General features: G+C 44.1%; 114 protein-coding genes, 1 tRNA gene and 1 pseudogene (2 of these 116 running past the window's edge). 44 read left to right on the plus strand and 72 right to left on the minus strand.

Features of this window, described 5'->3' with window-relative positions:
• A protein-coding gene (locus BDE36_RS08230) for a SusC/RagA family TonB-linked outer membrane protein (RefSeq protein ID WP_141814478.1) crosses the window boundary here: on the minus strand, window positions 1-2664 show its 5' portion. Its footprint begins 405 nt before the window's first position; 2664 of the gene's 3069 nt are visible here — the first part of the coding sequence; it begins with the start codon at window positions 2662-2664; its stop codon lies beyond the left edge, outside the window.
• Between the two features lie 20 nt (window positions 2665-2684).
• A complete protein-coding gene (locus tag BDE36_RS08235) occupies window positions 2685-4076 on the minus strand; it encodes an IPT/TIG domain-containing protein (protein ID WP_141814479.1) in 1392 nt (463 codons plus the stop codon).
• Window positions 4077-5063: 987 nt separating this feature from the next.
• Between BDE36_RS08235 and BDE36_RS08240 the strand changes: the two genes are divergently transcribed.
• Window positions 5064-5363 carry a hypothetical protein gene (locus BDE36_RS08240; protein ID WP_128769366.1) on the plus strand — a complete coding sequence of 100 codons (300 nt, stop codon included), beginning with the start codon at window positions 5064-5066 and terminating at the stop codon, window positions 5361-5363.
• Window positions 5364-5431: 68 nt separating this feature from the next.
• Here the strand turns inward: BDE36_RS08240 and BDE36_RS08245 are convergent, their stop codons facing one another.
• The 4 genes from BDE36_RS08245 to BDE36_RS08260 all read right to left on the minus strand — a co-directional run bounded on the left by BDE36_RS08245 (window position 5432) and on the right by BDE36_RS08260 (window position 13846).
• Entirely contained in the window at window positions 5432-7714 is a 2283-nt protein-coding gene (locus BDE36_RS08245) for a GH92 family glycosyl hydrolase (RefSeq protein WP_141814480.1), read from the minus strand.
• Between the two features lie 111 nt (window positions 7715-7825).
• Window positions 7826-9055, minus strand: a complete 1230-nt coding sequence (locus BDE36_RS08250) for an efflux RND transporter periplasmic adaptor subunit (protein WP_141814481.1) — start codon at window positions 9053-9055, stop codon at window positions 7826-7828.
• 1 nt (window position 9056) lies between these two features.
• Window positions 9057-13451 carry a CusA/CzcA family heavy metal efflux RND transporter gene (locus BDE36_RS08255; protein WP_141814482.1) on the minus strand — a complete coding sequence of 1465 codons (4395 nt, stop codon included), beginning with the start codon at window positions 13449-13451 and terminating at the stop codon, window positions 9057-9059.
• Between the two features lie 68 nt (window positions 13452-13519).
• Entirely contained in the window at window positions 13520-13846 is a 327-nt protein-coding gene (locus BDE36_RS08260; RefSeq protein WP_128769362.1) for a DUF6660 family protein, read from the minus strand.
• A gap of 86 nt (window positions 13847-13932) precedes the next feature.
• On the opposite strand from BDE36_RS08260, the gene BDE36_RS08265 reads away from it, so the two are divergent.
• Together BDE36_RS08265 and BDE36_RS08270 are read left to right on the plus strand one after the other, a co-directional pair.
• Window positions 13933-15618: a glycosyl hydrolase family 28-related protein gene (locus BDE36_RS08265; protein ID WP_161987579.1), complete on the plus strand. Its 1686-nt coding sequence runs from the start codon at window positions 13933-13935 to the stop codon at window positions 15616-15618.
• A 200-nt stretch (window positions 15619-15818) separates the two neighbouring features.
• Window positions 15819-16703 carry a polysaccharide deacetylase family protein gene (locus BDE36_RS08270; RefSeq protein WP_394366860.1) on the plus strand — a complete coding sequence of 295 codons (885 nt, stop codon included), beginning with the start codon at window positions 15819-15821 and terminating at the stop codon, window positions 16701-16703.
• 59 nt (window positions 16704-16762) lie between these two features.
• Here BDE36_RS08270 and BDE36_RS08275 read toward each other — a convergent pair whose 3' ends face one another.
• Window positions 16763-18769 carry a sialate O-acetylesterase gene (locus tag BDE36_RS08275; RefSeq protein WP_141814485.1) on the minus strand — a complete coding sequence of 669 codons (2007 nt, stop codon included), beginning with the start codon at window positions 18767-18769 and terminating at the stop codon, window positions 16763-16765.
• A 191-nt stretch (window positions 18770-18960) separates the two neighbouring features.
• On the opposite strand from BDE36_RS08275, the gene BDE36_RS08280 reads away from it, so the two are divergent.
• The 6 genes from BDE36_RS08280 to BDE36_RS08305 all read left to right on the plus strand — a co-directional run bounded on the left by BDE36_RS08280 (window position 18961) and on the right by BDE36_RS08305 (window position 23711).
• Window positions 18961-19173: a hypothetical protein gene (locus tag BDE36_RS08280; protein WP_128769358.1), complete on the plus strand. Its 213-nt coding sequence runs from the start codon at window positions 18961-18963 to the stop codon at window positions 19171-19173.
• A 5-nt stretch (window positions 19174-19178) separates the two neighbouring features.
• Window positions 19179-19568: a hypothetical protein gene (locus BDE36_RS08285; RefSeq protein WP_141814486.1), complete on the plus strand. Its 390-nt coding sequence runs from the start codon at window positions 19179-19181 to the stop codon at window positions 19566-19568.
• A gap of 181 nt (window positions 19569-19749) precedes the next feature.
• Window positions 19750-20190 carry an Hsp20/alpha crystallin family protein gene (locus BDE36_RS08290; protein ID WP_128769356.1) on the plus strand — a complete coding sequence of 147 codons (441 nt, stop codon included), beginning with the start codon at window positions 19750-19752 and terminating at the stop codon, window positions 20188-20190.
• A 128-nt stretch (window positions 20191-20318) separates the two neighbouring features.
• Window positions 20319-21122, plus strand: coding sequence for a PhzF family phenazine biosynthesis protein (locus BDE36_RS08295; RefSeq protein WP_141814487.1), 804 nt, complete (start codon window positions 20319-20321; stop codon window positions 21120-21122).
• Between the two features lie 176 nt (window positions 21123-21298).
• The gene (locus BDE36_RS08300) at window positions 21299-22336 is read left to right on the plus strand and encodes a glycosyltransferase family protein (protein WP_141814488.1); all 1038 of its coding nucleotides are present in this window, start codon (window positions 21299-21301) and stop codon (window positions 22334-22336) included.
• Window positions 22337-22358: 22 nt separating this feature from the next.
• On the plus strand, window positions 22359-23711 hold the full coding sequence (locus BDE36_RS08305; protein WP_141814489.1) for a GH1 family beta-glucosidase: 1353 nt from the start codon (window positions 22359-22361) through the stop codon (window positions 23709-23711).
• On the opposite strand, the gene BDE36_RS08310 is transcribed toward BDE36_RS08305, so the two are convergent.
• Together BDE36_RS08310 and BDE36_RS08320 are read right to left on the minus strand one after the other, a co-directional pair.
• A complete protein-coding gene (locus BDE36_RS08310) occupies window positions 23676-24554 on the minus strand; it encodes a UDP-2,3-diacylglucosamine diphosphatase (RefSeq protein WP_141814490.1) in 879 nt (292 codons plus the stop codon). The genes BDE36_RS08305 and BDE36_RS08310 overlap by 36 nt on opposite strands.
• 393 nt (window positions 24555-24947) lie before the next feature.
• On the minus strand, window positions 24948-25289 hold the full coding sequence (locus tag BDE36_RS08320; RefSeq protein WP_161973405.1) for a DUF3817 domain-containing protein: 342 nt from the start codon (window positions 25287-25289) through the stop codon (window positions 24948-24950).
• Between the two features lie 257 nt (window positions 25290-25546).
• On the opposite strand from BDE36_RS08320, the gene BDE36_RS08325 reads away from it, so the two are divergent.
• From BDE36_RS08325 to BDE36_RS08385, 13 genes are all read left to right on the plus strand, one after another.
• Window positions 25547-26191, plus strand: a complete 645-nt coding sequence (locus tag BDE36_RS08325; protein WP_141814491.1) for an HAD family hydrolase — start codon at window positions 25547-25549, stop codon at window positions 26189-26191.
• Between the two features lie 123 nt (window positions 26192-26314).
• Window positions 26315-26923 (plus strand): HAD family hydrolase, encoded by a 609-nt coding sequence (locus BDE36_RS08330; protein WP_141814492.1) that lies wholly within the window; start codon window positions 26315-26317, stop codon window positions 26921-26923.
• A gap of 643 nt (window positions 26924-27566) precedes the next feature.
• Window positions 27567-29246, plus strand: coding sequence for a GMC oxidoreductase (locus BDE36_RS08335; RefSeq protein ID WP_141814493.1), 1680 nt, complete (start codon window positions 27567-27569; stop codon window positions 29244-29246).
• 28 nt (window positions 29247-29274) lie between these two features.
• Complete coding sequence (locus BDE36_RS08340) at window positions 29275-30741, plus strand: Gfo/Idh/MocA family protein (protein ID WP_141814494.1); 1467 nt, start codon at window positions 29275-29277, stop codon at window positions 30739-30741.
• A 13-nt stretch (window positions 30742-30754) separates the two neighbouring features.
• On the plus strand, window positions 30755-31324 hold the full coding sequence (locus BDE36_RS08345) for a gluconate 2-dehydrogenase subunit 3 family protein (protein WP_141814495.1): 570 nt from the start codon (window positions 30755-30757) through the stop codon (window positions 31322-31324).
• A 48-nt stretch (window positions 31325-31372) separates the two neighbouring features.
• Window positions 31373-32527 (plus strand): Gfo/Idh/MocA family protein, encoded by a 1155-nt coding sequence (locus tag BDE36_RS08350; protein ID WP_235904277.1) that lies wholly within the window; start codon window positions 31373-31375, stop codon window positions 32525-32527.
• 5 nt (window positions 32528-32532) lie between these two features.
• The gene (locus BDE36_RS08355; protein ID WP_141814496.1) at window positions 32533-33588 is read left to right on the plus strand and encodes a sugar phosphate isomerase/epimerase family protein; all 1056 of its coding nucleotides are present in this window, start codon (window positions 32533-32535) and stop codon (window positions 33586-33588) included.
• An 18-nt stretch (window positions 33589-33606) separates the two neighbouring features.
• Window positions 33607-34053: a c-type cytochrome gene (locus BDE36_RS08360; protein WP_170205917.1), complete on the plus strand. Its 447-nt coding sequence runs from the start codon at window positions 33607-33609 to the stop codon at window positions 34051-34053.
• 5 nt (window positions 34054-34058) lie between these two features.
• Complete coding sequence (locus BDE36_RS08365) at window positions 34059-34787, plus strand: 3-keto-disaccharide hydrolase (RefSeq protein ID WP_141814497.1); 729 nt, start codon at window positions 34059-34061, stop codon at window positions 34785-34787.
• Between the two features lie 21 nt (window positions 34788-34808).
• Window positions 34809-36062, plus strand: coding sequence for a nucleoside permease (locus BDE36_RS08370; RefSeq protein ID WP_141814498.1), 1254 nt, complete (start codon window positions 34809-34811; stop codon window positions 36060-36062).
• On the plus strand, window positions 36059-36943 hold the full coding sequence (locus BDE36_RS08375; protein WP_141814499.1) for a hydroxypyruvate isomerase family protein: 885 nt from the start codon (window positions 36059-36061) through the stop codon (window positions 36941-36943). The genes BDE36_RS08370 and BDE36_RS08375 overlap by 4 nt, the downstream gene beginning before the upstream one ends.
• 29 nt (window positions 36944-36972) lie before the next feature.
• Window positions 36973-37860: a sugar phosphate isomerase/epimerase family protein gene (locus tag BDE36_RS08380; protein WP_141814500.1), complete on the plus strand. Its 888-nt coding sequence runs from the start codon at window positions 36973-36975 to the stop codon at window positions 37858-37860.
• A gap of 79 nt (window positions 37861-37939) precedes the next feature.
• Entirely contained in the window at window positions 37940-38917 is a 978-nt protein-coding gene (locus BDE36_RS08385; RefSeq protein WP_202618132.1) for a cation diffusion facilitator family transporter, read from the plus strand.
• A 75-nt stretch (window positions 38918-38992) separates the two neighbouring features.
• Here BDE36_RS08385 and BDE36_RS08390 read toward each other — a convergent pair whose 3' ends face one another.
• The gene (locus BDE36_RS08390; protein WP_128769339.1) at window positions 38993-39319 is read right to left on the minus strand and encodes a YtxH domain-containing protein; all 327 of its coding nucleotides are present in this window, start codon (window positions 39317-39319) and stop codon (window positions 38993-38995) included.
• 154 nt (window positions 39320-39473) lie between these two features.
• Here BDE36_RS08390 and BDE36_RS08395 point away from each other — a divergent pair, with 154 nt between their 5' ends.
• Entirely contained in the window at window positions 39474-39812 is a 339-nt protein-coding gene (locus BDE36_RS08395) for an L-rhamnose mutarotase (protein WP_141814501.1), read from the plus strand.
• Between the two features lie 82 nt (window positions 39813-39894).
• On the opposite strand, the gene BDE36_RS23660 is transcribed toward BDE36_RS08395, so the two are convergent.
• Window positions 39895-40053, minus strand: coding sequence for a hypothetical protein (locus BDE36_RS23660; RefSeq protein ID WP_161973404.1), 159 nt, complete (start codon window positions 40051-40053; stop codon window positions 39895-39897).
• A gap of 186 nt (window positions 40054-40239) precedes the next feature.
• Here BDE36_RS23660 and BDE36_RS08400 point away from each other — a divergent pair, with 186 nt between their 5' ends.
• The 12 genes from BDE36_RS08400 (at window position 40240) to BDE36_RS08455 (ending at window position 53396) form a co-directional block, all read left to right on the plus strand.
• Window positions 40240-42303, plus strand: coding sequence for a BatA domain-containing protein (locus BDE36_RS08400; RefSeq protein WP_141814502.1), 2064 nt, complete (start codon window positions 40240-40242; stop codon window positions 42301-42303).
• Between the two features lie 10 nt (window positions 42304-42313).
• A complete protein-coding gene (locus tag BDE36_RS08405; RefSeq protein ID WP_128769336.1) occupies window positions 42314-43579 on the plus strand; it encodes a dihydroorotase in 1266 nt (421 codons plus the stop codon).
• A gap of 200 nt (window positions 43580-43779) precedes the next feature.
• Entirely contained in the window at window positions 43780-44451 is a 672-nt protein-coding gene (locus BDE36_RS08410) for a hypothetical protein (RefSeq protein WP_141814503.1), read from the plus strand.
• Between the two features lie 2 nt (window positions 44452-44453).
• Complete coding sequence (locus tag BDE36_RS08415) at window positions 44454-45017, plus strand: DUF4199 domain-containing protein (RefSeq protein WP_128769334.1); 564 nt, start codon at window positions 44454-44456, stop codon at window positions 45015-45017.
• 120 nt (window positions 45018-45137) lie between these two features.
• Entirely contained in the window at window positions 45138-46088 is a 951-nt protein-coding gene (locus BDE36_RS08420; RefSeq protein ID WP_141814504.1) for a glycosyltransferase family 2 protein, read from the plus strand.
• An 11-nt stretch (window positions 46089-46099) separates the two neighbouring features.
• The gene (locus tag BDE36_RS08425) at window positions 46100-47071 is read left to right on the plus strand and encodes a glycosyltransferase family 2 protein (RefSeq protein ID WP_141814505.1); all 972 of its coding nucleotides are present in this window, start codon (window positions 46100-46102) and stop codon (window positions 47069-47071) included.
• The gene (locus tag BDE36_RS08430; RefSeq protein ID WP_128769331.1) at window positions 47068-47856 is read left to right on the plus strand and encodes a hypothetical protein; all 789 of its coding nucleotides are present in this window, start codon (window positions 47068-47070) and stop codon (window positions 47854-47856) included. Before BDE36_RS08425 ends, BDE36_RS08430 begins: the two co-directional genes overlap by 4 nt.
• A gap of 5 nt (window positions 47857-47861) precedes the next feature.
• Window positions 47862-49361, plus strand: a complete 1500-nt coding sequence (locus BDE36_RS08435; protein WP_141814506.1) for a GH3 auxin-responsive promoter family protein — start codon at window positions 47862-47864, stop codon at window positions 49359-49361.
• A complete protein-coding gene (locus BDE36_RS08440) occupies window positions 49349-50512 on the plus strand; it encodes a 1-deoxy-D-xylulose-5-phosphate reductoisomerase (protein ID WP_128769329.1) in 1164 nt (387 codons plus the stop codon). The genes BDE36_RS08435 and BDE36_RS08440 overlap by 13 nt, the downstream gene beginning before the upstream one ends.
• A 33-nt stretch (window positions 50513-50545) precedes the next feature.
• Complete coding sequence (gene rseP, locus BDE36_RS08445) at window positions 50546-51868, plus strand: RIP metalloprotease RseP (RefSeq protein WP_141814507.1); 1323 nt, start codon at window positions 50546-50548, stop codon at window positions 51866-51868.
• 135 nt (window positions 51869-52003) lie between these two features.
• Window positions 52004-52085, plus strand: a tRNA-Leu gene (locus BDE36_RS08450).
• A gap of 108 nt (window positions 52086-52193) precedes the next feature.
• Window positions 52194-53396, plus strand: coding sequence for a site-specific integrase (locus BDE36_RS08455; protein WP_161987580.1), 1203 nt, complete (start codon window positions 52194-52196; stop codon window positions 53394-53396).
• Window positions 53397-53414: 18 nt separating this feature from the next.
• Here BDE36_RS08455 and BDE36_RS08460 read toward each other — a convergent pair whose 3' ends face one another.
• Window positions 53415-54008 carry a DUF4468 domain-containing protein gene (locus BDE36_RS08460; protein ID WP_141814509.1) on the minus strand — a complete coding sequence of 198 codons (594 nt, stop codon included), beginning with the start codon at window positions 54006-54008 and terminating at the stop codon, window positions 53415-53417.
• A gap of 33 nt (window positions 54009-54041) precedes the next feature.
• Window positions 54042-56735 (minus strand): tape measure protein, encoded by a 2694-nt coding sequence (locus BDE36_RS08465; protein ID WP_141814510.1) that lies wholly within the window; start codon window positions 56733-56735, stop codon window positions 54042-54044.
• An 83-nt stretch (window positions 56736-56818) separates the two neighbouring features.
• Between BDE36_RS08465 and BDE36_RS08470 the strand changes: the two genes are divergently transcribed.
• The gene (locus BDE36_RS08470; RefSeq protein ID WP_141814511.1) at window positions 56819-57070 is read left to right on the plus strand and encodes a hypothetical protein; all 252 of its coding nucleotides are present in this window, start codon (window positions 56819-56821) and stop codon (window positions 57068-57070) included.
• Here the strand turns inward: BDE36_RS08470 and BDE36_RS08475 are convergent.
• The 42 genes from BDE36_RS08475 to BDE36_RS08680 form a co-directional block, all read right to left on the minus strand.
• Window positions 57060-57518: a hypothetical protein gene (locus BDE36_RS08475; protein ID WP_141814512.1), complete on the minus strand. Its 459-nt coding sequence runs from the start codon at window positions 57516-57518 to the stop codon at window positions 57060-57062. The genes BDE36_RS08470 and BDE36_RS08475 overlap by 11 nt on opposite strands.
• A 1-nt stretch (window position 57519) precedes the next feature.
• Window positions 57520-59484, minus strand: coding sequence for a hypothetical protein (locus BDE36_RS08480; protein ID WP_141814513.1), 1965 nt, complete (start codon window positions 59482-59484; stop codon window positions 57520-57522).
• Window positions 59485-59502: 18 nt separating this feature from the next.
• Complete coding sequence (locus tag BDE36_RS08485; RefSeq protein ID WP_141814514.1) at window positions 59503-62385, minus strand: hypothetical protein; 2883 nt, start codon at window positions 62383-62385, stop codon at window positions 59503-59505.
• A complete protein-coding gene (locus tag BDE36_RS08490) occupies window positions 62378-64303 on the minus strand; it encodes a hypothetical protein (protein WP_141814515.1) in 1926 nt (641 codons plus the stop codon). The genes BDE36_RS08485 and BDE36_RS08490 overlap by 8 nt, the downstream gene beginning before the upstream one ends.
• A 6-nt stretch (window positions 64304-64309) precedes the next feature.
• A complete protein-coding gene (locus tag BDE36_RS08495) occupies window positions 64310-64819 on the minus strand; it encodes a hypothetical protein (RefSeq protein WP_141814516.1) in 510 nt (169 codons plus the stop codon).
• 101 nt (window positions 64820-64920) lie between these two features.
• Complete coding sequence (locus tag BDE36_RS08500) at window positions 64921-65703, minus strand: hypothetical protein (RefSeq protein ID WP_141814517.1); 783 nt, start codon at window positions 65701-65703, stop codon at window positions 64921-64923.
• Window positions 65704-65728: 25 nt separating this feature from the next.
• Window positions 65729-66208: a hypothetical protein gene (locus BDE36_RS08505; protein ID WP_141814518.1), complete on the minus strand. Its 480-nt coding sequence runs from the start codon at window positions 66206-66208 to the stop codon at window positions 65729-65731.
• Window positions 66205-66441, minus strand: a complete 237-nt coding sequence (locus tag BDE36_RS08510; RefSeq protein ID WP_141814519.1) for a hypothetical protein — start codon at window positions 66439-66441, stop codon at window positions 66205-66207. The genes BDE36_RS08505 and BDE36_RS08510 overlap by 4 nt, the downstream gene beginning before the upstream one ends.
• Window positions 66425-66685, minus strand: a complete 261-nt coding sequence (locus BDE36_RS08515) for a hypothetical protein (protein ID WP_141814520.1) — start codon at window positions 66683-66685, stop codon at window positions 66425-66427. Before BDE36_RS08515 ends, BDE36_RS08510 begins: the two co-directional genes overlap by 17 nt.
• Window positions 66686-66687: 2 nt before the next feature.
• A complete protein-coding gene (locus BDE36_RS08520; protein ID WP_141814521.1) occupies window positions 66688-67230 on the minus strand; it encodes a D-Ala-D-Ala carboxypeptidase family metallohydrolase in 543 nt (180 codons plus the stop codon).
• A 17-nt stretch (window positions 67231-67247) separates the two neighbouring features.
• Window positions 67248-68225, minus strand: coding sequence for a DUF6712 family protein (locus BDE36_RS08525; protein ID WP_141814522.1), 978 nt, complete (start codon window positions 68223-68225; stop codon window positions 67248-67250).
• Window positions 68212-69570 (minus strand): RtcB family protein, encoded by a 1359-nt coding sequence (locus BDE36_RS08530; RefSeq protein ID WP_141814523.1) that lies wholly within the window; start codon window positions 69568-69570, stop codon window positions 68212-68214. Before BDE36_RS08530 ends, BDE36_RS08525 begins: the two co-directional genes overlap by 14 nt.
• Window positions 69567-69866, minus strand: a complete 300-nt coding sequence (locus tag BDE36_RS08535) for a hypothetical protein (RefSeq protein WP_235904276.1) — start codon at window positions 69864-69866, stop codon at window positions 69567-69569. Before BDE36_RS08535 ends, BDE36_RS08530 begins: the two co-directional genes overlap by 4 nt.
• A 322-nt stretch (window positions 69867-70188) precedes the next feature.
• Entirely contained in the window at window positions 70189-71862 is a 1674-nt protein-coding gene (locus tag BDE36_RS08540) for a hypothetical protein (RefSeq protein ID WP_141814524.1), read from the minus strand.
• On the minus strand, window positions 71846-72505 hold the full coding sequence (locus tag BDE36_RS08545) for a hypothetical protein (RefSeq protein WP_141814525.1): 660 nt from the start codon (window positions 72503-72505) through the stop codon (window positions 71846-71848). The genes BDE36_RS08540 and BDE36_RS08545 overlap by 17 nt, the downstream gene beginning before the upstream one ends.
• On the minus strand, window positions 72502-73155 hold the full coding sequence (locus BDE36_RS08550; RefSeq protein ID WP_141814526.1) for a hypothetical protein: 654 nt from the start codon (window positions 73153-73155) through the stop codon (window positions 72502-72504). The genes BDE36_RS08545 and BDE36_RS08550 overlap by 4 nt, the downstream gene beginning before the upstream one ends.
• A gap of 108 nt (window positions 73156-73263) precedes the next feature.
• Window positions 73264-73473 carry a hypothetical protein gene (locus tag BDE36_RS08555; protein ID WP_141814527.1) on the minus strand — a complete coding sequence of 70 codons (210 nt, stop codon included), beginning with the start codon at window positions 73471-73473 and terminating at the stop codon, window positions 73264-73266.
• The gene (locus tag BDE36_RS08560; protein WP_141814528.1) at window positions 73473-74033 is read right to left on the minus strand and encodes a hypothetical protein; all 561 of its coding nucleotides are present in this window, start codon (window positions 74031-74033) and stop codon (window positions 73473-73475) included. Before BDE36_RS08560 ends, BDE36_RS08555 begins: the two co-directional genes overlap by 1 nt.
• A 4-nt stretch (window positions 74034-74037) precedes the next feature.
• Window positions 74038-74343 (minus strand): hypothetical protein, encoded by a 306-nt coding sequence (locus BDE36_RS08565; RefSeq protein ID WP_141814529.1) that lies wholly within the window; start codon window positions 74341-74343, stop codon window positions 74038-74040.
• A gap of 53 nt (window positions 74344-74396) precedes the next feature.
• Complete coding sequence (locus BDE36_RS08570) at window positions 74397-75623, minus strand: hypothetical protein (RefSeq protein WP_141814530.1); 1227 nt, start codon at window positions 75621-75623, stop codon at window positions 74397-74399.
• Window positions 75624-75683: 60 nt separating this feature from the next.
• Window positions 75684-76838, minus strand: coding sequence for a head maturation protease, ClpP-related (locus BDE36_RS08575; RefSeq protein ID WP_141814531.1), 1155 nt, complete (start codon window positions 76836-76838; stop codon window positions 75684-75686).
• 59 nt (window positions 76839-76897) lie between these two features.
• Complete coding sequence (locus BDE36_RS08580; RefSeq protein WP_141814532.1) at window positions 76898-77329, minus strand: hypothetical protein; 432 nt, start codon at window positions 77327-77329, stop codon at window positions 76898-76900.
• Between the two features lie 10 nt (window positions 77330-77339).
• Window positions 77340-77852: a hypothetical protein gene (locus BDE36_RS08585; RefSeq protein ID WP_141814533.1), complete on the minus strand. Its 513-nt coding sequence runs from the start codon at window positions 77850-77852 to the stop codon at window positions 77340-77342.
• 539 nt (window positions 77853-78391) lie between these two features.
• Entirely contained in the window at window positions 78392-78589 is a 198-nt protein-coding gene (locus BDE36_RS08590; protein WP_141814534.1) for a hypothetical protein, read from the minus strand.
• Between the two features lie 16 nt (window positions 78590-78605).
• Window positions 78606-78800, minus strand: coding sequence for a hypothetical protein (locus tag BDE36_RS08595; RefSeq protein WP_141814535.1), 195 nt, complete (start codon window positions 78798-78800; stop codon window positions 78606-78608).
• A 2-nt stretch (window positions 78801-78802) separates the two neighbouring features.
• Window positions 78803-79015: a hypothetical protein gene (locus BDE36_RS08600; RefSeq protein ID WP_141814536.1), complete on the minus strand. Its 213-nt coding sequence runs from the start codon at window positions 79013-79015 to the stop codon at window positions 78803-78805.
• Window positions 79012-79836 carry a hypothetical protein gene (locus BDE36_RS08605; protein ID WP_141814537.1) on the minus strand — a complete coding sequence of 275 codons (825 nt, stop codon included), beginning with the start codon at window positions 79834-79836 and terminating at the stop codon, window positions 79012-79014. Before BDE36_RS08605 ends, BDE36_RS08600 begins: the two co-directional genes overlap by 4 nt.
• 2 nt (window positions 79837-79838) lie before the next feature.
• Window positions 79839-80279 carry a hypothetical protein gene (locus BDE36_RS08610; RefSeq protein WP_141814538.1) on the minus strand — a complete coding sequence of 147 codons (441 nt, stop codon included), beginning with the start codon at window positions 80277-80279 and terminating at the stop codon, window positions 79839-79841.
• A 56-nt stretch (window positions 80280-80335) separates the two neighbouring features.
• The gene (locus tag BDE36_RS08615) at window positions 80336-80524 is read right to left on the minus strand and encodes a hypothetical protein (RefSeq protein ID WP_141814539.1); all 189 of its coding nucleotides are present in this window, start codon (window positions 80522-80524) and stop codon (window positions 80336-80338) included.
• Between the two features lie 3 nt (window positions 80525-80527).
• Complete coding sequence (locus BDE36_RS08620) at window positions 80528-83035, minus strand: hypothetical protein (RefSeq protein ID WP_141814540.1); 2508 nt, start codon at window positions 83033-83035, stop codon at window positions 80528-80530.
• Window positions 83035-83901: a DNA adenine methylase gene (locus BDE36_RS08625; RefSeq protein ID WP_161987581.1), complete on the minus strand. Its 867-nt coding sequence runs from the start codon at window positions 83899-83901 to the stop codon at window positions 83035-83037. The genes BDE36_RS08620 and BDE36_RS08625 overlap by 1 nt, the downstream gene beginning before the upstream one ends.
• Entirely contained in the window at window positions 83898-86105 is a 2208-nt protein-coding gene (locus tag BDE36_RS08630; RefSeq protein ID WP_141814542.1) for a DNA cytosine methyltransferase, read from the minus strand. Before BDE36_RS08630 ends, BDE36_RS08625 begins: the two co-directional genes overlap by 4 nt.
• Window positions 86069-87181, minus strand: a complete 1113-nt coding sequence (dnaG, locus tag BDE36_RS08635) for a DNA primase (RefSeq protein WP_141814543.1) — start codon at window positions 87179-87181, stop codon at window positions 86069-86071. Before dnaG ends, BDE36_RS08630 begins: the two co-directional genes overlap by 37 nt.
• A 373-nt stretch (window positions 87182-87554) precedes the next feature.
• Complete coding sequence (locus tag BDE36_RS08640; protein WP_141814544.1) at window positions 87555-87923, minus strand: hypothetical protein; 369 nt, start codon at window positions 87921-87923, stop codon at window positions 87555-87557.
• Window positions 87924-88120: 197 nt separating this feature from the next.
• The gene (locus BDE36_RS08645) at window positions 88121-88309 is read right to left on the minus strand and encodes a hypothetical protein (RefSeq protein ID WP_141814545.1); all 189 of its coding nucleotides are present in this window, start codon (window positions 88307-88309) and stop codon (window positions 88121-88123) included.
• Window positions 88309-88644, minus strand: a complete 336-nt coding sequence (locus tag BDE36_RS08650; RefSeq protein WP_141814546.1) for a DUF4406 domain-containing protein — start codon at window positions 88642-88644, stop codon at window positions 88309-88311. Before BDE36_RS08650 ends, BDE36_RS08645 begins: the two co-directional genes overlap by 1 nt.
• Before the next feature lie 11 nt (window positions 88645-88655).
• Window positions 88656-88880: a hypothetical protein gene (locus BDE36_RS08655; protein ID WP_141814547.1), complete on the minus strand. Its 225-nt coding sequence runs from the start codon at window positions 88878-88880 to the stop codon at window positions 88656-88658.
• A 39-nt stretch (window positions 88881-88919) separates the two neighbouring features.
• Window positions 88920-89186 carry a hypothetical protein gene (locus BDE36_RS08660; RefSeq protein WP_141814548.1) on the minus strand — a complete coding sequence of 89 codons (267 nt, stop codon included), beginning with the start codon at window positions 89184-89186 and terminating at the stop codon, window positions 88920-88922.
• A gap of 541 nt (window positions 89187-89727) precedes the next feature.
• Window positions 89728-89961, minus strand: a complete 234-nt coding sequence (locus BDE36_RS08665; RefSeq protein ID WP_141814549.1) for a hypothetical protein — start codon at window positions 89959-89961, stop codon at window positions 89728-89730.
• On the minus strand, window positions 89958-90332 hold the full coding sequence (locus tag BDE36_RS08670; RefSeq protein ID WP_141814550.1) for a hypothetical protein: 375 nt from the start codon (window positions 90330-90332) through the stop codon (window positions 89958-89960). Before BDE36_RS08670 ends, BDE36_RS08665 begins: the two co-directional genes overlap by 4 nt.
• A 55-nt stretch (window positions 90333-90387) precedes the next feature.
• Window positions 90388-90975, minus strand: coding sequence for a response regulator transcription factor (locus tag BDE36_RS08675; protein WP_141814551.1), 588 nt, complete (start codon window positions 90973-90975; stop codon window positions 90388-90390).
• Window positions 90972-91199: a hypothetical protein gene (locus BDE36_RS08680; protein WP_141814552.1), complete on the minus strand. Its 228-nt coding sequence runs from the start codon at window positions 91197-91199 to the stop codon at window positions 90972-90974. The genes BDE36_RS08675 and BDE36_RS08680 overlap by 4 nt, the downstream gene beginning before the upstream one ends.
• 172 nt (window positions 91200-91371) lie before the next feature.
• On the opposite strand from BDE36_RS08680, the gene BDE36_RS08685 reads away from it, so the two are divergent.
• Both BDE36_RS08685 and BDE36_RS08690 read left to right on the plus strand, forming a co-directional pair.
• Window positions 91372-91755: a helix-turn-helix domain-containing protein gene (locus tag BDE36_RS08685; RefSeq protein ID WP_141814553.1), complete on the plus strand. Its 384-nt coding sequence runs from the start codon at window positions 91372-91374 to the stop codon at window positions 91753-91755.
• Between the two features lie 2 nt (window positions 91756-91757).
• A complete protein-coding gene (locus tag BDE36_RS08690) occupies window positions 91758-91970 on the plus strand; it encodes a hypothetical protein (protein ID WP_141814554.1) in 213 nt (70 codons plus the stop codon).
• A gap of 212 nt (window positions 91971-92182) precedes the next feature.
• Here the strand turns inward: BDE36_RS08690 and BDE36_RS08695 are convergent, their stop codons facing one another.
• Complete coding sequence (locus BDE36_RS08695; protein ID WP_128769327.1) at window positions 92183-92536, minus strand: helix-turn-helix domain-containing protein; 354 nt, start codon at window positions 92534-92536, stop codon at window positions 92183-92185.
• Window positions 92537-92540: 4 nt separating this feature from the next.
• A complete protein-coding gene (locus BDE36_RS08700; RefSeq protein ID WP_141814555.1) occupies window positions 92541-92867 on the minus strand; it encodes a type II toxin-antitoxin system HigB family toxin in 327 nt (108 codons plus the stop codon).
• 91 nt (window positions 92868-92958) lie between these two features.
• Between BDE36_RS08700 and BDE36_RS08705 the strand changes: the two genes are divergently transcribed.
• From BDE36_RS08705 to BDE36_RS08720, 4 genes are all read left to right on the plus strand, one after another.
• Window positions 92959-93510: a helix-turn-helix domain-containing protein gene (locus BDE36_RS08705; protein ID WP_141814556.1), complete on the plus strand. Its 552-nt coding sequence runs from the start codon at window positions 92959-92961 to the stop codon at window positions 93508-93510.
• On the plus strand, window positions 93507-94406 hold the full coding sequence (locus tag BDE36_RS08710) for an IS3 family transposase (protein ID WP_141813453.1): 900 nt from the start codon (window positions 93507-93509) through the stop codon (window positions 94404-94406). Before BDE36_RS08705 ends, BDE36_RS08710 begins: the two co-directional genes overlap by 4 nt.
• Before the next feature lie 573 nt (window positions 94407-94979).
• A complete protein-coding gene (locus BDE36_RS08715; protein ID WP_141814557.1) occupies window positions 94980-95879 on the plus strand; it encodes a helix-turn-helix domain-containing protein in 900 nt (299 codons plus the stop codon).
• Between the two features lie 78 nt (window positions 95880-95957).
• Window positions 95958-96797, plus strand: a complete 840-nt coding sequence (locus BDE36_RS08720; RefSeq protein ID WP_141814558.1) for an SDR family NAD(P)-dependent oxidoreductase — start codon at window positions 95958-95960, stop codon at window positions 96795-96797.
• A 91-nt stretch (window positions 96798-96888) separates the two neighbouring features.
• Here the strand turns inward: BDE36_RS08720 and BDE36_RS08725 are convergent, their stop codons facing one another.
• The 3 genes from BDE36_RS08725 to BDE36_RS08735 form a co-directional block, all read right to left on the minus strand.
• A complete protein-coding gene (locus tag BDE36_RS08725; RefSeq protein ID WP_141814559.1) occupies window positions 96889-97797 on the minus strand; it encodes an NAD(P)/FAD-dependent oxidoreductase in 909 nt (302 codons plus the stop codon).
• Between the two features lie 202 nt (window positions 97798-97999).
• Window positions 98000-98773, minus strand: coding sequence for a response regulator transcription factor (locus BDE36_RS08730; RefSeq protein ID WP_128771139.1), 774 nt, complete (start codon window positions 98771-98773; stop codon window positions 98000-98002).
• A complete protein-coding gene (locus BDE36_RS08735; RefSeq protein ID WP_141814560.1) occupies window positions 98770-101964 on the minus strand; it encodes a ligand-binding sensor domain-containing protein in 3195 nt (1064 codons plus the stop codon). The genes BDE36_RS08730 and BDE36_RS08735 overlap by 4 nt, the downstream gene beginning before the upstream one ends.
• Window positions 101965-102228: 264 nt before the next feature.
• Between BDE36_RS08735 and BDE36_RS08740 the strand changes: the two genes are divergently transcribed.
• The gene (locus BDE36_RS08740; RefSeq protein ID WP_141814561.1) at window positions 102229-102981 is read left to right on the plus strand and encodes a 3-keto-disaccharide hydrolase; all 753 of its coding nucleotides are present in this window, start codon (window positions 102229-102231) and stop codon (window positions 102979-102981) included.
• A 138-nt stretch (window positions 102982-103119) separates the two neighbouring features.
• The gene (locus BDE36_RS08745; protein ID WP_161987583.1) at window positions 103120-103683 is read left to right on the plus strand and encodes an RNA polymerase sigma factor; all 564 of its coding nucleotides are present in this window, start codon (window positions 103120-103122) and stop codon (window positions 103681-103683) included.
• A gap of 36 nt (window positions 103684-103719) precedes the next feature.
• Here BDE36_RS08745 and BDE36_RS08750 read toward each other — a convergent pair whose 3' ends face one another.
• From BDE36_RS08750 to BDE36_RS08805, 12 genes and pseudogenes are all read right to left on the minus strand, one after another.
• Window positions 103720-104076: an RteC domain-containing protein gene (locus BDE36_RS08750; protein ID WP_141814563.1), complete on the minus strand. Its 357-nt coding sequence runs from the start codon at window positions 104074-104076 to the stop codon at window positions 103720-103722.
• A gap of 51 nt (window positions 104077-104127) precedes the next feature.
• Complete coding sequence (locus BDE36_RS08755) at window positions 104128-104544, minus strand: EamA family transporter (protein WP_141814564.1); 417 nt, start codon at window positions 104542-104544, stop codon at window positions 104128-104130.
• Window positions 104545-104555: 11 nt separating this feature from the next.
• Window positions 104556-105347: a phosphatase PAP2 family protein gene (locus BDE36_RS08760; protein WP_141814565.1), complete on the minus strand. Its 792-nt coding sequence runs from the start codon at window positions 105345-105347 to the stop codon at window positions 104556-104558.
• 1 nt (window position 105348) lies between these two features.
• Window positions 105349-105942, minus strand: a complete 594-nt coding sequence (locus tag BDE36_RS08765) for an HD domain-containing protein (RefSeq protein WP_132778422.1) — start codon at window positions 105940-105942, stop codon at window positions 105349-105351.
• 10 nt (window positions 105943-105952) lie between these two features.
• Complete coding sequence (locus BDE36_RS08770; protein WP_141814566.1) at window positions 105953-108364, minus strand: TonB-dependent receptor; 2412 nt, start codon at window positions 108362-108364, stop codon at window positions 105953-105955.
• Window positions 108365-108368: 4 nt separating this feature from the next.
• Complete coding sequence (locus tag BDE36_RS08775; RefSeq protein ID WP_141814567.1) at window positions 108369-108797, minus strand: PepSY-like domain-containing protein; 429 nt, start codon at window positions 108795-108797, stop codon at window positions 108369-108371.
• Window positions 108798-108859: 62 nt separating this feature from the next.
• Complete coding sequence (locus BDE36_RS08780; protein WP_141814568.1) at window positions 108860-109894, minus strand: sulfite exporter TauE/SafE family protein; 1035 nt, start codon at window positions 109892-109894, stop codon at window positions 108860-108862.
• A gap of 245 nt (window positions 109895-110139) precedes the next feature.
• Window positions 110140-110799: a CPBP family intramembrane glutamic endopeptidase gene (locus tag BDE36_RS08785; RefSeq protein WP_141814569.1), complete on the minus strand. Its 660-nt coding sequence runs from the start codon at window positions 110797-110799 to the stop codon at window positions 110140-110142.
• A 65-nt stretch (window positions 110800-110864) separates the two neighbouring features.
• Window positions 110865-112823, minus strand: coding sequence for an LTA synthase family protein (locus BDE36_RS08790; RefSeq protein WP_141814570.1), 1959 nt, complete (start codon window positions 112821-112823; stop codon window positions 110865-110867).
• Window positions 112807-113190, minus strand: coding sequence for a diacylglycerol kinase family protein (locus tag BDE36_RS08795; RefSeq protein ID WP_141814571.1), 384 nt, complete (start codon window positions 113188-113190; stop codon window positions 112807-112809). Before BDE36_RS08795 ends, BDE36_RS08790 begins: the two co-directional genes overlap by 17 nt.
• A gap of 64 nt (window positions 113191-113254) precedes the next feature.
• On the minus strand, window positions 113255-114160 hold the full coding sequence (locus tag BDE36_RS08800; RefSeq protein WP_141814572.1) for an IS1595 family transposase: 906 nt from the start codon (window positions 114158-114160) through the stop codon (window positions 113255-113257).
• A gap of 128 nt (window positions 114161-114288) precedes the next feature.
• A pseudogene (locus tag BDE36_RS08805) lies at window positions 114289-115343 on the minus strand (IS3 family transposase) (it continues 303 nt past the right edge of the window).

The following is a 115343-nucleotide window of genomic DNA, read 5'->3' on the forward strand; positions in this document are numbered from 1 at the left end:
ATAACTGGATTTTCCTACTCCCTGGAAGTGCACATTCACATCCAGGCCTTTCCAACTGGCTGACGCTCCAAACCCATAGGTGAGATTTGGTCTGGTTGTTGCACCAATCGCCACTATGTCATCATTATTCACAATGCCATCCCCATTTATATCTTTGTATTTGATATCACCAGGCATCACTTCTCCGAAGGTTTGTCTCGGACTATTACGGATGTCATCATAGTCTTTGAACAAACCCAGATCCACCAGGCCTCTTGCCTGGTTTACCCGGTGACCTTCCTGTAGCTTGTAGCCGTAAATAGTGTTTTCTTCATCTCTTTCAAGAATCTCATTCTTGCTATAAGTGATATTGCCACGTAAGGTGAAGTCTACCTGGTTAAGTTTCTGCTTGAGCGTAAAATTTCCATCGAATCCACGCGCTTCTACTTCGCCTACGTTTGCAGAAGGATTGCTCTCCAGTCCAGTCATTCCGGAAAGAAATCTGCGTTCCATATAAATTCCTTCACGGTGCTCATAAAAGTAATCGACAGACCCACTGAACTTATCGTGAAACAATGAATAATCAATTCCTAAGTCCTTTTTTGTTGAGATTTCCCATGAAACATCACGGGAGGATATGGACGAATAACGCATACCATTCCAGGCAGGTTCTGAAGACTCAAAATCAGCAAACTGATAGCCTCCGCCGGTCATCTGTTCGATTGAATACAGATAAGGGAATCTAATATCATTTCCCAGATCATCATTCCCCGTTTTTCCGTATGAATAGCGAATCTTTAGCATATTCAACCAATCCAGGCTTTTCAGAATAGGCTCCTCTCCAATATTCCAGGCACCTGAAATAGCCGGAAAAAATCCGTACCGGTAATCTTTATGGAAATTCTCCGAACCGGTATATCCGAAATTGAAATCAATAAAATAACGCGATTTCCAGTTGTAATTGGCGCGTCCCGCTACTCCCTGGTTTCGGCGTGCAATTCCATTTTTAAGATCGGTACCTATATTCTGGGTAAATACTTTTGAAGCCTGACTATATTTCAAAACCGCACCCAGGTTATGAGACCCGATACTGCGGTTATAATGGGTCTCCCATTCAAAGAACTCCCGCTTGTCTCCGTCTGATCCCGACGATTGGATCATTTTTTGTTCTTCTGCCACGCGCTTAAATACGAGTTCACCTTCGTTACGAAGGCGATCGGCATTCCATACTTCGGGACGCTTGAACCGCTTAATCCAATTGGTATTGTACGTGTCATACCCGAACCTTCCCAAAAACCGGAGTCCTTTGGTAATGAAATCGAGCTTTTGATCCAGGTTTAAAGTAGTTTGGATATTATTCGCCCAACTTTGGTTGTATCCCGTCATGGTACCCTGTACCCAGGGATTGAGGTTATCGTCCTTACCTGTCCATGATGGCACTCTCCCGTTCGTGTATAGCAGAGGCATCATGACCGCATTATATCCCATCAGTGAGGTCCAGATGGCATCCGTTCCAACTCCAGGATCATTCTGCTTCCGTAAGGACCCCGAAACACCTCCGCTTAACAAAGTGGTTTTCGTAATATCCATGTCCACGCTCAAACGATAAGTATACTTATTGAAATTGGTGTTGGTATTATACTTTTTAATGGCATTGTCGACTTTATACATACCCTCCTGGTTCTGATAGCTTCCCGATATATAATAACGGGCAGTTTTTCCGCCTCCACCTAAATTCAGCACACTACGCTGACTCTTTGCTTCATCCCTAAGCACTACATCCATCCAGTCTACATCGGGGAAACGGTCGGGATCCAGCCCAAGACGAAGTAATTCAAGTTCTGTCGGCGAATAGAGGGCTTCCTGGTTTCGGGCGGCCTTCGCCTCATTGGCCAGCGATGCATAGGTGTATCCATCAGCAAATTTTGGAAGTTTAGTCAGCTGGCTATAAAAACCTTCTACTTTAGCGTTGATATTCACTTTCCCCTCTTTTCCCCGTTTGGTTTTGATCAGGATAACGCCATTGGCGCCCCTGCTGCCATAAATAGCTGTAGCAGAGGCATCTTTTAACACCGTAAAGGATTCAATATCTTCCACATTAATCTCGTTCATGTCGCGTTCAAAGCCATCGATCAGTACCATTGCCGCATTGCTGGCGCCGAAAGTAGAGATACTGCGGACCCAGAATTCGGAAACACTCCCCGGGCGCCCCGAAGTCTGCATAGCCATGATACCAGGTACCACTCCAGCCAATCCGTCGGCTATGGAGGTGGTAGGATTCGATTTGAGCCGCTCCACATCTACTGTGGTGATCGCTCCGGTCACAGCTATCTTTCGTTGCGCCCCCGTCGAAGTAATCACCACTTCGTTAAGCGCATTCGCTTTGGTTTCTTTCAGTACAATATTGACAACCCGCTGTTCTTTCACCAGTACTTCCTGCTTTTCGAAGCCAATGTATGTAAAGACCAGGGTTTGATATGCAGGCATCTTTATCGTATACTTTCCATTGACGTCGGAGATAGCGCCCAATCCCGGCATGTTGGCAATGGATATACTTACTCCTATAAGGGGTTCTTTATTTGTGTCCGTTATAAGTCCTGATACTGTCACCTGTTCCTGTGACAGTAGGTCAAAGGAAATTCCCAGTAACACGATACAGGTTAATAAAATAAATTTCTTCATCATCTAGAATAGGTTTTCATTCGTTAATCTTCTTTAGCTATCTTCCGGATCACCCAATTGCCGGCCTCTCCGATATAAAAACACTTCCTCTCTTCATCGTAGGTAATTGCCTGAGGGAGGTTGAAGCGAGCCTGCTTTCGTAAATCTCCATTGGCATATCCACTTGTACCGTTATTCCCCCTTCCGGCGAATGTGCTTACCCTTCCCTGTGGAGTCAGGATGCGTATGGCATGGTTCTCCGCATCGCAGAAATAAAAATCGTACAAATCGTCTTCTCCCGATTTTTCATACTCCGGATTTTTCACAAACACACCTTGTACCGGCTTACTCAGACGCGCAGCGGTCCCTACTCCATCTACGTAGTCTGCACTACCTGAAACTCCGCAGACAGTATAGGGGACTTTAAAGATTTTCTTTTCCCGGTCATAATCGGTACGCATAATATAATGTTTTTGATTTGCGATTAAATAGGCATAATCCCCCGAAGGATGGACAACCATATACAAGGATACTCTGGTATCCGGAGCTGTGAACGCCAGTTTATCCTCCTTAGTAACAAAATCATACCTTCTTACTTCAGCCGTGTAATATTTTGAATAATATAATTCTCCGTTTTGCGGATGGACCATTGAGCCGTTCACACTCCGTGCATAAACGGGGATAGGTTCCTTTTGAAGAAAATTTGACGAACGGGAAAATATGTAATTACCATATTTGGTATCGCTGGCCTGGTTTTCAGAAACAATCATGTCTTGATTCCCGTCAATCCGCCAATTGATCATGGAGACCTGGGCCATATCGGTTTTAAAGATGCTTACATATCTCCTTTCGAAGTCAATTAAACGGGCATTATTCTTATCACCTGAGAAATAAAGACGATCATGATTTCGTGGATCAAAGGTGAACCACAGTATTCCCTTAAACGCCCCGCAATCTTCGAAAGACCCTTCCTTCTCCTTGTAATTAGATCCCACTTCATAATATGTCCCTAAAAAAGTCGAAACAAGGTATTTCTTTACATAAGTTAACCGTTCCTTCGCTTCGACCTGGGTGAGTTCCTGATTATTATCATCCAGAACACTTACTTCTATGTCTCCATCATAAGCCTTCATCGGAACGATACAATACACATTATTACCGCTCACTTTGATAACTTTCGCTATTTGTCCTCCAACTGTGACTTTTATTTTAGAGGGGTCATTCCCAAAGTTTTCGCCATATATAACCAGGTCGCTCCCATATCCTGCTTCCTTAGGCGAGAAATCCGTGACCACTACCGGTTTAGACGGATCGTAACCAACATCCTGCTTTTCGCCCTCTTCTTTTTTACATTGCGTTAAGCAAAGAGCAATCAACCCGAGCCACATCCAATGGGATTGCCAGCGCCAGGCTTTAACATTGTTTTTTATTTTCATATACATATTGCTTTTATCCGGCAAGCACCGGGTTACTCTATTTTAATTGTTTATCATCCTTTTTGCCACCCGACCGGAAGGGACGAGCTTTAAGTAACAATAATCTTGTTATGAATTCAATTAGTCCGTTCTGCTAGTCTCAGAAGAGTTCATGTCAATGGGATCTGTGACACTCTCAGAGCACCATATAGGATATCCTGAACTACCTTAAGTGTTCATTGCCTGTATCGTCGTGACGAATTGAATAACAGTATTGAGGATGCCTTCTCTTAAGAAGCAGGGAAGGCGGAGTTGTGAAATAAGTACTTGTTGGTCATATTGAAAATTTAAGTTTAAATATTTGATTTAATTGAATTTAGATGAATTGTTCCTTAAAGTCATCCGTCTGAAATAAACAATAGGAGTTTCATATACAGTTTTCTATTTGGTTATTAAGCGTGTGTCTCAATTCACATCCTGATATTGTCTTGTTCTTTCATCATAGCGGCATCAGTCATTAATGCCTCAGGGTTAAGCCTCTAATGGGTAGCCTCTAATACTGTGTCATATCCTTATAAAGGTTATAATTGGGAATCCATTTTAAAGAGTCTTTCGTTTCTGCTTCGATACGAAGTACAAGTTTTACAATCCAAAATAAAGGAATGGCGCCAGGATTATTTGTTCAACCTTTTGTCGATTCGTCTCATTTTTGAGGTTAATGATAAATGTCACTACATCAGGTAAATCCGTATAATTTCAGTACGACTTTACGGACGATCCTCAATAGAAAATAATCTATGTAATAGCGAGCTTACCAGAATGAATAGTTCTTTGGTTTTATAAATTAATCGCTAATTGATCAACGATTTAACCCTCAGACAGACGCCGAATTATAAAAGGCGCAATAACCGGCTTACTATTTGTTTTTAACACCAGGTACTTGTATCACTAAATAAAAATCGGGGCAAGGTTATTGTTAGACATACTACATATTAAAACCGTAGCATTATGGATAAGATAAAGAAACACGACCTGATGGAGAAAATTGTCAGAGAACTTGAAGATCTGAAGAACAGTCAGCAGGCAGTTATTCAGAAGATCGGTAAAATTGAAGTGGACAATATTGAGCTTGGAGACAGCAGGCTGGAAAAAGACCTTCCCGATGTGCATCAGCGTACTTCAGACAACCTTGATACCATTACCGGCATTCTTGATTATTTCGCCGGGACGACCGAGGAGTTCGGAGATAAAAACCATATTTTGGAGCTAAAGGAAGAAAAGGCGATTCGGGAAGCCACAGGAGGCTAAAGATTTTTATAAGGCCAATCTCCTTAAAATCTATTCAGGGGATTGGCTTGTTCTAAAAACAGTGTCTTTTAATTAGGTTCAGTATAGTTAATCAGCTTTTTAGTCGAGGGCTTATTGCCCATCACGAATTCTAGTGTCCCCCCATTGACAATATCAGCCTGAGTAATATACGATTTGTTATAAGGCTTGTTATTCAATCGCATGGATTGAATATAACAATTAGCTTTCGAAACATTTGTTGTTTTGACCGTAAAGCTCCTGCCATTATCCAGCCGGATAACAGCGCTCTTTAAAACGGGAGATCCTATATTATAAATACTGTTAGCCGGATTGACAGGATAGAAACCCATCGCGCTGAAGATATACCAGGCAGACATCTGCCCGCAGTCGTTATTGCCGATGTAACACTGAGGCGTGGCGGAATACATTTCGTTTAGTATCTTAGAAATATAAAACTGCGCTTTCCATTGACGGTCTGAAAAATTGTACAAGTAAGCAACATGATGGCTTGGCTCGTTGCCATGAGCATACTGCCCGATAAAGCCTGATGCATTGTGGTTCACCTTGGTAGAGGTGTCGGTATAAGTAAAGAACCGGTCGAGCCTGTCGCCGAATTTCTTTTCATTGCCCATCAGATGTACCAGCTCCTTAACCTGGTGAGGTACATACCAAAGGTACTGCCATGCATTTGCTTCTGTAAAAGGGTGACCTCCGTTATGGCCGTATTCAAGCGCATTAAAGGGCTCAAGCCATTTTCCGTCTGAATTTTTCGCTCTGAAAAAAACGGTCTTGGCATCATAGAGATTCTTATAGAAACCTGCACGCTTCATGAAATAAGCGTAATCGTCCATATGATTGAGTTTTTTAGCAAGCTGAGCTACGCACCAGTCGTTATAAGCGGTTTCGAGGGTGATAGAAACAGACTGCGACTGCAGGTCTTCGGGCATATAACCGTACTTCTCCCAGATGCTTATGGGCGACTGAACATGATCGGTCATGGACGTTTCTTTTACGGCCTTGTAAGCTTCATCTACGTCAATCCCTGGAAGATCTTTCATTATTGCATCGGCAATTACCGGGATTGCATGGTTCCCGATCATGCAATACGTCTCCGAGCCCCAAAGTTCCCAGATAGGTAAAAAGCCATAGCTCTTATGATGCAGAACCATACTATTAACAAAGCCGGCAGTTTTTTCTATTTGAGTGAGTGTGTAAAGCGGGTGAGCAGCACGATAGGTATCCCATAAAGAGAAAGTAGAATAGATCTCTTTTTTTCCGGCATTGCGGATCGTCATATCTCCTGCGGTGTAGTCGCCGTTCACATCAGTGATATTGTTGGGCTGCGTAAATGCATGGTACATGCAAGTGTAAAAGATCTGCTTCTGTTCCGTTGTACCTTCGATATCCATTTTCGACAGTTCTTTCTCCCACAGGTCTTCTGTTTGCGCAACAATACGGTCAAAATTCCAGTCTTTGATCTCTGTGTCGAGATTCTCTTTGGCGTTATCTGCACTGATGGCGGATATGCCTACTTTAACCAGTACTTCCCTTCCGCCTGTTTTATCAAAAGTAACCACAGCTTTGATATCTGCGTTACCAGTAGTTAACTTCTTATCCGGATAAGTAAACGTCCCTTCCTGCATCAGCGTAGAGGTGAACGGTCTGGAGAACCTTGCATAAAAATAAACCTTACGAAGTTTCGCCCAGCCTGTCATAACACGGTACCCCTCTATGGTCTGGTTGTCTATCACCCGGATCTGTGCAGCAATAATGCGGGCAGAACGAACTTTCGTGCCTTTTTTGCTGGTGTGATCTATGTCTATTATCAGATTCCAGGGCTTGCCTTCAGGGAATGTGTACCGGTGAAATCCTGCATGCATGGTTGCTGCAAGCTCTGCTTTAATATCGTAATCCAGAAGCTGAACGCTATAATAACCTGGTTTAGCCGTTTCCTGTTCGTGAGAAAAGCGCGAACGGTAACCGCTTCCAGGCTTATCCTCAGTTCCCGCATTTGTTTTAATCTCACCCGTAGTGGGCATCATCAATACATCTACCAGGTCGGGTATTCCCGTGCCGTTTAAGTGTGTATGACTAAATCCTACAATAGTGCTGGCTTTATAGTCGTAACCGCTACAGGGGCGTGCATCTATCTCCTCCTTTGTGTCAGGGCTCAGTTGTACCATTCCGAACGGAACCGTAGGGCCGGGAAAAGCACAGCCAGGCAGCCCGGCTGCGGCACCTGTGCCAATAAATGGGTTTACAAAGTCAACTTTTCGTTGAACTTGTTGTGCTGGCGCTATGCTAAAATAGCTTATAAATGTCAGTAGCCCGAGGGCTTTTTTAACTATCATAAGAGTTTATTGTCTTTATTTTGTTTGCTTTCGGTTTGGTTGTTTGTTGTTTTCAAATGTAATAAACCGAAATGTATAAAAACAAGATAATCTGTATTTTATTCGTTTTTCCTATTCTTCTTCCCCTTCTGCTTCTGTGGAAGATAAGATATAAAAGGCGCCTTTCGTGACGATTCTAACGTCTTTAGGAACAGGGGTGATCAGTTTTATCTCTGTATAACCAAGGTCAGAAACTCCGCTGATCACTTCGGCTTTATCAAAATAATACACCGCATCTGCCGGTGTTTTCTGATCCTTGTCTTTAGCCGAACCAGCTTCTTTCTCAACTTTCTTCAGGTAGTAGATGTACTCTTTACCCCCTGATCTCACGATGGATTCGGTCGGAACCGCAGGAGTGGTATGACTTCCTGTTTCAATCAGAGCCGATACATACATTCCCTGGATGAGATTGCTCTTCGCCGCGTTTTCAATCACTGCGTGCGCAATGATGGCTTTGCTGTCATTTTCAAAAGACTGGTTTACTCCATAGATCTTCCCGGTGATCTCCCTGTTATTCTGGTTGGTCAAAAGAAAGGTGACTGTCTGGCCTTCTTTTACTTTGAAAAGGTCTTTTTCGTAAACAAGCAGATCGCAATGTACTTTAGAGTTGTCGATAACATTCATCAGAGAGCGGGCGGCTTCGGCATACGAACCGGTCTCTATGCTGATCTTGCTGATTGTGCCACCAAGAGGGGAATACACCGGAACGAGCGAAGTAAGCTTTCCTTTAGCTGTAACCGAAGGATTAACACCTGCTTGTTGCAAACGGCGCGCCAGAGCTGCTGTACGGGCTTCATCGCCGTGGTACGCAGCTTCCGCCTGCTGCAGAACTTTACCTGTTCCCGCGTTGTTTTCATTCAGCTCCTTTTGCCGCGTAAACTCTTTCTTCGCATAGTTTAACTCATTCAATGCAGTGAGATACTCCTGTTGGAGACTGATAATTTCATTGCTTTCGATGGCGGCAAGTTTTTGTCCTTTATATACATGAGAGCCTTCGAGCACAAAGATCTGTTTCACCACGCCTCCTGTGAGCAGGGTGACTTCGGCCTTATTCTGAGGCGGGACCTCGAGCTGTCCGCTGGCTTTAACCACCGATTTCAGGTTCTTCTCTTCAATAGGCCCCAGTTGTATATTCACTGCATCTATTTGTCTTTGGCTCAGTTGTATTCCTTCCCGGGTAGCAGTTTCCTCTGATTCTTTCTCTGCGTCGTCTGTTGGCTGTTCGTTTCCGCCGCAGCCCAGAACAAGCAGGGAGCACAGAAAAAATAGTATACTTTTTAGTTTTCTTTTTAAGACGGTCATTTTATAGTCCTCCGCTGAGATAAGATAATTCAATAATTGCTTTATTATAATCCTTGAGTGATTGCAAGTGCAGAAGGCGGATATTTATCGCCTGACTGGTATTCTGGATAAATTCAATATAGCCGATTTCCCCCCGGCTGTAGGCAAACTGCGCTATCCGGATCTGTTCTGCAGCCTGTTTAAGTCCCGGTCCTTCATAATAATCAAGGGCCTGCTTGTACTTCATGTATTCCTGGAGTTGCTGTCCGTATTGTTTTGAAAGCCGGAGGGATGCAGAGGTTTGCTCGGCGAGGGCGATCTGCCTGCCGATTGCCGCCGCCTTTATCCTTCCCTGCTGTGCCCCCGAAAACAGGGGAATGGCCACACCGGCCTCAAAACCAGCCATCCTTGTTCCCGGGAAATAATCGCGGTCTATACCCGCTGGGTTAAACGGTCGTACCAGAAGCTGGTGGCGGTAACTAAGTGTAATGTCGGGAAGAAGTTTTTGTTTCTCGGCTTTCACCTCTGCTTCTGTAGCTATTAGTAGTTGGTTATAGTAACTCGTTTGTGGGTTATTCCGCGTTGCTGCGGTGTCCGGATCAACCGGAGCTGGGAGTTTTTCAAGCGGAGCGGAAACAATTTCAGGAAGCTGGCTCAACCCCATAAGCGATGCAAGCTCCTGCTTTGCTATCTTCACATCCGCGAGGGCCTGTCCTTTGTTAACCTCCATTTCCTTGGCTGCATTCAATGCCGAAAGCTGCTCGAGATAAGAGGTTTCACCTGTTTTATAACGGATCCGTGCTCTTTCCGAGAAGTTTTGAAACAAACTGTCCTGGCTTTGGAATAACGAGGCCCGGTTTTTCGTATACCATAAGTTATAATACGCAAGTTTTACCTCTCTGATCAGCTCATTTGTACTTACAGCCAGCGCGCGTTTGCTCAGATCTGTGCGTGCCTTTGCTGCTTTGTTCTGAGTGCCGTAAACCATGGGCAGACTGAAGCTCTGCGTGACGCTTATGCTGTTATCACTGCCTCCGCCTGCTGTTGGGTCTTGTGTGAGTGACACCCCCGTCCTTGAAGGCTCAAAAGATGTTGACTGAAGCGCTGTGTTTTGTTCCACCTCCAGGCTGCTCCGCTTTAAAGCCTGATTTTGTTTTATTGCAAGTTCAATGCATTCTTTCAGGCTTAGCGGCTTTTGATTCTCCTGTGCCTTTGTCTGTGCCGGTAGCAAAAAAACGGATAAAAATAGTAAGGAGATCATTATCTTATTCCCTGCTGCCAGTGATGTTTTACCCGGCCTTTCATCTTCGTTTTGTGTGAACAACACGTAAAGCGCTGGAAGAACCAGCAGGGTGAGCAAAGTGGCAGATATCAGTCCTCCGATGACCACTGTGGCCAGCGGTCTTTGCACTTCTGCTCCGGCGGTCGTAGAAAGTGCCATGGGCAGAAAGCCGAGCGACGCTACTGCGGCAGTCATAATAACGGGTCTTAATCTCACTTCCGTGCCCTTTTTTACCCGCTCAATGATATTCGCAACGCCTTCTGCCTTTAGATGATTGAAGTAGCTTATTAAGACGATGCCGTTTAGCACAGCCACCCCGAAAAGGGCAATGAATCCAACTCCTGCCGATATACTGAAAGGCATATCCCTTATCCACAAAGCAAAGACGCCTCCAATGGCAGATAAAGGTACAGCCGAAAAGATCAGCAGGCTTTGCTTTAATGAATGAAAGGTAAAAAAGAGCAGGATAAATATGAGCAGGAGGGCAGCTGGTACAGCAAGGGCCAGTCGTTGTTCTGCCGCCTTCAGGTTTTGAAATTGACCTCCGTAAGTAGTGTAATATCCTGTTGGCAAATCGAGGCCTTCATTAAGCAACTTCTGAATTTCATGGACCGCGCTTTCAACATCTCTGTTCCTGACATTAAAACTTACGTAGATCCTCCGCTTTCCATCTTCGCGGCTTATCTGCGCGGGCGCTTCTTCAATCTTTATGTCGGCGATCTGGCTTAAAGGTACGCGGTTCCCCGAAGGTAAAGCGATATACAGGTTTTCGATGTTAGTAACGTCTTCACGAAGCTCCCTGCTCAGACGAATGACTATTTCGAATCTTTTTTCTCCTTCATAAACAGCTCCTGCCACCTGTCCCGCAAAAGCGGTGCTGAGTGCGGTATTCACATCTTCGATATTTAGTCCATATTGTGCGATTTTACTGCGGTCGTAGTTCACTACTATTTGAGGAAGTCCGCTAACCTGTTCTACTATCGGCTCGCTTACTCCATTCACCCCGGCGATCAGTTTGGCGGCCTTATCTGCCTGTGCAGAAAGGATGTCCATATCGTCGCCGAAGATCTTGACAGCCACATCCTGCCTGATCCCGGTCATGAGCTCATTGAACCGCATTTGCATGGGCTGTGTTACTTCTACATTAATGCCGGGAATGTCTTTAAGGGTTTCTTCTATTTTTTCCATCATTTCCTCTCTTGTGCCTGCTGTTTTCCATTCATCTTTGGGTATCATAGATAACATCATATCACCCCGCTCCACCGGCATCGGGTCCGTTGGTATTTCGGCGCTTCCTATGCGCGTCACCGCCTGACGTATCTCGGGGAAATTCTTCTTCAACAGCTTCTCCGCTTTGCCAAATGTTCCCACTACGCGGGTAAGAGAAGTTCCCTGCATCATGCTGATCTCGACCGTCAGGTCTCCTTCTTCAAGCGTGGGTATAAACTCACCGCCCATATTTGAGAATACCCATAATGCAAGGGCCAGCAGCGTGGCGGATAAAAGGATGGTGAGCTTTTTTGCTTTTAATACGGCCTCAAGAACCGGTGCATACCAGCGGTACAGGCCTTCCATTAAGCGGTCCGAAATGTTGCGCTTGTGCTGCGTCTTTTTGCTTAGAAACAGGGCGCTGGCCATCGGAACGTATGTAAGCGAAAGGATAAAAGCACCAAGTATGGCGAAAGTAACGGTTTGAGCCATGGGCCGGAACATTTTGCCTTCGATACCCACCAACGCAAATAGCGGCAGATAAACAATGAGAATAATGATTTCCCCGAAGGTCGCGCTATCTCTGATCTTCGATGCTGCCGAGTATACCTCATGATCCATCTGCTTTTGTGTCAGCTTTGTCGTTCCTGTAAATGAAGCACTGCCTGTAATACGATGGACGATGGCTTCCACGATGATGACGGCACCATCGACTATCAGGCCAAAATCGATAGCTCCCAGGCTCATCAGGTTGCCGGATACTCCGAACAGGTGCATCATGGTAATGGCAAACAACATAGCCAGGGGGATGACCGACGCAACGACGAGTCCCGCCCTTAGGTTTCCAAGCAGCAGGACCAGGACGAAGACCACGATCAGGCCTCCTTCAATCAGGTTTTTTTCTACAGTGCCCATCGCTCTGCCGACCAGCTCAGTCCGGTCAATGAAAGGTTCGATGATCACTCCTTCAGGAAGAGACTTGCCGATCTGCTCCATCTTCTCTTTTACATTTTTGATGACCTCGTTAAAGTTCTCTCCCTTCAGCATGAGCGCTACTCCCGCAACGACTTCACCCTCGCCGTTTCGGGTGACGGCGCCATACCGGTTAGCGCTGCCATAACGAACATCTGCCACATCGCGTATGAGCACCGTTGCTCCTCCGCTCTTCCTTACAACGATTTGTTCTATGTCAGACAATGTTTTTACTTGTCCCAGGCCACGGATGAAGTAAAGATTACTCCGTTGTTCAATATAAGAGCCGCCGGTATTCTGATTGTTTTTTTTGAGGGCTGTATAGATGTCGCTGATCGTGATATTCAGGCTATTCAACCTTTCGTTGTTTAATGAAATTTCATATTGTTTTACGTAGCCGCCCCAGCCGCTGACTTCAGCAATGCCGGGCGTTCCCGCCAGTTGCCTCCGGACAATCCAGTCCTGGATCGTTCGAAGATCAGTCGCCGTATACTTATCTTCATACCCCGGCTTCGTATGTATCACGTACTGATAGATCTCCCCGAGGCCGGTGGTTACCGGGGCCAGAACAGGACGGCCGGAACCTTCAGGAATAGTTTCCCCGGCCTCCTTCAACTGCTCGCCGACTTGTTGCCGGGCCAGATAAATATCAGTATCGTCTTTAAACACAACGGTAATTACCGATAACCCTGATCTTGAAATGGAACGCTTTTCAATAACTGCAGGAATATTGGCGATGGCCAGTTCGATAGGTGCAGTGATATATTGCTCCACTTCCTGTGCACCAAGCGCAGGCGCCTGCGTTATGATCTGTACCTGGTTATTGGTTATATCGGGTTGTGCATCAATGGGTAGCTGAGTGGCGGAATAAACCCCGGCTACGATCAGCAGTATTACAAACGCGCCTGTCATCAGCTTGTTGCTGATAGAGAACGCAATGATTTTGTCAAACATTCAGACTTAATTAATTGCAATACCTTCCCTGGGAGGAAAATATCGTGTTCAGTAAAATAGAGTATTAGTTAAAATGAAAGGAAATAAGCAAGTTTAGGTGGTTGCCATACGCTGATCGGAGTATTCCGGACGTCTCCGGGAATATGTTCTCCAAGTTCGAATTCGGCACTCACAGGAAGAAGAATTGAAAATACCGATATTTTGGTGGCCGCAGGTGTGGTGCAGCACGTGCATTGACAGAAAGGCGAACAAAGGTCATTCATGTGGTCCTCAGGAGAAGAGGAGTTATGATTCACAGCAGAATCCTTCTTGCTGGTTTCAGCAAATGTATCCGCGCAAGGCATAAAGCTCATTACAAATACCATCAGGCTAAATAGGTAGCAGAGGAATTTCACAGCGTAAGTATAGGATATAATTGAAAATTATCAGAAGAAATAACAGAACCAAAATGATGTACATTTGGCGAATAAAGCATTGCAATATGAAGATGAGGTTGTTCTTGTCGATAATTTTTACGACCTGCGCGATAAACCAATTAAATGCCCAGATGTGGAGGAGTGAGCTCTATCCTGCAAACTGGAAGTCTTCGCAGGATAAGACCTTCTATTCAGATATGCTTATCCAGGATTTTTCATACGCAGGGTACCACCGTGGAGAAAAAGAAATACCGTCTGACTTTAAAACCGTGATGGATGTAACTAAATCTCCTTATAACGCTGATAATACCGGAAAAGAGGATGTTACTTCAGTACTCCAAAGGGCAATCGATGATGCCGGTTCTGTAAAGGGTGGCTGCGTGGTTTATCTGCCTGAAGGTATTTACAAGGTAAGTGTTACCACCGGCAAGAGCTACTGCTTAATTCTGGCGCATTCAAATATAGTGTTAAAGGGAGCCGGAGCGGAAAAGACATTTATACTTAACAGTTCTGCAGCCATGCGCAGTAAAGCGATTGTGAGAATCGCACCTGCAAACTCTTCCCCGCCGCTTGTGCAGGGAAAACAGCTAATCACCAAAGATCTGCTAAGCCCTTCAATGATAGTTCCCGTACAGAGTACAAATGGCTTTAAACCCGGCGACATGGTTCTCATCAGCAATGAAATTGATAACGAATGGATAACAGAACACCACATGCTTAAATACTGGAAAGATATGGGCCGGCAACTGGGTGGGCAGAAGTACTACCGGGAAATAGTGAAAGTTAATTCCGCTTCAAATGAATTGACGATCGATATCCCGATTCGCTATACATTGAAGATGGCTCAGAAGGCGGGTGTATCTATAGCTCCTGCTATGTTGCGGGAAGTAGGTATTGAGAATTTATCAATCGGGAATAAGGAGATCTCAGAGGAAGGTGACTGGACAGAAGAATCTTATAAGATCAGAGAGAATCCCTCTTATCAAAGTCACGACTCATGGGCCATTGCTATGGAGAAGGTATCCAACGGCTGGATTCGCAGGGTTGCGTCGTATTGCCCTGCAGGAAATAGCTCTCAGGCACATCTTCTTTCAAACGGTATAAAGGTTTCTCAAACCAAAAATATCAGCATCATAGAGTGCAATTTTAAAAAGCCGCAATATGGGGGCGGGGGCGGAAATGGCTATATGTACCGGATTATGGGTAACGAAACCCTTATTAAAGATTGTGTTGCGGAATTCAGCAGGCATGGCTTTGTGTTGTCGGGAATGACAGCATCAGGTAATGTATTCCTTAATTGCCTTGATAAAGATTCAGGGTGGCAGACAGGCACAACGGGAAACGAAAAGACCAGCGGTAGCGGCAGCGACCATCATATGCATTTTAGCCATTCAAACCTGTTCGATCGCTGTACCGTCGAAAATAGTTTCTTTGCTGCGGGTTGGCGTAAATGGGGTGGATCGGCTATTCATGGAATTACGGGCGCCCACAGTGTATACTGGAGCCTGAGGAGTAACGGCACTCAAGCTTACGCCGTGCAAACCCAGCAAGGGCGCTATGGCTACGTTATTGGAACTTCAGGAAATAAACCCGATGTGTGCACTTTAGCCTGGGAGCCTGGAACTGAATGGATTACCGATCCGGTGGATTTTGTAGAAGGGAAGGGGAAGGGAGAGGATCTGGACCCGCAGTCTCTTTACCTGGATCAGTGTAACAGGCGGCTGAGGTCAAATGTTCCTCTTAGACGATGATGCGAATGAGATAAGAAAGACAGGAGAATGATTCGGTGTTTCTTCCGGAAAGCTTTGGGGTGAGAGCACTCATCCCGAATCATTCCCCTCGCATATCAGAAGAAGGATGGTCGAGATCCAACCCTTTTCCCCGATATTTTCTGTATCGGTTTGCTTAAAGAAATGCTTTATGCTATTTTGCAGCTTTATTGATACTGATGATAAAGAAATTCCTTACTTGTATTCTATCTCCTTGCTTAATTCTGTTTATCACTTCCTGCCAGCAAGACGTTAAAAATGCTTCCTCCGATCAGGCTGATTCGACAAAAAGCGATTCTTCTGCAACAGTCACAGAAACAGCTGTTTCATCTGATAAGCAACGTGTACCTGCTGACGCTGCTGCCATACTTGCACGTAAGCAAGTCCCTATCCTGTGTTATCATCAGATACGCGACTGGAAGCCGAGAGATTCAAAGGGCGCCAAAGATTACATTGTTCCGGTAAGTACGTTTAAGGAGCATATCAAAATGCTGGCGGATAGTGGCTATCATTCTGTTCTTCCCGAGCAGGTGTATAACTATCTTTTGTACGGCGACCCATTGCCTCCCAAACCGGTTATGATCACATTTGACGACAATGAGGAAAATCAGTTTGTGATTGCGAACGCTGAATTAAAGAAATATGGATTTAAGGCTGTGTATTTTATCATGACTGTTTCGCTTGGCCGGCCAAACTATATGAGCCGCGAACAGGTAAAGCAGTTGTCGGATGAAGGAAATACTATAGCCAGCCACACCTGGGATCATCATAACGTGAAAAAGTATCAGGGGGAGGACTGGGTGACTCAAATAGAGAAGCCAACTAAAACCTTGAAAGAGATCACCGGGAAAGAGATAGAGTATTTTGCCTATCCCTTCGGTTTGTGGAACAAGGAAGCTATTCCCGAGTTAAAGAAGAGAGGTATGAAAGCAGCGTTTATACTTGCTACCAAGAGAGACGATGCCGATCCTTTATTCACCATCCGAAGGATCATAGCCAGCGGATATTGGAGCGCCAGGACGCTGCACAACAGTATGGTTAACAGCTTTGGGGAGAAAAGGAATTAAGAACAGATGTCGTTGTTGTACTAGATTTTACAACAACATCTGTTCTTAACTAAACAGTCTTATTTTTTTCCGGCGGTTATACCTTTCCAGTCATCTGTACGGAAAGGAGAAGCGGGAAGCCCGGCTACGTTATATAAATTCCCGGATGGATTGTTAGCCCAATTGTATCTTACTGCAACAGGGTTGGGAACCTGCGGACTTGAAACGACCACCGTGTTTCCAACGATCTTTGCCTGCGCCCAATAGAATTTTTGGTCACTTCCCGCAATAGCAAATCCCTTTAGCTCATTTCCCCCCTTTATGCTCAAACCCTTGTCTGTATGCTTGAAGCTGAGGCGGACAGTATTATTTTCAATTTTATTCGATTCGTATATAGGTCCCGAATAGGCAATCTTCTCGCCGTAAACATTAGCCCTGGCAATAAGGGCAAGACGTCTGCCAACCTCTTGTTTATTTTTGGGATGAATATCCTTTTCTTCACCGATGTCAATAGTGACAGCCATTCCGGTGTTCGGTAAAGAAAGGGTCATCTTCTGTGCTTCCCGAAGCTCGGCCCATTCCGACTCTACCGGCTGATCATTGGCTTTCATGAAATTAGCAAGCTGCACAAAGTAGAAAGGAAAGTCGCCTCTGTTCCAGCTTTTGCGCCAGTCGCTTATCATTAAAGGAAAAAGCTCGCGGTACTGATAGGCACGGCTGGCATTGCTTTCTCCCTGGTACCAGATCGCCCCTCTTATGGCATAAGGAACAATAGGATTGATCATGGCGTTGTACAGAACGGTAGGCCTGTTGGGTCCGGTATTCACTACCGGCATAGAAGGCAGATCGGTTAAAGATGCACCTTTTTTGAATTTCCATTCACCGGCAAGTTCCACCTTTTCACCCGAAGCGTTCTTTACAAAGACTTTTTTTGCTTCTCCATAGATTCCTCCGTTACCACTTCCGTCATATACTCTCACGGTGACATAGTTTTCGCCTTCTTTGACCAGGTTACCGGGAACGGTATAGGTGCGGGGTTTATCCCATCCTTCTGTTTTTCCAATTTCTGTTCCGTTGAAAAAGGTATAATCATTATCATCAATAGGGCCAAGGCTTAAAGTTAAGTCCTTTCCGGCCCATGCCGCCGGAACGGTAAATGTTTTACGGAACCAGACAATCCCGTCGAATTCGCCTAAGCCAGCGCTTTCCCAGGTGGCTGGCAATGTCATCGTTTGCCAGTCTGAAACATTTTGCCCGGTAGCTGCCCAGATCGCCTTGCCTCCTTCATAGCCCTGATCTTTTGCGTTCAGCGCTGCCGTCCATACTTTGAGTGCCGCCTGGTATTTTACTTCTTCACTTCCATCGCCGTTGCGGTCGTTTTCCATTTTCTGCACTGCCGAAGCAAAGTCGGACATCTTCTTTAAAGAGGGCCCGCTTGTCCACGCCTCAGCGATGGTTCCGCCCCATGATGTATGGATCAGTCCGATAGGGATGTGCTTGCTTTCGTAGATATTCCTTGCAAAGAAGTAGGCCACAGAAGAAAAGTTCTCTACAGTATTGGGAGAACATAGCTGCCAGCTACCTCCGTCAATTTTTACATCGCTAAGAGGAGCGGTACTGGTTGCTTTTTGCACCTGCAATAAACGGATTTCAGGAAAGGTGGCTGATTGTATTTCTTTCTCATAATTATTGATTTTCCCCCAGCCGGCCAAAGGCATTTCCATATTGGACTGGCCTGAACAAACCCATACTTCGCCGATAAGGATGTTGCTTAAAGTGAGTGTTTCCCCATCGTCGAAAGTAATGGAATAGGGGCCGCCGTAGGAGGGTGTACTCACTGCGATCTTCCAGTTTCCTTTGCTATCGGGTTTTGCAATGTAGCTTTTGCCGTTCCAGGAGGTTCTGATTTTTACCTCTTTCTTTGAATCGGTCGAACCCCAGAGTGGCGCGTTGTCTTTCTGCTGCAGAACCATGTTGTTGCTGAAAAATGCAGGCAATGTGACCTTCGCTTCAGTATGCCATGGCAGCAGTGCGAGATGCCCGACCACAAAAGCGAAGAGAAGTGATCTTTTAGTGTACGTGTTCATTGATATTAATGGTTGGTTAATTGTTTTTTTCGCCCTGGGTTTTAAGACAAGACTATACAAACCTACATAATTATTACTTCAAGTCAGCGCTGGTGTCGGTTCGGAATGAAAAAGCTGGCATTATCATTGCTTAAACAACACTAAGCCTGTGATTTAAATAGAATATTGAAGGGCGGGTTAAAATCAGGATTATGGAAGCTACACAGCATCTGCGCAACCTTGGTGATGAAGTAATAAGGGTTGAGTCATTATATTTAAGTTTAAAGATCGGCAAGGCACTAGCCGGTGAACGGTTCTTAAAAGAGAAAGAATTATCAGAAGCAGAAGAACTGTGGAAAGATATCAATAAGGAATACTATAGTTTTCTGGCGTTCCTTCAATCAAGGGACGGCATAGCCGCCTGATCGTTATGGCAATAGACAACACCCGCTTGTTTTCAGTACAACATAAGGTACTGGAGATATATGAAAATAGTACACTGGATTATTACCTTCTGGAAGGGGATGTTCCGGTAATTTCCCAAAGTAGCTTATTGGATTTTCTCGGAATCCAGGCAGACGACGTAGGAAATGTGTTTTTTCCCGAACAGAAAGATATCGTTTTATTTACGACCTCTGAGAACGTTCGTGAGACGGGAATCCCTGTTGAGCTAATCCCCCTGTTATGTGCCGGTTTTGCGGAGCATGGGATTAACGATCCCTTGTATAAGCAGAACTCCTACAACGCTTTAAGGCTGATGATCGGGCTGTCATTGTTAGGGCTCGACAGGCTGATAGATGAAACCCCCTCTGCAAAATAAAGGGTGCAAAAGTGACAGCTAAACCTGCCTTTTTGATCTCATAAAACCTGCCGGAATGTAATTTTTTCAGAGCAGGAGTGTTTTGTGTCAATATAGGCATTCGCTATTGCGACTGGCACTTTATTTGACGCTCCTTTAGCGATTGATTTTTCAAAAAGATAAATTTAAGGAGGACAAAGCTATGTCACTGGTTAAATTTAACAACGGAAAAAACAGCAATGCATTAGTCCCAGGGATTGATGACATTTTTGAATCTTTCTTTAACGATTCCTTTTTTTCAGACAGAATGGTATCAAGAGTTCCCGCTGTGAACATCTGTGAGACCCAGGACCACTACAACATTGAACTTGCAGCTCCGGGACTGAAGAAGGAGGATTTCAGAGTTCAGCTTGACAGGAATATTCTGACAATATCAGTTGAGCAGAAGTCTGAAAATACTGAAAAGAACAGGAAGTATAACAAACGCGAATTTAACTATACTTCTTTTGTTCGTTCGTTTGCGCTGCCTGAAAGTGCGGATGACGCACACATCGAAGCGGAATATCATGACGGTGTATTGAAGATCGACGTCGCTAAAAAAGAAGAAGCAAAGACGATGACCCGTCAGATAGAGATTAAATAAACGATTGTAGTACTTGTTAGTATTATGTAAAAAAGAAGAGACTGTCCTCACCACCGGGCAGTCTCTTCTTTTTTGCTGTTATAAGTACTTATCTTAGACATTTAACCAGGTATCGTAAATAAAAAGTAATGAGAAGAATTCCGTTTTTTCAGGTGGACGCCTTTACCGATAAACCTTTCAAAGGTAACCCTGCCGCTATTTGTCTGCCGGATGAAGAGTTAAGTATGGAGACTATGCAGGCAATAGCTGCAGAGAACAATCTTGCTGAAACAGCTTTTGTTGTAAAAGCGGCTGAGGGCTTTGATCTAAGATGGTTTACACCCACTGTAGAAATAGACCTATGCGGTCACGCCACGCTGGCTACTGCGCACATCCTTTGGGAAGAAGGAATCCTCGATAAATCTGAAATAGCTTCTTTTAATACCCGGAGTGGCGTGCTTACTGCCAGTTTATCAGGCGATTGGATAGAACTTAATTTTCCTGCCTCCCTGAATAATCCGGCAATCCTTCCCGAAGAGGTAAGTAAGGCGCTGCAAGCAGAACCAGTGCACGTTGTATTTGCCAGGGATCGTTATATCGTTGAGCTTGAAAAGGCCGAAGACGTTGTGTCTTTGAAGCCCGACTTTGCCGGTCTTAGAGAACATGAAATAGTGATAGTAACCAGCCCCGCTGATGAAGGATCTCCTTATGATTTTATTTCCCGCACTTTCGCGCCATTGCACGGCATAGATGAAGACCCGGTCACAGGGTCATCACACTGTGCTCTGGTTCCTTATTATGCAGGGAAGTACGGCAAAAATGAATTCTTCGCTTATCAGGCTTCTGCTCGCGGCGGAGAGCTCAAATTAAGGCACGAGGGCGACAGGGTGCTAATGTCGGGGCAGGCAATAACAGTTATTACGGGTACTTTCTTTCCAGGCGGCTCGGCTTAATGTAATCATCACATTAGCAAAACGATATATTAATACCCGACTGTTATCTTGCATAGTAAAAGAAGTATTATGAAAATCAGTTTAAATCCTTTACTGCTGTTTTACTATATCAGGATACGTCTCTTCAGGGTGGGGATGCGGTCGTTCTTTTTACATTAAAAGAACTAGCTTAGTATATGACGAAGATATTGTATGCCATTCAGGGTACCGGCAACGGTCACTTAAGCCGGGCTATGGACGTTGTGCCCTGTCTGGAAAAAGTCGCGGAAGTTGATGTACTGATAAGTGGTATTCAGGGCGATTTGATTCTTCCGTTTCCCATTGCCTATAAGCTTCGCGGGCTAAGTTTCATATTTGGGAAGTCGGGCGGGGTGAACCTTTGGAAAACCTTGATGAAAGCAAACCTTCGTAAGCTGGCAAAGAGTATTAATTCGCTTCCCGTTGAAAAGTACGATCTTGTGATCAACGACTTCGAGCCGGTTTCGGCATGGGCCTGTTATCTTAAAAATAAGCCCTGTATAGCGCTAAGTCACCAGTCAGCCGTATTGTCTGCCGCTTCTCCCAAACCGCTTCACACCGATATGATTGGAAAGCTGATATTGAATAACTATGCACCCTCCAGCGCCAAATATGGATTCCATTTTGCACCGTATAGCGAGAATATATTTACTCCTGTAATCCGGAGGGAAGTCCGGGAGCAGCAAATTTCAGATAAAGGCCACTACACCGTATATCTTCCGGCGTACGATGACGACCGGCTCATCAAGCAGTTGTCGAGGTTCAGTGATATACGCTGGCAGGTTTTCAGCAAGCATAATAAGAAACCGCGCGATATAAAGAATATTACGATCAGGCCCGTGGAGAGCGAGAAGTTCATCAAAAGTATGGCTGCTTCTGCCGGAGTATTGTGTGGCGCAGGGTTTGAAACCCCGGCTGAAGCATTATTTATGGGCAAGAAGCTATTGGTGATCCCCATGAAGAATCAGTACGAACAGCATCTGAATGCCGCAGCGCTTAGGTCAATGGGCGTTCCGGTGATGAAAAGTCTGAAGTCTAAATATGAAGCTGATATTTCTGACTGGCTTTTAAACGGGTCGCCGGTGCCGGTAAACTATCCGGATAATACTCAGGAGATCGTGAATACGATTGTAGCTAAGCATCGTTTTGATTCGCAAATGGACTGGACTATTGACAATCAGATTGAAATTACCTAAACTTATACTTTGAAGGAGATAAATGGATTACGAAGGGCAGGAACTGCACAAAGATCAATTTGGCGAAGATTTTAAATGGGGTATTTCAACTGCTGCTTTTCAGACAGAAGGGAGCTGTGCAGCAGATGGTAAGGGCCCCTCGGTATGGGATGTCTTCTCGGCCAGGAAAGGCAAGATCAGAAACGGTCACCACGCGAATACGGCCTGCGACTTTTATAATTGTTACCAAAAAGATATAGCGCTGATCAGAAGGCTGAATATTCCTAATTTCCGGTTTTCCGTTTCCTGGCCGCGGGTGCTGCCCTCCGGTGTAAAAACCGTCAATCAAAAAGGTATCGATTTTTATAACAAGGTGATAGATCATTGTCTGGAAAACGATATCGAACCATGGCTGACATTGTATCACTGGGACCTGCCTCAGGCCCTTGAATTAAAAGGGGGCTGGACCAACCGGGATATCGTGTCGTGGTTTGCCGATTATACAGAGCTTTGTGCGCGTAACTATGGCGACCGCGTTAAACACTGGATGGTGCTGAATGAGCCCATGGTATTTACAGGTGCAGGGTATTTCCTTGGGTTGCACGCGCCGGGAAGAACAGGCCTTTCGAACTTCCTTCCGGCCATTCACCATACTGTGTTGAGCATGAGTGAAGGCGGACGGATTTTAAAAAAGCTAATTCCCGAAGCAGAGGTTGGTACGACATTTTCCTGTTCTTATATTGAGCCTTTTTCGCAGAAGCCAAAAGATATTGCGGCAGCAACGAGAGCCGATGCCCTCCTGAACCGTTTGTTCATTGAACCTGTACTTGGAATGGGATATCCCGTTTCCGACGTTCCGGTTCTTAAAAACCTGCATAAGTATCATCAGCCCGGCGACGAAGAGAAAATGAAGTTCGATTTTGATTTTATAGGTTTGCAAAACTATACGCGTGAGATTGTAAAGTACTCTTTGTTTACACCTTACCTTCATGCGAGGCTTGTAAAGGCCGAGAAAAGGAATGTGCCCCTCACCAGCATGAAATGGGAGGTATATCCGCCGGCCATGTATCATATACTAAAGAAGTTTAATGACTATCCGGGAATAAAGAAGATCTACATTACAGAGAACGGCGCCGCGTTTCCCGATTGGCTACAGGACGGAAAGGTTGAAGATACAGAGCGGCTCAAATATCTTCAGGACCATATCGCGCAGGTATTGAAGGCTAAAAGCGAGGGTTGTAAAGTGGATGGATATTTTATTTGGACACTCACAGATAATTTCGAATGGGCTGAAGGATATGATCCGCGCTTTGGGATCATTTATATTGATTTTGCTACCCAAAAACGTGTAATCAAGTCGTCAGGGAAATGGTATGCCCGGTTTTTGGCCAGATAGTCCCGGATTATAAAATTGTCCGAGCATCGTTTTTATATCAAGCTTTAAGTTAAGATCTTCAGCGTCCAACTGGTCACCGTCGTCTGAGTCTGCGCCATGAAATTCAGAAGTGTATTTATAGATATTCCATGTTCCTCCATGGTATTCCAGTGCGGTGAGGTTCTCAACCCAGTCGCCCGAATTAAGATATAGGACACTGCCCTGCTCCGTACGGATCTGACGATTTTCTGGCTGGTGAATATGACCGCAGACCACATAGGAATAACCCTGATCAATAGCAAGCTCTGCTGCTGTTATTTCAAAATCATTTATAAACTTTACCGCATCTTTGAATTTCGCCTTGATCTTTTTAGAGAAGCTCATTTTTTCCTTCTTCATCAGGGTAAGAAGCCAGTTAACAAAGCTGTTCAACAGAATGAGCGTGTCATAGCCCACCGCCCCCAATTTTGCGAGCCATTTAGAATGCTGCATTGTAACGTCGAATACGTCGCCGTGAAAGAACCAGGCCTTCTTGTCACCCAGCTCGAGTACCAGTTTATCGGTAAGCTGAAAGCTGCCGATGGTCAAATCGCTGAATTTGCGGAGCATCTCATCGTGGTTTCCCGTAAGATAATAAACAGGCACTCCCTCGGTAATGAACTTCATAATCCGCCGTAAAACTTTCATGTGCGACTCCGGCCAGTACGACTTGCTGAACTGCCAGATGTCAATGATATCTCCGTTAAGGATCAGGATTCCCGGTTTAATACTTTTTAAATACTGAAGCAGTTCTTTTGCGTGGCAGCCGTATGTTCCCAGATGTACATCGGAAATAACTACTACCTCAACTTCTCTTTTAGCCATTCATTTTTGGTAATTAGCGGTTGGCAGTTAGCAATTGGACGTTTACGGTTGGCTGCTGGCGATTAGCTTTTGGCAATTCGTAATTAGCTGTCAGGCTTCAGTTATCAGCTTTTATATAACGACATGAAGTAACCTGCAGCTTAGAATTACAACTTTTAACTTTTAACCTTCAACTTACAACTTACAACCTTCAACCTTCAACCTTCAACCTTCAACCTTCAACCTTCAACCTTCAACCTTCAACCTTCAACCTTCAACCTTCAACCTTCAACCTTCAACCTTCAACCTTCAACCTTCAACCTTCAACCTTCAACCTTCAACCTTCAACCTTCAACCTTCAACCTTCAACTCAAAATTCTGCTTCTAAGGTACTTACATGCTATTAAGTTGTTGTTAACTGCTTGTTAATTTAGCTGTTGCGGAGTTTCGAAGCTCTTCAGTTTCGGTTTTTAATGACTTTTCAAGAAAGAACGGTGCTAAAGGAACAAAGGCTGCCGTGAGGAAGATGGCTATTCGTTTGAGCCCCCATGAGCCAGCATAGGCAGCGCGTAGTACGGCGGCTATATATATAATGAAGAGCAGTCCATGGGCCCATCCTGTATATTTTACAGCAAGAGGGTAATCATAATAATATTTAAGAGGCATTGCCACACAGAGAAGAACGACAAATGAAACCGCTTCACAAAAACCGGTTCTTCTGAGTTGAATGAGTTTTGCTATATAGTTATTGTTCATAGTGTGTGTATTTTGAGCAGAAGGGCTATCCGGCATCACTGCTCTTAATTGTTTCGAGCCGCAAATGTGCGAAATATCCGGGCAGGAGAGGTTATTACACAGGTGCTTTTCAGTCGATCAGGATATAAAATGCCCCTTTTATGACACAGCATTAATAGAGTAACAGAGATTTTGCAATAATTGCGGAGGCGTATGAGCCCGAACTTTCGCTTTCTTTAACAATCATAAAAAACATTTTTCTAAGTTTGCGGCCGATCATGAAAGAAAATTTGAAGAACAGGTTTGACGGGCTGATTTTTGACCTCGACGGAACGTTATGGGATTCGACTATTAGCGTAGCTAAGGCGTGGCAGGCTGCTAAAGAAGAAGTGGATTATGTAAATATCAATATTACTCCGGAGATGGTGGCAGGTATTGCCGGCATGACTTACGACGCCATCTATGATACCCTGTTCCCTGAATTGGACAGTCTAAGGCGCGAGGAGTTCAAAATCCTTTGTGCAAAAAAAGAACTGGAAGAGCTGGACAAAAATGGAGGTGTCCTCTATCCCCATCTTGAAGAAACTCTTAAGTATCTTTCAAATACATATAAGTTATTTGTAGTGAGCAACTGTCAGAGCGGGTATATCGAAATATTCCTTAAATACAGTAAGCTCAGCCAGTACTTTACCGGTCACGCATGCTATGGAACGAAAAGCCAGCCTAAAGCAGAAAATATTAAAGACGTGGTAAACGACTACGGGCTGAAAGCTCCTGTTTATGTAGGAGATACAAAAGGCGATTATGAATCAAGTAAAAAAGCCGGAGTGCCATTCATTTTTGCAGCCTACGGTTTCGGCAATGTTGAAGGAGATATTGTAGCTACAATCCGGAATTTTGCAGATCTAAAACTGTTGTTATGAAAGGGTTTTCATAACAACAGGCCGTTAGCCTTTGGTAGTTAGCAATTGTCTCCTTGTAAAGCGCTTTAAGCAACTTTCAACTTTCAACCCACAACCCGCAACCCACAACCCACAACCCACCCAATGACCCAACTTGATATATTAACAGAACTTTCAAAAGGCGATTACGAAGCCTTCCTTTACGACTGCGACGGAACGCTTGCGGATAACATGCAGGCGCACAAAGACACTTATGTAAAAGTGGCTGCAGACCATGGGATAGAAATAGATGCTGCCATTATCGACGAATTTGCAGGCCTTCCTATACCGCGGGTGATAGAAGAGATCAATAAAAGATACAACTGCGACTTCGATCCTCAAACCTTTGAGAAACTTAAGTACGATTTGTATTACAACGAATATATTCAGCATATAAAGCCGGTTCAGCATGTTGCCGACCATCTTTTAGCACATGCCGCAAAGGTAAAGATAGGAGTGGTTTCGGGCGGATCGCCTGAGGCTATCCGGAAAACGCTGGAAATATTGAACCTAAGCTCTCATGTTGAAGTTCTCGTGTGTGCAGGCGATACAGAACGGGGTAAACCTTTTCCCGATCCGTTCTTATTAGCTGCGGAAAAACTAGGAGTCCAACCATCGTCCTGCCTCGTATTTGAGGACGGAGAGGCTGGCGTTAAAGCCGCTGAGGCTGCCGGAATGGACTGGATCAGGATCGACAAGATCACAGAAAGCTGAAAGCTTTCGGCTTTCTGCTATCAGCCATCAGCTTTGGGTTTCTGAGCTATTAGCTTTCAGCCTTCACCTTTAACCTTTTGGCTTTCACCTTTGTGTTATCAGCTTTCAGTCTTCACCTTTAATCTTTTGGCTTTCACCTTTGTGTTATCAGCGTTCAGCCCCCTCCTTTAATCTTTTGGCTTTCACCTTTCTGTTATCCGCTTTCAGTCTTCACCTTTACCTTTTGGCTTCCACCTTTGTGTTATCAGCTTTCAGCCCCCACCTTTAACCTTTTCGCTTTAACCTTTGTGTTATCAGCTTTCAGCTTTCACCTTTAACCTTTTGGCTTTCACCTTTAAACTCACAACTTTCAACTCTCAACTTTTAACTTTCAACAATTAACCATCAGCCCTCAACTTTCAACCTTCGCCTTTCAACTTTCAACTTATTTCTATATAATTGTAAAGGATAATATTAAAAAGGTTTTAGCACGCACTCTGAAAAGGTTTTTGAAACAAGAACGTTACATGTTTCATTGAACTTTACATTCGGGAAACCGGATTTTATTTACAATTTAGCTTTGAAAAAAATGTTCTGATTAATTATAAATGATAAAAACTAACTAAATACATCACTTAAGAACGCATTAAAAACCTTTAAAATAATGGCAGAGAATACCTACGATGCAATTGTTATTGGTTCTGGAATATCAGGCGGATGGGCAGCAAAAGAACTTACAGAAAAAGGATTAAAAACGATCTTACTGGAGCGTGGCAGGAACATAGAGCATGTTAAAGACTATGTGAACGCTAATAAGGACCCCTGGGAATTTCCTCACCGGGGCGGTCGCACTCAGGAGATGATTGAAAACTATCCTGTTCTCAAAAGAGATTATCCCCTTAACGAAACGAACCTTGACTATTGGGTAAATGAAAAAGAGAGTCCTTATGTAGAAGTGAAACGCTTCGATTGGTACCGTGGATATCAGGTTGGCGGACGATCACTGATGTGGGGCCGCCAGTGTTACCGGCTGAGTGACATCGACTTTGAAGCTAATGTAAAAGATGGTATAGCAGTCGACTGGCCGATAAGGTATAAAGATATAGCCCCCTGGTATAGTTATGTTGAGCGTTTTGCAGGTATCAATGGTTCGAAAGAAGGACTTCCTCAGCTGCCTGACGGTGAATTCTTACCTGCAATGGAAATGAATTGTGTGGAAAAGGATGTTGCTGCCCGTATTAAATCCCACTACAAAGGGAAACGTACCATGATCATGGGGCGTAGTGCTAATCTTACAGTTCCTCATCACAACCGCTCAAATTGCCAGTACCGAAATAAGTGCTGGTTAGGATGCCAGTTCGGTGCGTACTTCAGCACGCAATCGGCGACATTGCCCGCTGCAATGGCCACAGGAAATCTTACCTTGAGGCCTTTTTCAATAGTTACCAAAATACTTTACGATAAGGATACCAAAAAAGCAAAAGGAGTAGAAATACTTGATGCGGTAACCAATAAGACGTTTGAATATTACGCCAAGGTGGTGTTTTTATGCGCGTCTACATTGAATTCCGCATGGGTATTGATGAATTCAGCTACTGATGTATGGCCTGATGGGCTTGGCAGCAGCAGCGGTCAGCTCGGGCACAACCTGATGGACCATCACTTCCGTTGCGGAGCGGCAGGAATTGTAGAGGGATATGAAGATAAGTACTATTATGGACGCCGTCCTAACGGAATTTATGTTCCGCGTTTCAGAAACCTGAATGGCGAAAAACGCGACTACATCAGGGGTTTCGGTTATCAGGGCAGCGCCAGTCGCCAAAACTGGGGAAGGGAGATCGCCGAGATGAATATCGGCGCTGAATTTAAAGATGCCCTTTGCGAACCAGGACCATGGCGCATCGGCTTGGGTGCGTTTGGCGAAACTCTTCCGTATTACGAGAACAAAGCAACACTCGATAAATCGGTAAAAGATAAATGGGGCTTGCCCGTTCTTGCTATTGATTGCGAAATCAAAGAAAACGAGCATAAGATGCGTAAGGATATGATGGTCGATGCTCAGGAGATGCTGGAAGCAGCGGGACTGAAGAATCCGGAAACGTATGATTCAGGATATGGCATGGGGCAGGGCATTCACGAGATGGGCACAGCGCGCATGGGAAGAGATGCCCGTACATCGGTACTGAACGAATGGAATCAGGTGTGGGACGCTAAGAACGTATATGTTACCGACGGCTCATGCATGACTTCAGCAAGTTGTGTGAACCCCTCACTCACCTATATGGCATTGACAGCAAGAGCTGTAGATCATGCCGTGAAAGAACTGAATAAAAGGAATATCTAGATAATAGCTTTTAAAACTAACCTATGTTATGGCAGAGAAAAAAGTAACCTCTGAAGCAGCGTTGAAATCGAGAAGGGATTTTATTAAAAATACTGCCCTTGCTGCTGCCGGCTTTATGATTGTACCCCGTCACGTATTGGGAGGTAAAGGGTTTTTAGCTCCCAGCGACCGCCTTTTGATTGCCGGAATCGGCGTAGGTGGTAAGGGACAAAGTGACATTGCGAGTTTCTTCCAGAGTGGAAAGGCCGATATCGCCTTTTTATGCGATGTAGATGACCGGCGGGCGGCTGCCAGCCGTCAAAGTTTTCCGAAGGCTAAGTATTACCGCGACTGGCGGGAGTTGTTTGATAAAGAGTCGAAGAAGTTTGATGCTGTGTCGGTTTCTACCCCTGATCACAACCATGCAATAACAACCCTTGCTGCTATGCAGCTGGGGAAGCACGTATATGTTCAGAAACCCTTAACACACGACATTTATGAAGCCAGGTTGCTGACAGACGCTGCAAAAAAACATAAAGTGGTGACCCAAATGGGAAACCAGGGCGCTTCAGGTGATGGGGTAAGGCAAATGATAGAGTGGTATAACGCTGGAGTGATTGGCGATGTGCATACTGTCTACAGCTGGACCAACAGGCCTGTATGGCCTCAGGGCATTCCATGGCCTAAAACAAAAGCCGAGGTACCAAAGGAACTTGACTGGGACCTGTGGCTTGGAACGGCTCCTTACAAAGACTACGTCGATAAACTCGTGCCTTTTAACTGGCGTGGCTGGTGGGATTATGGTACAGGTGCCCTTGGAGATATGGGATGTCATCTGATAGAACCGGCATTCAGGGTTTTAAATCTTCAGTATGTAAAGGATGTTGAATGTAGTGTTGGAAGTGTATATGTAGACGAATTTAAACGTGGATATTTCCCTGAAAGCTGTCCGCCGTCGAGCCACGTAACCATGACGTTTCCAAAGACAAACAAAACGAGTGGCCCGGTAAGGCTTCATTGGATGGATGGAGGTATTCAGCCGGAGCGTCCTGAAGAACTGGGGCCGAATGAGCTGTTTGGCGATGGGGGAAATGGCACTTTGTTTATAGGTACCAAAGGCAAAATGATGTGCAGCACTTATGGAGCAGACCCTCGTTTGCTGCCTCTGACAAGGAACGCTGAGGTACAGGTTAAGCAAACTCTTCCCAGGGTTCCGGGAAGTGCGAACGGACATTATGCCCAATGGGTGGAAGCTTGCATCGCAGGTTATGGAAAGAAGGAAGTTAGTTCTCCTTTTGAGATTGCAGGTCCGGTTACAGAGGCCCTGCTGATGGCTAATCTAGCTATCCGTGGCTTTGACATACAAAAGCCGAAGGCCGAAGGTACCGGTTTTGATTATCCGGGCCGGTATATTAAGCTTTTATGGGACAACCAGAACATGAAAGTGACCAATTTTGATGATGTAAACCAGTTTGTAAAACGGACGTACCGTCAGGGGTGGACCCTGGGTGCCTGAAATAACAGATAGTATGAACAGAAGAGAAGCAATATCAAAGGTTGCCTGGATTCTTGGCGGGACCGTTATTGGTGCAGAACTCTTTGCAGATCTGGCCTGTACCCCTCGCCCCGACAAGGTAAACGACCTGTTCGATAGTGATCAGGTAGCTCTGCTGGATGAAGTAGCCGAAACCATTCTTCCGGCCACTAACACACCGGGGGCAAAAGCTGCGAAGGTCGGCCAATTTATGACAGTTATGGTCCTGGATTGTTATACACCTGAAGATCAGAAAGTATTTATAAAAGGGATCAGCGATCTGGACGAAGCCTGTAAGAAAGAAAACGGCAAAAAGTTCATGGATTGTGACGCCAAACAACGCACTGCGTTTTTGAACCGTCTTGATCAGGAACAAAAGGCTTATCAGAAAGATAAGAAGCCTGAGGATCCCAATCACTACTTTACCATGATGAAGCAGTTAACCTTGCTGGGCTTTTTTACCTCGGAAGTCGGTGCCACAAAAGCCCTGCGCTATGTGGCAATACCTGGAAAATACGATGGTTGCACCACTTATAAAAAAGGCGACAGGGCATGGGCTACGTGACGGACAGGAGTTGTCTCATATCTCATATCTAATATCTCAAAGCTCAACATGTCAAAAATCAAACTTGGAATGATTGGAGGAGGAACCGGTGCCTTTATTGGCGCCGTACACCGGATTGCTGCCCGCATTGATGATCAGTATGAACTGGTATGCGGGGCTTTCAGCAGTAACGCAGAGAATTCCAGGGCCAGCGGAACCTTACTTGGCCTTAATCCCGAAAGGGTATACAACTCTTACAGAGAGCTTTTTGAAAAGGAAAAACAGCTGCCTGAGGAAGAGAGAGCGCAGGTGATCAGTATTGTAACCCCTAATCACGTTCATTTTGAACCCGCCAGGCTGGCGCTCGAAAGCGGTTTTCATGTAATCCTGGATAAGCCGATGACCTTTTCCCTTGATGAAGCTAAGGAGCTCGGGAAGATCGTTGCCGAAACCGGGATGCTTTTTTGTCTTACCCACACCTATACGGGTTATCCTATGGTGAAAGAGGCGAGGCAGATTGTAGCATCGGGACGGCTTGGAAAGATCAGAAAAGTCTTTGTGGAGTATCCCCAGGGGTGGCTCAGCAGCTTTGAGGAGGGTACAGATAATAAACAGGCTTCCTGGCGTACCGACCCTGCAAGGAGTGGAATAGCGGGCGCTATGGGCGACATAGGCACTCACGCCTTTAATCTGGCGGAGTATGTTAGCGGCCTTCAGGTTAGTCAGCTCTGTGCCGACATCAATACGGTGGTAGAGGGCAGAAAGCTGGATGACGACGGTGCTGCATTATTGAAGTTTAAGGGCGGAGCTTCAGGTGTACTGATGTCGACTCAGGTGGCTGCTGGAGAAGAAAACAACGTAAAAGTAAGAGTGTACGGCGAGAAAGGCGGCCTTGAATGGCAGCAGAGCGACGCCAATTCACTTCAGCTGAAGTGGACGGATCGCCCGGCCGAGATATTAAGGACCGGCGGAGGATATTTAAGTTCCTTTGCTTCTCACAATACCCGGACTCCCGCAGGGCATCCGGAGGGGTATCTTGAAGCTTTTGCAAACTTATATCGCAATTTCGCCTTATGCATTAAAGCTCGCAAGGATGGAAAGGACCCTGAACCGGAATGGTTGGACTTCCCCGGAATCGAAGAGGGTATCAGAGGTATGGCATTTATAGAAAATGTGGTGGCATCGGGAAAATCAGAAAAGAAATGGTTTGATTTTATAATTTAATCAGTATGACGACAATACAGGGACCAGCGGTCTTTCTTGCTCAATTTATTGGCGATCAGCCTCCTTTTAATGATCTTAAATCGATATGCCGCTGGGCAAACAGTCTCGGCTTTAAAGGAGTGCAGATCCCCACTCTCGATCCCCGCTTTATTGACTTACAAAAAGCGGCTGAAAGTAAAGACTATGCAGATGAGGTAAACGGTATCGTTAGGGACTGCGGGCTTCGGATCACCGAACTTTCAACACATCTGCAGGGACAGCTGGTAGCTGTGCATCCTGCCTATGATAAATTATTTGATGGCTTTGCACCGGCGGAAGTGAGGAATAACCCGGCAGCGCGTCAGCAATGGGCTGTGCAGCAATTGAAGTATGCTGCTAAGGCATCCCAAAACCTGGGATTAAATGCGCACGCCACTTTCAGCGGATCCTTATTGTGGCCTTTAGTATATCCATGGCCTCAGCGACCGGCCGGAATAGTAGAGACCGGCTTCCAGGAACTCGCATCACGCTGGCTTCCAATACTGAATACGTTTGATGAATGCGGCATAGATCTTTGCTACGAAACGCATGCCGGAGAGGACCTGCACGACGGAGTATCATATGAGATGTTCCTTGAAAAAGTGAATAATCACCCGAGGGCTTGTCTCTTATATGATCCTTCTCATTTTATTCTCCAGTGCCTTGATTATCTGGCTTTCATTGATCATTATCACGAACGTATTAAAATGTTCCATGTTAAAGATGCTGAGTTTAACCCTTCCGGGAAACAGGGCGTTTATGGAGGCTTTCAGAGCTGGGTAGACAGGGCGGGTCGCTTCCGCTCATTAGGTGACGGACAAGTAAACTTTAAAGCTATTTTTAGTAAGTTAGCACAATACGATTACAAGGGATGGGCAGTGATGGAGTGGGAATGTGCCTTAAAACATCCCGAAGACGGAGCTCGTGAAGGCGCAACTTTTATAAAAGACCACATTATTCATGTAACGGATAAGGCATTTGATGACTTTGCTGCTGCCGGTACCGATGAACAAACCAACCGTGAACTGATTGGAATAAGATAATTAAATAAATATAACACAATGAAGAAAGTACTAATCCTTTTTAGTTTTTACGCCATGATAACTGCCTGTGGCGGTGGCTCCGGAACAGCAGACAATAAAGATACTGCTGCATCTTCCGACATGTCGGCCGCAACAAGACAGCCGGAAGTGGATACAAATGCAAATGATATTGGAACGAACAGGTCGGAAGGCTCAGAACAAAGTGGTGTACATGAAAAAGGTGCACAGCTTATTTCTCAGTCCGACTGCCTTTCCTGTCACAAGGTTGATGAAAAACTAATAGGACCCTCTTATAAAGAAGTTGCAAAGAAATATGAAGCAAGCGATGCCAATATAAAATATCTTGCAGATAAAATCATCAATGGAGGAAGCGGTGTATGGGGCGATATTCCTATGACTCCTCATCCTGCAATCAGCAAGGAAGATGCAGCTGAAATGGCGAAATACGTTTTATCCTTAAAGTAAAAAAAATGAAATCTTTTATTCTACCTGCACTGGCTGTAACCGCTTTACTGGCGTGCCAGTCATTTAAAAACACAACATCAATGGACAAGACTGGCACTGCCACTGCTAAACAAGGTTGGACGCCCTTGTTTGATGGTAAAACTACGGCCGGGTGGCATACTTATGGAAAAAACCAGGCTTCAAGTGCCTGGAAGGCTGAAGATGGTGCTCTGCATCTCGATCCCGCGGCGAAAAAGCAAGGCGCTGAAGGAGGCGACCTGGTCACCGATGAAGAGTATGATAACTTTCATCTTAAGCTTGAATGGAAAATTGCTCCCAACGGCAATAGCGGCATTATCTTTTTTGTGAAGGAAGATCCTTCCCAGTTCCATCAAACCTATAATACCGGACTTGAAATGCAGGTGCTGGATAACAACGGCCATCCGGATGCCAAAATACATAAGCACCGTGCCGGCGACCTTTACGACCTGATTGCCAGCAGTAAAGAAACTGTTAAACCTGCAGGTGAGTGGAATAAAGCCGAAATTGTGAGTAAGAACGGAAAACTGGATCTTTATTTAAACGGGACTAAAATTGTATCGACCACTTTATGGGATGATAACTGGAAAAAGATGGTTGCAGGAAGTAAATTTGCTTCAATGCCGGGTTTCGGTACATTTAAGTCGGGGAAAATTGCTTTGCAGGATCACGGAGATGAAGTGTGGTACCGTAACATTGTGATCAAAAAGCTTTAAATAAAAAGAACTAACCAAATCATGACTTCAACCAATCGTATTAAGCTTTCAGCCATGATGTTCCTCGAATTTTTTATCTGGGGAGCATGGTTTGTAACTTTGGGAACCTTCCTGGGTAAAAATCTGAGTGCTTCCGGCACTCAGATAAGTCTGGCTTATCTCACCCAATCCATTGGAGCCATTATCGCTCCATTTATTATAGGGCTGATAGCCGACCGCTTTTTTTCGGCGCAGAAAATTCTGGGAGTGCTCCATCTGGTTGGAGCAGCGCTACTGTGGACTGCCTCGCAATCAACAAATTTTGATTCTTTTTTCCCGGTAATCCTGGTTTATATGATCCTTTTTATGCCTACTCTCGCACTGGTTAATTCGGTCTCGTTCAGGCAAATGAAAGATCCGGGAAAAGAGTTTCCTGCGGTCAGGGTGTTGGGTACAATAGCCTGGATTGTTGCTGGGCAGATTATAGGATGGTTGAGCTGGGAACAAACAGACAAGCTTGACATCACATTCAAAATGGCAGCAGCCGCTTCTGTATTGCTTGGGCTTCTGAGCTTCACTCTGCCTGCAACGCCTCCTTTAAAGAAGGAAGGTAAGATAGCCATTGGGGATGTTTTGGGTCTGGATGCAATCCGCTTATTGAAGAACCGGTCATATTTACTGTTTTTTCTATCATCGGTGGCTATCTGCATTCCCCTGGCCTTTTACTATAATTTCACCAATCTCTTCCTCAACGAATCTGGGATGAAGTCGGCCGCGGCAGTACAGACCCTGTCACAGGTTTCTGAAGCGTTGTTTATGCTTTTGATACCTGTATTCTTTATTCGACTGGGTGTGAAGAAAATGCTGGCGATCGGGATGCTTGCATGGGTACTGCGTTATGTGATGTTTGCTTACGGAAATGCGGATGCGAATTACTGGATGCTGATCATGGGGCTTGTTCTTCACGGTGTGTGCTATGACTTTTTCTTTGTGACAGGACAGATCTACACCGATAACCTTGCAGGCGAACGGTTTAAGAGTGCAGCACAGGGAATGATCACTCTTGCTACATACGGTGTTGGAATGCTTATCGGATCGCTGGTATCCGGCCCTATTGTCGACGCTTATGCAACTTCTGGCGGGCACGACTGGAAGTCGGTATGGTTAATTCCGGCCGCGATTGCAGCTGTTGTCCTGCTGCTCTTTATGCTGCTGTTTAAAGACCGCAATGCTGCTGGAAAAGCACCGGTAAATACACCTTTAACGGAACCAAACGAAATAAATCCGCTGATATGAATGTTAAACATAACCGAAGGTCGGCTATTAAGAATATTTTAGCAGGGACTGCTGCCTTAACTACTTCAGCAATGATACCATCATTAGCCTGCGCTTCTGAAGCAGGATTATACCAGTTAAAAGGAGATATTAATCATTCGGTATGCCGCTGGTGCTTTAATAACCTTTCGCTCGACGAACTTTGCCAGGTTGCCAAACAAATTGGTTTAAAGGCAATTGACCTTGTAGGGCCGAAGGACTGGGCAACCCTCAAAAAGCATGGCCTTGATTCTTCCATGTGCAATGGTGCAGAGATAAACCTCACCGACGGATGGAACAGTCCGCAGTTTCATGATACTCTGGTAAAGAACTATTCTGAAATGATTCCCCTTGTTGCAAAAGCAGGATATAAGAATCTCATTTGCTTCAGTGGAAACCGCCGGGGTATGGATGATGAAACCGGTTTAAAGAACAGTACGGAAGGCTTGAAAAAAGTGCTGGCCTTAGCTGAAAAACATAAAGTGGTTCTGGTGATGGAATTACTGAATAGCAAGATCAATCATCAGGATTATCAGTGCGATCGCACTTCGTGGGGAGTTCAGCTGGCGAAAAGGCTCGGATCCGAAAATTTCAAACTGCTGTATGATATCTACCATATGCAAATTGACGAAGGCGACGTGATCCATACGATCAGGGACAACCACCAGTATATCGCCCATTATCATACAGCCGGGGTACCGGGGCGTAACGAGATAGATGAAACACAGGAGTTGTATTACCCTGCTATCATGAAGGCGATCAAGGATACGGGCTTCAAAGGATATGTAGCACAGGAGTTTATTCCGTTGCAGGAGGATAAAGTCGCTTCATTACGAAAGGCTGTACAGATTTGTGACGTTTAAGAGAAAGCAGAAAAGAAAATTGCGATACTATGATCAGCAGAAGAAATTTTATGCAACAGGCAGGCTTAGTTACTGCAGTAATGCTTGTACGTCCGAATATCCTGTGCAGTGAACCAAAACAAAGAAAAGTTGGAATCCAGCTGTATACTCTCCGCGATGAAATAGGAAAAGACCTAAAACGAGTAATTGTAAAAATAGCTGAAGCCGGATACAAAGAAATTGAAATGTTCGGTTTTAGTAAAAAAGATAAGTTCTGGGGGATCGAACCCCGGTTGCTTAAAGATATTCTGGCATCTCATCAGCTTACTTCTCCTTCAGGCCATTACGGTCTTGACGAATATTTGGCTCCCGGGGGAAAGGAAGACGATCTCAAAGTAAATATAGAGGCGGGAGCGGCATTGGGCCATTCTTATCTTACGGTTCCTTATCTTGACGATCGCTTCAGGAGAAGCGCTGATGACTATAAGAAAATTGCAGAAAAGTTTAACAAGGCCGCTGAACTTTGTAAAAAGTCGGGACTTCGGTTTGCGTATCACAATCACGATTTTGAATTTGAGGCTATAGGAAACACTACCGGATATGATATCCTGCTGAAGGAAACCGACCCTTCACTGGTTAAGTTTGAGCTTGATATTTACTGGGCGGTAAGAGGCAAAAAAGACCCGGTGAAGATGTTCAATGATCATCCCGGGCGTTTTACAATGTGGCATGTTAAAGACATGGATCGTGCTAAGCCGGAGTTGAATACAGAGATTGGCAAAGGCAGTATCGACTATAAAAAGATATTCGCTGTTGCAGAGGTTTCGGGTGTAGAGCATATTCTGGTAGAGCAGGAAAACTTTTCGATTGATCCTTACGACAGTATTACTGAAAGCTGTAGTTATATCAAAGGGAGTCTTATTCCATTAATGAAATAGCTTAGACCAACTGATCATCTGAATAATTCTATAATCTTTACAGGATTAACGGTATTTTTGGAAATTCAACAATACCGCTATGGCTCAATCTCACTGCGAACACGGGCATCATCATGAGAAGAATGGAAACCATTATCATGAACATGGTGGGCATCATCATGATGACCATCACCATCACGATGGACAAATGCATATGCACCCGGTAGTGAAAAATCTGAGAGTCGCTTTTATTATCAATCTTTCATTCTCCATTATCGAATTTGTTGGCGGAGCGCTCACTAATTCGGTAGCAATACTATCGGATGCCGTGCATGATCTTGGCGATGCTGTAGTTATTGGTATCTCCCTCTGGATGGAGAAGTTTTCGCAAAAAGGCCGGAGTATGAATTATTCCTACGGTTATAAACGATTCTCCACTCTTGCTGCTTTTATCACTTCAGTGGTGCTCCTTGTTGGATCGGCTATTATCATTTTTGAATCAGTCCCCCGCTTTTTTCATCCTGAAGAAGTACACGCGGGGGGGATGTTTGCTCTGGCAATAGTGGGGATCATTTTTAACGGACTTGCAATACTACGTCTCCGAAAGGGCGACTCTCTGAACCAACGTGCGGTGATGCTCCACATGATGGAGGATGTTTTGGGCTGGATTGCTGTGCTAATTGGAAGTGTAGTGATCTATTATACCGAATGGTATTGGATAGATCCCTTAATGTCGCTTGGAATAGCTGCGTTTATACTCGTGAACGCTACAAAAAATATCTTTGGCGTGTTCCGGATCTTCCTGCAGTCGGTGCCGCAGCAAGTAGATGAACATCGGATTATTAGCAGGTTAACCGGGATAGACCAGGTTAAAAGTGTCCATGATATCCATATATGGTCGATGGACGGCAATTATAACGTTTTAACTGCACACATCGTAGTGGATAAACATGCCAGGGTAGATGAACTTAACGATATAAAGAACCAGGCTGTTCAAATCCTTAAGGAACAGAACATCCAGCATCCGACCGTTCAAATTGAATTTCAGTCTGGAGCTTGTGAGTTTGAGAGATGCTAAAAAGACAGAAAGAGCTAGGGAAACCTTAGCTATCTTCATCCTAAAGATAACTAAGGCTTTAAAAGAACTGCGATATTATGCTCCAGGTGCCACATCGTTCGCCTGATCTGAAGCACCACTTATTTTTGATTTAACATTGCTGACAACCTGGTCTTTCATGTCGCTCAGATCGTCGGCTTTGCTCTGGAATGTTTCTCTTACAGCCTGAACCTTGTCTTTAACTGAACCGGCGAGATCTTTAGCCTTATCAGATATTTGGGTACGCGTTTCAGCTCCACTATCAGGGGCAAACAAAATTCCAATAGCTGCACCTATAGCAACGCCGGCAATAAGTGCTGCTACTATGGCAGAGGTATCATTGCTTCTGTGTAATGCGTCTGGCAAATACTTCTTATAGTTCATAATCATTTCTTTTTTGAATATGTAACATTATAAAGTACTAAGTGTTTAGATTAATATAGAATTAATTGAAGCGGAAGACGCAGTTTGCTGTTTTGGTTCAAGCAGCTGTTTCTTTATTTTTACTAATATTCTGCAACCCAAAATACTGTTTTGTATGAGAAGATACTGTTTCGGACTCGACTTAAAAGATAATGAAGAGCTGATCAAGGAGTATGAGCTTTATCATAAAGCAGTATGGCCTGAAATCATTGAGAGCATCAGAGATTCGGGCATTACTGCGATGGACATCTACCGCCTGCATACACGGTTATTTATGATCATGGAGACAGACGATTCCTTTGATTTCGAAAAGAAGGCAGCTGCCGATTCATCCAATGAAAGAGTGAGGGAATGGGAACAGCTGATGTGGAAATATCAGCAAGGACTGCCCTGGGCAAAACCGGGGGAAAAATGGATGCTTATGGAAAAGGTGTTTTCCCTCGATGAAGTTTGAATTAATAAAAAGAGGGAACGCTCTTTGGGTGTTCCCTCTTTTTATTACTAAGTGTTTAAAAATAGGTAAAGATATATGTTGATCAGGCAACCAGTAGGTCATTATCCTGGCTTTTACCTGGTTTTTCACGTAAGAACTTGCCTCTTTCCTGACGGAATCGTTTGAGGTCGTTTGATAATATTGCTTTTAATTCTTTATCGAATTGTTTAAGGACATTCTGGTTGATATTTGAAGTATTCATAGCAATAATGTTTTTGTATTTTGATCTATGCCAAGATAATGCCAGTACTATTTTTCGTTATTAAGAGATAGAATACGCTTTGGTTTTGTCCTTTTTAAAAGACAGTGGGATTCGTTTTACCGGATAATTGTCCAGTTTATTTACCTTGACAAGGGTCAATACGGCCACAAATAGTAATTTTGATTAATGAGATTCCTTTTTCCCGGATTCCTTTTTGCATTAATAACGGTAATTATACCCATACTCATTCATCTGTTTAATTTCAGGCGGTTGAAAAGAGTATATTTTAGTAATGTTAGTTTTCTGAAGGCAATTGAACAAAAATCTTCTTCCGCCAGGAAGCTAAAGAGATTACTGCTTTTAGCGGTACGGATGCTGGCACTGATATTTTTGGTTCTTGCTTTCGCTCGTCCTTACATTCCTTCATCCAGCGATAGTACCTCTGCTTTCAGGCAGCAGGTTGTCAGTATTTACATTGATAATTCATATAGCATGGAATTGCTGACGAGGGAGGGTAATTTACTGGAAGAGGCGAAGCGCCGAGCCAGAGAGATTGCTTCTGCATATGATATTAATGATAAGTACCAGTTGCTGACGAATGATTTTGAGGGTCGTCATCAGCGCCTGCTCAACTATGAAGATTTTATTTCTGCGCTGGATGCAGTGAAGGTGAGTGGAGTGAGACGTACACTTCAACAGGTAATTAACCGTCAGACGGATTTGCTGCTCCAGCAAACGGGGTCGGAGAAGACCGCTTTTCTTATCTCTGACTTTCAAACAAACATGCTGTCGCGAGCCAGGTTGAATGAAGATTCGGCGATTTCATGCCGTCTTGTAAAGCTGGAAGCTGCACCTCAACCCAATATATCGATAGACTCTGCGTGGTTTGTATCCCCTGTCCATAAGAGCGGCGAAAGCGAGAAGCTTGTGGTGAGACTGAAAAATAATTCGGATAGAAAAGCTGAGAATGTGCCGGTTAAGGTGATGGTAGATCGCCGTCAAAAAGCCATTGGCGCTGTTACAGTTCCGGCTCGCAGTGCCCGCCGGGACACGCTTTCTTTCAGTGGCCTGGCCGCTGGCTGGCGGCGGGGAACAGTAACTATTACTGATTATCCTGTTACTTTCGACGACCGCCTCTTTTTCTCGTTTTACGTGAGGCCGTCAATGTCCCTGCTGGTGATCAATTCGGGAGAACAGAACCCTTACGTTAACGCCGTATATGCAGCTAAACCTTTTTTCAGGGTTGATAACGTACATTTAGGGAATATAAATTACTCGTCGCTTTCCTCTTACCCGCTAATTATTCTGAATGGCGCGGATAAAATCTCAGAAGGAGCGTCACAGCAGCTAAAGATATATGTACAAAACGGCGGAAGCCTGATGGTGTTTCCCTCGGTTACGGAAGACATCTCAGCGTTGAAGATGCTTACACAAACATTGGGCACCGATATTCCCGAAGCCACAGGAATGCAACCTCTCAAAGTGAATTATGTTAATTATCAGCATCCCTTGTTTAGAGGGGTTTTTGAGAAGATCCCGCGAAATGTTGATCTGCCTGCGGCTCTCAAATACGTTCTTTACAAACGATCGGGACGTGCAGCAGGCAGTCCCCTGATGGAGCTGCCGGGAAGGAGGCCCTTTCTGAGCCAGTATACTGTTGGAAACGGATATGTGTACCTTTCGGCTGCGGCTCTAACTGAAGAAGCCGCCAATCTGGTGAGGCATTCTTTTTTTGTTCCGGTAATGTATCAGTCGGCATTTTTAAGCTTGCGTGACAAAGCGCTGTCGTCTACCATCGGTAAGGATTCCTATATTGAGATTAATAGAATCACATTACCTGGAAATCAAATTCTGAAGCTCAAGAATGAAAAAGCGGAGGTAATACCCGATGTACGACAAACGGCCGGAGGAACGAGGTTATTTATCGCCGACCAGATCAGAGAGGCAGGGCAATATAATTTACTTAAAGGCGATAGTCTGGTTGCGGTAAGCTCCTTTAACGACGACAGGGAGGAATCAGATCTGAGCTATGCATCTGAGAAAGATTTGTTGCAGCAGTTCAGTGGAAATAAAGCAGAAGTATTTAGTCCTGGCAGGGCTCCTTTAAAAAATACTGTAAAAGCAGTAAATTATGGTGTGCAGTTGTGGAAACTTTGTCTAATTTTAGCGCTGATTTTCCTGGCAGCAGAAATTCTTCTTTTAAAATTTTATGGCAGGAGGGAAGGGGAGCGCCTGCAGCAAGGAACTTAAAACTTATTTAATGAAAACAATACTTCTTCGTTCAGTCACCATTTTATATCCCGGATCGGCTTTCAATAATAAAACAGCGGATGTTTTGATAAAAGATGGGAAAATTGCAGAGGTTTCTCAGTACATCGCAGCAGGAGATGAGGACCTCGTTCTCATAGAATGTCAGGGAAAAATGCTGTCGCCCGGATTTTTTGATCTTAATGCGAATCTGGGCGAACCCGGTTACGAGACTAAAGAAGATCTGATCAGCGGCGCTGCAGCAGCAGTAGCAGGAGGTTTTACGGGTCTCGCTGTACAACCCGCGACACATCCCCCTTTACACTCCAAGGCAGAAGTATCCTATATCGTTAATCGTTCAAAAGACTTTCTTACAGATATATATCCGGTAGGATGTATCAGTTTTAACCGCGAAGGAAAAGATCTCGCAGAAATATATGATATGTTTCTGGCAGGCGCTATCGCTTTTACAGACGGTTCAAGGCCTGTTTGCGATTCGGGACTGATGAGCCGTGCTTTGCTTTATGTTAAAGGTTTTGACGGGCTTATTTTTTCATATCCCGAGGACACCTCTATAGCTGGAAAAGGAAAGATGAATGAAGGAGTGATGAGTACATACCTCGGAATGAAGGGAATCCCCGCACTCGCAGAGGAAGTATTTATTTCCCGGGACTTGTATCTGGCGGAGTATAATGAATCGAAAGTGCATTTCAGTACAATTTCAACCGCGGGAAGTGTGTCTCTCATCAGAGAAGCAAAAAAGAAAGGTTTGAAAGTAAGCTGCGATGTGGCCGCACATCACCTGGTGCTTACTGAAGACTCATTGGCCGACTTTGATAGTAACTTTAAAGTAAAGCCTCCTCTTAGGACTCTAAAGGATGTTGAGGCCTTAATCGAAGGACTAAATGACGGCACCATAGATGCCATTGTTTCCCAGCATACCCCTCACGAGATAGAATTTAAGGATGTAGAATTTGAAATAGCTTCTTTTGGAATTACAGGCCTCCAGACGGTACTTCCGCTCGCATTAAAAGCGGGACTCTCGCCGGCGCAGATTGCAGAGAAGCTGGCTGTGAATCCGCGCAGGATAGTTAATGTCCCGGTGCCGGTCCTCGAGCCAGGCGAAATTGCAAATTTCGTGCTGTTTGATCCGGAAGAAGAATGGCTATTTGACGATGAGGCAAACCGGTCGAAATCATCTAATTCGCCTTTTATGGGGCAAAAACTTAAGGGGAAGGCCGTGTTAGTTTGTAATAAAGAACAGATTGTGGGGCTGTAAGCTTTCAGCCATAAGCTTTTAGCTTTCGACTTTCAACTTTCAGCTTTCAACTTTCAACTTTCAACTTTCAACTTTCAACTTTGAACTTTGAACTTTCAACTTTGAACTTTGAACTTGAGCTAAACTTTTCTTGCATTTTTGAATTTTAAACGATAAACTTGTTAAGGCTAACAGCTGAATGCCTATAGCTATCGCTCATTATGGATAAACACATTGAACAGGCTGTTAATGCCTCTCTTGATCAATTTGAGAAAGTTGCATCTTTCCCCGTATCTGATTTTAAAAACAGGATAGCAGATGTATTTGATTCAGACGAAGACTTTATGACCAAAGTTTCGTTGATGGATGAAGCTTTTGATGACGATCCGCACCTTGAGGCCCTAAGGGAAGTATTCTTTGACCTGTTGATGGTGAATTTCTTTTCGGAAGATGTTAAGAAACTGGAAGAAGATTATCTCGAATCAGAGGAATGGGAAGATATAGAAGAAGAAACCATTGACCGGGGAACCGAACTGTTAAATGTGCTGCTTTACTTACGCGAATGTCGCGACGAAGATATTGAGCCGGAGCTTGAAGATTTCCTGAAAGAATTTCTACTGGTAGACGAGGATGAATTCCAGGATGAATACAGAATCTATGAAGATGTTATTGCCAATCAGATGCTCATGGAAAGCTCTGTAGAGGAGATCTCAAAAGTGGCGAAAAACCTTCCGGAATCATCTGAATTTAAAGAGCTTTTCTATCCTGTAATGTGCTTTTTTCAACAAAATACTCCTTCTGATCATCAAACGGAAGTGTTTATCAGAAACAGTGTTGAACCTGAGTTTGATTCATCAGTATACGCCTTATTAGTCGCCTTTAATAAAAATTAAATATGGACCAATCAACAGTTAAACCTAACAAGATCGCATTTCAATGCGCTTTAGCTTATTCGCTCTACACAGTACTCCTCACCTATGCCTTGTTCTTTATGGGTATTGATGTAAACGGGGAATTATCTATGGGTACAAAAGTTATGACATGGACACTTTCGTATCTTCCATTTCTGGGCGCAGTATTTTATGCACAGAAGTACCATAGGGACGAGCAACTGGAGGGTTATATGACCTACGGGCGGGGATTTACAACCGGGTTCAGAGTTGCTTTAATAAGCGGACTACTGATCGGTATCTTTATGGTTTTATACTATAAGCTGCTAAATACTGCTGCTTTTGACGCCGTTATGAACAAAACGGAAGAAACCATGCTCAATAACAACTCTATGGGCGACGAGCAGCGTGAAACCGCCCTTGAAATCACACGTAAGTGGTTTCCGCTGATGATCCTTGTTGGTTCTATTATCGGGATGGCTATTGTAGGCTGTATATTCAGTCTTATTGGAGCTGCCATCTTTAAGAAAGAAAAACCTTATACTATTCCTGAAGTGACTGAGGAATAATTCTTCCTGACCACTGTTGAGAATATATTATTATTTCGTGCAGGTTTTGTCAATAAAAATGATAAAATTTGCACGTTTTTATATAGGTATGTTTCATGCCTCATTCCTTATATCTTAAGAATGGATATATCCGTAGTCGTACCTCTTTATAATGAAGCAGAATCGTTGCCTGAGCTGGTGGAATGGATCCGCAAGGTGATGGAAACCAATAAATTTTCGTACGAAATCATTCTGGTGGATGATGGAAGCAACGATAGTTCATGGGAGGTAATCGAATCGCTTCAGAAACTTAATGCAGCAATCAGAGGGATAAAGTTCAGGCGCAACTATGGAAAGTCAGCAGCCCTGAATGTTGGATTTGCCTCAGCTCAGGGAAATGTGGTGATTACAATGGATGCCGACCTTCAGGATAGTCCCGATGAGATACCTGAACTATACCGGAAGATTACAGAAGAAAAGTATGATCTGGTATCTGGATGGAAGAAGAAAAGGCATGACCCGCTAAGTAAGACCATTCCTACCCGGTTGTTCAATTCAGCAACACGCAAAATGTCGGGCATTCACAACCTTCATGATTTCAACTGCGGCTTAAAAGCATACAAGCGCGACGTCGTTAAATGTATTGAAGTGTATGGCGAGATGCATCGTTATATTCCTGTTCTGGCTAAATGGGCTGGTTTCAGGAAAATAGGAGAGCAGGTTGTAGAACATCGGCCAAGAAAATACGGTACGACGAAGTTTGGCCTCAGCCGCTTTATTAATGGTTTTCTGGATCTTCTTTCCATCTTTTTCGTAGGGAAGTTCGGAAAACGGCCAATGCATTTTTTTGGCTCGATGGGCGTATTGAGTTTCCTTACAGGTTTAGTGATGACGGTATGGATAATCGCTGAGAAACTCATAGATATTGCCAACAATGTAAAGTTTCGAAACGTCACTGAACAGCCGTTGTTTTTTATAGCCCTGGTTGCCATAATCGTAGGTTTCCAGCTTTTCCTTACAGGCTTCGTCGCAGAATTGGTTTCGCGAAATGCCAGCGAGCGGAATTCGTATAATATTGAAAAGACCATATAGGCCCGGTTGATATGTTTTTTTCCATCATTATTCCTCTTTATAACCGGCCTCAGGAAGTTGACGAGCTGCTCTATACGCTCACTCTGCAAACCTATACCCGCTTTGAAGTTCTGGTAATTGAAGACGGTTCAAAACTGGATGCACGCGAAATAGTCGAGTCGTATAAAGATAAGCTGGATATACATTATTTTTATAAGAAGAACGAGGGGCAGGGATTTACGAGGAATTTTGCCTTCGGTCATGCAAAAGGTGATTATTTCATCATGTTTGATTCTGATTGCCTTATCCCGGTTGATTATCTCGAGGAAGTTAGCCGATACTTGCTGCAGCATCATCTTGATGCATACGGCGGTCCCGACGCAGCTCATACCTCGTTTACTCCGATTCAGAAAGCGATCAGTTATTCCATGACCTCGCCATTTACAACGGGAGGGATCAGAGGAAATAATAAAAACCTGGGGGGGCAGTATCATCCGCGAAGTTTTAACATGGGCATATCAAGAAAGGTATGGGAAGCTACCGGAGGATTTATACTGACCAGGCTTGGAGAAGACATAGAGTTCAGTATCCGCATACACTCCATGGGCTTTAAGATAGGACTTATTCCGAATGCAGTTGTCTATCACAAACGCAGAACTGATTTTTTGCAATTCTACAGGCAGATTCATTTCTTCGGCAGGGCAAGGATAAATATTTATAAATATTTTCCTTCTACCCTTAAACTTGTTCATTTTTTTCCCGCATTATTTACCATATTCCTTATTTTTACACTGCTGATGAATGCTCTTAATACCCAGCTTGCAGGCATATGTAACCTGTTTCTGGCGTTATTTATCCTGATGATATTTTTCCATTCGTGGAGTGTAAATAAATCTGCAAGGGTGGCATTTCTTAGCATAATAGCTGCATTTATTCAGCTTACTGCCTATGGACTTGGTTTTATGCAGGATTTTTGGAAGAGAATAATTCTTAAACGTTCATGATCGAATTTCTAAAGGAGAGTACCTTTGCTGTTAACGATGTACTCAGAGTAGCATGGAGAATACTAAAAAGCCAGTATTTTAAAGTCCTGGGCTTGTGTATTATGATGTTCCTCGTTTTTAACTTGTCGGGTTTCCTGGCATTTTTCTTAAGTGGTGTAAATATCGGCATCAGCCTGTTTATGCTTCTTGTTTTTATAGTTACTTATTGCGGCTTTCAGCTAACTCTTTTCAAGTTTATATTGCGGGTACTCGACGAAGACCGGGAGGACGTTTACGTAAAGGAATCAGTACCCAGTAGCAGGCAGATCATAAAGTTCCTGGTGGCAACATTCTATTTTATCCTGTGTATCCTGGTAGTATACGGGATTATTATAGTAGTGATCTTTCCTCTGGCATATGTTCATGTTCCGATGGAAATACTTACGCAGATCGCTATTTCACTGGGCGTTCTGGGGATCATCTTTACCTGGATCAGGATTTCGTTTTTCCCCTTCTTTATTATAGATAAAGACTTCTCTCCATTTAAATCTATACGGTTTAGTATGGCCATTACGCGGGGTAATTTTACCAAGCTCCTTATGCTGCTGATTTTCCTCGCTATTTTTCAGATACTTCATTTACTGATAAATTATAAAGGGAACTTTGTTGTGGGGGCAATTATTAACCTTATAAATTCTCTTTTGATTATCCCTTTATCAAGTGTGGTAATCACTGTGGCTTATCGCCGGATGATGACGGAGTATGAAGGAGACCAGGATCCTGGCATTATCAGAAATATCATTTAGCAGAAATGGGACTAAAGGCATTGCTTAGTAAACCTTTTGCGGCTTATGCTGTCTGGCAAATAAATAAATGGAAGAGGAAAGCTGTAGAGGTTCAGACAGGCGTTTTTGAAAGCCTCATAAAAGATGCAGCAAATACGGCTTTTGGAAGAGACCATCATTTTTCAGATATCCAATCGTATGAAGACTTCAAACGGTCTGTCCCCCTGAGGGACTATGAAGAATTGAGACCTTATGTTGACCGAATGGTGAAAGGGGAGGAGGACGTGCTCTGGCCTGGGAAACCGGCCTATTTCGCAAAAACATCCGGAACAACATCGGGCGTTAAATACATCCCCATATCTAAGGAGTCGATGCCTGAACATATTAAAGCTGCCCGCAACGCATTGCTTACTTATATCCACGAGACAGGTAAGGCTGAGTTCGTCGATGGTAAGATGATATTCCTTCAGGGCAGTCCCATACTTGATAAGAAAGCGGGAGTTTCGACAGGCCGGTTATCGGGCATCGTTGCGCACCATGTGCCGGGTTATCTTCAGAAGAACCGGCTTCCTTCATATAAAACAAATTGCATAGAGGACTGGGAGCTGAAGGTGGATGCTATTGTGGAGGAGACGTTTCACGAAGATATGCGGCTTATCTCAGGAATCCCGCCCTGGGTTCAGATGTATTTCGATCGTCTTTCTGTAAAAGCAGGGGGAAAGAAAATAAAGGATATCTTTAAGAACTTCGGCCTTTTTGTATATGGTGGTGTTAATTTTGAACCCTACCGGGCACGAATGGAGGAGGTGATAGGCCGTAAAGTGGATTCTATTGAAACTTATCCTGCCTCCGAAGGTTTTATCGCTTATCAGGACTCGCAGAAGGAGAAAGGTCTTCTGCTTCTGGTAAACGCCGGGATGTTCTATGAGTTTGTGCCTTCTGATGAATATTTTAACGAGAATCCTACCCGTATTTCTTTGAAAGATGTTGAGCTGGACAAGAATTATGCGTTGATACTGAATACAAACGCAGGATTATGGGGATATAGTTTAGGTGATACCGTTAAGTTTATATCCAAAGATCCTTATAAAATCATCGTAACAGGGAGGATAAAGCATTATATTTCTGCCTTTGGAGAACATGTGATCGGAGAAGAAGTGGAGTATGCGCTACTGAGTGCGGCAAAGGAAACGGGAGTTGAAATTACAGAATTTACTGTCGCTCCTCAGGTTTCCCCGCCCGGTGGGGGGCTTCCATACCACGAGTGGTTTGTAGAATTTGCAAAGGAACCAGCCAACGCTGAGGAGTTTTCTATGAAAGTAGATTCGGTCTTACAGAAGAAAAATATCTACTATCAGGATCTGATAGAAGGAAAGATTCTAAGGCCACTGGTGATACGACCGCTTCAGAAAGACGCTTTCCGCAATTATATGAAAATGGAAGGTAAGTTAGGTGGGCAGAACAAAGTGCCAAGGCTGTCGAATGACAGGCAGATAGCAGATAAGATTAGTAAATGGTTAAATTGAAAAATGTTGCCATACTTGGTTCCTCAGGCAGTATCGGGACCCAGGCACTTGAGGTGATAAGGGAGAATCCTGACCTCTTCAGGGTTTCCGTTCTTACTGTAAATACAAGTGCGTCGCTGTTAGTACAGCAGGCTCTGGAATTCAGGCCGCAAAAGGTGGTGATCGTTGATGAAAGTCAGTATGATGATGTAAGATTGGCTTTAGAAGGGTCGGGCGTAGAGGTTTACGCTGGAGAAGAGGCTCTTACAGATGTTGTGCAAACTCCTGAAATCGATGTGGTACTCACTGCACTTGTTGGTTTTTGTGGTTTATTGCCGACAATTGCAGCTATCAGGGCCGGAAAGGACATCGCGCTGGCAAACAAGGAGACCCTTGTCGTTGCTGGCGGACTGGTTAACGCTCTGGCTAAGGAGCATAATATCCGCATTCTACCTGTAGATTCAGAACATTCTGCTATATTTCAGTGCCTTACAGGAGAAGCCGAAAATCCCATCGAAAAGATTTATCTTACCGCATCAGGTGGGCCTTTCCGCGGAAAGAACAGGTCGTTCCTGGAAAGTGTAACAAAGGAAGATGCGTTGAAACACCCCAATTGGGTAATGGGCGCTAAAATAACCGTCGACTCAGCTACACTCATGAACAAGGGGCTTGAAGTGATTGAGGCCAGGTGGCTGTTTGACCTTGAACCTTCGCAGATCGATGTAATTGTTCACCCTCAATCTATCATACATTCTATCGTGCAGTTCGGCGATGGGTCAATGAAAGCACAGATGGGATTGCCCGATATGAAGCTGCCTATTCAGTATGCTCTTGGATTCCCCCGGAGAATAAATAACAGATTTCCGCGTTTTGATTTCTTGAAATACCCTGAGCTGACATTTGAGCAACCTGACAGGGTTACGTTCAGAAACCTGGAGCTGGCCTTTAACGCATTGGAGGCGGGTGGAAATATGCCATGCGTTCTGAATGCTGCCAATGAAATTGCCGTGGCAGAGTTTTTGAGCGGCAGGGTCGGATTTCTCGGTATGAGCCGGGTGATAGAGAGATGTATGAATGAAGTTTCTTATATTCGTCGTCCTCTGTTACAGGATTACATCGAGACAGATAAGGAAACGCGTATTATTGCGCAACAATTGGTAACAAATTTTTAAAAAAGATATCCCATTAAAGAATTATTATAGATTATGGATGGATTGGTTATGGCCGGCCAGCTTTTGCTGGGACTTTCAATTTTGATTATACTACATGAACTGGGGCACTTTCTTGCTGCAAGAGCTTTCGGAATAAAAGTAGAAAAGTTTTATCTCTTTTTTGACGCATGGGGCTTTAAGCTCTTTAGCTTTAACTTTAAAGGATGTGAATACGGTATTGGATGGCTGCCATTAGGCGGATATGTGAAAATAGCGGGTATGATTGACGAATCGATGGATACCGAGCAATTATCAGGCCCTCCGCAGCCTTGGGAGTTTCGTTCCAAACCAGCATGGCAGCGTTTGATCGTGATGCTTGGTGGTATCACCGTAAATATTGTGCTTGGTATATTTATTTTCTGGATACTCACCTTTAAGTTAGGAGAAACCTACATTCCGAACGATAAGCTGGTCAACGGAATTGTTCCGGGTAAGATAGGGAAGGCTATAGGGCTGGAAACCGGAGACCGTATTGTTGCGGTTAATGGAGCGCGGATTGAACGTTTTGATGAGATCACCAGTTCGAAAGTGCTGCTCGGCGGTGCAGAATTAACGATAAACCGCGGCAATGAGGTGAAGTCGATCCATGTTCCGGGGAATATTCTTGAACAGGTGGCTGATTTTGGCGTTGGAGAGTTTATTCAGCCCCGTGAAACTCTGAACAGTATCAATCAGGTGCTTCCTCAAAGCAATGCAGGCGCTGCGGGCTTTGAAAAAGGGGACAGTATTTTAACAGTGAACAATAGGCCGATAAAGTTCTTCGACCAGTTTCAGAGCGCATTGCTTGCTCATAAGAGTCATAAGGTGAATGTAAACGTTTGGCGTAAAGGGCAGGTATTAACTCTGACTCCTGTTGTGAACGAAGAGGGTGTGATCGGTATTTCGCTAAACAGGAATATTCCTACTGAAAGTATCAACCATACCTTTATTGAATCTTTGCCCATCGGGGCTTCGAAAGCATGGGGGCTCTTTACAGATAACGCGAAGGGAATAGGGAAAGTTGTTACCGGACAGGTAAAGGCGAATAAGGCGTTTACAGGTCCTGTAGGCATCGCTAATATGTTTGGCGGAACTGTAGACTGGCTTAAATTCTGGACCCTGGTTGGTCTATTATCAATGGCTCTTGCTCTAATGAACCTACTACCTATCCCAGCTTTAGATGGCGGACATGCTTTGTTTTTGCTGGTAGAGATGGTGAAAGGAAAGCCCCTAAGCGATAAGTTTATGGAGCGTGCGCAGATAGTTGGGTTCTGCATTATTGTGGCGCTGATGGTGTTTGTACTGGGCAACGATATTCTAAAATATGTTATAAAATAAGATGGATGGAGCACGCTGCATCGGTTTTCTGTATGTTTCGTGCTCTATCCGGTTGAAGTTCAGTGATGTTCATTTATCTTGAAATTATTGTTGCGAAAGAGGAAGAGTTTAAATACATTTGCATCCCGCGATTAAGCCCAGGTGGCGGAATTGGTAGACGCGTTGGTCTCAAACACCAATGATTTCGATCGTGCCGGTTCGATCCCGGCCCTGGGTACAAGGCTTTGGCAAGCCAATCTTTTCCAAACAGAAAACCGCTTTTACAGCAACGTAAAGGCGGTTTAGTAGCGCTCCCCAGCGATGCATGCTTCAACATTGTTTCAACATGCAAAGCTACTCTGTAAAACTAGTAGTGAACAAAGACCGCGTAAACAAGAAAACAGGTCTTTGCTCACTTTATTTAAAGGTTATTATTAACAGGAAGCCGATCCCGATTCCTATGGGATTAAAATGGCCGTTATCTTTCATCTCGATGGAAAAGGGGTGCATCCTTCCGCGCGAAAAGAAAGACCCTGATTTCCGCGACTATGAGATGATCATCATCTCGGAGCTCAGCAAGATCAACGAAATTTTTAAAATCTACCGCCTCCAGGATAAGCTGCTCACCCCGGAACTGTTTAAAAAGGAATTGAAGAGCTTTTCGCGCAGGAAGAACTTTATTGCCTTCATGTCCCAGCGGATCACCGAAAGGTACAACCTGAAGCAAATCGGTGTACAGACAAAAAAGAATCATCAAAGTACTTTGAATAAGCTCAGCGAGTTTAAGGAATACATAGCGTTTCACGAGATTGATAAGCGCTTCCTGGAGAAATTTGCCGGTTGGCTGAAAACGGAGTACGAAAATGAGGACGCGACCGTCTGGACGCGTATCAAGGATGTCAACACTTATCTTGAAATTGCAGAAGGGGAGGGCATCGGCGTGAACAGCGATTATAAGAAGTATCAGATCAGCTCACCAAAGGGCCGCATCATTTACCTGGAAGATGAGGAGATAGACCGGCTTTTCGTTCTGTTCAATAGCCGTAGGTTGGTGCCTACGCACCACCAGGTGCTGCGAGCGTTTCTATTCAGCTGCTTTACCTCGCTCCGGATCTCCGACATCCGCTTAGCTCAATGGGGTTGGGTAACGATAAACAAGGAAATGCAGTTCGTTCCGTACAAAACCCGCAGCACAAAGAAAGAAGTGATCATCCCGCTCAGCCGCGTGGCCGAGTCGCTGATCGAAAAGAAAACAGGCTTTTTCTTCAGCTTGCCGACCGATCAGGAGATGAACCGGTCGCTCAAAGATCTTGCTGTTCTCGCCGATATAAAAAAAGACCTGACTTTCCACGTAGCACGGCATACGTTCGGAAGCCATTATTACCGTGAGACGAAGGATATTATCAGTTTGCAGAAGATCATGGGGCACTATAAGTTAGATACCACCATGATCTATGTTCATATCAATGAGCAGGATAAGCGCGACGGAATAAAGAAACTTGATGAAGCCTTTATGAGGCATATGCCGGTCAGGAGGTTAGTCGGATAAGATGAATAAAGTTCGTAATTACCAGTTATCGCTGCTCCCTTGTACAGATGCCGTCATTAAGTGTTTCTTTAATGACGTTGCGAGATCATCCTTAAGGATTTTTGCGTTACTTAACATACTCGAACTTATAGACTGTGCAAGTTGTTCACTCTTTTTCTTTGGAACGATGGTTGAAATTTGTTTTAGGTGAAGTTCAAGCCCGAAAGGGTCTGCATTTGGGAGTTCGCAGATAAAATCAGTCATCACCATCCGATATTTGTCATTTTTAAATGAGAAGTCAATAGTAAAACGCTGCAGATATTTTGATTCAACAGGCTGCCCTACCACAACGAACGTGCTCGACTGAGAGGAAGCCGCTTTTACAATTATCTTAAAATCTTCCTTGTTCTCCATTTTTATCGCCGAATTAGCATCTTTAAATTTCATAGCTATCCATTCAAGCGTTTTAGAATATAATTTCTCTTTAGGCATTCCCTGTACGGAGTCAATAACGATATAAGTTATTTTTCCATCTTTAAGAGGCGCATCAGAAGGATCGAAACTAGCATTATATTGTTGTGAATAAGAATGCGTAGTAGAAAAAATAAGGATAAGTATAGTGATTACTCTCATTTGGTTAATCGTTAGAACTCAAATTTAACAATTTTAAGCAGTTGCATTATTACTGATCCGCTTATTTTTCTCATCAGCCTCGTAGAACGTACGCATAGGGAATTCCCACGGTTTATTTTTAAACTCGTCGAACCCAGCGGCGAGCCTTTCAAGTTTCTCTTCAAGACCTTTAGTATCAAACACCGGTATCGTAACAGGATCACTTCCACCGGCAGGATTATTTGCAGCTGAAGGCTCTGAAATGCCCCCGGTACGATAGAACCTCTCCGCCCTGGTAACGCTGTCCGTATTGATACTGATGTTCGCCCCGTTCCTGCGTTGCGAGCTGTAAAGCAGCGCGTCGATCGTTGCTTTGTTATTTCGATACGTGTCTTTACTCAATATCGGTTCGCCACCTTCCATTTCACCGATGATCGCACCTGTCAGCGCATCGACCATTTTAATCCCGCCTTGCGAGTGCGGAGGGCCATCCGGCACACCACTAAACCCGCCTTTAGCATAACGTCCCCTGGTGATTGTTTTGCCGCTGCCTTCTGACGATGACGAGCCTTTACTATCAGAACCTCCCGAAAGTTCCTTCGCGCCCGCAGCCACGATTGTTCCGATCGAAATCGCCGCTCTGATTTTAGCAGCCGTCGACAGGCCTGCAGCGACAGCAGCGCCACCAGGTATTGCTGCATAAGCCGCGTAGTAACCGGCAATTTCCTTTTGCGTATTCATTACGACCTGCGATATGGCGATCGCCTTTTCAGCGATCAATAACGCTTTAAAGGCTGCACCTCTCTGATTAACTAAACCTTTTAACAAGCCAACGCCGTCGGCCATATTTTGCATCGTGGCGTCCTGAATCGCTTTCTCACCTTCAGCCAGTTGTTTACGCTGCTCAACCTCTTTTTTCTTCTGCTCGAGTTTCCGCTGAGATAGCTGCTTTTCGTATTCAAGCGATGACTCCCCGTATGTTTGCGCAAGCAGCTGAAGAGCCAGCAAGCGTTGCGTTTCAAGGTCGTACTCAGCCTGAACATATTGCTCCTCGGTCATTTCGCCGTCGGCATAGGCATTCGTATTGGCCGAACTTTGCTTATCAAACTTCGAATTTGTCTGCCCGATTACACGTCCGTACTGCCCTTTAAGCTGCTTATCGGTTTCATCCTCTTTTTTCTTCTTTTCCTCATCCGTAGCGCGTGTAACCTCGCCGCTTTTTAATGATTCAAGCAGTTTAGCAGAGGTTTCCCTGTTCAGCGCCTTCGCTTTTTGAATAAGAGGATCGTATTTATTCGAAATCTCCGATAACCGCTGATCAAGGCCGTCGAGTCCCTTCGTCTCGAAATCAGCTTTCATTTTCGCGACGGTTTTATCCAGCGCTTCGCCCTCTTTTATAAATTGCTTTTCAAGCTTCTCATGCTCTTTTCTTCGTTTTTCTGCTTCTTCAGCAGCTTTCTTCGAGGCCTCACTTTCTTTTCGCAAAACTTCCTGATGCCGGTCGCTGCTAATGGACTGCCAGCGGTCCTTTATTAGCTTTATCTTATCCGCATACAACTGATAGGTTGCAGAGCCTTCTTTCGTTGTTCGATCGATATCCTTCATTTTCGTAGTTAGCTCTGAATGAAGGTCGATCAACTGCTTGAAATATTTCGAATCGGCGACGCGCTTATCCAAAGTCTCTGATACAGCAGTGAACATCGATCGTTGCAAGCCAGCTCCGCGGGTACCGGCGTATGAGCCAGGTGTGGCGATGGATGCAAGTCGTTCCCAGAAGCCAGTGCCAGGTGCGTTATACTTCGCGGCGATGTTCAGATTTTTGAGATATGCGGTAATACCTCCGATCGCCTGATTCATAATGCTGATCGCTCCGGAGAATACGCCGGTAGTTTCCTCACCGACCGTTTTCAGCATGGTATCCCACGAGTCGCCCAGATTCGAAACCTGACCGCTTAACGTTTCAGAGATTCCGGCCATGGATCCGGTGATTCCTTCCGCTGATCCCAGTTCAGTAATGTAGTTCCTGATGCTGCTCGACGTGAAATCGACCTCCTGAGTAATGCCCTTAAATGTGAAGCGTACTTTGTCACCATCCTTTTCGGCCCTGATACCAAACTCTTTCAGTCGCTCAAATTCGCCTGTCTGCGCATCGATCATCGCCTCGGCGAGCTGGTTAAAATCCTTACCGGTAGAAGCGGATAAGTCGCCCAGCTTGCGCATCTCATCCATCGAAGGCTTAAAGCCCTGATTCGCGAGTTTTACATAAGCATCTGTTAATTCGTCAACCTGAAAAGGTGTTTCTGCTGCAAAAGTCTGGATCTGCTGCATGGCCATTTGAGCAGCACTTTTACTGCCTAACGTAGTCGTCAGAACAGCCTCGAGCTTCTGAAATTTCGCAGTCGTCTCAAAAACCGAAACCCCAAAACTTTTAATCATCCCGATGCCGGCCGTTATCCCAAACCCGCCAACAATGCCCCCCGCAATCTCTTTCCAGTTACCAAGAAAGTTTTTACTTTCTTTATTTGCCCCCTTCATTTCGTCGGTAGCAGCTTTCAAGGCGTTCCGCATCTTGCCTATCGCTTCAGCCTTATCCCGATAAGCCTGCGGGTTGTCGATCGCCCGCATATTCTTGAATTCAGCTTCATACTTACGGATGGAGTCGGTGATCTCCTTCATCGAGGTTTTCGCCTGCTCGCCATTGATCACGAGTTTTACGACGCTTTCGACGTCGGTTCTGGATTTTGCCATGCATTAAAAATCCTGAATGATAAGCAAGCGGGAAAGGACAGGATATATAGAAAAAAGGTATATTCGTTTGTTAATTTAGTTTTATGGAAAACCAACAAATAACAGAGAAATTCAAAATAGAAATCGAAGCTCTATCTATAGCTGAAATTAGCCATAATTACGGGCCCCACGACCCATACGAAATGGTAACGCTTAAATTAGCCAATTCGTTCGGCGTCGAAGTAACCATTAAGTGTCCTGTTCAGCTGTTATATTCTGGGAATAAAATCGATAAAATCATAAACGAAAGGCTTAACCTGATACTTGAAACTATGTCAGAAAACACTACAGGTTAACCCGGTAGGAAGTATAGGTACTCAGGTCATCATGCACATTTGTTACAACAGCATCACCAACCGACTTAGCAAGGATTTCTCGCAGTCTATATATCTCTGCCATCTTCGGCTTATTAAACCACCGCTTCGCCCCTCTGTGAATGTAGTTAAGTTTCGCCCCGTATGATTTCACCGCGACCTGGTTACCCTTATTCATATAGCGTTCATACGCTTTCAGTCCGCGCCCGACTCCCATATCCCTAAAACGGCCGTGCATGGCGAAGGTGATCAGCACCGCATCCACGTCCCCATTTTTCAGCTGCAGCTGCCTGGTAAAAGATTTCATCAGCGCGCCGGTCTTGCCGATCTTCTTTTGCTTTAGTACTTTCTGAAAGCGGTCGATGGTGATCCTCGCCCAGGCGTCAACTTCCTTCTGTACGTTAATAGGTCTTTTATTCGGAGCTGCCATATCAATACACTATCCAATAAATGCAAGCATCGTTCAGGTTAGCAACCTGAGCATAATAATAATTGGCGATACTGTCGTATATAAAATTAAACTGCTTTCCGAGTGCCTGGACATACTTCGGGCTCCCTTTCCTTATCCGCAACTCGGTATACGTTTGCGTGCCTGTACTCGAATGTCCAACCCTCACAGTACTCACTAAGCCCCCGTTTCCTCCAGCTCCCCATGGATCCGTAGGCGACTTGATCGGCTGCACCGTCCATTGTAACCCCTTTGCGACCGGTACCTCAATCTCGATCTGATCAAAACCAGTTTGGTCCGGGTCCCAATATGCGCGAAATCTGGGAGGTACAAACTCATCAACATGATCCGATCTTTTAACTGTAACCGGCGTTTTCCTTTCGAAGTACGCCGATTGCCCTTCAATTTTGACAGATATGAGCTGCTCCGTTTTACCGAGATCATACTGGAGCCTTTTTATAACCAGCTCATGCCATACCCCGAGATGATGAAACCCAATCTTCCGGGTGTTACGAATCCTTGCCAGTATCGTTTTAGGAAGAGATGCGGTTACCATTACCAGTTTCGAGTCGTTCAGAAACTGGTACCAAAGCGCATCAGATGGTTTTAGGTCTACAGGTTCAGATATTGGTAAATCAGATAACTCGTCGCCTGCGATGCCTTTATATCTTATTAGCCTAAGCGGCCAGTTATTGCGGCCGGACGGATCACCGTCTTTCGTCTGAAAATCTTCAGTGTAAGGATCGCCGTCGCCGACCTCGCGCCGGTAGTTACCCACCTTCATCACGTACTGCAGCGCCTGGCATACGCCCAATTCTTCACCAGGGAAATCTGGATCAACAAGCGACGTAATAGGATAGAACTTCAAAGTCGTGCAAGACATTTCAACCTTTGTCGCGCCATCTCCCACGGTAATGGTATACGTAGGAAGTTTCTCCTTTACTCCTTCACTAACCTCAATATCGTATGCTGCATCCTGCGAGTCAGGCTTTAGCGTTATAGTATAGCCTTTCTGATCAGGAGGATCAATCTCGCTTACCGCAGAAAGGTAGTCGGTAATATCTTCCACATCCTGCGAGTTAAGGATATCCTGAAAACGCGCGACGGTAACCCGCTTGCTTGCCAGATCCACGTCGAAACAAAGCCGGCCGAAACGCTCCCTGATCTGCTTTATGAAATCGCTGACCGTCATATTCGGCATGTAGAAAAAGCAGGGTTGAATCTCTTTGTCGAGAATAGCCTTCCTGGTATAGATGCAAACATTACGTACCTCCGGATCGGAGAAAAACGAACCCTCCGGTTCCATACCCATGAAGTTGATCAACTGCTTCAGCACGTAGGTGAGTTTCCAGAACGGGCTCTCCGCTGTTCTGAAACCGAAAACGTTATCCTCCGAGTATGTATAAAACCGGTGACCAGATGCTTTCCAATAGTTCACGTTATTATAGCTCAGCCCCGGGTCAGAATTATGCAGCCGCGTGTTGCGCAGGTCAAAAAAGATATAAGGATAGGCGTCCGGATTCTGCGCGGTGTTTTTCATGTGATTGTCGAGTGCGTCGAGCGTGTTTCCGAACTGGATCCCGTCCATCGTCTGAATTTCCGGCAGCCTGGTTGATTTTATCCGATCCGCTACCGCCCCGATATTCACCTTCAGCTCAACCTCGTACCCTTCGCTCGTTGTTGAATACCGGCACACGCCATTAAAAAAATGCACTCCCGAATCGTACACCTGGATATCAAACTCATACGCCTCGACCGGTGCGTCGATCCTATGCCCGCCATTAAAAAACGCCTTATTTGCAGGCGAAAACGGAGCGTTTACGCTGTACACCGTCTCCTGCACAAACTTGTCGGAATCGTTAAAAAGCGGATTCTCCCGCACTACAGGAATTGTAGTATCGGGAGCGAGCTCCATTTGGAGGTTGGAGGGGTTGAGGATGGTGAGCATGGAGTAGTAGTTTTGATGTTAAATTAATTTAAAGAACCCGGCATAATCACAATACCCTCTCTTGTTAATTCCATTTTTAACGAAAACCCCAGAATCAAGGCATAATGTATCTCCTGATACTGCCGTTAAGCCTAGATAAGTAGCGTCTATATACCCGCTTACCCTTACTGCCCCAGAACCGTTTACCGGTATATCAACAAGCGCAATACCTACGAAAGTGTTAATATTATCGCCTAACATAAATACCGAAGCAGCGCCGGATACTATTTTTACCGGAGAGAACTTTACGATTGTAGCAGATGTGAAGTTGTTTGCAAAATAAACCTCGTTAGAGAACTCAGGGAAACTATATAGTCCTGTACTTAACCACGGGACTACCGTATTTCCGCTTCCATTTAGTTCCCATGTCTGACTAGTAGATGTATTGTTTATTTTTGCTCTCCCATTAAGAGTACAATTCTTTAATGATACTTTATTTTTTGTCATATTATTCCAAGATCCATCGAGGACGAAAGAGAACCCATCAGTGTTTCTAGTAATAAACTTACAATCTTCTATATCTATTAAAAGAGGCTTAGGCATTACATTTGTTTCGTGTAGCGACCACCCACGTTTTCCGACAAAAGTACATCTCCTAAATTTGCTTGTCTTTCCAGACGGATTGCCAGATATATAACCACCAGTTCCTGTCCACAATATATTTGGATCGTTCCCAAGATGTTCCAGGTATACATTATCCATTTCAAGGTGGTTTTCAACAAACGGCACACTACTTACGACACCATTGGAAATTATTACATTTCCATCGTCGTGCATTACGTAGCGACAATTTTGTGCTATACACTTAATATTACTAAGTCTGTTGCTTCCCATTAGGTTTAGCGGAGAGATAGCCTGATATTTTGCCTGTGTCATCCTCGCATCACCGTATGTATACTTGCAATTAAGTATTGTTCCCTCATACCCGTGTAAATTTACATACGGAGCCAACTCCAAACCCCTTTTAAAAGGTGTTTGATCGACGATATTGTCGTAATCAAACATTGTTGTAAGATCATACGTCCCAGAATCCACTATTACGTCGTACCCTATTTCGGATGTGCCATCAAGAAAACTGTGCATAGCAGTAACAAGATTAGTATATTTCTCGCCGTAAGTTCCCAAAGTAAGCCCGCACTTGATGGTAATATTCTTGTTTCTGGTTTGGTTAAATCTTTCAATTGCAGCAGAGCTAGTTGCAAGATCCTTCGGTGATATTTCTAGCTTTTCTAATGTAATTATTACATCTGTTGCTGTGGTAGATGCCTTTCCCTGTATATAGTTGAATATTTTACTAGAGTTGTTACTATCGAATGCCGTGATTGTTTTTTTGTACAGGTAAAGATTATTGCCTAATGTGGTGAAGCTTGCATTGAAATGGAGCGAAGGGCTTACGTTGCATTTAAATGTTGCTTCGATATAAATATCCTTTCCATTTAAATACAACTGATTCGCGCCCAATAGGAATCCAACAAAGCAGGTATTATCCATAACGGTTCCATTCGGTATTTTTAACCCCCTGTATACTTTTTGCCCATAAGCGGCAAATTTAGCCAGTGCGTCGTAATCAGATTTCCTTATTTCTACATTCCTAAACGTAGAAGGGTTTTGTATAAGCGAGTTGGCAATCTCTGCTGAAAACTGCTTAGAGAACTGTTGATTAATAAGCTGATTGGAGCTATGTTTTAAACTTACGCTTTGTAAAACAGCCGTTAAATCCTGATCGGCAGTTGCAACTCCAAACCTACTTACTAAGCCTAAAGCGACCAACACTTCACCTGCCTCAAATACTACAGTATATGCAATTTTGTTGCCTGTAACGGTAGACGAAAGCGTTAAGTTAGTGTTTCTAAGGTTTGAACTTAAATTAAGTTGATGTGAAAGAGATATGGTGCTGGAAAATTCATACTCTAGCATAAAGGAGTAAATCCCTGCCTCTATTGCTTTGTTGATATATGGTATTACGTTTTCAAAAGCTGACCTTAAATAACTCCCAGAAACAGAAGTAGTACCGGTAGCTACTGAATATACCCTATTTACAGTATCCAACGAGATCCCATCTTTCGGGTTTAGAATACTTAAGTTATTTGTAGGATAGTAGGCCTCAAAGGGATATGCTTTCGTTTTTTCAAAAAGGAACTGCTCCCGTAATTGCTGATTTATGCGGGAATTATCCAGGTGATATAATGCGATGTAGTTCACATACACTTTCAAATCCTGTGTTGCTGGGTTGACGGTGAACCTACTTAAAAGGCTTAACTTAGTCAATATTTCCCCTTCATTAAAGACTAGTTCATACGTAATCTTCTTATCACCGACTAAAGAAGCTGGAATATCGATGTTTGTATTTCTTAAATTTGAAACAATATTGAGTTGGTGATAGAAAGGCAGCGTGAGGGTAGTAAATTGATATTCGAGTCTAAATGTCCGTATTCCTGTTAAAATGGCATCATTTAATATTGAAGCTATATTATCAAAACTGGATTTAAGGTAAGTTGAATTAACGCCAGATGTGCCATTAGCGACCGAATATATCCTTTTTATTGCCTCAAGTGATATTCCCGATTTCGAATCCTGTATACTTAAGTTGTTTGTAGGGTAATATGACTCTAAAATAAATGACCGAATCTGCTCTACTAGATTCTCATCATCATACCCTCTTGTCCACCAGTGCGTAACATAATTGCCATCAGTGCCGATCTCACAAAACTTCCCCTCTCTGAAGTTTTTTCCGTTTTCGTCGACGAGATTCGGTATCGCCAAACAAGCCGCTTCTCTCGTCGGATATGGACCGCGGAGCTTATCAATATTCCCTCCGTTTAGGAATAAAATAGGATTGGTGAATTCGTTAACGTCAGCCATTTTTAAGCGTAATGATGTGTTCGTGATTATATGAGTATGAAAGCGCATTTTGAAGCGCGAGAATTTTATAAGGAGATTCGTCGATCATCAGGGTACCGACCTGCGCGTATGAAAGCGTTAAGCTTTCTCCTGATTGAACGTCATGAATCGAGTGTACTGATTTGGTCGAGGGAATCGCCAGTATAATAATTCTGTTCAATCCCGTATTTATGGTTAACTCGTAAGTGCTTTCGCTTACGGATGATGGCAACGCTTTTACTGCTTCCTCATCCCCCGGCACCGCATTCGCAGGCCCGTAGTATACCGGCAGAATCTTCGGAGGATCGACAAACTGCTCGGCCTCATCGGTTGTACGCTCAGTGTACGCGTCATCCGATATCAGGTACTTATATTCCAGCGACTGCGCGTACAAGTATTCACCGTCTTTCATTTCGGTGAGCATTTTTGATGTAATCGATATCGGCAGCATCCTGCCTTTATTATATCGGTACTTCTTAGATGCCGTCAGGAAATCGCGGAGCTGGATCAGGTCTGGCTTATTGATCCATCCTGTGGGCACCTTGAAACTATCCTGCATCTTGATATCGAAAACGACCGTATCGCCAGAAGGCAAGCCGTATCCGGATTTTAGCGGCCGCTGAGCTTCTGAAGAATTAAGCTCCTGCTTCATTTCTGCCTTACCGAACGTCGAAAGCGTTTCAATTCCGCCCCAACTCCCTAAGTAAAGGAAGTAGCGAACAGACAGCTGAACGGAGTAGTCGACATTATAAGTGTACACCTGCGATATATTACTACCGGCGGCATTTTCAAGCCAAACCTCATACCTCAATACGGTTATTCCTGGATGATCTGTTTTATTAAAAATCTGATCGAATCGCATATTAAATGCGTACTTACGATACTGAAGGCAATCGAAAACGACCGTTTTTAAAATCGGTTCCGGATCGTTGGCGGTATAGAAGTTAATCTTCAGCTTCGCGCCTAAAGCTTCAGCACGCGAGTTCAGAAAATAGATAAACTGCGGTTGAGCGGGTAGCGTGCTGATCGTTGCTGATCCTTGTTTCAAAAACCGGTCTGCCGATGGCAGTCCTGGTTGCAATACCGATTCCAGCGTATTCTCCACCGCGCCCACATAACTGAACTTTCCAAAAATTGCCGTGTACGTTGGCGACTGGCTGATCCCCTGATAGGTAACCGGATCGCCCCAGCTTTCCGCGTAGCGGAAGTAGTATCTCCGGCAGGTATTAGTACAAAGCAGTGGGTTGGTGCTGTTAAATTCAGGCATGTCGAATCCCGCGTTTTCGATGTACGAATGCAGAAGATCGGAAAGGTCGATGTCTGCGATGTTACCGAGTCCGTTCGGATTAACCGGCAACCGTCCGCTATAGATCTGTTCGAAGCCGGAATAATTCGATTTTTCGCACCATAGCTCGAAGTAAATGGCAAAGTTATGGCGGTATACATCCGTAATGCCAGGTGTGATGTTGTCAACCGTATACTCTTCGCCTGCTCCCTGATATTCGAAATCGTAGCCGTAGCGGGCATTTTTTGCAATAAATTTCAAGCGCGAGCCAGCACCTGAATTAGATATTTCAGCGGTGATATCGAAATCGCGCGAAAGGGTGAAGTTTGCCTGAAAATAGGGTAAGATCAATGCAGCGTAGTCAGCGCCAGCTAAGCCGCCATTAAAGGGAAACTGCGTACCCGACCCGTCTGGAAATTGATCGGCCTGCATTATTATTTCTACGCCTCCATATTTAATATGGATGGTGTAAGGAATAACGGTAGGGAAAAACTCGATGATGTTTACAGACTTTACCCCCGCCTCCTGCAGCTTGTTATTCGTTTGCAGTCTTACCGGAATAAAGTTCCCGGAAAACGCAATCGCAGGGGGGGCTTGTAATATAGTAACGGCCATCGATCCTTATTTGTCATGCCAAATTGCGGAATCGACCGAAAAACCGAAAGGACATACAAACCGGAAGCTGAACTGATAGCCAAAAAATAAGGTGTCGACGCTGATCGGACTGTACTCCACTTCCTCTATCCGGAAGTAAACGTTTTTGCCTGGAACAATGGCGTTCCGGCTGCTGTCGTGACTCATGCGCGCGAGAATCTCAATACCGATTCGCTTGCACTGGTCGCGCGACTGTCTCAGCTCCTCCGTAGTGTTTGCCTTGCCGATTACCGAGAACACGCATTTTATTGTGTCGGTATAGTTAGTCGTAGCATTCTTGTCGAGTTCGCCGTCGGATGTTTCCAAAAGCAGTGCCGGCAAAGTCAGTCGGTTGCGGATTGCAAGGTCAATCTCCTCCATATTGTATGGATCTTCGATGTAGAAAAACGAATAGCGGCCCTGATCAGGATCGTGCCCTATGGCAATGCTCTGTTTTGCCAGATTCTCAAAATAGCTAATGTATTGCGCTTCAGACATCGTATTTACTGTTTTTGATTTCAAAGAATAATACCGCCATCGCGATTCCGAATACCACGCCTCCGGAGAAGGCAAAAATTTCGATGTAGTCGTATGCCATATTAATTCGTTTTCAGTTTAGCGATCTCTTCAGCATTCGTAACCAGGTGCTGCAGGAAGTCGTAAAGGAACGCCCTTTCGGTTTCCGACTTCGTTCCGAACTTTCCGTTTGCCCCGGCAACTGCGAGGATCACTTTATTATAGTCGAATATCTCGTCGGGCTTTGTGCCGCCTTCAGAGGGTAGTTTGTCGAGAAAGTTAACCCTGATAAAATTCCTGCATCCTTCGTAGTTTAAAAGAATGGCGTGCCGGTACCGCTTGCTTAACGTACTCATCCGCTTTGCCCGTTTCCGGATACTGATATCAGATAGTTCTTCGCGGATATCGCGCTCAGCTGTGCCTTTTCTCAGCGGCCTGTAGAGCGTGGCGATCAGCATATCAAGCGCTTTCTCGTCGTTCCGCTTTACGTAGGCCTGGTAATACAATTCCGTGCGGCTGTACTCGCCGATGGTGATATTCTGAAGCCGATGCTCCGGTCCGTAGTACCAGCGGAAGCGACGGCGAATCCGGGGGATAACCCATTGCGTTAATGTATTGTGTCCGAACAGGAAGCGAAGCGTAGGAGCGAGCTGCACCTTCTGTGCTTCCGGCACCGAGAAGAACAGCTTCACCGGCATCCTGTAAAAGACGATCATTGCCAGTCGCGCGGCATCGCCAAAGCTCAGTCGCTTCAGCGTGATCGCCGCCCACGTTACCAGCTGCTTCTCATTCACCTCATTCCAGGTTGAAGGAGCATAAAACTTGTACGGCTTGCCGGATGGCTTGATCGCGATGACGGTGTTCATCTAGTTGTGAGTTGCGGGTTCTGGATTATTCTACAATAGAGCGGATTCTTATAAGATACAGAGCTGCGAACAGCATTCCGCAGAACCAACCGGCACCGCAGAGCACCCACACATACCATGGAACGCGCGAAACATATTTTACGATCTGATGTTCCGTTAGCTGCTTTTTAAGCCGGTCGATCACCTGGTTACGCGCCTTAATCTCCCTGATCAGGCTGTCGGCCACGCATTCAACCTCCGTGCCGCCGTCTCTCGCCTTGAACCGCAGGTGAACGTGTCCGCTCGACTTGCTCCCGCTTGCGCCTGCAGGGATATAAACCTTTACCTGTTCGCCGGGCACCGTGTCGTAGATCGTAGTATCGCGATACTCTACAGTAGTACGCTCGATGATACTATCCTTTGTAAAAGTCTGCGGGGGAAACTTCCGGTTACAGGCTCTTTCGGTCACGCACGAAGCATATAATAAGCTGGTAGCGGCGATCGCTACAATGGCAATTCGTTTCATTTGTCCTTATTTAAAAACTGTAAAACATTCTGTGTAGTAATAATCCCGGTGATCAGGAGGAAGGCCGCGAGCAGCGAGTAATGCACGTTCAGCATCAGGCCAGTTGTTATCTTACCCGCGAGAACGATGTACGCATCGATCATCACCAGGAAGAAAGCCGTCAGCCGCCGGTACGATGCCGTGCCGTCATTATCCTGAAAAGAGGGGCGGAGCCAGTTAATTAACTTTAGCATTGCGCCTCCTTTCCTTCCAAACCGCATACCTGCGGCTAAACGAATCGTATATATCAATAAACTTCAGGATGACCGTCAGCGCCGCTACTATAGCTCCGCACCAAACGCCGGAAGCTGCAACCAGCTTTAACACATTCTCATCAATCATCACATTCTGAACTTGCAGCATTATCCAGCTCAACACTCCGGATATCATGCCAATGGCGGGCTTCTCTGTTAAAAACATCTTTGCTTCGTGTATCATGATTAAGCCACTTGACGTTTTGGATAAACGAGGGCCTTGTACCTCGACTCGGTGTAAGGTTCATAAACCTTCTTTGCCCCCGGCGTTCCTGAAGGCACAACTTTACCCGCTTTGCTATGATACATAAATGTAATCTGCTTTCGGTTGCCGGTTGCCTTTAAGGAGCAATGCACCCAGGCTATTTGCCCGTTTACAATTCCTTCGACGATCAGCTGATCGAATACCAGGTTATCGCGGACAAACTCGAAAATTTGTGCATTGGAAGGTGACCCGTAAACGTCGCCGTCCATGTCGATCGCTTCGCCCAGGCAATGCTGCGAAGTCTTAGAGCCGCCGATAGCAATGTTTAGTGCAGCCGACCGGAAGAAGCTCGTTACTTTTATAGGCAGGGCAAAGTGTTCCCTCACCTTTTCGAAGATGTTGAGCGCCACGTGCTTCATCCGGCTGATCGTCGCCGCATCCGGAACATTTACAATGCCCCTGGCCTTTGCCGTCGGACTGCTCGTCGCTTCCCCCCAGCTGATGTGTTTTGAAATATTCTCCATTGTTCATTTTTGAGCATTTATAAAAAATAGACCGCGCCATCGGTCGACTCGTTCACCTGGTTCAGTACGGCCATGGTACTCGGCGTATAAGTATTATACTCCGTGGTGTGCTTATTCAGCCATAGCCGCAGCCGTTCAAGGTCGGATTCGCCGTCGGTAACGAGTTTGTTCATCGTTACCTGCATCCGCTGTATTTCGGCGGGACTGCGGTTCTCGACGTTACCCGAAATACCACCTACCGTTTCCGATCGCACATACGATCCGGTACCGTCAAAACTTACAAGCCGGTAGGGGATTGCTTCAGCGATCGCTATAGAACCCACGGCCTTGCGGATCATCCGCAGAAGTTCCTTATCAAGCTCGGTCAACGACTTGTTTCTGATCTTTGTCCGCAACTGCCCGTCGAGATCATCGCCCAAAACAGTTACTATATAGTCGTCCTCCACTTTGCTGATGATGCTTTTAATCGAGGCGAACAGCGTCGGGTTTACCGGCAGTTTCTGCGGGAATTCACGCGAAGAGTTAATAAACCGGCTGCGGTTTTCGATATGCTCATCGGAGGCCGCATAAACAGGGAAGTCCGAGATATGCTCTTCGAGGAAGTCGACAGCCAGTTCGATCGCGTCGTAACCGGCCGACATAGACTGCTCGCGTAGAGCCATCACCTTTTTGTCGGATGCAGGTGCCTTACTATCGCTTTTCCGAACAAACAAGCCCGAATCATCAATACTCACTGCCCCGAAATTGGCATACTCAGCGATCGCGAAGTTGACCGAAGCTTTCTGCAAAGCCAGAAGCAGTGTTTCAGCATTCGAGCCAACTACGATAGTAGGCTTTGCCGCTACCGTCGCGTTAAATTGCGCCCGGCCGACGGCAGGAATAATATACTTCGTTTCCGCATCGGCAAGGAACGACTGTATGCTCGGCACACTAAGCTGCTTTGTGATGCTGCTGTTATGCTTCTTAAGTTCGATATCGTTATCAATTAGCGCCATTGCCTTCGGATTTAGTTACAGGGTTGGTTACTTTGCTCGTAGTGCCTTTATCGAGTGTTTCGAGTTCTACTTCGAGAATTTTAAAGCGAAGGTTTGGAAACCTAGAAGTCCATCCGTTAAACTCAGCAACGAAGTACAGCGGTTCGAGCAGCACTTCGCGGTAGGGCTGAAGGATGGCGACGAAGATATTAAAGGCGATCCGCTTGTCAGATCCGGAGCCGCCGCCAGCGCCCGTCTTTCCCGGGCCGTCGCCTACCAATGTCGGGTCGGTACCCAGCGCCCGCATTCCGTGCTGACTGGCTTCGTGCGAATCTTCCAGGTGCTCGCCGTCCTTTATGTTGTCGCTGATGCGTTCAAGCTTCCATCCCTGAATTTCTTTGTTATTCTGATCTAAACCAGCCTCGGTAAGGATCAGCTTCCCGGTATTATCTACTCCGGTGATGGATTTCTCAATCTCGGCAACCTTTTTCTTTTTTATTTCGAGGCGCTCTTCCGGGCTTTTTTTCTCCCAATCCTTATAAGCAGCAGGCCAATAGTTCACCGGGATGGTAAGAATCCATTTTGCCGAAAGGATTTTCTTCAGGAGCGACTCCTTCATCCGCTCGATCAGCCGCTTAATCTCATACCATTTTGAGAAAACGAACGGATGCCACGGTGCCATCTGGTAATAGGCGTTGCCTGGCATAGGGTAGCTGATAGGATAGACGAAACGTTTTAAGGATTTTTTCTCCTTAACCTTCTCAAGCAGCATCGGGTTGTACGGATCAACCACATCAAACGTATTACAATTCTCGTCTGTTGGTTTTGCATCCGGCCAGCTAGGCGATACATAACATTTTGTTGTAGTACCCGTTTTGTCCTGCTTATTCCATCGGCACCAGTCTGCTGAATGTACCCCGAGATAAGCGATCTTATCAAGCCCATTGCTTTTAATCATGTCCGGAAACACGTTCGCAAACCACACGAAGTCAACCGCCGCCTCCCGCCAATAGCGCTTAAAGGAACGATGATGCAGGAAGTCGTTTATTTCAGGATCATTGATCCGTTCGGTATCGAAATCTTTCTTTTCCTCATTATATACCAGGTTAACGGCGATTACCTCGCGGCCTTGCAGTACCCGGCCTTTCCAGTCCAGGAGCGGCGGAAGCTCCGTGTCGGCCTTCACGCGTTTTATAATTTCCTGCGGATCGTCGTTGTTGTCGCCCCAGTAGGCGATATCGTCGCCTGAATCTGTTTTCTCAGGCTTCGGAGACACAGGTTGAGTAATAGGATCATAGGTGAGGGCCGATACGATAATGCCATGCTCGCCCATCATCATCAGGTCCGGTGATATCTGCTCGCTCATTGCGCCACCTTCCTTCCATTAAACTGCGTTACCAGCAGCGGGTGAATCTTAATGATCCGGTCGCCATCGATAGAGCGGATATTCCGCGTGTAGTTTGCCGCGTGGTTCGGATTACGCACCTTGTCGGCCTTCGAAGGTCCTCCGACGTAAACTGCCTGTTCAAGCGTGATCTTTTCCCCGCCTGTGTTCAGCTTCAGATTGCACGTAACGAAGGTGATCGTGAACGGAATGTATTCTCCCTCGTGATCTCGCCTGGACATTTGGTATAACATGTCTGTAACCCTGATTATTTCCATTATCTCAAAAATCCAGCTTCGCGCCCGCGTGCGAAAGGACAGGGAAAAGGAGGCTGATTTTTGCGGCAAAGGGAAAGGGGAAACCGTCGCATTTCATGGCAACCAAAATTTTCATAAACAATTGATACTGTTTTTATTAAATCCGAAATGAGACAAAATTCATTACACTCTGACACGATTGACCCCGCCACGCACTATCCGTGAGGGAAAGGGCAGATGGCACTTTCCGGGATATATGACAGGGGGGGGTAGGGGCAGGCGGTCGCCGCCTCGGCGTTGTTTTATGGGTTTGAAGCGCATGTGATAGTGTGTGAGGGAAAGGTTAAGAGGTAACCATGTCGAGCAGCGGGTCCTCATATCCATACTCGGTACGGAAGCGACCAATGTACAGAGTCTCCCAGGCATCACCCAGGTGAGGCGCATCCTGCGGACGTACCTTCGATCCCTTTCGCTCTGTGGTCTTAACCTTCTTATGTTTGTTACCAATCTTGTATACTCCTGTTTGGTTCATCGATATCAGCAGCTGCTCGCAGTTGTCGCGGTTGAACCGTGCTGGCTTGAACTTAGGGTCTTTCTCTGCGAATACTTCCTCCCATAGGCGGTACCGTACATCGTGCTCGGGCTGCTGACCTATATAGTGTCGGTTAACGCTCCATCCTTTGAGTACCAGTCTACTGCATACCACATCGGCCAATGTCTCCAGTCGTGTTGAGTCGGTACCCATAGCCGTATGATCATAGTAGTAGTTCACTACATTACAGCTGTGCTTATGGTATTCATAATATAGGCTGAACTCATCAACCATATCGGTGAGTACCTTACCCTCATCACCGAGTACAAACATTGAATTCAGGGTAGCATAAAACTTCTGCTTATCCTGACCAACAACCAGACTCTTAATAGCAGCGTTGTAGTCCATAGCTATATCAAGCGCTTTCCCCTTCACCAGGTCGCCATCCTTCCGGCAATCCTTGATTAATCCGTTAGGAAGATATAGTCCGAGCGAATCGATGTGGTTATAGTCGTAAGAAGTATATCCATGATATTCAGCATCCAGCATGTGAAAGAAGCCATCAGGGGTGCCGATGTTCTTTAGGTTAAGGATTGACTGATCGAAAACGTGCTGCTTCAGCTCACGCATCCACTGATTGATTTTCTTAACCCCTAAGATCTGGATGTTTTCGAGCGTTGATGCTTCCGAGTACCAAACCAGCCCCGGGTCATCATCCCCGCCTGATCCGCGCCTCAATTCGTTTAGCGCGATATAATAGTTTGTGATCTTGCGGGCTAAGTAGATCTTTCGTGGTTTTGTTGTCCTGGGATGGTTATACTCCTGGACCATCTTGTAATACTCGATCTGTATGCTGATCACCTGCGCCACCATGTCATGATCAACCAGATTAGCCTTTTCCAGAATCCATTTACCCGAATTCTTTGTCGGCATATCGGTATACATCGTAACCATGTGGTGCTCTGCGAAATGACCGAAAAGTTCGTCGTTACCACGATTCGCAGGGGCCACTTCTTCAGAGTACTGATCGAAGTTCAGGAACTTCACCTCATCGGCGACAACTGCATCCAATGACTTCGCATTCGCCAAACCGCTGCGATCCTGGCTGATCATATAGAAAACGTGCCCGTTCCACCAATAAATATAGTGTTGCGGGTCTAAGGCTTTATAAATAGGGTCGTCAATTTTGAAACGCTTATCAGGCCTTTCCCTCACCCAGTAATGTTTGCCTCGTTGATATCCGAACTTTTCCCAGGCTTTAAACAGAGGAGGGAGCGTGCGGTCCAGCAACTGGGCGTACGTTTCGGCAACTATGCCGGTGGTGCCCCGGGGCATTACGTTCGCACCCAACGACGACCGGTGCGCGATCGGCTCGTCGGTCTTTCCTGTAGCTCGCCCCCATACGCCGTATTCCTCTTTTGCCTGGATCAGACGCGAAAGCTTCTGCGGCTTATTCAGCCATATTTGCTTAGTCTCCGTCACCATCTTCAGGCTCAATTATTTCGGTGCTTTCAATAAGCTTATCCAGCTTGTTTTTCTTTCGTTTTGCAAGGATGGAAGCAACAACTTCCTCCACGTTCTCAACTTTCTCAAAGCCCAGCTCAGAAGGATCATCGACGATCACCAGTTGCGGGATTTGTATTTTGGAGTAATCAGGGAGATCCGGATCATCGTTGTAGATGCCCTTAATCTCAGACAACGTTTTGAATATCGCCGCTGCAGCTTTATAATCACCCATGCTGCGGGCTTCGAAAAAGAGCTCTTCGCCCCACTCGATCATCACGCCGCGTGCGTATTCCTTTTCATCGCGATCGTAGGTAGACAGGAAGAAACGTTTTGCATGAGCAATATCGGCGCGTGCCGTACGTACCGAAACCTTATAATGTGATACCAGGTAGTCGGTGAGCCTGCTGATATTGTAAGGCCTTGTAATTTCGTTGTTACCTTTTTTTACCAGCTCACCAGATCGTAGCAACGAATCTGCTTTCTTCCATCGTTCCAGCATTTTTTGCTGATCTTCCGGCAGCTCGTCGATCTTATTTTCGAGATACGCCTTCAGGATGACATCATAAGTCGTTTCCGGCTTAATATCACGCGGTTTCAGTAGTCCAGCCAGTTGAGGAATCATTCTTCACCCCCTTTCAGCTCTTCGAGGCGCCTGAGCTTGTCAGCTATCAACTTTTCGGTTTTCGCCCTGTCTTTATATTCCGGATCAGCCAGACGCTTGCGCGCTTTGCTCAGAGACACGTAAATCTGTTGCATCTCCTTTTCGCGGGATGGCTTTTCAGGTTCAGGTATAATCTCGAATGTTCCGTGCTCCTGGTAGTAGTCTATCAGTGACCAGATTTCTTCTTTTTGCTGATGAAGCCTGAGCACCTGCTTAGCTGTTTGGAAAAGTACGTTCTTGTCATTGCTCAGGTCGAGGATCGCCATATTCCGGTCGAGCTGCATCACGATATCATTTCGCCGTTGCAGGAGGAAGAGGTAACGGGCATGATCTTTCTGGTTAGGCGCTGCCTTTTCAGCCGTTTCAGCCGTTGCCGGTTGTTGCGTAGTTACCGGAAGTGTAACGGCCTCTGTAGGCTTAATCTCTTCCGTTGCAGGTGAAGCAGGCGCAAGCTTTTCGAGCTCAGCGCGCAACTTCGATACATTGTATGGCGTGGGGCCTGCGCTTGTTAAAAGCTTTTTGAAGAAACTGTTAGCGCCGTACTTCTCGTAAAGTTCAGCACCCTTGTAAAAGTCATGATCATTCAGCAGCCACGCATTTATTTCCTGCATGACCAAAGATGCAGAGGGAAAGGTAGGAGGGAAAGGACAGGGGAAAGCAACAAAAAAGCCGCCCGTTTCCGGACAGCTCTCTGAATCAAACCAATTAACTATTATCCCTTAACTAAATTTCGTGCTTTTCTTTTTCGAAGTGGTGACTATTTTACGGATGTACCGGCTGTTAAGTTTCACCAGCTGCTCGGCCTGATCGAGTGTTATCCGCCTGAAATCGATATCACCTATCCTGCTATGAAGCAAAGGCGATTCCGTATTTACGACTTCAAACTTTCCCCGAATCTCCGGGCTTAATTCGAAACTGAGCTTTTCCATTACGGTGCTGCTGGAGCTGGTAACTCGCCCTGATAGTCGTACATCGGAACGACGTCAAAAGCTTTTAACGTTATTTTTAATCCAACTTCGGCAGTAGGACCTACTCCGAAACCTCCTGCGATATCCTGAACCTTTGCCGGCATCGCTTTGCACCCGATCTGCCAGAAACCTGTAGTCTGACCAATCCGGCGGATTAACAAGATGAAACGCGTGTTTTTAATCGCTGCAGCTCCTCCGATCAGCTTTGCCGTTACCTGGGGGATCATCAGCTCGACATCCGTTTCGAATATCTTCGAAAGTTCCTCGCCAGATAGCTTCGTGGTTGAGCCAGACTTATTAAAAAGCGGCTGAACCTCGATAGGTGCCTTCGCAGCCTTCAGTACGTGGTCGGTCGTAATCGCAACCAGGCTTTCAGGAGTAGTACCGTTGGTAACAGGTTTAGCTTCCGTCTGTATAAAGCTGAGAGGGATCAGATACGCCTGCTCCTGTATGCCTGATGCATTTTCTAACCCGTCGGTAAATTCGAATGCCAGGGGTGTGATATTTGAATAATCCTGCATAATGTTAGTCCTCCATAACTGTTACAGCCGAAGATCCCTTCTTTATTAGGGCAGATATCAGTTTTTTGTCCTTTGATAGCTGCTCTTTGTTGAGACCTTCAACGCCGAAATTGACCTTAACTTTTTTCTTATCTACGACAACTACGTACTGCTTAGGTCCGGCGTTTATCGCTTCATTTAACTGATCAACTGCATCTTTTGCAATATCTTCAGCACATTTCTTTTCAGCAGTTAACGTTTCGATGGTAGCCTCCTGACCGGCTATAAATTCAAATGCCTCCTCCAGCGATTTAATTTCTTCTTTCTTCATTTTTATCGAAATAAATTATTTTGACTTAAGTGGGGACAAGCCCCACTCGTTAATTAATCCTCGTCGCTAATAGACATATCATCCGGATCCTGGAAGTTGAAGCCTAAAGTGGCTGCAATACCCATATCAAGGTGATATACGCCAGGAATGATATTTACTTCGTTGAGGTCGCTAAGCAAGTCAGTTCCTCCTAAAAAGTTTTCTTTACCGCCTGCAAATAACATGTTCGAGCCATTCTGCCAGGTTGTAGGAACAATTCGGCACTTCCTTCCGGTATTTGCTAGATACATCAAGCCGCTGCCGTCATTCTCAGTGTACTTTCCAACTTTGTTTTCAAAGTCGTCCATAAGCTCCTCAACTCGGTTAAGCGGAGCGTAAAGATTAGCGCCTTTAGCTTTTCTTGCTGGAGACAAGGCCCTGAATACCTTCTTAAATGCTGGGTAAGCATCGAGACCAGCGATCGAGACCACTCTTTGGAATTCATCGTTTGCACGTGCCTCTTTGAAGTGAGTGCCTAACCCTTTGCATACGGCAAGATCATTCGCATCTTCCCATTTATCCGGATGCGTAATAGGAGATTCTCCTGCGAGTGTGATCTCTTTTGCAATGAAATATTGTATCTCATCGTTTTTTGAGATTTTAATTTTGGCTCCTACGGCATAAGGAACTGCCGGATTGAATGCTGCGAAAGCAGCTTTACCTAAACCAAAAAAGGCTGTTCTATCGTTCAATTCTGCCGCGTCGTGTTCTAAAACCGACTTGATTGTATACTGTTCGAACGGTATTTTGTTGTTTTTTGATCCTTCACCTGCTCCACGCTGATCGGCAAAATAGGAGATGCGATATTTCCTCGGGTCAATCCTTAAGTCCCTTTGCATCTGCTCAACAACAAGCTGCCTGGGGTCGTAATCGATGTCGTTTGCCGCAGGACGGAATACCCCAGTATAAGGCTTAAATCCGTTCCGGATAGTAAGTTGCGTTAGAGTGAGGACATTCTTAACATTTGGCACCATCGTGATATCATTCATAATATCCATCGAGTTAACCAGTTTGGTAAATACTCCCGCTTTTACCTTCCCTAAATACGTAAGTATCTTACTTACATCAGGGTTAATGTCGTTTCTAAGAACGCCATCAGGCCTTTTAATTAATCCGGTGACCAGAAATACTCCGGCTATTAACAGGAATGGTATTCCCGTAATGTTTGAAATAAAAGCAGCCATAAATAGCATTGCAATCATCGCAACAACTATCTGCGTTTTCAAAAATCTATCTTTCATCGTTAAAGTGTGTGACTTAGCGTCTGTTTAAATTAATTCTTCTTAATGGACCTAAATGATCTAAGGAATCATATTCTGAAGTGCCTGAATCTTTTCGTATTCGAGGTCCTGCGGAGTCTTAATAACCTTATCATCTTTGTTTCCTTCACCAGCAGTCTTGTCGCCTTCCTCTTTAGGAGGGGTATCAGGGTTTTCGGCAGCAGCATCCAGTTTTGTTTTCTGCTCTGAGATGGTTGCCTCGTGAGCGGTGATCTTGTTCTTCAGGTTCTGAATCTCGGTATCCTTAGCGCTGATACTAGCTTCGAGGCCTACAACCTTAGCAGCTGCTTCTATCGTTTCCTGCATATCAGCATCCAGCACAAAGGAAACGCCTGAAATCCCTTCGGCTTCAATTTCGTCATTTACCGCTTTCACCTGGTCGGCGGTAATGGCTGCAGCTGCTACTTTAGCCAGCGCAGACAGGCTTTTGAATTTGTTTGTGGTGATTAATCCCATATCGGTATTAGAGTTTTGCGGGTTAAAAAAGTCCTTTACTCCCTCGATTACTTTGTCAAGGAAGGACTGAGACGGTTCTGAATTGTAGTTTTGGAAGAAAGCGACCAACTCATCGCGACTGATGTTCTTCAGGTTTTTAGGTACCTCTTTAGCGTCGTAATCTTCGATCACGTCGACCAGTCCCGAGTCTTTCGCTTCCGTAGGAGTGAAGAAGTTATCCTCGAAGTTCATCCAGTTGGACATTACGAAATCTTTATCCTTTCCTGATTTCGACACAATAAGGTCGCAAAGTATTTCGTCGTGCTTATCCATCATACTGGCAGCGCTTCGAAGATCTTTTGCATTGCCGTATACACCGCCCAGAACGTTATGACACATTAGAAGCGATCCCTTTGCAGCATGACTTGTTTTGCCAGCCAGGAAGATCATGAACCCCATCGAGTAAGCGATGCCGTCACAATAGGTATGCGTGTCAGCCGATGACGACCTGATCACGTTGTACATAGGGAGGCCATCCCAAACCGAGCCACCAGGGGAATTGATATGAATATCGATTCTGCTGAATTCCCGTTCGAGGATTTTAAACTCCAAAACGAATTGCTTAGAGTCATTTCCCTGCTCCCATATCGAGGCTCCGATAATGCCGTAAAGGAATATCTCCCCCTTGTTTTCGGCCTTATTATGAACAACTGAGTAAAATGGTTTCTTCGTTACTGACATTGAGCCTTTGTGCTTAAAGCCCAAAAATCAGCAACGAAAACAGCCTCCGAAAGGACAGGCTAGGAGGTATAGGCAGGATGAGCCTGATCTATTTTAAATTGCATCTGCTGCCGGTTTTCATCAGCGAACTTTTCGCCGGTGCCGCCGTTTAGCGACACGGTAACTGGTTCGTCTGGCGCGCCGATGATATAGATCCTCCCGTTCATATCCGTAATGCGCATCACGGCGCCGCTTGCCACGTAGCGGTATAACGTATTATCAACCGACTCCCGAAGGTTGTGGATCTTCAGGCCTCCGCTATAGGTGTAAACCGGACCGTTGTCAGTGTCCGACACCTTCAGGTTGAGTGAACCAGACTGGTCATCGAGCGGAAGAGACAACCAGGTATACCCGATTGCCAGTACGGCAGGATTAAAAGAGGAAAAGGAAAACGGAAATGCGATTTCACATATAGCTATACTGCCAATATTATCGCCTTCATGAAAGTTCATATGATCGAGATTAAAATGTGAGAATTAGCTGAGGGATGAAAGGCTCAGGCGCATGCTTCCGCTCATCGATTCGCTGACGGTTCCGGTAATACCAACGCTTCAGGGCATCGAACGAAAGCTCATCCTCGCTGATATCATAAAAGTCACGGAAGCGGATAATATTATAATCTACCACGCTGTCGATCTTTCCCGGGTGCGCATGGATAAACCTGAACATCTCTTCTTTCAGGTGATCGTCAACGTCCTCGTTAAACGCAAGAATATTCTTTTCGCTGATAAAGGAGCCTTTCGTTTTGCGCAACGAAGAACCCACGTATATCGGGTAGCCTACAAAGTTCTTATCATCAATCATTCGCTGAGAAGGGCGAACCTTCGAAGGGTCCATCTTTTCGTGCTTCTCCAGCATCAGCCGAAGCAGGTGAGGGATGTAACCTCGTGAAGAAACTGCCAGTTGCTTTCCGAACTGGACCTCCAAATACTTTTTAATGTGTGGCCTAACCGGTAGTAATATTTTTGCGTCCATTGATGATGTATACAATGCGCAACGAAGGGAAAAACGGGGGATTTGGAAAGACTAAATATAAGCAGAATAAAGAAAAAAAAATTAAAATTCTTCTCTGGCCGAACGATTTTGCGAAAAAGTGTTCCAAACGCTCCAAAGCGCTCCAATTGTTCCAAAGTGTTCCAAAGGGCTTTTTAGAGTAAAATCTTAGTTTAAATAAAATAAACAATGATTAATATGTCCTTTGGAGCCTTTGGAGCATTTGGAGCACATTTTTTGATTTCCAGAAGAGTGACACGTAAATGCACATTTTTATTTCGCTACCTTCGCCAGAGCAGGCAAGAACACGGTTTTTATCTTTTTTTTCGAAACTGGTTTTTGTTTTACGTCCTTTGGAGCAAATAGGAAGTGTTCCAAAGCAAAGCCGAAAAACGGGCAAAAATGGGCTTTTTGCTTTGGAGCGTTTGGAGCACTTTCGCCAAACGTGGTGTTTTTTCGTTAAACGAAAATAAAAAAGCCCCTGTTACGGGGCTTTGAGTAGTTGAATAGAGGCAATGCTTTTAAAATTCGTCCGATATAACCAGGCAGTCAACGACCGCCTCTTCATCTTCAGGAATATCATCTCCTCCAAATGTTACCGGCCGAACTTCTATTGTTTCCGACATTCCGTACCGGCATTCGTCGTTTGTTTGCTCGACCATCACGTCCATATGATCCGGAAGATCAGCAATGATTGTTTTTAATTGTCCTATAGTCATTTTATGATCCTTTCTGTTAATCAATAAGTTTTAAATCCCTTCCATTGAAAACGTAGAAGGAATTATATTCTCCTTCGATCGCCATAGCCCAACCTGCACTAGTATGCTCAACATCCTTTACCTCACCAACTTCATTTACGTGAGGGTGATCCTTGCCTGTTATCAGCACTCTTCTGCCGATCCAGCGTTTTTTGAATTCTTCTAGGTCCATTTTTATAATTCTATTATTTCCACTCTGATTATACTGATGCTAGCGATCCCGATATCGCCCAATCCTTCCATTCGTCTCTGAACTTTAATCACTTCGATTGCCTCGGTCATGGCCTTTTCCCGAATGACTCTCATCTTTTCTGAAGATGCTGCGAAACGTCCGTCATACTTTTGTCCGTCGAACGTTTCAGCGTGAAAGTCGATAAAAGTAATCATGCCGTTACACCCCTTTCCATCTTTGCCAGCGCAGCGGCCTTTCCGGTAGTGCTGAGAACTTCAAACTCAACTACCCATACGAAATGATTAGCATCAAGACTTTCAGCTCCGTTGATCGACTGCCATAGGCTGAAGAACGAATGATGAGGGAATAAGAAAAAGCCTTTCGGATTCAGGTAGTCTTTATATCCAGGAGTAAATCCGTCTACCAATTCAATAATATCGATCCCCTCAGCTCTTGCATCATCCATTGATATTCTATTCAGTCTTTCAACCCTGATACTTTTTACCTGCAGCCAGATTCGGGAAAAATCTTTGAACATATGAATCGCAGGCCGATTTTTTAAAGGACACTTCTTACCCTTCCAGCTTCCATCATTATTCAGCTTTATATGCTTTTTCTCCATTTCATCAAAAACCCATTTAATGTACTTTTCTTCCCTTTCTGTATCCTCAAAATAACCCCTCCTTTCGCTTGCATCCGCTTTGTATTTAATGATGAACTCTGAATCGTCCGAATCCGTCCATCCTAATGGCTGAAAGTTTTCACGAACCCACAATAGGTCGCCCTGATTACCATACGGACATGTAGCAGTTTTGAATAAAAGGTCTATTTCTTGCGGATAGTAATTACGAAATATTACTTTTTTCCTTTGATTGTCATCCCCTAATAATACAGCTTTATCGTCATTGGAATACTCATATGCCCAGGCGCGTTCGTTAATTACTTCAAGGCCTCTGGTCCTTCTGGTCATCGTCTTTCTGCCATCCAGCAAAGCCAACACCATAGGCGTGCTGAATAAAATAGGAATCTCTTTCATCGCTAAAAATCTTCGATTAAAAGGTTTTGGGAGGTAAAGACATGATCTGCATATATTCTTTTAGAAAAGAATGCTCTTTTAAGAGATGTAACTTCTAGTATTGCCTGGTATTGCCTACCGTTATTGTGTCTGATATTAGTCAATGGCTTTATAATAGCCTCTTCATGAAAACTTAGTTTTGACAGCGCATCTTTTATCTCTACAGCAAGGGATACACTGGATAAAGTACTACAAAGACTATATTCTCCTCTAGAAATTTCGAGAATCGTATCATCAAAAACCCGTTCAAGGTTCTTCGACATTGCCAACGTCTTTTTAGCCTGGGCGAAATCTTCAGGATTCTTCGATTTCTTAGCCTTGCTGATCTGCTCAAAATAAAGCTTCTGCGCATTCCGCATCTGTTCACCCTGAACAGCTACGCTTAGTAAAGAGTACTTACTCATAATAAATTGATTTTAGTTATTGATTACTGGGCCGAAACCCAAATGATTCTATTTTTCTACTTCAACTCCCTCATCTTTTCAGCAGCGACCGTCTGAACATCACCTCCAGCGACCGGCGTCAGCTCGTAGGACTCAACCCTGTACTTAGCCAGGAAGCCTTTCCCCCAAATCGCTGTAACCTGGTAAGTGATCAGATCTTTGCCTTTATAGGCTTGCCACTTCGAGTTAAGCGAGGGATTGACCATTTCTTAAAATGCCGCTTCCTGCGGTGCCGTGGTAAACGGACCTGCGCTATTGATTTCCACTTTTGTTACTTCGATGCTGCGGGAAGTCTTTTCGCCGAACTGGCGCTCCAGGTAGTTCCCCGTAACCGTCACCGGCCTGCCTTTAATCAGGCTCGTTTGCAAGTCCAGATCCGGAGCAAAACATTTAATGTTCAGCACCTTGATCACGCGTTTCCCTTCGGCGGTATCGTAACTCAAATCCTGCTCTACTTCGAACATAACTTTCGGAACCCCGAGAACCTCCTGAATATTGGCGTCGTACTTCACCACACCAACGATCGTGCGCTCTTCGCTCAGGTCGGCGCTGATCCGCACCAGGTTCACATCGATCATGTCGTAATCGAACACATACGAGCTGGTAACCGAGGTCTTTCCCTTCGACGTTCGGAAGCTGCTGCCCTTATTCGTGCCGATAAAATAGGGCTGATCCTTCATGTACGTTTGGATCGTTTCCTTATTAATCCCGTTCTTTCCCTGCCTGCGGATATGCTCCATGTACAGCGGATGAACAGCATCCAACCTCAGGAATAGCAGGCGCTTAGGCTCCTCAAATTTCTTAACCTCCGCTTTTTTACGGTCGACCATGATCGACACGTCGCTCTTTGTCTCGATCTTAAACTCGCAACCTTCGAACAGCACCTCCTGATCAAGCAGGAACTCAACCATCTTCCAGAAGGAGGCGAGACTATCGCTTTCGCTGATGTGACTGCTCAGCGCCATGATCTTCTCTTTGCAGTAGCCGAAAAAGTCGTCGAGGCTAAAAGGGAAAGCAATCTTATCGTTCAGCAGCTTCACCATTGTCAGCGTCGTGCAGTAGTTTCGCAGGATGCGTGCCTTCACCGTAACACCCTCATCCGAAATGCTCTTTGTCATTTCCTTGCACGTTTCGCCAAACACCTCCGGATATTTCGTCGCGATAAACTGCCGGTGCCAAAGCAGTTCGACCAGCACACCGCCTAAACCCTGCTTTTCAAACTCCTTCAATCGCTCGTAGTTTGCTATCTGCGATTCAGTACGGTTATTGTTTTCTCGGAACGCCTCCAGAATACACCTCGTTGTTACCGCATTATCATCCTTGCTGCTGAGGTACTGACCCACAATCACCACCGTGCAGTTAATCTTCTGCGTTTTGGTTTTATCCTTCTGTCCGCGGCCCTTTTCCCTTCCTTCACCGTCGAACGCCGCTTTCAGCGCCCTGAACCATTCCTCCTTAATCGCATTCTCATCGAACTCGTTAAAAACTACCGGACAGTTGCGAAAGCGTTCCAGCCTGCTGAAGAACGCGAAGTCGGTACCCTGGTTAAGGTTAAACGCTGGCATTTCGTGGAAGAAGAGGTTTGAAACCGATTCCGCATATTTACTCTTCCCAGCCTGAACAGCGCCGTAAGCGTATAGAAGAGGGCAGAAGTTATCAACCTTAAACACCACATCCCTGAAGAGGCTCACCAGCGCATACGCAACGCCCATCCATCCGGACTTATCGTACACCGCCGACATAAGACGTGCCCACTCTGAAAACGAAACCGAAGGATTGTAATAGCTCAGGTACCGGTCGTTCTCATAAATGTCATCTTCCGCCCGAACCTCCTTTTGTATCGAACTTGCGCTCATGCTCAGGAAGTTCGTGCCGTTCACATCGGCATAGCCGTACTCGTTAAAATCAACCAGCTCGCCGCGGCTATCATCCGTTTTCAGGTTCACAATCTTATTACTGAAAGCGAAGAAACCTTCAGGTTGCCATCCTAACGTTTTCAGCTCGTAGCAAGTTGGATACTCCTTCATAAAGGCCGCTTTCAGGCGGTTCAAATGAGATTTCGAAAATCCGTCGATCGTGATAAAGTTCCCTTCGTTGCCGAGTATAGTTTCGAACACCTCTGCGCTGATGAAAGCCTTTGTAGGAAGCTGAAGAACAACCTTTTTAAAGCCGTTATCTACTTCCGTAAGTCGCCGGTTGTCAAGATCATTCTGAGCATACACGTGGATCAGCGGGCGCATCGTGAAATTTGTATACTTTACGAGGTAGTTGTTTCCCTTGTGGAAGTAGATGCCCGTATTCGGCCCGTCGACCCTGCAATCGAAACCCTGCTCATACAGCTTCTCCGCATCAACCCACTTCGGCAATGCTGTTTCATTCTCATCAAGTTCCTGCCCTTCCTCAGCATCTTCCCGTTCGTCGATAATCTTGTTAATCCGCTTTATCAGGTCGGCCGGCTTCAGCTTAAACTCTTTGCCAACCATGCCGGCATACTTCGTAATGGCGAAACTGTTGCCAGGTACCAGAGAGATCAGCCCGCACACCGTCTCGATCCGCTGGCTTATCTCGATCGGATCGTCTTTACCCCGGCTGAAGAAATCCGGCGCCAGACGGCTGTATAAATTCCCGATCGTAACCGCCCTGCGAAGCAGGTAGCTGGACTTGTACAGGATGCCGTCCTGCTTATTTTGTTGTATATAGGTTTGAATAGGATGCATTAGAAAAGTGTTAAGCGGTTCACTGTTTTGGGATTGTAGTTTGTCCAGAGGCATTCCTGCCTGTCCGATTTACTGATATTCCGTTTTGATACTGGAGCTTTATGTAAAAACCAATCTCCGTAAAGCGAATTCATCAGCTCGCAATCATAACCGCTCACCGCGACAAAAGCGTCGGTATTATGTAACTCAGCGGATAGCTCGCAATGATCCTCATTACTCATTTCAAAAGCGTAGTCTTTATCGTTCGTCCTGCTCTCATGCGGGTAAGGAGGATCAGCATAGATCAGAGTGTTCGGCGATGCGTAGTTTTTTATTACGTTCCTGAAATCGCGGTTCTCAATCTGGATGAGCTTAAGCGATTGCACCAGCATCTTTAGGTTTTTTACCTTATTGAGGTTTTTACTTATATACTCAGAAAGATTCGCCCGTGAATCTCTGGTAATAGTCGCCCATCCTTTGTTATGGTTTTGAGCGCCCATAGAAAACTTGCTTTGCATAGCGCGAACAAAAAACCGACGTGCCCGCTCTATGTCCGGCAATGATAGATCGATTCTTGCATTTTTATATTCCTCTCGGGAGTATGGTGTTAACTGTAAAAGATGTACCAGTTCATCCGGTTGATCCCTCAGAACCATGAAGAAGTTCACTACCTCCCCATTGATATCATTGGCGGTCATAATACGATGCGGCCGTATATTCAATGTAACCGCAAAACTACCAGCGAATAGATCCACAAATGAGTAAGCGTTCACGCATTCCAGCAAAGGAAGCAGCCAATCAAGGTGATAGTATTTTCCCCCTAAATAGCTGAAAGCAATCTGCTTTTTCCGCGATTCTGAAGCTCTAGTTATTATGTCAGTAGTCATGCTGCCCTCCTTATTTCTCTGATTCGTCCGCTCATCGTTTCGCACCATGCGGTTACGACGTGCGGAACAACGGAATTGCCGATAAATTTCTTTTGGTCTGACTGATTGCCGTGAAGCTTGTAATGAGCAGGAAAGCCTTGAATTAATTTCAACTCAGCAACCTTCAGCATTCGCATTTTTATATCTGCGATGCCATACATGATCATGAAGTCTATAATCTTAATCCGCACGGACTTTTCGGGTAGCATTACCTCAGTTCCCTCAAGCAGTGCCTCTATCGCATACAGGTATTCAATATCTTCGGATGTAAGAAATCCGGGGCAATTAATGAATATTACTTCGCCCTCTTCGCACTGCGCTAAATAAAGCGGCGCTTTATCCTGCCTTGCAACGATTACCGGTGAAGGTTGATCAGTTGATGTATTACAGCCCCCGTGAGAAGGATTTATAATATATGAATGACGGCGGCTTGCAAGCAACGATCGTTTCGGCTCGCTGATAGAACTGCCTACGTTGCTGTAGTTCGTGTCCATTATAAACGGCTCAACCTTTACGACGTTATGTTTTGCTCCGTGACCTGCTGTTATAGTCCTCATTGGCCTGTCTATGCCGAAGACATTTGCTTCAGGCAGTCCGCCGTTGTATTGAAGCATATAATATGTTTGTACTAACTGATGGTGATCGTTAACTGTTACAACCCCTGCAGGCTGCTCAATGGATTGATGATTGTTTTTGCCTGTGTAGGTTTTGTCAAGCCATACCGCCTGAACTTTAGTAAGCCGGTCTTTTGTCGTGATAGTTCCTGATGGATCGTCTACGGAGCTGATATTGTTCCCTTTTCCGTAGTATTTTGTTATAAAAGCAGGATTAACAATTGCAAGTTTATCTCTTGTAACTAACGTGGGAGAAGGATTTTCGATTGAATTAACATCGCTTGAATGATGGTAATTCATTATAAATTTAGTTTGAACAATTTCCTGATTCCCGCCTGTTGCGGTCAATGTTCTTGCTGGACCATCTACCGAAACAACTTTGCTTTCGGGTTCTCCTGAGTTTCTTTGTACCATAAACTTCGGTTGAACAATCGACTGTCCATCTACGCATGTAATAGATCCTGCCGGGCCAGTAACGGGGATAACTTTACCTTCAGGCTTTCCGCTGTAGTACTTAGCGATAAAAGACGTTGATACAAGAGCAGTCGCATCGCGCGTCGTAATAGTCCTCGCCGGACGGTTCAATTCGTAATTATTTGCACTGTTACTGCTGCATGCGTAGATCTGCTGTAAAAACTGATCCTTCCCCCCGGCAACGTACTTTATTAATCCCGCATATATCCTTTCGAGCGTTTTGTCAGATAACGGCTTCTTTCTCGTAAAAATGCTTTCCCCTTCATCCTCGAAGTCCAGTACATCCTTAACAGCTTTCCATTTTTTCAATCCGTCACCGAACAAGCTCTCTTTAACCGGTTTCTTTGCGTGCGTTGGTTCAGGCCAGACGATAGGGAGGCCATGTTTCGCGAAGCAGCCAAAGAGGCGGTTACGGGAAGTGTAAGCACCGTAATCAGCGCTGTTCATTTCCCTCCACTCGTCGTAATATCCCAGGCTGTTGATCCATCCTCTCCATTTCATCCAGTCAGCTCCGGATCGCTTGCTTAACGGCTTACCGTTTTCGTCAAGCGGCCCCCAGCTCATAAATTCAACTACGTTCTCTATTTGCACATAATCTGGGTTCAGCGCAATTATGTATCTCGGAAGATGCTCGGCAAGTGTGCGGCTATCTGCATCCCTCGGCTGTCCGCCTTTAGCTTTACTAAAGTTGGTGCATTCGAGTGATCCCCACAGTATAACCTTTGCATTCGGGTATATAATCCTGTATTTAATGAGAAGCGCCGAAAGTGGCGATAAATCAAGCGTCCTGATATCCTCCTCAAAATGCACGACCTCCGGATGATTCTCCCAGTGTGAACGGATAGCTTTAGCATCGTGATTTACGCAAGCAATAACAAGCGCACATTTGTGACCTTTAAGCTTCGCCATGTCAAAGCCTGTAGTCGTTCCCCCGGCGCCGCAAAACAAGTCAATTATGAGGAATTCAATTTCTTCAGGCTTAGCTACTATCTGCGGTCTGAAACCGCCCCCTTCAGCGTGCAGGAAATATTGCGCGTTTATCATGCCGCTACCTCCCCAACCTTCTGCTCGTCCCAAACATCAACTTCCAGCGCCCTCGTAAACGTATCAGGGTCCTGGCCTTCCGGAAGCTCGCACACCTCGACGCGAAGTCCGGCAATAGTGAGGATATCTATAGCGCGCAGGTTTGCTTTCCATCCTGCTTCGTCGCCGTCGCACAGGAGGATTACCGACGAACACAGCCGTTTCAGCTTCTTAGCGTGACTTTCGGTGATCGCGGTACCGCAGGGCGCAACGGTATTCGTCATGCCTGCCTGATGGAGGGTAATAACATCGTAGTAACCTTCGGTAATGATCGCGCAATTCTCTTTCCGGATGCTCTGTTTAGCCTGGTAAAGACCGTACAAAACCTCCTCCTTCCGGTATATCATCGACGCTTTGCTGTTGATGTACTTCGGATTCATCTTATTGCCATCTTCCTGCTTCCGGCCTCCGAAACCTACAATCTGCCCGCGCTCGTTATGTATCGGAAACATGATCCTGTTCACAAACATGTCTGTAACCTGCTCCTCCTTCGTTTTGCACAACCCTAAGTCGTTCGCCATTTGATACAGTCCCGCAGCGATCATCTTCGAGGAAAGAAAAGACGCATTATCAGGGGCGAAACCCAGCTGAAACTCGACAATAGAATCCTTGCTCAGCATCCGTTTCTCCACCAATTCCTCAACCGCCCAATGAGAAGAGTCTGGATTATTCAGATGAAAGAGCAGCTGCTTCTGGTAGTGTGCCGCAGCGCCTCGGTTCATGTCGTAAAGACTAAGCTTTTTCTCCTTAATCTCTTTGTCCTCTTCGTTCGCCTGAATCTCTTCCAGCGTCACATTAAACAAGTCGGCCAGCTTCCGTACAGTATCCGGATAGTCAAGATGTTCCTTATCCATCACCAGCTTAATCGCATCCCCGCCAGCACCGCAGCCGAAGCACTTAAATATCTGCTTCACAGGATTTATGTGAAAGCTGGGCGTGTTCTCTTCATGAAAAGGGCAGCAGGCCGTATAACCGGAGCCGCGTTTCTTAAGGTCGATATTAATATGATGAGCGACTTTCACAATGTCGATCACCTCCGAAAGTTCGTCGATTGATTTTTGAGCGATCATAGTTCTACCTCCTCACTTTTTCTGTTAGTAGTTTTTTCAGGATACTTCGGATTGTGGATCAACCATATTTGCCCGTCGTAAATCTGGTAAGTGCATAAACAGTTGACACATTTTACTTTAGTAGATTCCTCCGGTTGCAACATGAATCCAGACAGCTGCCGATATTCTACAGTACAGTATATAGAAGTCCGAATCTCAGTACCACACTCTGCGCATATAAATTGGCAGTCTATGTTGGCATCGGAGAGGTTTGTCCGCTCGTGCTCAAAATCGACTAGTCCGTTAATCATCTGCTTTTCGTAAGCACGGTGTTTTTGTAGAAACTTGATTTGTTCATCATTGCCGAATTCAAGTTTTTTACCCTTCACTGTATTCATGCCGCAGCCTCCTCTCTCACTAATTGCATTTTAGCCTCATCGCGTTTCAGCTTTTTAATCAGTCCGGTTACGCGAGACTGATGCTCTGCGCTGAGCGTGAAGAATTCGTAAACCTGGTCTTTATTATGCTCGATTGCTTCCCTCACGAGTTCCTTTTGTTCAGGAGCCAGTCCAGCGGTTAAGGTGCGGTCGATGGCATTTCGAAGTTTAACGGCAGCTTTCGTTGCAGCGGAGCAGGCGTTCCGCTCGTAGTTCTTTCCCTGCTCGCCGAATATGGTACCGAGAGCCTCGGCGTACTCGGCAAATGTGTCGGCGCTAAATAGTGTGCCGTACATCGTGTTCTTTTCAATTTCGTCTTTAGTCATGGCGATATGATTGTTCTGTTGTTACCTGCCCAACCGTTATATCTTCGATTCCTTTGTCCATTATAATATGCTTGCATGAGGATAGGCAGCATTCAACGTAAAGGATTCCGTTAGGGTACTGCTTTAGTATTCCGGTTTGTTCGCTTTTGCAAACGGGGCATTTAATGCGGGGGTGAGGTCCGTTAAAGTGTTTCATGTTAGTTGCAGCAGAAGTAAATTATTGTTAGTAAGAAGAACATGCCAGTCATCCAGTACGAATGTAGAAGCCATGTTTCACCAGATGTCAAGTCGTCCTCATCTTTTATCAGAGGAGTAGTCGGCCTTTCGAGGTCCTCGTCTTTTACCGGCGTTCCGTCGTGATTCCAGTCGTTTTCGTTCCAAACCATTACTTTTCGATTTTAGAGTTAAGTTCATTTATGAAAGCCTCGTAAAGCACGCAGCGAATTTGCAAAGCGCTTGCGATCGTAAATTCGAGCGTCGCGCCGATGCTGTCTTTGTAGTCGTCGAGCAGAATAACGACATCGCAATCCATAAGCACTTTGATGCATTCGCGCATGCAGCCGATCCAGTCGTCCGGCTTCCGCCCGTGGCAGACCTCATGCGGGTTCTTCACGTAAAAGCCACGTGCGCGAAGCTCCCTGGTCGCCGCCTCAAACTTCGGCTTATTCAGGTCGGGGAGACCTGATACTTTTCCGGCGATGTAAAGAATCGGTTTGTCCATAGTATTTTTAATTAGTCGTTGGAGGTCGGTTTTGTGAAGAGACGAATTAACAGTATCATCAGGAGTATCCAGAACATATCCAGGTATTCAAGCTCCGGAAAGTGTAGCTTAGGGGCTACTTCATTGTAGATGATGTGAATAAAATAACAACCTCCTGATAATGAAATAACTGACAGAGCAAGTCCGCCTACCAGTGTAATTAATAAACCTATAAATGATGAGTTTTTGATTTTCATTGTTTTAGAATTAAGTGCCCCTGACGGGGCACATGGTTTTTACTTTATTTCAGGCCAATCCCAATACCTACCCAGCGGATTCCCTTCAGTATCCTTAGGCACTTGAGACTTGTGTTGTACCGAAAGGCGAAACACATTAGTACTGTCCGGATTCGCAGGGAAAACGGAAATGTTTGAAACCAAACCGCCCCAGTTCTGAACAATAATTGCAGGAACGACTGTAGCGTTGTTTGCAGAGCATGTAACATCATTGACGGGAAAGTAATGGACTATTCGTCCGACGGAAGGAATCTTTATATCATCCATAATTTTAAAGTGTTTTATATCTCGAACTATTTCGATTCGGTAAAAAATGCCCGTACTTTCCGGGCTGTCACCTTCGGCGCTGGTCACGCGAGTCGTGTACATTCGGCCTCATCTACGTTTCGGCCTTGATCATCATTTGCAATTAGCTCTGCTCGATGTTGTGGCAGGTGCCGGATTCGAACCGGCTCGATGGTCCATCACTGAATGAGTTTATCCTCGGCTTCTGAGGCTCTGGTATCTCTACCAGAAGTTTTGACGGATAACAGGGCCGCACAGCGATCATACTAACTATATGTACCGTGCCCATCAGCCCCACACTATCCCAATTCAGAATTACTCTGCTGCGTCTACCAATTCCGCCAACCTGCCATTTTTAAAAATCAGCCCGCCACGCTCCCTGCGGACTGATTCGAGTAATAAAAAGAACGACGATTAGAGCCCGTCGGCTTGCCCTTAAATTCCCCGGCACCGGTACCGGGTTCCCTTTTCCAAACTCCAGCGCTCCCCAGCGCTGCTATGTTAATCTTGCCGGTGAAAGTCTTTATGTTAGTTGTGGCAGAATGTCGTCAATGTCGAGCTCATCGTATTCCGCTTCGAGCATTTCGTTAATAGCCTCCTTTTCGAGCTTTAGGTGAAGTACCTTTTTGTTGATCGCGACCATCCAACCCCAAAAATTGGAATAGCTCTGTTGCATAATAGCCATCAGGCTGATTTCCCTGTCGATCCGCGCTATATCAGCGAGCATTTCGTCTACCACTTCCTCGTTAATGTTCATGACTGAGCCCTCCATCCGATAGCTTCGCGACATGCAGACATACAAGCGTCGATTTTCTGATTAAAGTTGTTGAAGGCCTCCGCTGAAGTGCGTGGCGCGATGCTTTTAAAGAAGTTCTCGGTTTTGAGACACGTTTTCAGCTTTTCGCGCCAGTTCAGTTCAGCGCATGCGATAGCCAGTTCAGCCCTGATGATCTCAATGTGTGTGAGCTTTTCATCAATGTTCTTAGCGTACTCGCGAAAAGATGTGTAACGCTGGTGCCTTTCTTCACAGATAGTGCGAAGCAAAGCCACAAATTGCATCGGAGTAATGGTTTTTGACGCAGCCGGTAAAACATTTACCGCATCTGGTCGTTTAGCTTCTTGAATCATTAACTATCAAAATTTATTTTTGAGGGGCCTCTATTTGCCGTAGGGGCCTTTTTATTTATGCGCTTTTTAGGTCAACCATATTCAGTTTATAAGCAAGAATGCCAATAGACGTTTTCCGCTCAATGCCTGCCTTACGTGAAATTTTATCCTTATGATTCCGCAGGGTTTGTTGGCTTATTGAAAGCTTACTGCATATTTCCTTATCCAGCAATCCGAGGCCTATTTCCTTCAAAACCTGCATTTCACGTCGGGTAAGACGTCCGTAAGGCAAACGGATTCGGTCTGACAGGAGTTCCTTTAATGGCGTCAGAAGTTCTTTGCCTGAAATCACATACTCCGGAGCTTGAATAAATCCATTTTCGTCGATATCTGCGGCGTTATCGAATGCTCCGTAGCGTAGAGCTATATAATAGCGGATTTGTTCCATTTCGTCAATTATGCCCCATTGAACCAGTGCATTGACAGCGTCCTTATTTCTACGCATGTCTTTTTTAACGATAGACAAGATCCACGATGGAAACTCATTAAAACTATAAACCATACCCATGCATAAGCATTTAACCTCTTCGTCGTCAATAAAAAACTCGACGGCTTTCGTTACCAGGGCAGCAGGAATAGAATGGTTTATGTGAATGAGCTTCATGCCAGAACCTCCTTCGCTTTATTCTTCAGCGCTTCATCGGCTTCCTTTTCTTCCTGTATTATTTCGAGTGCTACAAAGAAGATATCGCGTTTATAGCGCTTTGGATCGTTAAATGCTTTTTTTACTGATTCTGCTGAAACATTGCCTAATCGCTCTGAAATTTTTTGATAACCGCCTTCTGGCAGTTGCTTTTTTAGGGCGGTGAGTTCTCTTTTACTTAGCATGACACATTAATGTGATTTGATTAGTCCCGAATTTGTCCTTTTTTTGTCCCGTCGTTTTCTTAAACAATTATAGATGTTATTATCTATTAATACAAATAAACGACTATGTTTATCTTAATATTCGACGTAATGCTCTCATTATCAATAGAAAAAAATTCCGGTTTTTTGTGAAATGGATTATGTAATTGGGGACGCAATTAGAAGAAAGATTGAAGAAAAGGGGATGACCTTTGTTGCTTTTGCTGATAAGTTCGGTATTACCGACCGGAATTTGCAGTACTTTTTCAAGCGTAACGACATCTCGCTTCAGCAAATAACACGCGCATCGGAAATACTTGACTACGATTTTGTTAAGGAATATTTAGCTGCGCTAAAGGAAGACGGAAAAGGCAGGTGGATAGCAGAAGAACCAGCTCCGGAATACGCAAGCAAACAGAAGGGGATCACCACATCATTTACCATAGTCGGCAATCAGGATGATTATTACAAAAATTTTCCAGATCTCCTGAGAACTCTCATTTCTGAAGCATCTAAACTAGGATTTTCAATAGCATAAGTATGGCAAAGAGAAAAGTAACAGGTTTCGAATCATATTGGCTGGTAGAGTTCATGAAAATGAAAGCAACGGTGGAAGTTATTAAGGAACATCAGGCGATAATTTTATCGAGAATAGATGGATCAAGCAAGGAAGCTACTTTAATTGAGATGGACAGAAGAATAACTGAGTTGCTGGATATTGATATAGATTCAGCGCCAGATGAACTCGACTAACACATGAACAAATGTTTAAGCCAGCGTTTCAACATTTTTATATAAAGTATTATAAATCAGATAAATAAAGACTATGGGATACTCCGGCCCTGGGTACGAAAACCGGGAAGATAGTTTAAAAACTTCTTCCCGGTTTTTCTTTTTAAGACTTTTTGATCTAATCCTGATTAAAGTGGATCAACCCATTAAAGCTCAAGTCGAGCTTGAGCTGTCTAGATCTGCATAAATAACTCTGCCGGTAGATTAAAGTACTCCCGCAGTTTTCTCGCCGTAGTTAAAGTGAGCTCCCTTCGGCCTGACAGAACGGACGATACATGCCCTTTACTTCCTATGATCGGTTCCAGATCTTTGGCCTTCATACCTCGTTCCTCCATCTTCAGCTTTATAGCGTCAATAGGATTGATAGTTGGTATGTGTATATGCCGATCTTCATAATCTTTAATCAGAACTAAGAGTAAAGCTAATTCATCAGATTCAGGTGAACCTTCTTCAGCATGAAAGATTTCCATTGTCCGTCTAACTGCTATTTGGTATTGTTCTTCTGTATTTAATACTTTCCAGTTCATCTCTCTATGCTTTGTATGTCAATATTTTCGTATCAAAAGACACAGTTTCTACATTTATTCGATCATATTCCCTGTGCGTACCGAACCAAATCACATAGGCGGCGTGCTGATTGAAATTAACCGATACTATTAGCCGATTATCGTTTCCTTTAATATTGAATATAACCCGGTTGCTGCCAACTATACTCGCATTGCCGTACACCGCTTTCAATTCGTTGAAGCTATCGAAATTCTGCTTCAGGAACTCATTATACCAAACTAATAATGCATTCTTTGCTGATGGATACTTGTCTGCATAATATAATATCGCCCGTCGTACGATGATATTCATATACAAAGATATAGAGTTTTCAATTTGAAAACAATGAATATAATCGAAAGGTGTCCATTCCTAAAAAAGCTATACACCCAACAAGAAGTGTATGGAAACAAAAAGAGGAGAAAAAAAGTCAACAAGGGAGAATAAGAATGTTCCCTTTACCAAGCGAGAAATTGAGACAATAGTCCAAAAGATCGAATCAGGAGTTCCGCGTCGGGAGATACTGCGGGAATATGGGATGCACAAATCAACGTTGACCAATTGGATGAGCCGGTATGGATCAGAGGCGTATCATGCAGGGCAAAACCGGAGGTATAGTCCCTCGGAGAAACGGTCAGTGCTGCGGGCCGTGGAGTCAGGGATGTCGGTTCGGGAAGCATGTATAGCTTTTGGAATAAGGAGCAAAACAGTAGTAGCCGGCTGGCTAAGACAACAGAAAGCAGAAAATGCCGAACTTAGGCGTCAAATAGCACCCGTGAAATCAGAAGAGAAGGAACCAAAAGGAGATTCGTCAGGCCAGGTCAAGAGGTTGGCGGAACAACTGGCAGAGGCACAGTTAAAGATCCGGGCCCTGGAGACGATGATCGATATAGCCGAAGAACAGCTTAAAATCGATATCCGAAAAAAGTCTGGAGCCAAACAGTCACCAAAATGAAACAGGAGGAGCCCCGAATGGGAATAAAGACGCTGTGCAGATTGTTTGGCAAGAGCCGCCATGCCTGGTATGACCACCAGTGGCGCTATGAGGATATTGGATTAAAAGAGGAGATCACCCTTCAGCATGTCCATCAGATCCGTCAGGGCCTTCCGCGGACAGGTACCCTGAAATTACATTACATGCTCGCTCCCATGCTGGCAGAGCATGGCATCCGGATCGGGCGGGACTATTTATTTGATCTGATGCGGGAGCACGGACTGGATATCCGTCGCAGAAAGAGGCGGGTAGTGACGACCGATTCGCGCCATTGGATGCATAAATATGCCAATCTGGTGAGAGAATTGAGGGTTAACCGTCCCGAGCAGGTATGGGTGAGTGACATTACTTATATCCGCATGAACAGCGGATGGGGTTATCTCAGCCTGGTGACGGATGCTTACTCCCGCAAGATCATGGGTTACTGCTTTCATAAAGATCTCAGCGCGGAAGGATGTGTAGAAGCACTGCGAATGGCCCTGGACCAGCGGATCTATCAGGATGAACTGATCCATCATTCCGACCGGGGATCCCAGTATTGCAGCAAAGAGTATGTAGAGGTTTTACTGGGCAGCAGGATTGCCATCAGTATGACCGAAAATGGCGATCCCTATGAAAATGCACTGGCTGAACGGGTGAACGGGATTCTCAAAGAAGAATTCAATCTGCATCACTCAGGACTCGGCTTTGAGGACACCAAAACAAAGATCGCCGAAAGCATCCGGGCATATAATGAGGTAAGACCTCATGCCAGTTGTGATTACCTAACCCCTGAGCAGGCGCATTTACGGGCAGGGGTCTTGATGAAACGCTGGAAAAATAAAAAATCAAAAAAGGAGGGACTTGTCCTTGTATAGTTCAAACAGGATTAACAAATTGCAGTGTATAATCGAAACAGGAATAACAAATCGAAGTGTATAATTAATTCAGGATTTATTCATTAACCTGTATAGCTATTTCAGGACAAGACATTGCTCGTTTCTCCTGCGTTCCTTGCTCGCTTTTCGTTCGTCAGCTGTTCGTCAGCTCCTTGTCGATTGCTCGTCAACTGCTCGTCAGTTCTTCGTCAGCTGTTCGTCAGCGTGACGGTAAATCGACGATAAAGCGAGATCGGGGAGGCGTATATGGAGACAGCCGGGGCCGGTTTAGGCTCTTTTCAGAAACAGGAATGAGATGCCTTGTTTATGGTGTGTCAAACAATGTCAAACTGTGTCAAATAAGGGCAAAAGTGTCGGTCCGTTAGCGAATTATAAAAATCCGCTTTATGTTTGTTCGCACAGGCACGACACGTCGTACCAGAGGTTTTTGGAGTTTAATTTTTAATATTAATTATCAGGGGAACTTCGAGTTGCGGCATTGCATTTCGATCTAAAGTAAATAGGGTACAATTGTTAACGTTTATTATGTAACATAAAAAACTATATTGGTGTATGAATGGAACAGAAACGATAGAGGATTTTTATAAGACCAAGCTTAACTGGGTGCCTGATACGCTCCGTAAGGAAATCGGACATTTTAATGTGTTTAAACTGGATGATTTTGTTGGCTGCCATTCAAAACCAATTCCTTACAGCAGAAAGGATTATTTCAAAATTAGCCTGATTATCGGACGGAATATTATCTATTATGCAGACAAGACCATTGAAATTAAGAAGCAGGCTTTATTATTTGCAAATCCTCAGATTCCGTACAGCTGGGAGGAAATAGACGACCAGCAAACAGGTTTCTTCTGTGTGTTTACTCCCAGCTTTTTTCATCACTTTGGTAATCTTAGAGAATATGATGTTTTTAAGCCGACTGGTACACCCGTTTTCGAGCTCACAGATGAACAGGCGGAGAAAATAAGAGAGATATATCTGAGAATGTTTGACGAAATCAACTCCGATTATCAGCATAAATATGACGCACTGAGAAATTTGGTTTTCGAGATTCTGCATCATACGATGAAGATGCATCCGGCTAAAAAGACTCAAAAGGAACAAATAAACGCTGCACACCGAATATCGATTTTATTCTTAGAGTTGTTGGAGCGACAGTTTCCCATTGAAGATACCCGGCAACGTGTCAGTTTTCGCTCGGCATCTGACTTCGCTAATCAGCTTTCTATCCATGCCAACCACTTGAGTCGTGCCGTAAAAGCCACTACACAAAAAACAACATCCGAAATTATAGCCGAACGCATTTTGCAGGAAGCGAAGGTGCTTCTGAAGCACACGGAGTGGAATATATCTGAAATAGCTTTCGCCCTGGGGTTTACTGAGGTTACCCATTTTAATAACTTTTTTAAAAAACACCTTGATCTGAGCCCCACTCAGTTCAGAAGTGCTTGAATTTCGTAATGTATTGCAAGCATTTCGCTATCCTATACCCCTAAGTCACAGTAATTTTGTGTATCAAATACAGATATTATGAACACAGAAAAAGTTTGGTTAGTAACAGGCGCTTCAAGAGGCTTGGGGCTTGTATTAGTTAAAAAGTTGTTAAAAGAAGGCTATCGGGTGATTGCTACATCCCGGAATAACGGGTCATTAATCCAGGAGATTGGAGATAGATCAGAGGTATTCCTGCCACTTGAAGTTCAACTTACCGATGATGAAAATGTAAAGGAAGCAATCGCTAAAAGTGTAGCTCACTTTGAGCAAATCGATGTAGTGGTGAATAATGCCGGTTTCGGACAAATAGGAACATTGGAAGAGCTTACTGACGAGGAAGCGAGAAGTAATTTCGAAGTAAACGTTTTTGGCTGCCTGAATGTCATCAGGAACGTGATGCCCCAATTACGGGAACAGGGATCTGGTCATATTTTCAATATTTCTTCTGTAGGCGGTTTTTTTGCCGGCTTTCCGGGTTGGGGTATTTATTGTGCCACGAAGTTTGCTGTCGCAGGTTTTACGGAAAGCCTGGCTGAAGAAGTTAAGGAGTTTGGTATAAAAGCAACGGTGGTTTATCCGGGGTACTTCCGCACTGATTTTTTGTCGCAAGGGTCTATTAAAGTAGCCCGGAATACAATTGATGCCTACGCTGCAGCGCGACAATCGGAACAGATGCATTTAAACAGCATCAACGGAAATCAGTCTAACGACCCTGAAAAAGCGGCGGAGGTGTTGATTTCTGTAACTAAAGAGGAGAACCCTCCGGTACATCTGTTCCTGGGAAACGATGCCTATGACATGGTTTATAATAAGATTAACATCATAACAAATGAAGCGGAACGATGGAAAAGTTACACCTTGTCAACGGCGTTCTAGTCGCCGCTTGCTGCTTGATTCGTATCAAAATTAAGTCAGGTTGGGTGGGTTAAAATACCCAACCTACTTTTTACACCTCCAGTTCAAGAGGTTAAAATGCTTCTTCACATAGCTCTTTATTGACAGCCGCCCCCGCCAAATTACCCGAGGCCACTGCATTTGCCACAGAGCGCATAAGCGTTGCACTGTCACCGCATGCAAAAACGCCGCTGACAGTAGTTTGCTGAAAGGCTGTTGTTTTTACGAGGCCCTCTTCCGTCATTTCACAGCCTAATTGTTCCGGAATGTCCGAATGTTGCACAAAAGGCACGCGTGCATAAAGAGCCTTAACCGGAGCAGTAGTGCCATTTTTAAAAACGATCCGTTCAATTTGTCCGTCGCTTTGTTCAAGCCTGTCAACTTCGGCTTCGACGATTGCGATATTATGATCTTCTAACTTCTGTCTTTGATCAGATCTCAAACTTGATGCTCCATTTGTAAAAACAACCAGGTCTTTTGTAAGATTGCCTACCAGCAGAGCATAATGCATTGCAGCATCACCATCAGCTAATATGCCTGTTGTCAGACTTTTAATCTCATAGCCATGGCAATAGGGGCAATGTACTACGGATATCCCCCAGCATTCAGAAAAGCCGGTGATCGCTGGCATTATATCTCTGACGCCTGTTGCAAGAATTATCTTTTTTGCATTAAATTTTTCTCCCGACCGGGTTTCGACTTCGAAGCCGTATTCTGTTTTAGCTCCTTTTACAGCAAGTCCGTTTTGGAACCTGACGGTATCATATTTCTCAACCTGCTCTCTGGCAAGCTGTGATATCTCTTTTGGCGTTTTGCCATCCTGGGTGATGAAGTTGTGCGAATGAGGTGTTTGCCTGTTGCAGGGGAGGCCACTGTCTATAATGAGCACTCTTCGTAAAGAGCGGCCTAAAGCCATCGCTGCGGAGAGTCCGGAATAACTTCCCCCAATAATTATCACGTCGAAATTGCTGCTGTTTTCCATGCCGTTTTAATAGAAGTATTTGTAAGTTGTTGACCTTTGCTGCACAAACCACACTTATCGGTGTTTTTGTTGATTGATGTGATTTATTCAAATATAGTGATATTTTCCATTATTGCAACTATATTGCATTTGGTATAAGGGGTATATTTACTGAAAAACCCGGACGAAATCCAGGTTGCAAATTGGTCGACACTTCTTTCGCTTACGTCTCATTTGCTTTTGGAAGGGAGTTCATATAATCTTGCGCAGAGGTTTTAAAATACTTCTGGAAGTTCCTGCTGAAAACACTTTGCGTGCTATATCCCACCATTTTGGCAATTTCGTATAAAGAAAACTGATTTTCAGCAATCAGGCTGGCCGCCTTTTTCAACCGCGTTATATCAATTAATTCTTTTGGAGTTAAAGCCGAAAGAGACTTAATCTTCCGATAAAAAGTCGGACGGCTCATATTCATGTATTCGGCCAGTGCATCAATGTCTATATTGGGGTCTTTGATGTTTTTACGAATGTAGTCGTCAAGCTTTTTGAGGAAAGCAGCATCGGTTTTTGAGTGTGCCATCACCCGGACGTCTTCAAACGGCGAACTGGCAAAGTGATCTTTTATCTTCGAACGATTTTGAAGCAGGTTTGCGATTTGAATCTGTAATAACTCTTCCGAAAATGGTTTGGTGATGTAAGCATCTGCTCCATTTTCTAAACCCTCGATGTGTGATTTTAAGGTGTTTTTTGAAGTAAGCAGAATGATTGGAATATGGCAATATGCTACATTTGATTTAATTACTTTGCATAGCTCAAAACCGTCGATTCCGGGCATCATCACGTCTGACACGATAAGGTGAATTGTTTCTTTGTTCAGAATTTCCTGGGCGACTTCTCCGTCCTCTGCCGTGTATACCCTGTAGGTTTCTTCTAAAACGTCTGACAGCAGCTCCAGCATATCCTTATTGTCGTCGATAATTAAAATACTCTCGTTCATAGTTTTTCAATCTTTTTCCAGCTACTCAAATTAAACTCAATTTTCTGATGTACGGGCAACGTTAATACGAAAGTGATGTTGTTATGTTCTCCGGAAGTTAATTCTAATGATCCGTTATGTAGCTCTGTCAACGATCTCGCTAGTGGCAAGCCAATACCCGTCCCTGGTTTTTCCTTACTCCGTAATCGGAAGAATGGCTCGAAAATTTTCTTTCGGAACTCTTCAGAAATACCTTTTCCATCGTTGTTAAAATGGATGGTAAGGTAATCATCATCGACCTTTAGGGGAGTTAGCGTGACAGTTGCATACGACGCTCCATATTTTATAGCGTTAGAGATGAGATTACTACAGATTTTTATGAAGGCTTCTCTGTCTACAAACGCCACAATTTCAGATGCGGGAAGATTCAGGGTAAGCTCTATGTGGTTTTCCTCAGCCAGTTCCCTGAACGATTCAACCTGATCCTTCAGCAACTTGTTTATATTTACATTAACAAAGTTTAGTCCGAATTGCTCCATCTCCGTTTGTCTGAAATCCAGCAGCTGGCCGGTAAGATCGATTAAGCGTTTGGTGTATTTTGCGATCATCAGCAAATTCTTCTTTATGCCAGGATAATCGTCGGCCTTATTTATCACCCGTTCTACGGGAACGCTGATAAGCGTGAGTGGGGTTTGTATTTCGTGTGCAATATTGGTGAAGAATTCAATCTTAGCCTGATAAATTTCCTTCTCCTTTTCATGTTTAAAAAGCCGCAGCTTATTTGCGCTCTTAGTTTGCTGATAGCGGTGATAATAGCGTACAGACAGATATAAAGCAGTAGCAAAAAATAATATATACAGGAAGTACGCGGTATTACTTTTCCAGATTGGAGGGAGTATTTCGATGTATAGTCGACGTTCCTTACCCTTCCAGTTCCCTATATTACTTTCTGCCTGCACTTCAAATATGTACTTTCCCGGCGACAAGTCCGTGAAATAAGCCTTCCGGTTACTGTTAAGATAGGTCCAGTCTTTGTCCAGTCCATTCATAAAGTACTTGTACCGGGTTACTTTGGGTGATGAATAATTTAATGCTGCAAACTCAATGCTGAAATTGTTTTGATTGTGATACAAGACAATCGTATCGGTGTATAAAATAGATCTCTTGAGTGGACTATTTTTTTCATTTGGTATAACTTCCTCGTTGTTAATCTGGAAGCCAGTTATATAGGTGGGGGGGCTTGTTTCTTTTTGTCCGAGTTCGGCAGGGTTAAAAGCGATCATGCCCTTCACTGTGCCAAAGTACATTTTGCCATTAGCGCTCTTGTGTGCCGAATTATAGTTGAACTGATCAGTTATTAAACCGTTCGATCTTGTATAAACACGGCATTTTTCGGTTCGAAGATCGAAGCAAATAAGACCTTTTGTGGAGCCGATCCAAAGGTTTTTGAAGTTATCCTCTAAAATGCCGAACAATACATTGCTTGGTAAGCCGGTTTCAGTGTTGAACTTTTTAACCGTTTTTCGGTCGGCGCTGAGTTTGATCAGCCCGCCACCGATTGTAGTGAACCACATGGCATGATTGCTGTCTTCCAGCATATAATGTATAGGAAACTCGTTTATGATTTTGTTTCCCACCCTTTCACCAAAGCGGAAATTTCCATGCCGGCCGGTTTTGGGATTATAAAAAAAGGCGCCTCTCAATTCACTGCCTGTCCAGATATTGCCCTGGTGGTCCTCCACTATGTGAAAAACGGAGGAATTATAGGGGATTTGTTTAATACGGCTAAATGTCTTGCTGCTAGTATTGAAAGCAAATAAACCTGAGCTGCCATAAGCAGTACCAACGAGCAGAGTACTGTCTTTTGTAAGATAGATGCTGATCACAAAGTCGCTTGCTTTGTCATTTTCCGGTCCGACAAGCCTGAAACGGTCGGTAATCAGTCCCGTTCGCATGTCCATGATTTCCATGCCATGCAAAAATGGCCCGATAAATAATTTGTTGCCCACCGCCAGTAGCCCATGAATATTGGGATAGGATACATCCCCTTTCTTATTCGTCGCTCTGAAGTTGGTAAATCTGCCTGTTTTTAAATCAAGTTTATTAAAACCAGCGTCTTCTGTACCTATCCATAGGTTGCCTTTGTTATCAGAACAGATTTCGCCGACGGCATCACCTGATAAGGAATTAGTGCCAGGTATCTGGTAGTATTTTTCAAACCGGGCATTCTGCCGGGAATAATAATTCAGCCCGCCAAAGAAAGTGCCTACCCACATACCTCCGCGATTATCTTTACAAGCGGTATACACCGCGTTATCGGTTAAGGAATACGGATCACCGGGTTTCTTCCTGATATGAGTGGTTGAATTTTTAGTTAAGTTGTATATATAAATTCCTGATTCTGTAGATATCCAGTATTGATTGTCGTTCCCAGCGGTAATGTCGCGTACGTATATCACGCTGCTGGTTGAGTTCTGGTCTAATGACAATGTTTTAATGATTCCCGTTTTTCGGTTATAATATTTTAAGCCCTGCTTAAAGTAGCCTACCAGTGCCTCATTTGGGTTAATAAGGAATATTTTACTGATGGACCGCAGATTAGCATGGATCTTCTTATCAATCAGACGAACTTTTGTTAATGCTTTTTTTCGCGGGCTGTAGATACTAATTACGCCATTGTTGTCACCTAACCAAAAATCTCCATTTGAGTCAAACGTTAAACAGGAGGCTTTAATGTTCAATTGTTTAACTGTCCTTTTTTGTTGATCGTACTTGTGGAGTATGGAATTGGCGAGAAACCATAGGTTGTTCTCATTGTCGATGAGCAAACCGTTTATATACGCATGCGAAGAAGACTGGAGCTCATTAAATATTTCCTTTTGAGGATCATAGCTGAAAACACCACTACCCGTACCAATCCAGAGCATTCCTTTTTTATCCTCTGCAATAGCTGTGATAGCGTTATTTCCTATGTTACCCAGCTTATTTTTGTTGTCGCCATAAGTTTTAAAAGTATAACCATCGAAGCGGTTTAATCCACCTCGGGTTCCAATCCACATCATACCTCTACTGTCCTGCAAAATTGCAGTCACAGAATTTAATACCAGTCCGTCGTCGGTTTGGTAATGCCTGAAATAATATTGAGCGCAGCAGGTTGCATCTGCAAACTGCAGGATCAGACTCACTAAACCTGTATAAAAGAAAAGGCGCATAATTAGTCAACCCAAATATAGGTAATTAACGTTACTCGTAAATACCGGCCACGTCATGATGCTGGATTTAACCGCTACACGCGTTATTAGCCTTCAAACTTAAACTTTATATTAAAAACACCAGAGATGACTGAAATAATTTGAGACGATTCGGCAAACAGTTGAACAGCTCGTGTATTGTACAACTTCTATTTTTATCCCCCAAATTGAGATATACCAAACGCTTTTTAATTAAGGCAGATTAGATGACCAAATACTAAATTAATGAGGAAAACTACATTAGTGTTTTTAGGACTATTACAGTTAAGTATCGTTGCATTTGTAGCTTCTGCTTTAGCACAACAAGTCAACACCCTTACAAAGAATGAAAAAAAAGAAGGCTTTACCATGTTGTGGGACGGTAAGTCGAGTGCAGGCTGGAGAGGGCTTTTCAAAGATAAATTTCCGGAACGTGGCTGGAATATGCAGAACGGTATATTAACCATAGAGGGTTCAAACGGCAAGGAAGAAGGATTGGGAGGTGACATTGTTACCGTTAAAGAATATTCAGCATTTATTCTCAGGTTTGATTTTAAACTGACGGACGGTGCTAACAGCGGTATAAAGTATTTTGTAACTGAAAAAGAAAAAACGGAGCTATCGGGCATTGGCCTGGAATACCAAATCCTGGACGATGAGCGACACCCAGATGCTAAATTAGGGCGAAACGGCAACCGGAAGCTTGCGTCGCTGTACGACCTGATTCCGTCTAACAAGCCTGCCTCTGTTATAAAACCCATTGGCGAGTGGAATTCAGGCGAAATAAGAGTATACCCTAACAACCATGTTGAGCACTGGCTTAACGGTGTGAAGGTAGTAGAATATGAGCGTGGATCAAAAGCCTTCAGGGATTTGGTAGCGGTTAGTAAGTATAAAAAGTGGAACAATTTCGGCGAGGCGCCTAAAGGCCGTATCCTTCTGCAGGATCATGGTAACACCGTATCATACCGCAACATTAGAATCAAAGAACTTAAATAACGCAGCTATGGACACAATTAGACATGCCGGTTTTTCATCTTAGGCATAAGCGGCATTAATAGAAGATGTACGAATTGAAATTGTAATTCCATAATTACGGTTATAACCTCATAAATATCGCTCATAGTACTCATGATTATGGAAAGCAGAGATATTAAGCGTTTAAGAGAAGGGGATGAAGCGGCTTTCAGGCTCGTATATGATGAGTTCAGCGAAAGGGTCTATAGGTTAGCCTTTCGGTTTTTGAAAGACGCAGAGCAAAGCGAAGAAATTGTTCAGGAAGTATTCCTGAACCTTTGGCTGAGCCGGGAGAAGCTGGATGTAAATGGTAACATGTGGTTGTACCTCTATGTTATCGGGAAGAGACTCTGTTTAAACGTATTGAGAGAAGTTCATCGATCTGACGATCTGTTTAAAAGATTGTTGGTTAATATCAAAGAGGCGAATAATTCAACAGAGGAAAAGATTATTGCTGCCGATATTGAACGGCTGGCAGATGAGATTGTCAGCAGATTGCCAAAGCAGCAGCAGCTTATCTTCCGCTTGAGTCGTACCGAGGGATTGTCGCATCAGCAAATTGCCCAAAAACTGCATATTTCACCAAATACTGTTAAAAATCACATAGTGGAAGCCTTAAAAACACTAAGGGCGCATTTAAAATATTCCGACCTCATATATTTCATCATTTTCATTTTTTCTTAAAAACAGCTTATCGTCAATAAAAGAATTGTTGGTTCGTTAGTATTTATAAAATTCGAGGTTGTTGTCAAAGAACCTTTTAAGTTTTTTCAGCTCATTGTTAAGGTAATTTCTTATAGGTTTTGCCCCGTAAGCCTTTTTCGTTTCAATTTTATATATGGCATTATAATAAATCAGTTTTGATACCATTACAGGTTTCTGATACTTGAAAAAACGGATTTCCTCATCTGTATTCTTAAATCCTTTATTCAATACATAGTCTTTTACGTTAGCCAGGCATTTGATGATAAGCCTGATTACGGTTTCAACCTGTTGTATGGAGCTATCCGCTTCCATTTCCAATTCTTTGATGTCCGTTTCGAGTTTTTCTAATGTTTCATTGTAAAATTTTTCCATTCGGCTTTTGCTAAGTTCTGATTTGGGGAGATTGAAAAGAGTACGAAGGCATTACTTCCAAGCCAATAATATGGTTCCGATAATGATAAGACTTGCTCCCGCAAATGTTTTTAGCGTAAGCTGTTCGCCTAAAAACAGGACTGCGATGATGATTGTAAGGGCAACACTTAGCTTATCAACGGCTGCGACCTGCGATACTTTTCCTAATTGCAGGGCTTTGAAATAGAATAGCCACGACAAACCTGTGGCTATTCCTGAAATAATAAGAAAAGTGATATTCTGTTTTGACAAAGTGCTAATTCCTTTTGCTTCGCCTCTCGCCATTACGATGCTCCATATCATTATCAATATGACCACCGTACGTATCCCGGTTGCAAGATTGGAATTGACGTTTGCTACGCCCAGCTTACCGAATATGGCGGTAAGTGCAGCAAACAAAGCGGATAATAAAGCATAAACTAACCACATAATAAACTGATTTAAAAATTCTGTACTAACCCGATACCGAAACCTTTGTTCTGATAGTAAGGCATAACCAAAGTTGCCTTTTTCTTTTCCTTGCCAGTTAGCAAGCCATTGATTTTAGGAAAGAGCCAATAAGCCAGCTCCGTAGAGAGAATGCCAAATCCAGCTCCGGCTACCACATCGCTTACCCAATGTTTATCGTTTACGGTTCTGTACACTCCGGTAAAAACCGCAAGGGAATAACCCGAAATACTTAACCAAAAATTAGTGTCCTTATATTCCCTGAACATAAATTGAGCAGAAGAAAATGACGTGGCGGTATGCCCTGACGGAAAGGAAAGGTTATTGGAGCCGTCCGGTCGTTCTTCTTTTACAATGTGCTTTAACGGCAATACAAATGCGGCGGAAATCAGTTGCGATGTCGCATAGATAATCGTCCTGTCCCTGAAATTATGCTTGCCTTTTATCCCAACTGCATTCAAACCATATACCATTGCTGCCGGAGCATATTGGGTGTAGTTATCCAAGGTTATGTGCTTGGGCTGGTGTTCGCCTAATTCATCTCTTGTCGAAAAATTGAGCTGTTTCAACCCGTCACTTTCCAAGCTCACAATTCCATAACCGATGAAAATCGTTGGAGCGATAAGGTGCCTGTAATCTAATTTGTATGCTTTGTCATTAGTTTTGCCGATAATGCTATCCTGCAAAGCGATATTTGAATTGCGGATAGTATCTTGTGCGGCTACCCGAAAGGTAGTGGCCAGCACAAAGATGAGTACAATGGCGTTTTTATGTATTGAGCGCATTCTATTTTGTTAGCTTTATTTTTAACATTTCCATATTTACTTCTTTAAATTTTTGAAGCACGGTTTTTCCATACGCTGTATAGTAGCTATGTTGCTTTAGTAGGGCATAGTTTGTTTCGTCCCATTCCTCATTCGTATAAGTTTTACCTAAATAGGTTTTAAACTCCATTCTTAACCTACGCTCGTATTTTGAATAGTCGGTCTTTGTGAAATGGTACAAATCGGCATCTGCCAAAACTTCTTCTTCAGGCGATTTTGGGTTTTGCGGAAACCTTGTTGCTTCAATGCAAGCCAAAACCTGCGCTGTCTTTTCTTGCGGATAATTGTTCCTGTTCAGGAAATCCGCAGCTATGGTTTTGCTGCTGTCTTCGTGGTTGGTATAAGCAGTTGTATATCCGCAATCGTGAAACCACGCTGCCAGTGTTACTATCTCTGACTGCGTTGAGGAAAAACAGCTTTCCGTTGCAATTTCAATAGCAGCTTTCACAACATCCTGCGTGTGCATTACATTGTGAAAGCGCATACCATTGGGAAGTTTGCTGAGCAGAAGTTGCAGCACATAATCCCTTGCTCTGTCAATAATATTTTCTGTCATTGCCAATGATTTAAAACTTATAGCTGTACCCTAACCGGATAACCTGTGTTTCGTAGTAATCATCGCTGGTATAACGGAAGCCGGCTCCGTCTATCTTACGTTTGATGACCATTGTATTAAGCAAATCGGTAGCGTTGAAAAACAGCTCTCCTTTGCCTTTCTGTACGGATTTTTTAACTCCCGCATCAATCGAAAACCTCGACATTATTTTACCCTGCGGGATAATATCGGGTGCTAAATAGACGGCTGTCATTTGCGCATCCCATCCGTCAGCAAAGCGGAACGTATTGTTCAGTTTGAGGTTGCCCGATATGGCTGTTTGCTGCGCTGCCGAAAAAGTATTGGGTTCAGGGTACAGGTTCTGTACCCTGAACGCATCTATCTGGTTGCGGTAAATGTTCCCGTTGATGTTAAAGGAATAAACATCGGAAACCTTTTGGTTCAAAATAGCTTCCAAACCTGTATTGTAGCTCCTGCCTGCATTTTGGAATATGGCATATATTAAGTTACTGCCCGGCACGATGCTCGATATTCTTGTAATGGTTCCGTTTGCAAAACGATGATACAATGCGGAATAGAAATAACCATTGTTCCAGGTATTTTTATAACCTAACTCTAAGGAATTGGTAAATTGCGGACGTAATGCAGGATTACCGACCTTGATGATTTCAGCATCATCATATTTCGGGAAAATACGGATATCCACTTCGTTCGGTCTGTCCACCCTGCGGTTATAGAATACCGAAAGTTTATTATTATCATTCAGCTTGTAGGCTAACCGCATATTCGGGAAAGGTTGTGTATAGTTATAGCCATCGCTCTTATAGGTGCTATGGTTAGGATTAACATTGTATTGAATTTTCACGTATTCCATACGCAAGCCCAATTCCGCTTCCCATTTTTCGGTTTCAAAAACATAGTTACCATAAATGGCTGGTATCAGTTCCTTATAGTCTGCCCAACCTCCGGCATCCATATCCAAAACAGAATTGGCTCCGGGTCTGAAATCCATATTGGTTGGGATGCTTCGATTTCTTAATTTGATACCTGTTTCAATACGTCCGTATTTCAACGGTTTGATATAATCTATATTGAAGTCATACACCTGCTCGTCTGACAATAATTTAAAGGCATCTGTTCCGGTGGATGAGGGCAGATAGTTATCATAGAAATATTGCTCATCTTCCCTGTGGAAAGTGTAGTTGAACCCAATATTCAATAAATGCCCTGCTTCCTTAAACTTGTGCTGGTAGGCTGCCGTAGCCATTGCCGTAGTTTTCAGTTCATCTTCCAAAAACTGCCAAAGGCGTAAACGCTGTGATATATTCCCGTTGAAAAACGGCTGGTCGCCACGGTCAATAATCTTCTCGCTGCCGTACATTCCCGAAACGGTCAGGGTATTCTGCTCGTCAATGTTCCAATCCACGCCTGCTTTAGTGGTCAGGAAATTGGTGTTCCTGTTCCGTTTTAATTGGGAATTGATAACCGTCCCATCGTCATAGTTTCGGGTAACAAACTCATTTTTGTTCAGCGTTTGCGTATATAAATTATCTGCCTGCAAAAAGATGTTTACCTTATCTTTTCTGTAATTCAGCGATACCGATGGGTTGAGTTTCGGCGTGAAAGTGTATTGCGGTCTGATAGTTGGCAGGTTCTCCTTTCGTACCCAAAGTGAGCCTGTTCCATAAGTAAAACCCACCTTACCGTTAAACCCGTCCTGCTTGTTCTTCTTCATTATGATATTGATGATACCTGCATTACCGTTAGCATCATACTTTGAAGAGGGGTTGTTAATAATCTCAATTTTATCAATGGCAGTTGCCGGAATGTTGTCAAGCCCTGTTTGGCTGCCGAAACCTGTTAAAGCGGTTTGTTTTCCGTCAATCAAAACCGTAACCTTATCATTGCCCCGCAACTGAACTTTACCATCCTGTACCGTAACACCGGGGAGGTTTTGCATACTCTGTAAAACCGAGCCACCGCTTTGGCTGATATTATCGGCAACGGAGTAGGTTTTTTTGTCCAGCTTGTTGTTCACATCACTTGCCTTTGCGGAAATAGTAACACCTTCCAAAACCGTCGATGCTTCTTGCAGTTCAATGACTGGAATATCCAAAAACGCTGAAAGGCTGCCGACAAATAAAGGTTGTTCCTTGTTCTCAAACCCCATAAATGAAATCTGTAAACGATAGTTTCCAGGTTTAATATTGGCAATGGAAAACCTGCCTTCATCATTGGTCACTGTTCCGGCTACAAATACACTGTCCTTTTCGGTTTTTACCACAACATTCACATAAGGAACTGCCGACTTATCCGCCTTGTTCTTTACCATACCGGAAATGGTAACGGAGGACACCTGCGCATTGGTTACCGTAGCTGCCAGTATGGAAATGAGTACAAAAAACAACCTTATTTTATTCATCTTCTTAATCTTTAACCTCCTTTAAAAACTTACCTGAATTGTCAAAAATCAGGTCTTTGCCTTTTACCTCTGCTTCGTAAGTAACAACCCCTTTGCTGTCGGTAATTTTTGCTGCCTCTTTGATTTTTTGCCCTGCATAGTGTTTAGCAACATAGGCTTTGGCATTAGCAGGAAGCTTATTAATTTTGATTTCCATTTCGGTTTCAAGTATTTTTCCCGAAGCATCAATCAATACAGAATAATCGGTTTCTCCTACTTCAAAACCAGCCTCGTAGTTGCTTTTTTCCTTTTCCCATTTCAAATCCTTTGCATTGGAGTGGCTTTTTTGCAAAGCTGATTTTACAACTGCCGGAACCTCTTTTTCAGAAACTTTTTGCGCATTGGCGAATGACACACTTGCAACTGCTACCAATAGAAATACTAATTTTTTCATTTTTTTGCTTTTTTGATTGTTGACCACAAAATTCTAATGAGATTTAGAAGAAATTTAGAATGTTATAATTCAAACTTTGTCAATTGTTTTTTTTTGTAGCAATAAAATTCATACACGGGTTCTTTTCTGAATTGAAAGACCTTTTCGATGTATATTGTATCATAGTTTCGTTTCAAGGCAGCGTATTTTTCAGTAAGATGTGGTGGCAGTTCTTGGGAGTGTATGGGTCTTTCTATTTCTAAACCGCCATCTATTGTATATTCTAACACGAGGTCTGTGTTTCGCCAGCTTACGATGGTTTCATCTTTCCCTTTATGATGAATGGTAGCAAAGGCTATTTTATCCTGTTTTATAATTTTATCGGTTGTTCCCGTAAGAAGCGTTATACCAGAAATCACCATTGCTCCATATCCGATTTTTCTGAACAGGTGTTCACTTAGATAAGGTAGGATATACTTCACCGTAAAAGAAGAAACAATGGTTGCGGCGGCAATAGCCAAGCCCAGCCATAAAGCCATTTGTGAATACAGACCCAGAGCAATATAAATGACCAGTTTGATGAAATGCAGAAAAACCTCATTGGCAGCACGTGTCGCTACTATTTGCTCTTTTGTAAGTCCAAATTTTAGGTAAAACCTGTTAAACAAAAGCCCAATGGCTCCGGTAATGCCCGACACAAAACCTGCAAGAAAACCGATAATGGCAAGGATATATCTGGGATATGGCTTTTCCAACTGAGCTTCTTCTTTTTTTGACTTGAATAGCTGTGGCACATTTCCAATCAGAAACAAGGCAACGATGAGCTGTAAATAATTTGGGTTGATGTATTTTATCAAATAAGCGCCCACCAAAACTGCCGGAATGGAAAAAGGTACAAACCAGTAAAAAATTTTCCAACTAATGTGTTTCTTAAAGACTGCAATTCTGGACGCAGAACTTGTAAATGTCCCTATGGTTAAAGAAAATGGCACCATCGAAGTCGGCAAAAGTACATTCAGAATAGGGATAAGGATAAGACTTGCACCGCCGCCGCAAATAGCACTGATCCAAAAGGCAACTATTGTCCCAAGGAACAATAAAACAATTTTTACCATCATCGTTTTTTCAACTTTTGAAGTGGGCTTTTCTGCTTTTTACTTCAGGGTATAGTTCTGTTCTTAAATACAGTATAGTACCAATCAATAAAATAACTAACGGTAAAAAACTTCTATACTTAAAAAGCCAGTTTCCTTGTTTCTCTAATTCTTCCTGTAATGCCATTGTATATAAATTTTAGTAATACAAAGGACTGGCAGAATTTAGAAGAAATTTAGAATTAACTATTGATGATATAAACGACAAATTATCGGTACAAATTTCCAAACCTATCCGTATAAATAAGAACCAACGTGATGGTATCGAAAATGGCGTGTGATAGAATAGGTATCCAAAGATTATTATCAAATTTTTTGTAAAGGATGCCCCAAAACAAACCTCCTAAAATAGCGGCAATCACTCCGAAAATATCCTGCTGCCAATGATAAAGCCCAAACAAAACGCTGGTTACGATGATGCTCCAAAGGACAGCAGACCCTTTAAAAAATCTTTTTTCCAATACATTCTGAATGTAACCCCGAAATACTACTTCTTCATAGAACCCACCTACAAGCCACGCAGCAGTAATAATCATCAATAATTTTGAAATATTGCCTTTGATGAAATCATACTCTGTATAATCAGGCACAACAAATAAGTTCTTTATTACAGGAATATAGATGAACTGCATAAAGCCCACCCATAGTAAAGCCGAAACCAATCCTATGAGAACCGCCTTTACACTGAAACCGTTTTTAACCAATCCGATGCTGCGAAATGTTTTGCCTTCCCTGCGCAATAAAAACCAAATGACAAGAAAGCATACAACAGCATACGAATAAAGCGGTAATGGAACAAAGTGCGAGAATGCGATTAGAAACGCTATCGCTCCCACATCTTGTACTGTCCGTAGTGCTTTATTTTCCATTTCCTATTCGTTTTTTTGCAGAGCTATTTTACTTAAAAATTCAGAAATAAGATAGGCATTTATCTTTAATGTGTTGCTTTCATTTTTCCGTTTTTAAACCTTTCGCTGGCAGTTTGGTAATACGAAATGGTTTCAGATACCAATTTCTTGTTTTGATTTTTTACTTCGGTAAGGAACTGGTCTTTTGATGATACGGTAAATTGTTTCACACGTTTACGGTCATCAATTTGGGTAAACAGCTTGCCCTGCAATAAGCCTAATGTCCTGTAATTGCCGATAAACGCCCGTTCTTCCCCGGCTTTCATTTGGTTAATGTCCTTGCCATATAACGCAGTATTATAGTTCCAGTTCAGATACCCGAACAGAGTGGGCATTACATCTATCTGCGAAGCCAGCCTGTCTATTTTTTGAGGTTCGTGTGGCAGGTTGTAAATGATTGCCGGGATATGATGTTTGTCGATATTGATTTCCCATTTTCCTGCACTGCTGGCACAATGGTCTGCTACAATCACAAAAACGGTGTTCTTAAACCACGGCTTTTGTTGCGCTTCCACAATGAATTTTCCCAACGCATAATCGGTGTATTTTACGGCTGCATTCCTGTCGCCTTGCGGCAGGTCAATCGTACCTTCAGGAAAGGTATAAGGCTTGTGGTTCGATGTTGTCATTACAAACTGGAAGAATGGCGTATTTGACGCATTGCTCTTGTCTGCATATTTGATTGCCTGCTTATATAAATCTTCATCACAAATTCCCCAGGCGTTTTCAAAACTTACTTCATTGGTTGGTATGTTGTATCGGTGCGTATCAATCTTGTCGGATAAAGGATTTCCCCTGTCCCTGTCCACAATGTCAAATCCCTGACCACCGAAAAAGTTGTTCATATTATCGAAATAACCATCGCCACCATAAATAAAATAGGGATGGTAATTCTTTTGCTTTAGTATGGTAGCAATCGAAAATATATGGTCGTTATTGGGTCTTCTTACAATACTGTTTCCCGGTGTTGGCGGAACGCAAAGCGTAAGTGCCTCCATTCCTCTTACTGTTCTTGTTCCGGTTGCATACAGGTTGGTAAAAAAGATACTTTGATTGGCAAGGCTGTCATAGTTAGGCGTAAGGTTGTCTTTATTGCCAAAAGCTTTCAAAAAATCTCCGCTAAAGCTCTCTATGGCTATCAGTATGATATTAGGACGGCTTTCGTTTTCGCCTTTGGTTATCCTGTTGATATTATCCCATTGTGCGGAAGCATACTGCTGATTTTCTTGTAGTAGCGTTTTCTTTAATATGGCATAGGCTTCCTTATCGGAAAGTGTCGGATAGAAGGTTTTATAGTCCAGCTCATTAGAGTGGAATGCGGCAAAGAATGAAAACACACCATTTTTACCCAGCTCATTTACTACAAGGTTATTGCTGAAATCCGCCTGCTTGTTTTTCATTACGCCCAAGAGCAAAAGCCCAAATAATAATACAGGAAAGGCATAAGCTGCCCTGATGCGGATAGGTCGCTTATCTGAAAACGTATTTCTTAAAATGCCTGTCTTATTTAGCAGGAAAAACGTACCGACAACCAAGCCGATTAAAACGGCAATGATTAAAGGCAAAGGATAAGATTGATTGATATTCGACACCACTTCGTAGGTGTATATCAGGTAATCCACCGCAATGAAATTGAACCTTACGCCAAATTCGTCCCAAAACGGAAATTCCGCCATCCAGCCAAAAAAGATGATGATTAGGACAAGGGAAAGGTAGCCATAAGTAAAGACCTTATCTGCCAAAGAGCCAATCCATCTTTTCGGAAACAGCAAAAGGTAAACGGCGTAAAGCAGCAAGAACGAAAGCCCTATGGCGATGTCAAAGCCTAAGCCTGTCAGGAACGCCCTTAAAATGTAAATGAAACTGAAATCTATATCACTTGCTGACCAGATGAGCAAGGCAATTCTTGTAATAAATGACAGAGCAACATACAATAATCCTACTGAAAACAGCAGGGAAAAACGGCTGTTAAATAACTTTTTCATAGATGTAAGGGGAATAAATAATGAGGATAACCACCACAGCGGTCAGGGCGGCAAAGGTTACAGCACCCGCAGCGATGTCTTTTATAAAACCGATATGTTTATGATAGTCGGAATGGATGAAATCACAAAGTTTTTCAACGGCGGTGTTAAGCCCTTCGATGCTTAATACAAGCCCGATGACCAAAACCTGAAATAGCCATTCTGTTTTTGTAATGTGGAACAGGAAGCCGCTAATAATGAGTATGACGGCTAACAAGGACTGTGTAATGACGGAATGTTCGGTAGTAATGAGAAAAAAAGCTCCTTTAAACGCATACCGGAAGCTTTTTACCCTGCCTATTAAAAAACCATCGCTGGATTTTTTCATTAATTGTTCGATTAAAATTAAACAAGCAAAGTTGAAAATGAATTTTTTGATTATCCGTTTTTAATCATAATCCTGTAATGTTAGCAATAATAAGCCTTTCAAAGAGTCTATCTCCAAAATATCTTCGATTTAGCTTGTAGATGAATTCGTTGAGATAGAGTTGAAGATACTTTCTTTTTATTTTGTGGTAATTGCCCAACAAATTTCTTTTGGCGTTGCTAATGGCAATATGAACCCATTTTAAAGTTTCTTCGGTAGTTTCTTTTGAACTTTTTTCCATAATATGAAGCTCTACAAAATCTGAAATATCCATATAAGAAGTGCTTTTATCTGTAAAAACAATACTCTGATTATCTACAGATTCTTTAATGGCTTCATTGATTTCTTCTCCACTGTGTCCATCTAAAACCTTCGCTTTAAAGAAGCGAACATGTTTTTCTTTTTTTCCAGTATCAATATCTTCTAACGGTGTTGATTCTGCTATCATCGCTACATTTTGTTTCCCAACTGAACCTTTTCCACGAATTCCTTTTTTCTGCTCTATTTCGCTAGATTCTACTGTAAAATAGGCTTCGTCAAATTCTATCATCCCTTCCAAAGTGTATTGTGCATCTCGGTTTCCCATGGCTTTTCTTATCTTATGAACCATCGCCCAAACTGGTTCATACCTCTTTAATCCCAATTGTTTTTGGATTTCTTTGGCTGAAAATCCTTTCTTGGTAACACTCATCAAAAACATGGTTTTGTACCAAATTAGAAAAGACAAATTCGAATTTTCCATGATGGTTCCGCTTTTCAAAGAAGTTCGACTTCTGCATTTTTTGCATTCATAACTTAATCTGCTCTTTATCCAAAAATGTTCTGTGCTTCCACATTTGCACGTGAGTCCTATTTTATCTCTCTCAGATTTAAAATGATTTATACAATCATCTTCTGTCCCAAAATGTGCTGAAAAACTGAATAAATTCATATCTAATTGTTTGATTACTACAAATATACAAAAATTATGATAAATTACGGATATTCATATGAATTTAGAAGTGTATGTCTTCAAACAAACTCGGACAAATATCATTAATTTCTTAAGGAGGATTTGGGTTATAAACTTAGTAATTTTTGTTGATTAAACAATTGTCTTCTTTTTCTCAGTGAATCGGTTTTGATTTGCTGTCTTTTTTTCAGGATCTGCTCGGATCTTCCAAAGTAAACATCAGCCGGGGTAAGGTTGTTTAGCGATTCATGGTAGCGTTTGTTATTGTAGTTGTTTACGAAGTTTTCCAATGCTGATATCAGTTCTTCCGGGTGGTAAAAATGATTGAGCTTTACAACGTTTTTCATCGTTCTGTGATACCTTTCAATCTTTCCCTGTGTCTGCGGATGTAAGGGTTTTCCGTGAACCTGTTTCATCTTCAGGTCTTCCTTCAGATAGGTTTTCAGCTCATTGGATACATAGCAGGGGCCATTGTCTGAGAGCAGTTTGGGTTTTGTTTTGGTCATCAATTCTGCTTTGTCAATCGCCGTATTAACGGTTCTTTTTACATCTTCAGCCTTCATCGAGTCACAGAGTTCCCAATGAATGATATAGCGGCTGTAATCGTCCAGAACAGTACTCAGATAGTACCATCCCCAACCGATAATCTTGAAGTAAGTAAAATCGGTTTGCCACATTTGGTGGACAAACTGGGTTTTGTCCTTAAATTCATTTGCTGCGGAAAGAAGAAAATGATTGGGAGCAGGAATCAGATCTCTTTGCTTAAGGATTCTGTAAACACTGGACTCCGATATGAAAATACCCTGTTCATCGGTTATTTTATGGGCCAGTTCCCGGGAAGAGAGTTCTGTGTGCTCCAGTGCTATTTCCACCACCAGATCTTTCTGCTGTTCAGGAATACTGTTCCATTGCCTGCGGCCGGTTCTCCTGTTGGGTCTTAGCCCGTCGTAACCGTTTTCAAGATAATTCTGATACCACCCGTAGAAGGTACTCCGCGGAATTCCGTAGGATTCCAAGGTTCGTTTTACGCCTGTTTCACTTTGGGTAACCTCTAAAATAATCTCGTATTTCTCGGCTGCTGTTAATCTCATATATTTTTGGTATTCAGGGATTAATCCAGCATGTCCAAGCTTTTTTTTACGATGTCATAGCGTAAAACCAG

Source organism: Arcticibacter tournemirensis (genome assembly GCF_006716645.1).
Taxonomy (GTDB): Bacteria; Bacteroidota; Bacteroidia; order Sphingobacteriales; family Sphingobacteriaceae; genus Arcticibacter; species Arcticibacter tournemirensis.

Coding starts and splice junctions, on each gene's coding strand:
- BDE36_RS08705 (WP_141814556.1), top strand. CDS start 92,959: ATGGAAACAAAAAGAGGAGAAAAAAAGTCAACAAGGGAGAATAAGAAT.
- BDE36_RS08710 (WP_141813453.1), top strand. CDS start 93,507: ATGAAACAGGAGGAGCCCCGAATGGGAATAAAGACGCTGTGCAGATTG.
- BDE36_RS08295 (WP_141814487.1), top strand. CDS start 20,319: ATGAGAAGAATTCCGTTTTTTCAGGTGGACGCCTTTACCGATAAACCT.
- BDE36_RS08655 (WP_141814547.1), bottom strand. CDS start 88,880: ATGAAAATCAAAAACTCATCATTTATAGGTTTATTAATTACACTGGTA.
- BDE36_RS08595 (WP_141814535.1), bottom strand. CDS start 78,800: ATGGACCTAGAAGAATTCAAAAAACGCTGGATCGGCAGAAGAGTGCTG.
- BDE36_RS08790 (WP_141814570.1), bottom strand. CDS start 112,823: ATGAAAAAGTTATTTAACAGCCGTTTTTCCCTGCTGTTTTCAGTAGGA.
- BDE36_RS08670 (WP_141814550.1), bottom strand. CDS start 90,332: ATGATTCAAGAAGCTAAACGACCAGATGCGGTAAATGTTTTACCGGCT.
- BDE36_RS08320 (WP_161973405.1), bottom strand. CDS start 25,289: ATGAACAATAACTATATAGCAAAACTCATTCAACTCAGAAGAACCGGT.
- BDE36_RS08750 (WP_141814563.1), bottom strand. CDS start 104,076: ATGGAAAAATTTTACAATGAAACATTAGAAAAACTCGAAACGGACATC.
- BDE36_RS08715 (WP_141814557.1), top strand. CDS start 94,980: ATGAATGGAACAGAAACGATAGAGGATTTTTATAAGACCAAGCTTAAC.
- BDE36_RS08510 (WP_141814519.1), bottom strand. CDS start 66,441: ATGCTAAAGTTAATTAACTGGCTCCGCCCCTCTTTTCAGGATAATGAC.
- BDE36_RS08410 (WP_141814503.1), top strand. CDS start 43,780: ATGGATAAACACATTGAACAGGCTGTTAATGCCTCTCTTGATCAATTT.
- BDE36_RS08300 (WP_141814488.1), top strand. CDS start 21,299: ATGACGAAGATATTGTATGCCATTCAGGGTACCGGCAACGGTCACTTA.
- BDE36_RS08625 (WP_161987581.1), bottom strand. CDS start 83,901: ATGACTACTGACATAATAACTAGAGCTTCAGAATCGCGGAAAAAGCAG.
- BDE36_RS23660 (WP_161973404.1), bottom strand. CDS start 40,053: ATGAATACTTCAAATATCAACCAGAATGTCCTTAAACAATTCGATAAA.
- BDE36_RS08560 (WP_141814528.1), bottom strand. CDS start 74,033: ATGCAGGATTATTCAAATATCACACCCCTGGCATTCGAATTTACCGAC.
- BDE36_RS08685 (WP_141814553.1), top strand. CDS start 91,372: ATGGATTATGTAATTGGGGACGCAATTAGAAGAAAGATTGAAGAAAAG.
- BDE36_RS08515 (WP_141814520.1), bottom strand. CDS start 66,685: ATGATACACGAAGCAAAGATGTTTTTAACAGAGAAGCCCGCCATTGGC.
- BDE36_RS08455 (WP_161987580.1), top strand. CDS start 52,194: ATGCAAAGCTACTCTGTAAAACTAGTAGTGAACAAAGACCGCGTAAAC.
- BDE36_RS08770 (WP_141814566.1), bottom strand. CDS start 108,364: ATGAATAAAATAAGGTTGTTTTTTGTACTCATTTCCATACTGGCAGCT.
- BDE36_RS08505 (WP_141814518.1), bottom strand. CDS start 66,208: ATGAAACGAATTGCCATTGTAGCGATCGCCGCTACCAGCTTATTATAT.
- BDE36_RS08440 (WP_128769329.1), top strand. CDS start 49,349: ATGGTTAAATTGAAAAATGTTGCCATACTTGGTTCCTCAGGCAGTATC.
- BDE36_RS08460 (WP_141814509.1), bottom strand. CDS start 54,008: ATGAGAGTAATCACTATACTTATCCTTATTTTTTCTACTACGCATTCT.
- BDE36_RS08740 (WP_141814561.1), top strand. CDS start 102,229: ATGAGGAAAACTACATTAGTGTTTTTAGGACTATTACAGTTAAGTATC.
- BDE36_RS08700 (WP_141814555.1), bottom strand. CDS start 92,867: ATGAATATCATCGTACGACGGGCGATATTATATTATGCAGACAAGTAT.
- BDE36_RS08690 (WP_141814554.1), top strand. CDS start 91,758: ATGGCAAAGAGAAAAGTAACAGGTTTCGAATCATATTGGCTGGTAGAG.
- BDE36_RS08605 (WP_141814537.1), bottom strand. CDS start 79,836: ATGAAAGAGATTCCTATTTTATTCAGCACGCCTATGGTGTTGGCTTTG.
- BDE36_RS08330 (WP_141814492.1), top strand. CDS start 26,315: ATGACCCAACTTGATATATTAACAGAACTTTCAAAAGGCGATTACGAA.
- BDE36_RS08795 (WP_141814571.1), bottom strand. CDS start 113,190: ATGAAAAAATCCAGCGATGGTTTTTTAATAGGCAGGGTAAAAAGCTTC.
- BDE36_RS08390 (WP_128769339.1), bottom strand. CDS start 39,319: ATGAACTATAAGAAGTATTTGCCAGACGCATTACACAGAAGCAATGAT.
- BDE36_RS08420 (WP_141814504.1), top strand. CDS start 45,138: ATGGATATATCCGTAGTCGTACCTCTTTATAATGAAGCAGAATCGTTG.
- BDE36_RS08785 (WP_141814569.1), bottom strand. CDS start 110,799: ATGGAAAATAAAGCACTACGGACAGTACAAGATGTGGGAGCGATAGCG.
- BDE36_RS08585 (WP_141814533.1), bottom strand. CDS start 77,852: ATGGACGCAAAAATATTACTACCGGTTAGGCCACACATTAAAAAGTAT.
- BDE36_RS08535 (WP_235904276.1), bottom strand. CDS start 69,866: ATGGAAATAATCAGGGTTACAGACATGTTATACCAAATGTCCAGGCGA.
- BDE36_RS08475 (WP_141814512.1), bottom strand. CDS start 57,518: ATGGCAGCTCCGAATAAAAGACCTATTAACGTACAGAAGGAAGTTGAC.
- BDE36_RS08345 (WP_141814495.1), top strand. CDS start 30,755: ATGAACAGAAGAGAAGCAATATCAAAGGTTGCCTGGATTCTTGGCGGG.
- BDE36_RS08375 (WP_141814499.1), top strand. CDS start 36,059: ATGAATGTTAAACATAACCGAAGGTCGGCTATTAAGAATATTTTAGCA.
- BDE36_RS08735 (WP_141814560.1), bottom strand. CDS start 101,964: ATGCGCCTTTTCTTTTATACAGGTTTAGTGAGTCTGATCCTGCAGTTT.
- BDE36_RS08550 (WP_141814526.1), bottom strand. CDS start 73,155: ATGCAGGAAATAAATGCGTGGCTGCTGAATGATCATGACTTTTACAAG.
- BDE36_RS08570 (WP_141814530.1), bottom strand. CDS start 75,623: ATGAAAGATAGATTTTTGAAAACGCAGATAGTTGTTGCGATGATTGCA.
- BDE36_RS08640 (WP_141814544.1), bottom strand. CDS start 87,923: ATGACTAAAGACGAAATTGAAAAGAACACGATGTACGGCACACTATTT.
- BDE36_RS08290 (WP_128769356.1), top strand. CDS start 19,750: ATGTCACTGGTTAAATTTAACAACGGAAAAAACAGCAATGCATTAGTC.
- BDE36_RS08590 (WP_141814534.1), bottom strand. CDS start 78,589: ATGACTATAGGACAATTAAAAACAATCATTGCTGATCTTCCGGATCAT.
- BDE36_RS08765 (WP_132778422.1), bottom strand. CDS start 105,942: ATGACAGAAAATATTATTGACAGAGCAAGGGATTATGTGCTGCAACTT.
- BDE36_RS08530 (WP_141814523.1), bottom strand. CDS start 69,570: ATGAGCGAGCAGATATCACCGGACCTGATGATGATGGGCGAGCATGGC.
- BDE36_RS08435 (WP_141814506.1), top strand. CDS start 47,862: ATGGGACTAAAGGCATTGCTTAGTAAACCTTTTGCGGCTTATGCTGTC.
- BDE36_RS08725 (WP_141814559.1), bottom strand. CDS start 97,797: ATGGAAAACAGCAGCAATTTCGACGTGATAATTATTGGGGGAAGTTAT.
- dnaG (WP_141814543.1), bottom strand. CDS start 87,181: ATGATCGCTCAAAAATCAATCGACGAACTTTCGGAGGTGATCGACATT.
- BDE36_RS08555 (WP_141814527.1), bottom strand. CDS start 73,473: ATGGAAAAGCTCAGTTTCGAATTAAGCCCGGAGATTCGGGGAAAGTTT.
- BDE36_RS08325 (WP_141814491.1), top strand. CDS start 25,547: ATGAAAGAAAATTTGAAGAACAGGTTTGACGGGCTGATTTTTGACCTC.
- BDE36_RS08485 (WP_141814514.1), bottom strand. CDS start 62,385: ATGGCTGACGTTAACGAATTCACCAATCCTATTTTATTCCTAAACGGA.
- BDE36_RS08610 (WP_141814538.1), bottom strand. CDS start 80,279: ATGAGTAAGTACTCTTTACTAAGCGTAGCTGTTCAGGGTGAACAGATG.
- BDE36_RS08280 (WP_128769358.1), top strand. CDS start 18,961: ATGGAAGCTACACAGCATCTGCGCAACCTTGGTGATGAAGTAATAAGG.
- BDE36_RS08775 (WP_141814567.1), bottom strand. CDS start 108,797: ATGAAAAAATTAGTATTTCTATTGGTAGCAGTTGCAAGTGTGTCATTC.
- BDE36_RS08340 (WP_141814494.1), top strand. CDS start 29,275: ATGGCAGAGAAAAAAGTAACCTCTGAAGCAGCGTTGAAATCGAGAAGG.
- BDE36_RS08495 (WP_141814516.1), bottom strand. CDS start 64,819: ATGTCTGAAGCGCAATACATTAGCTATTTTGAGAATCTGGCAAAACAG.
- BDE36_RS08370 (WP_141814498.1), top strand. CDS start 34,809: ATGACTTCAACCAATCGTATTAAGCTTTCAGCCATGATGTTCCTCGAA.
- BDE36_RS08665 (WP_141814549.1), bottom strand. CDS start 89,961: ATGAACATTAACGAGGAAGTGGTAGACGAAATGCTCGCTGATATAGCG.
- BDE36_RS08385 (WP_202618132.1), top strand. CDS start 37,940: ATGGCTCAATCTCACTGCGAACACGGGCATCATCATGAGAAGAATGGA.
- BDE36_RS08580 (WP_141814532.1), bottom strand. CDS start 77,329: ATGAACTTTCATGAAGGCGATAATATTGGCAGTATAGCTATATGTGAA.
- BDE36_RS08755 (WP_141814564.1), bottom strand. CDS start 104,544: ATGTGGTTAGTTTATGCTTTATTATCCGCTTTGTTTGCTGCACTTACC.
- BDE36_RS08425 (WP_141814505.1), top strand. CDS start 46,100: ATGTTTTTTTCCATCATTATTCCTCTTTATAACCGGCCTCAGGAAGTT.
- BDE36_RS08235 (WP_141814479.1), bottom strand. CDS start 4,076: ATGAAAATAAAAAACAATGTTAAAGCCTGGCGCTGGCAATCCCATTGG.
- BDE36_RS08400 (WP_141814502.1), top strand. CDS start 40,240: ATGAGATTCCTTTTTCCCGGATTCCTTTTTGCATTAATAACGGTAATT.
- BDE36_RS08620 (WP_141814540.1), bottom strand. CDS start 83,035: ATGCATCCTATTCAAACCTATATACAACAAAATAAGCAGGACGGCATC.
- BDE36_RS08675 (WP_141814551.1), bottom strand. CDS start 90,975: ATGAAGCTCATTCACATAAACCATTCTATTCCTGCTGCCCTGGTAACG.
- BDE36_RS08465 (WP_141814510.1), bottom strand. CDS start 56,735: ATGGCAAAATCCAGAACCGACGTCGAAAGCGTCGTAAAACTCGTGATC.
- BDE36_RS08310 (WP_141814490.1), bottom strand. CDS start 24,554: ATGGCTAAAAGAGAAGTTGAGGTAGTAGTTATTTCCGATGTACATCTG.
- BDE36_RS08360 (WP_170205917.1), top strand. CDS start 33,607: ATGAAGAAAGTACTAATCCTTTTTAGTTTTTACGCCATGATAACTGCC.
- BDE36_RS08745 (WP_161987583.1), top strand. CDS start 103,120: ATGGAAAGCAGAGATATTAAGCGTTTAAGAGAAGGGGATGAAGCGGCT.
- BDE36_RS08275 (WP_141814485.1), bottom strand. CDS start 18,769: ATGAACACGTACACTAAAAGATCACTTCTCTTCGCTTTTGTGGTCGGG.
- BDE36_RS08760 (WP_141814565.1), bottom strand. CDS start 105,347: ATGCGCTCAATACATAAAAACGCCATTGTACTCATCTTTGTGCTGGCC.
- BDE36_RS08695 (WP_128769327.1), bottom strand. CDS start 92,536: ATGAACTGGAAAGTATTAAATACAGAAGAACAATACCAAATAGCAGTT.
- BDE36_RS08265 (WP_161987579.1), top strand. CDS start 13,933: ATGAAGATGAGGTTGTTCTTGTCGATAATTTTTACGACCTGCGCGATA.
- BDE36_RS08430 (WP_128769331.1), top strand. CDS start 47,068: ATGATCGAATTTCTAAAGGAGAGTACCTTTGCTGTTAACGATGTACTC.
- BDE36_RS08480 (WP_141814513.1), bottom strand. CDS start 59,484: ATGCTCACCATCCTCAACCCCTCCAACCTCCAAATGGAGCTCGCTCCC.
- BDE36_RS08780 (WP_141814568.1), bottom strand. CDS start 109,894: ATGATGGTAAAAATTGTTTTATTGTTCCTTGGGACAATAGTTGCCTTT.
- BDE36_RS08500 (WP_141814517.1), bottom strand. CDS start 65,703: ATGAACACCGTCATCGCGATCAAGCCATCCGGCAAGCCGTACAAGTTT.
- BDE36_RS08575 (WP_141814531.1), bottom strand. CDS start 76,838: ATGTCAGTAACGAAGAAACCATTTTACTCAGTTGTTCATAATAAGGCC.
- BDE36_RS08240 (WP_128769366.1), top strand. CDS start 5,064: ATGGATAAGATAAAGAAACACGACCTGATGGAGAAAATTGTCAGAGAA.
- BDE36_RS08565 (WP_141814529.1), bottom strand. CDS start 74,343: ATGAAGAAAGAAGAAATTAAATCGCTGGAGGAGGCATTTGAATTTATA.
- BDE36_RS08355 (WP_141814496.1), top strand. CDS start 32,533: ATGACGACAATACAGGGACCAGCGGTCTTTCTTGCTCAATTTATTGGC.
- BDE36_RS08600 (WP_141814536.1), bottom strand. CDS start 79,015: ATGATTACTTTTATCGACTTTCACGCTGAAACGTTCGACGGACAAAAG.
- BDE36_RS08520 (WP_141814521.1), bottom strand. CDS start 67,230: ATGGAGAATATTTCAAAACACATCAGCTGGGGGGAAGCGACGAGCAGT.
- BDE36_RS08335 (WP_141814493.1), top strand. CDS start 27,567: ATGGCAGAGAATACCTACGATGCAATTGTTATTGGTTCTGGAATATCA.
- BDE36_RS08255 (WP_141814482.1), bottom strand. CDS start 13,451: ATGTTTGACAAAATCATTGCGTTCTCTATCAGCAACAAGCTGATGACA.
- BDE36_RS08350 (WP_235904277.1), top strand. CDS start 31,373: ATGTCAAAAATCAAACTTGGAATGATTGGAGGAGGAACCGGTGCCTTT.
- rseP (WP_141814507.1), top strand. CDS start 50,546: ATGGATGGATTGGTTATGGCCGGCCAGCTTTTGCTGGGACTTTCAATT.
- BDE36_RS08720 (WP_141814558.1), top strand. CDS start 95,958: ATGAACACAGAAAAAGTTTGGTTAGTAACAGGCGCTTCAAGAGGCTTG.
- BDE36_RS08415 (WP_128769334.1), top strand. CDS start 44,454: ATGGACCAATCAACAGTTAAACCTAACAAGATCGCATTTCAATGCGCT.
- BDE36_RS08380 (WP_141814500.1), top strand. CDS start 36,973: ATGATCAGCAGAAGAAATTTTATGCAACAGGCAGGCTTAGTTACTGCA.
- BDE36_RS08680 (WP_141814552.1), bottom strand. CDS start 91,199: ATGCTAAGTAAAAGAGAACTCACCGCCCTAAAAAAGCAACTGCCAGAA.
- BDE36_RS08660 (WP_141814548.1), bottom strand. CDS start 89,186: ATGGATGATATAAAGATTCCTTCCGTCGGACGAATAGTCCATTACTTT.
- BDE36_RS08800 (WP_141814572.1), bottom strand. CDS start 114,160: ATGAATTTATTCAGTTTTTCAGCACATTTTGGGACAGAAGATGATTGT.
- BDE36_RS08615 (WP_141814539.1), bottom strand. CDS start 80,524: ATGGTCAATCCCTCGCTTAACTCGAAGTGGCAAGCCTATAAAGGCAAA.
- BDE36_RS08650 (WP_141814546.1), bottom strand. CDS start 88,644: ATGGACAAACCGATTCTTTACATCGCCGGAAAAGTATCAGGTCTCCCC.
- BDE36_RS08730 (WP_128771139.1), bottom strand. CDS start 98,773: ATGAACGAGAGTATTTTAATTATCGACGACAATAAGGATATGCTGGAG.
- BDE36_RS08645 (WP_141814545.1), bottom strand. CDS start 88,309: ATGGTTTGGAACGAAAACGACTGGAATCACGACGGAACGCCGGTAAAA.
- BDE36_RS08365 (WP_141814497.1), top strand. CDS start 34,059: ATGAAATCTTTTATTCTACCTGCACTGGCTGTAACCGCTTTACTGGCG.
- BDE36_RS08285 (WP_141814486.1), top strand. CDS start 19,179: ATGGCAATAGACAACACCCGCTTGTTTTCAGTACAACATAAGGTACTG.
- BDE36_RS08250 (WP_141814481.1), bottom strand. CDS start 9,055: ATGACCGTCTTAAAAAGAAAACTAAAAAGTATACTATTTTTTCTGTGC.
- BDE36_RS08540 (WP_141814524.1), bottom strand. CDS start 71,862: ATGGTGACGGAGACTAAGCAAATATGGCTGAATAAGCCGCAGAAGCTT.
- BDE36_RS08405 (WP_128769336.1), top strand. CDS start 42,314: ATGAAAACAATACTTCTTCGTTCAGTCACCATTTTATATCCCGGATCG.
- BDE36_RS08305 (WP_141814489.1), top strand. CDS start 22,359: ATGGATTACGAAGGGCAGGAACTGCACAAAGATCAATTTGGCGAAGAT.
- BDE36_RS08490 (WP_141814515.1), bottom strand. CDS start 64,303: ATGGCCGTTACTATATTACAAGCCCCCCCTGCGATTGCGTTTTCCGGG.
- BDE36_RS08545 (WP_141814525.1), bottom strand. CDS start 72,505: ATGATTCCTCAACTGGCTGGACTACTGAAACCGCGTGATATTAAGCCG.
- BDE36_RS08470 (WP_141814511.1), top strand. CDS start 56,819: ATGGAAAACCAACAAATAACAGAGAAATTCAAAATAGAAATCGAAGCT.
- BDE36_RS08525 (WP_141814522.1), bottom strand. CDS start 68,225: ATGGCGCTAATTGATAACGATATCGAACTTAAGAAGCATAACAGCAGC.
- BDE36_RS08395 (WP_141814501.1), top strand. CDS start 39,474: ATGAGAAGATACTGTTTCGGACTCGACTTAAAAGATAATGAAGAGCTG.
- BDE36_RS08245 (WP_141814480.1), bottom strand. CDS start 7,714: ATGATAGTTAAAAAAGCCCTCGGGCTACTGACATTTATAAGCTATTTT.